This is a genomic window from Pontibacter sp. CAU 1760 (assembly GCF_054482735.1).
Genome location: NZ_JBTLRL010000002.1, coordinates 1 through 115,343 on the forward strand (window position 1 = coordinate 1; position 115,343 = coordinate 115,343).

Genomic DNA, 115,343 nt, shown 5'->3' on the forward strand with positions numbered 1-115,343 from the left:
CCTGAACGCAAACGCCCCGGCTGTCAGGCAGCCGGGGCGTTTGCGTTCAGGGCCCGCTGCTTAAGGGCGCCCTTGAGGCCGGGGCAGGGCGACGCCCAGCGCGGCGGCCGCCTCCAGCAGCAGGTCCGTGGCGTAGCGCTTGCCGCAGCGAAGCTCCCCCGAGACGCTGTACTCCGTGATTAAAGAGTATAACTACTTGCTTCCGCAGTTAACGTTGTATTCAACCTCTACGTGCTGTATAGGAGAATGCTAAGTTATAGATGATCAGCTTTAAACACCTAATTCAGTAACAAAACAATAAGGGCCACCCCAATATGTATGGAGTGGCCCTTATTGTTCTACACTATAGGTTATTAGGATTTACGTCCAGCTACGGCTATGTATAAGTCGTCAGGCTGCAAGTATTTCTGGGCCAGGGCTTGGAGTTCGGCAGGGGTGGCAGTCCGGACCGTAGTTACAAAGTTATTGTAATGATCCTGGGGCAATCCACTGAGCACGATTCGTTTGTACCGGTCGCATTGGTCGAAGATGGTATTAATATCGTTTAGGAATTTACCAAGCATATAGTTCTTAACTGTTTGCAGTTCTTCGGCATCAATCTCTTCCTGCTGTAATAACCTAATCTCCTTTATGATCTCATCAATGGTGTTATCCGTTACAGCATAGTTTACATCTGTACCGATATAAAACATATTTTCATGCTCTTTCGGTGAAATTGCAGAGTAAATCCCATAGGTATACCCTTTGTCTTCGCGGATATTGCGCATCAACCTGGAGCCAAAATAACCACCCAAAATCTCATTCAATACGGTGAGCGGTAAATAGTCCGGATCGCTGGCAAGCGGAAAGCGTCTACCCATCCTGATAGATGACTGCAAGCTATCCTTCATTAATACAAGCTTGGTTTTCTCTTGAGAAGGTTGGGCTTGGATCTCTTTCTGAGCTGTGGTGAACGATGCTTTAGAAGGCTGCAGTTTAAGGCCCTCTATTTCATTCTCCAAGTAGCGCTGCAACTCATCGTCGATTGCGCCACAGGCAAAAACATCTAACTCCTGTGTCAGGAATCTGCTTCTGTAGAACTCCTGTAAGGCCTCTAAGTCAAGTGCTTCGATCGTGTTTTCTTCAAAGCCAAAAACATAAGGATGGTTTTCGCCAAACAGATGTTGCGTAAAACTGTGTGTAGCCAGGTAATTGTTTTTCTGCCGCTGCACTTTCACGTTTTGCAGGGTGCGCTTTTTAAGCAGGTTAAATTCCTCCTCTGGGAAAATTGGGTTCTGAAGTACGTCTAATACCAGTGGTAACAGTTCGCTAGTGTATTTGGAGAGGCAGTAGAGCGTAAACTCTGTCCGGTCGTAGCCATGGTTATTTTCGAATGAGGCGCCGTAGAATGCAACCTTGTCCGCAATCTGTTTCGCAGTATGATTTAGGGTACCTTCTGTCAGCATTTTTACTGCCAGATCAGACTCGCCACGCTTTTCTTCGAACCACTTACCGGCTTTAAAAACAAAATCCAGCCTGACAACAGGCTGGGTTTCGCTTTTGATAACATGCAACTTTGCTCCATTGTTGAGGTTGGCTACCTCTGCAACTTGTAGCGTAATGGCATCTATTTCGTATGTTTCTGGTGCTTTTTTTCTATCAAGCATTCTGTGTTTTTTTATTCTTATTCTAAGTTAAGGGCCAGTGTAAACCGCCAGGTATCTGCCAACGGGTTGCTTTGGTCGCCTGGGATCAGGTATGCGGCATCTAAACCGAACTTCTGGTAACGCAAGCCAAGGCCGGCTGAAAAGTACTTCCGGCCACCTTTTTCTGGGTTCTCATAAAAGTAACCCGCACGTGCCGAAAACAACTGGTTATACCAGTACTCGACACCAGCCGAAATGTTTATTTCTTTTAATTCCTCACTTGCACCGCCTTCGGCGTCACCAAAAGAAGAAAAGATACCGCTCACCACGCTTTGGTCTGAGTCAGCGCCCGGCGAAGGAACCAGCAGTTTGTTGGCATCCACTACTAAGGTAAGTGAGTTGTAAGCATCCAGGTTATAGGTTAAGGCTGTACCCACCTTTAGGTTAGTTGGAAGGAAGCTCTTGTCCTCATTCTCGGAATACGCGATTTTACCGCCGATATTAGAGATGCCAGCTGCCAGGCCCAGGTTAAAGTTTTGGCTCACATCCTTATTATAGTATACACCTACATCTACTGCAGCGGTGTTTCCTGGCTGTGACTCGATGTTACTACCGCTCACGTTTACGTCGCCGGCAAGGTTTGAGTGGATGAAGCGGGCAGCAACACCTACGCTAAAGTTCTCGCTCAGGGCCTGGCCATACGCGATTGAAAGGGCATATTCCTTTGGATTGTAGTTCTGGAGCGGTGCCTGGTTTGCATCGATGAATTGTATCTCGCCCAAATCAAAATACATCAGGGAAGCTGATATGGCAGAAGTTTCGTTGAGTTTTTTGTAGCCCGACAGGTAGTTCAGCGACATATCGTCTACGATGTTACCCAGCCACTTGGCATATGAGAAAGCTATGCTCATGTCGTTCTGTACAAAGCCCAACTTGGCAGGGTTCCAGTAGGCTGCATTGGCATCCGGAGAAAGGGCTGCGCCTGCATCCCCAAGTGCTGCAGAGCGGGTGTCAGGAGCTACCGTCAGGATAGGAACGGCGGTAGTCACGGCATTTACGTTTTGGCCAGTGGTGGTAGACGACTGTGCAAAGGCAGAAGGAGCCGATAGTAGGGCGATGGCGAACGCTGTAGCCTTAAGAATATGCTGTTTTTTGTACATATAAAGAGTTGATAGCTGTATCAAATATAAAAATTTAAGAATTACTATGTTAATTTAAAATTACAAGCTTCTCGAATTTGGAGGTTCTGGAGCCATCCTGCTGTGATTGCACATTAATCCTATATACATAAACGCCACGGGCCAACACATCATTGTATTCATCGCGGCCATTCCACGATAATTCTGAAAAATGCGCTTTGCTGCCATAAGCAGTGGTTTGTAACGTCTTCACTAACTTGCCAGATACGGTATAAATTTGTACTTGTATGTCAAGGTTTTCGCCCACCCGGTTGTGGTCGAAGTTAAAGGTGGTGTGCGTTGAAAACGGATTTGGGTAATTCAACACATGCTCTAACGAGAGATTGTCATCATTAGATACAAAAAACTCTATATATTCTTCTGAAGAATTATTGTGTGTATCCCATGCCTTTAACCGAACCGAATGGGGGCCAGGCGCTAAGTCTTTGAGCGTGAACTTAACCTGCCCTTTCTGATAGTCATTTTGTGCGGCGGTATAATAGTCGTTCAACACCAATACCTGGTCGCGGTTATCGTCGAGTATAGCCGTAATTTCGTGCCCAATACCTAGCCCGGCAGTGTTTATGCCATTTTCATCGAACAGGTTGGCGAGTATGGTGGCGGTTTTTCCGGTGCTGCCGCCCGACACAAAGGACTCGTCATCCATAAACAGGTTAATGTCTGGTGGTGTATTGTCGGCGGGGGTATGGCGGGCCGTGCCGCCTATCACCACTGATTGGTTTGCGCCCAGTGCGTCGGTGGTGCTGTTGCTGGCATAGAGCAGGATGCTTCCCGTTCCGTAATTATAAGCAATGTCCTTCGGTACCACGAAGGTAACGGAGAATAATCCCTGCTTCACCGTTGCCTTACCATCGTAAATAATGTTTTCGCGCACCTGCACCGGTACTTTCTGTGAGTTTTCGTCGCCGAGGGTATAAAGGGTGTTCGGTTTTTCATAGACTGTCAGGTGCAGGGTACCGTCGAAGCCGGAAGCGACGCTGCCGTCTTTGGCCGTTACGTGGCCTGTCAAGGTTACCTTGCCCAGTGCGCTGAGGGTATCGGCTGCCGTTTCCTTGCCATTGATGTGCGTGATGCGGGCCTCTAGGGCAGGGTATGCTAATTGCAAGGAAGGGTCGCTGAGAAGAGAGAAGTTGCGGTTGTTAACCCCAGTGGAGCCACTGATATTGTCGGTGATGCTGTTATTCTTAGTGTGAAGCACCAGGTCTCCGAGGCGTGGCATACGGCCATCTAAGGGTGTAAGAGCGTTCTTGAAGAAGTTTCGGTTCAGTACGCGGTTGCCGTTCGAGTAAACGGGGCGCGTGGTGGTGAGGAGCCCCACGGCACCAGCGTTCTCCAGCAGCAAGGCAGTCTCGGCCCCGGAGGAACGGGCCGGATCATCATAGCGGCCAAACTCACAGGTAGCAGTCAGGAAAAAGGTCAGGTTGTCTTTGTTCGTCCAGTTGTTTATTTGCTGCATCGTTAGGATTTGCTCTTCGGCCAAGCTGATCTCGTTGCCATGCCCGGTATAATTCATGATCAGCGAGCCTTTCTCCACAGCCTTGTTGATGGCAGCGGTGGCTGCCGGCACTCGCTGCCCATTCGACACAGCCTGCTGCTGATATAAGTCGACATATACTTTGTTGGGGGTATAGGCCGGGAAAGTGCTCTCCACATAATTAGCCAGGAACTCGGCATCGTTCTGGTGCTCGTTATAGTCGCCGTCATCGGCAATGAATGTTATCTTGTTGCGCCACCTCCCAAAATGAGCCGGGCTGTCGTAGGCAATGATCTTGTTCACGACAGTTGCTGCCTCAGCCGCCGTTTTCACGGGTAAGCGCCCAATGCCGATGTCCAGCAGGTGGTCGCCTACCGCATTTTCAAGCCAGGCACCTTCATGCTCATCCAGAAAGCCAAAGTAATCCTCGGAGGAGTAGCTGGTGATGGGATGCAAGGACTGCCTGGACTCGTAAATAGGCACAAAGTTGGTGTTATTCCGGATACGGTCTTTATAGTCATAAGAGGCATCGCCAAAGAGCAGGAGGTATAGAATGTTGTCGCCCTGCTTGCGGCTGCGGCTATGCACCAGGCGCATGAAGTCGCGGATAGCCGTTACGTCCTGCGCCCCGGACGAAAACTCATTATAAATCTGTTTTGGCGTGACTACCTGTACCCGCAGGTTGCTATGCTGTGACCGGTGTGCTGCCAGTCGATTGGCTTCCTGAAGGAAGGCCGGGTGCGCCACGATCACAAAATCCAGTGTCCCATCCGCGTTTATAACGTGCAGGTTCTGGTTGGCTACTTTGCCTATAGCCACAGGCTTGGTGCTAATACTGGCCCCGTCAAACACCACGAATTCGCGCAGGGTACTTGTTTGGGCCCTGAAGCTGCCATTGTTGAACTGCTGTGCCAAGGGCTGTGTAGGGTTTGTTACGTCCCAAACTGCGGCGCTGGCAGGCGCTCCGGCAACCCGAAAGATGCTGGCAGGAGCCGCGAGGCTGGCCACAGACCGGAAAGCAGTTTGCGCTCCCAAAAGCTTTAGCTGGCGCTCATACTGCAACTCCAGGTAATTGAGGTAACCAATGGAAGTGGAACTCCCGCCTGTGCCGAAACCTAACTGAATCTTGTAGGAGTTTGCGTTGGCTACAGCCTGTTGATTGATGCGATAGGTAGCGGTGCTATTGGTGCCCTCCGGGTGGTAATTATAGGTGCCGCGCGACGGGATGTTCTGAGAGCCCAGTGGCTGGTTGTTCAGCTTTAGCGTGAAGGAGCATTGGGTGGGAGAGTTCGCCATCAGCGCTGCCGTAAGCTTGATCTCTGAGTTCGGCACAACATCGGACACCTCAAAGGGAATTTCCCGCGAGGTGTTAAAGCTGCTGAAGTCCTCGCCATACCACTCGCGGCCCGAGAAGACCATGTTTTTCAGGTCATTCTCATGAAACAGGCGCTCAGTGTAAGTGCTAATGGTTTGAGACGCACTGGCCACAGGCGCCTGGGTGCTTACCCTGGCACCTGCCGTATGGTTTACCCGCAGGAAGTAGTAGGCCGTATCCGAGTATACATTGTAGGTATGCTGAAACTGCCCTCTGGGCCCATCATACCCCCAGGTATGCGGCCCCTGTGCATAAAACAAAGCATAGTCGGTATCATCAAACCTGCCGTCGGCTTCACCTATCACCAGTATGGCGTTCTCTGTCAGGTCGTCGAGGCGCGGAGCACTATTGGGCTGTGGCAGCATCCCGCCGCCGTTGCCAAATACCTGTATCTTTTTAGGGTCGAGGCTTTGCGTGGAAATGCCTAGCGCCTGCAAAACACTCCTGTCGATCTTGTGTATGCCTGAGCCCGTTACCGCTAGTTTATACCAGTCGCCGGTGCTCAGCACCGAGTTGGCGGCAAAGGTGCTGCTGGCAGTGCGTGCGTTCGGAAGGTTGGGTGTGGAAGCTATATAGGTATAACTGAAGCTGACAAGCTTCTCGAGTTGGCTGGTGCTGAGGTTGCGCCTGATGGGCAAAATGGAGACCAGGCTTACCGGCACCTTGTTTTGGGTAGCCTGCGAGACATGCACGGCAGGCTCAGTCGGAAACTGGTAAGCGCCGAACAGTTGCCGCTCAGCCTCCGTGAAAGGTTGGTATCGGGTGTTTTGTAAAACCAAGTTAGCAAGGTGTGACCCGGGTACCTGAAGCCGGTAATAGGGCAGGCCCTCCACCGCATCGAGCGAGGCTCCTGCAAAGGTAGGGACTTTGCCAGTGGCATGGCGGGTAGGCAACACAGTGGCCTGGCCTTGCCATTGCAGCGTTACGGTGTTAACGGGTGCCTGTGCCCAGGCCTGCGGCATCAGCAGCAAAAGCAAACATACAAATACCAGTCGGCAGGCCCGCATCATAACCAATTCAAGTGATGTAAATGTTAAAGGCTGCCAGCCCCTTTGTAGCGGCTGGCAGCCTTTAACACAAATATACACGTAAATTGTTGCACTACACAGGCTTTAGGCTTGCTTCAGCTCGCACGTGAACGACGCCATAATCAGGTTGGCGAGCAGCTTATGGCAGGCTTTCTCTACTTTCTCACGGGCAATTTCTTCTGTTTCTGCTTCCAGTTGCAGGGGAATGTGCTTGCCAATGCGCACATCGTTTACCTGGTCGAGGCACTATATCTATTTCAGCTAAAATTTTATGATGTATGGGATGTCTTTTTGATGATAGACAAAAGAATGTACAGTACGATGATCAATGGTATGGCTGCGAACTTAAGAAGAGTTAACAGGATAACCGACAATCCGAGGAAAATAAACCGAACAGAGTTGTCCTGCCACCTCAGGTTTGTGAACTTAAGCGCAAAGAGCGGTAACTCAGCCACCAACAGAAAGGAAAGCAGGAATGTTAGCACCAGGAGCACCATTGGATTCAGGATGATCTCGTAATGCAACAGGTCCCCGTACTCCAGGATGAGCGGCAGCGACGCCACAAAAATGGTGCAGGCCGGCGTGGGCAAACCGATAAAGGAGGTTGTCTGGCGGGTGTCGATGTTGAACTTAGCCAGACGCAGTGCCGAGAAGATTGTGATCAGGAAGCCAACAAAGGGGAGTACCGTAGGGGGGATACCCAACAGCGCGGCATCCGCACGCTGCAGCAGCATGAACATCACGGTGCCGGGCACCACACCAAACGAAACCATGTCGGCCAGGGAGTCGAGTTGCTTGCCTAACTCGGAGTAGGCCTTCATTACGCGGGCCAGCATCCCGTCCAGGAAATCAAACACGGCGGCAATGCCCACCAGGTAAGCGGTATACACTAACTGGTCCTGAAAGGCAAAGTACAGCGCCAGGCACCCCGAGAAAAGGTTGAGGCAGGTAACGGCATTGGGGATGTGTTTCTTCATGGGGGCTGGGTGCAGGTCAAATAATTTAGACTAAGAACGGGTTGTGGAGCTTTTCGTGCCCGATGGTGGTTTCGGGGCCATGGCCTGGATATACCGTCACATCGTCGGGCAGGGCGAAGAGTTTGGTGCGGATGCTGTGCAGCAAGGTTTCGAAGCTGCCACCCGGTAAATCTGTTCGGCCAATGCTGTCTCTGAAAAGCACATCGCCGCCAATGCAGGCCTTAGACGGGCCGTGGTAGAACACAATATGGCCCGGTGCGTGCCCCGGCGTGAAAAGCACTTCCAGTTCTGTTTCCCCGAATTTTACTTTATCACCCTCCTCCAAGAAAGCCGATGGCAGCACCTCAGCGTATTGCGGGAAACCGTAAGAGGCAGCATAAGCAGGCACGGCACGCAGCGTCTGCTCATCGTCCGGGTGAATTTCCAGGCCCACCTGATAGGTGTCGGCCACAAACTGGTTGCCCAGCACATGGTCGATGTGGCAATGGGTATTCAGCAGCTTTACTACTTTCAGGTTGTTTTGTTCGATGTAGTGCTGCAGTTGGTTGCGCTCTTGTTTCTCATAGCAGCCAGGGTCCACCACCACGCACTCCTTTGTGTCGTCGTGCAGCAGGTAGGTGTTTTCCTGGAATGGGTTAAATGTAAGGCAGGTAACTTTCATAGTTGGTTTGGGGTTGTGAGGCATGTACAAAATTGGGTTCTAAGTTACTAATTTCACCTATACATCTCGTAACTTGCCCTGATGAAATACGATTTTATAGTTGTAGGGCACGGCCTGGCCGGCGCTATCCTAAGCTATACCTTACGCAGGCGCGGCCATCGGGTATTAGTCATTGATGAACCGAGGCCAAGCGGCGCCTCGCAGGTGGCGGCCGGCTTGTTAAACCCCATCGCGGGCAAGCGCTTTGCCAAATCGTGGCTGGCCGATGCGTTTATACCTGCCGCCGATGCCTTGTACGACGAACTGGAGGAGCGTTTCAACCGGGAGCTTTTCATCCACAAACCGATCTATAAAATCTTCTCATCCATTGAAGAGCAAAACACCTGGATGGCCAAAAGCGCTAGTCAGGAAGGCTGGGGCGAGTATATCCTCGCCACGCATACCCAAAGCATCCGGCGGCCTCACCTGCAGGACCCCTTCGGAGGTATCATGATCGGCAGGGGCGGTTCGTTGTTGGTGGCTGATATGCTGCAGCTGCTAACGGACGAACTGCTGGCGCAAGAGCTGCTGCTGCCCGAGCGGTTTGAGATGGCGGAGCTGCAGTTAACGGCGCAAGGCGTCAGCTATAAAGGTATAGAAGCGGCGCATCTGGTGTTCTGCGAGGGCTTCCAGGTGATTCACAACCCTTACTTTAAGTGGCTGCCCATACAGCCTACCAAAGGCGAGGTGCTGGAAGTGGAAGTGGAGAATTTTAATACCGACTGCATCTATAACAAAGGCGTTTACGTTGTTCCGGTAGGAGCGAACCGGTTTCGGGTAGGGGCCACGTACGATTGGCGTAATCCGGACGAGCAGCCAACGGAAGGCGGAATAGAAGAACTGACCGGCCGCTTCAGGCAAATTACCTCTCAACATTTCAGTGTAATCCAACACCAGGCGGGCATTCGGCCAGCTGTGCGCGACCGGAAGCCGCTGGCGGGGGTGCATCCGCAGTGCCCGCAACTGAGCGTTTTTAACGGGATGGGGTCTAAAGGGGTGCAGATGGCACCTTACCTGGCGGAGCAGTTTGCAACCGAACTGACCGGAGGAGAGGCCGTATTGCCAGATATACGAATTTCAAGGTATTTAGCGTTATATTACGACTACATAAATCACTAAATCAATCAACACTAAGCGCATGCGTTTATATATAAGGTTTCTGCTATTGATTGCTATTTGCTCGCTCACGGGAGCCTTAGCGCAGGCGCAGCCAAACCGCGACACGTTTGGCAAAAGCCGGATCCAGTACAAGGAGTTTGACTGGAAGCTCTACAGCACGCAGAACTTCAACGTCTACTTTTACAAGGGAGGCCAGGAAACGGCACAGAACGCGGCCGAGTACGCCGAAAAGGAGCTGCGGCGCATCACAAGCCTGATTGGCTACTATCCTTACTCCAAGGTGACCCTGGTGCTGTATAACTCCCCAACCGATCTGCTGCAGAGCAACATCGGCCTGAACAACGATCAGTACCAGACGGGGGGCGAGACGCTCTTCATGAAGAACAAGATCGAAATGGCTTACCAGGGCACGCAGACCGAGTTTAAGCGGGACCTGAGCTACCAGCTGACCCAGCTGCTCATGAACGACATGATGTATGGCGGTAGCCTGAAAGAGGCCTTGCAGAGCAGTTACCTGCTGCGTTTGCCGCAGTGGTTTATCAGCGGGGTGGCCGCTTATACGGCAGAGGGGTGGAGCGTGCGCATGGACAACTTTGTCCGTGACATGCTGCTGGAGCAACAGAACAAGCAGCGGCCCGAGCGCCTGTTTGCCGTAAACCCGGAACTGACCGGCCAATCGGTCTGGAACTACATTGCCGAGCGTTACGGCTATACCGCCATCCAGAATATCCTAAACCTGACCCGCATCACCCGCGATGTGGAGATTGGTATCACGAGTAGCTTAAACATCCCTTACAAGCGATTTCTGCAGGACTGGTATAACTATTATCTGCAGATAAACACCAGTAGCGACAGTCCTTTGGTCGTGCTGCCAGACAATGCCAAGCTTTTCAAGAAGAACAAAGAAGGCCATTTTTACGGCCAGCCTGCCTTAAACCCCAGCGGTACGCTGCTGGCTTACGCCAAGAACGACAACGGTATCTACAAGATCTTTGTGCATGACATCCGCCGGAACAAAGATTATGTGGTTTGGCGTGCCGGCTACAAAAGCATCGACCAGACTGTAGACTATAAAATGCCTGTGCTAGCCTGGCGGTCGAACACGCAGTTAGGCATTGTGGAGGCGAGAAGAGGGGAGGTGGTACTGCGCCAAGTGGATGCTACCAGCCGCTACTCGTTTGTGCCCTTTGTCGAGAACCTGACGACGCCGCTTTCCACGTTGCCAGACTTCACCCTCGTCCAGAGCATGGATTACGCGGAGGATGGCAACTCGCTGGTGGTGAGCGCCGTCCGAAACGGGCAAACAGACCTGTACCTGTTACGGGCTAGTGGCCGCTTGCAACAGCAACTCACCAACGATATCTATGATGACATAGACCCTGTTTTCCTTCAGAACAATGGGGGTATTGCCTTTAGCTCTAACCGACTGCCCGACACCACCGGGGCTGCAGCCACGGCAACCTTTAGCAGCGTAGTCAACAACTTCGATATCTTCCTGCTGCAACAACAGGGCCCAAACACGGGCATAAGGCAACTCACAACCGCTATTGCCAGTGAGGTGCAACCGCAGGCCACACCAGACGGCAACCTGGTATACCTAAGCGAGCAGAGCGGGGTGCGCAGCCTCTACCGGTATGATCTGAGCACTGGATCCAGCACGCCTGTCACTAACTTTGTGCAGGGGATAGAGGCCTATGATTATGTGCCGACAGCCAATGTATTAGCCGTGGTAGCCACCGACGAGTCGCGGCGGTTTGTGTACCTGCTGCCGCAATTCACGGCTTCAACCCTGGCGGAACTGCCTCGTACTTCGCGCCAGATCATCCTGGAAACCCGCGCACGAACAAGCAGCCAAGCCGCTACTTCACGCAAAATAGTAGAAGACAAAACTGCCGCCAAGCCTAAAACGCAGCGCAAGCAAGGCGAGGTAGATATCCAGGATTACTCTTTCGACAGTGATTCCGCTAGTACGAACACAACCGCTAAAGCTGCCTCAAAACCAGGGGTGCGTCGGGCTACTTCCGCCAGGTCTATCCAGATGACCGGGCCGTTGGACTATGACCTGCGCTTTAGTGTGCAGGAGATCGTGACCTCGGTGCACGCAGACCCGCTGTTGGGCTTCGGTATAGTGGCTGGGGTGAACATGAGCGACCTGTTCGAAAACCATCATATACAGGGTACCGCTTTTGTTCGCACTGACCTGGGCGCAAGCAATTACTGGGCGCAGTACATGAACCTGAAAAACCGCCTGGACATGGGGATAGAGTTTGAGCGTGAAACCCTGGAGGGGGGCTTGCTGAACGTGCCGGGCTCCCGAGTGCGTTTTGCAAAGAACGAACTCAGCCCGAAAGTAGTGTTTCCGTTGAGCCACAGCACCAGCATCCATGCCATGCCGAAGTTTGTGAGCACGCGTTTCACTTACATGAACGACTTCTTTATACCGGATAGTGTGGAGAACTTCTGGGGTGGCAACGTGGAGCTGGTATACGACAATAGCGTGAAGACCGGCATCAACATGATGGAGGGCACCCGCCTTAAGGTGGGTTTACTGTCGTTGAAAGGGTTTAACGGGTCTGCCAGCAACTTTAACAAGGTATATGTTGATTTCCGGAACTACCTGAAGATACACCGTCAGATTGTGCTGGCCACCCGTATCAACTATGGCGCTTTTTTTGGCAACGCCAGAAAGAAATTCCTGATAGGGGGTATGGACAACTGGCTGCTGGCCGACCAAGACGAAAGCGCGGAACTGAATGACGTGGAGATCAGTGCCCCTGCCGATTTATTTTACCTGGAGTATGTAACGCCGCTACGGGGCTTTAACTATAACGTGCGCAGCGGCAGCCGTCACCTGCTGGCCAATGCCGAACTACGCATCCCGATTGTGCAATATATGTACAATGGCCCCATCTCCTCCGGTTTCTTCCGGAACCTGCAATTGACGGCCTTCGCCGATGCTGGATCAGCCTACGACGGTGCAAACCCCTTTACGGGGAATAACTCAATCAACACCCGCGTGATTGGTGGGGTGCTTGACCCGGTGCGCGGAGACCAGGACCCTTTTGACATCACAGTGATCAATTACCGAAACCCCTTCCTGATAGGTTATGGAGTAGGCGCGCGCACTACGCTGTTGGGTGTGTATGGCAAGCTGGACGTGGCATGGGGAGAAGCAGAGGAAAGCCGTACAGGACCGAAGTTCTATATAACCCTGGGATACGACTTTTAAGAGAGCATATGAGCATAAAAGCACGCCGCTTCGGTATTGGAACCCTCTTGCTGATCGGCCTGCTGGCTACCTGGATACATGTAGCCGATAAAAACTATGTTTACAAAGCCGCCTTCTACAACCTTGCCGGCATTGACGATAATGAGATATTTGAACAGCGGCAGGTAGCGGCACCTAAGCAAGCGCAGCCGTGGCCACTCTCAAAGCAGTATAACAAGGTAGAGGTCCCTTCTAGCCTCAAGCGCCTGCACCGGGATTTGTCTTCGGTGGCCTTCCTGGTTGTGAAAGACGATTCTATCCTGCATGAACAGTACTGGGACGGATATTCGGATGCTTCGTTGAGCAATTCGTTTTCGATGGCTAAGAGCATTGTGAGTATGCTGGTTGGTGTAGCCATTAAAGAAGGCCATATACGAAGTGTAGAACAACCGGTAGGCGATTTCCTGCCTGACTTCCGGGAAGGCGGTAAATCAAAGATCAGAATCAAGCATTTGCTCTGGATGAGCTCCGGGCTAGATTGGGATGAATCGTATATCAACCCCTTTTCTATAACTACCGAGGCCTACTATGGCACCGACCTCAAAAAGGTGATTGATCGGTTGAAGGCGGTTGAGGAGCCGGGGCGCACTTTTTTTTACAAGAGTGGCGATACGCAGGTGCTGGCGTATGTGTTGCAGGCCGCAACGGGCAAAAGCCTGAGCCAACTGGCCCAAGAAATGCTGTGGAAGCCGATGGGCGCTGTGCATGACGCTGAGTGGAGCATAGACCAACCGGAAGGAATGGAAAAGGCCTACTGCTGCTTTTTCTCCAATGCCCGCGACCTGGCACGCTTCGGGAAATTATACCTACACCAAGGCATCTGGCATGGTGATACTATTGTGCCCCCGGCCTACGTGCAGGCATCGTTAAAGCCTAGTGGATTGGCAAAAGCCGGTGATGACCGCAAAGTTGATTTTTACGGGTATCAGTGGTGGCTGCTACCGGCTTACAAAGGCCAGGATATTTTTTACGCACGCGGTATATTAGGCCAATACATCATCGTGGTACCGGAGAAAAACCTGGTGATCGTGCGCCTGGGGAAAGGGCGGGGTGACATCGTCAACAATCATCCTACTGATGTAAAGGCGATTATTGATGCAGTGAATACAATGGTAAAGTAATCAGCACCTATCCTCAATATCAACACGGCCCCAGCCCTGTCATACACAGGGCCGGGGCCGTATTGGTTAAACAGTGGCGATGAGCTTTTACTTGCCCATAACGGTATAGCTAGGGTCTTCCATAATGTTCACGTCGATTACCTTGTCTGCATTTTTAAGCAGCACGAGGCAATCCTGGCTCAGGTGTTTCAAGTGGAGTTTCTTGCCGGCTTTATGGTAGCGCTCCGTCAGTTTGTTAAGCGCCTCAATACCTGACATGTCGGCTACGCGGCTGTCTTTGAAGTCGATCACTACCTCTTCCGGGTCATTCAACACATCAAATTTCTCCGTGAACCCTGCCGCTGAGCCAAAGAACAAGGGGCCATACATCTCGTAATGTTTCACGCCCTGGTCGTCTACATACTTACGCGCTCTGATGCGCTTGGCGCTCTCCCAGGCAAACACTAGGGCCGCTATAATCACACCGATCAGTACGGCAAGGGCCAGGTTATGCAACCAGATGGTAATGGCTGCCACCAAAATACCCACAAACACATCGTGGCGCGGCATTTTGTTGATGATCCGGAAACTGATCCACTCAAACGTTCCGAAAGCCACCATGATCATAACGCCTACCAGCGCTGCCATCGGTACCAATTCAATGATTGGGGCTCCAAACAAGATCACAACCAGAATGGTAATAGCTGCTACGATACCAGCCAGGCGTGCCCGTGCACCCGCCGACAGGTTGACCAGCGTCTGCGCGATCATGGCGCAACCGCCCATCCCGAAGAAAAAGCCATTCAGTAGGTTGGCACTGCCTTGTGCCACACACTCGCGGTTCCCCTGGCCGCGCGTTCCGGTTATCTCATCCACCAGGTTCAGGGTAAGGAGACTTTCCGTCAGGCCGACTCCGGTCATGATCAAGGCATAAGGGAAAATCACCTGTAGCATTTCTAAGTTAAGTGGTACCTGCGGGATATGGAACGGCGGGAAGCCACCGCTCACAGAGGCAATGTCTCGCACTATTTTCGTGTCGATATCGAAGCCCAGTACAATGGCGAATACTACAATAATGGCTACCAGCGATGGCGGCACTGCTTTGGTTACCTTAGGTAGCAGAATGATGATGGCGATGGTTAGGGCCACCAGGCCAGCCATAATGTAGAGCGGTGAGCCGGACAACCAGTTTACTTCGCCATTCTCGATCACTTTGAACTGCTCGATCTGGGACATGAAAATGATCACGGCCAAGCCGTTCACAAATCCAAACATCACAGGCTGCGGCACCAACCGGATAAACTTACCCAGCTTAAAGATGCCGACCAGTATCTGGATAACCCCGGCCAAAGCCACAGCGGCAAACACATACTCCAGGCCATGCGACTGCATCAGAGCGATCAGCACCACGGCAGTGGCACCTGCCCCACCCGACACCATACCCGGTCGGCCGCCCAACACTGCCGTCACTAAGCCCATAATGAAGGCGGCATAGAGACCTACCAATGGCGGAAAGCCGGCCAGGATAGCAAACGAAAGCGATTCCGGGATCATGGTCATGGCTACTGTAAGCCCCGCCAAAATCTCGATTTTATAATCTATTTTATTACTGAAGTCAAAGAGACGTAAATAAGGTTTCATCCTTAGAAGTTAAAGAATATGAGAAGAGAAAGGATATAAATTTCAGGTATAGCACCAACAGTATTGCACCTTGCTTGAAGGCGGAAATGAGTAGCGCCGATAAAATCAAAGATGGATTTTAAGCCAAAGACTCAGGGTGGCGTAACGGTTTTGAATGACAGCATACTTTGCATTGCGGGGACAAAGGTAAGACTTTTCTGCCTTAAGTAGTAGGGAGGCGCTAAATTAGCGAAGCTTATCCTATGCTAACCCCCTGTAAAGCAATGCTCCCCGCCTGCAGATAGCAAACGGGGAGCATTGCTTGAGGTTATAAAGTAAACCAGGCATTTACCAGATTTAAAATCGATTCGAAGATTGCGGGTCCGTTGGTGTTGCCCAATTCCTGGTCTACGGCACGCTTAGAGTGCGGCATCAGGCCAAATACATTTTTGTTGGCGTTGCTTACACCGGCAATGTTGAGCAGGCTACCGTTTATGTTGTACCTCTCGTGGGTATTGGCCACGTCGCTGCTGTACTTAAACATGATCTGGTCGTTGTCCTACAGCTTCTTCAGCGTTTCTTTGGCGGCATGGTAGCGGCCTTCGCCATGTGCTACCGGTATTTTGTAGGCCTGGTTCACATTCAACCACTGCCTAGGCAGCAGGTTCGTGGTAACAGGCTTGATGTATACGTTGTCGCAAATAAACTTCTGGTTTACGTTGCGCAGCAGTGCGCCAGGCAGCAACCCGGCTTCAGTCAGGATCTGAAAACCTTTGCAGATACCCATCACGTAACCGCCTTTGTCTGCATGCTGGATAACCTCCTGCATGATGGGCGAAAAGCGTGAAATTGCACCGGAACGCAGGTAATCGCCGTAAAAGAAACCGCCTGGTAACAGTATAAAATCACAGCCTTGTAAATCGTGGTTTTTGTGCCACAGCTTTACAACTTCTTGCTGCATGCCAACGCTGATGGCATCAACAAGGTCTTGGTCGCAGTTGGACCCCAGAAAAAAGACTACACCAAATTTCGTGAGGCAAAGTGAATCAATTTATCATAGGCTCCATACCCCAAAATACCTTTCGGGAGGGGGAGCAAAGCAAAATTGGATAATTTTAGTTAATTTGCCAGTGTATCATACGAATTAATTAGCCTATGTTGCAGTCAATGACCGGCTTTGGCAGTGCGCGCCTCGACGCTGACCAATACGCCATCACCGTGGAGATACGCTCCCTGAACTCCAAAAGCATGGACCTAAGTGTACGTGTGCCTAAATTTTTGTCTGACCGCGAGTATGACATCCGGAACATGGTGCAGAAGACGCTGGTACGCGGCAAGGTGGGTGTGAGCATTGAGTTTGCGGGCAACAAATCGCAGAAGGCAAAAAACAGCATCAACAAAGAGCTGCTGAAGTCTTACTACAAAGAGTTAGACGAGGCTGCCAGCATGGTGGACGCATCCAAAGATGATTTGTTCCGGCTGGCCCTGCATATGCCGGATGTGTTGCAGCAGGAGCAGGAGGAGGAAGTGGCTGAGGTAGACTGGGAGAAGGTGCAGCCTTTGCTAGCGGAAGCGTTGCTCAATATCAACTCCTTCCGGGCAGATGAGGGCAAGGCGCTGACGGCCGAGATCATGTCATACATCGACCGCATCCGTATTCTGCTTGCCGAGATCGACAAGCAGGACCCGGTTCGGATGGAGCATATCCGCAACCGCATCAGCAGCCACATGAACGACATTTCGGCCTCTGAGCACTTCGACAAAAACCGCTTTGAGCAGGAAATGGTGTATTACATCGAAAAGCTGGACATAGCCGAAGAGAAAGTGCGCCTGGTAAACCACCTGCACTACTTCACCGAAACGGTATATCTGCCGGAGCCTACAGGCAAAAAACTGGGTTTTATCGCGCAGGAAATCGGCCGCGAGATCAATACCATCGGCTCCAAAGCCAACGACTCTACCATTCAGCACCATGTGGTGGAAATGAAGGAGGAGCTAGAGAAAATCAAGGAGCAGATCAACAATATTCTGTAAAAAAGACACAAGCTATTAGGCACAGTCTGAAGACTTGTGTCAGGTATAAACAGAAACCGCCCGTCGCTAAATCAGTGGCGGGCGGTTTCTGTTTATACCTATCGCTGCGCTACTGCCTGAATCAGGACTTTCAGGATTTGAGAATGTACAGGATATGAGCCAAGGGCAAGAATCACTTAAATCAACTTGAGTTGATCTTCTGTATCCTGCAAATCATCTAATCCTGGTTCTCCTGTAATTTTCCTGCAAAATCAACCAGCAGCCTAAACACACCCTGGAACTTGGTAAGCGGCAGTTGGCTGGCGTAATCGTTGGTGTTGTGGTAGGCGGCGGTGCCCCCAAGGGTATAAAAGAAGAACGCCGGTACGCCTTTTTCTGAAAACGGGTAGTGGTCTGAGTTGGCGGCTTTGCCTCGGGCCTTTATGCGGGGCAGGTACTGGCGCTGTTCGTTTAGCTGCTGCAGCAAGGCATATTCTGGCGCATGCACTTTGCCGTTCACCACCATCAATCCGTCAGAGCCTGTTCCCAAGAGGTCGAGGTTCACCAGGAAACGGATGCGGGAAAGCGGGAACAGCGGGTGCTCGGTATAGTAGCGAGAACCCAACAGGCCGGCTTCTTCAGCGGCGAAAGCCATGAAAACAACGCTATAAGCTGGTCTGTTGGCAGGTTGGCTGTAGTATGCTGCCAGCTCCAGCAGCATGGCCGTGCCGCTGGCATTGTCGTTAGCCCCCGGGAAGTAAACATCCTTGCCTTGCCCGCCCAGGTGGTCATAATGGGCCGTAAATGCCAGCACGGAGTCTGGTTGAGTACGGCCCGGAATAAAAGCGATAACGTTGTGGGCCTCGTGTGCGGGGCTTAAACGGGACTTCACTTCAAAGCGTAGCCTGTTGGCTTTCGGTGGCCAGGCTGTCTCCAGTACTTCTAAAACCGGTACTGCCGTTTGGGCTTGTGCCACAGTGGTTAGCAAGGCCTTTGGCTGCAGTATGATGTGCAGTTCTGCCTCTTGCAGCTTCTGCCGGTACAAGGCGGGCAGCTTACTTTTTTGTTGCTGGTCCTGCGGGCTGAGCACCAGGGCTTTGCCTCTAAAGGATTGGGAAAAGAACTTCTGGGCGACTACAGCATCTGCGAAAACAGCCGTATCCATTCTTAAAACCTGAGCCCTGCCTTTCCCTGAAGCAGAGGCGGCATGCGCCACAAAGTCTTTGCCCGGGCGCAGCCTTACACCATCCACTTTCAACTGGGGCGTTTGGATGATAGCATTGACCGGGAAGCGAAAGGTCTGGAAGTAATCTTGGTCATAGGGTTGCAGCCCTAATTTTTTAAAGCGGTGCTGGATATAAGCAGCAGCTTTTGCATCGCCCTGGCAGGTATACCCTCGGCCATGCATGGTAGCGGATGTAAGGGTGTCAATGGTATGGCGCACGCGCGGCATGTCCTGTGCTATAGCAGAAACCAGGACGAGGCCATGAAGTAGGAGCAGGAAGTAAAGTCGCTTCATACCCCAAAGATAGGGCATTGGGTATGAATAAGTTTAAGAAAAGCCTTTTGGGTAGCGGCAAAGCTTACCAGACATAAATCCACTTGAACAGCACGATGCCAAGCAAGCAGCCGATGGTGTTGGCTATGACGTCAATAATATCGCCGTGGCGGCCCGGGATAAAGAAGTGCTGCATGAGTTCGATGGAGATACCGAACAGCGAACTGAACAGCAATGCATACTTAACCGGGTAATGCTTTAGGAGCAGGAAGGTATACTGTTTGGCGAGCCCCACAACCAGCAAGAAGGTCTGGATGCTGAACAGGAAAGCGTGGGCAAAGGAATCGAAAGAGAAGAGCTCCCATACCGATACGGAAGGAAGCGAGGAAGAAGGCAGCAGTGTCGTTAAAAGGATCACTGCTGCCCACAGAAATGTGAATAAGTTATAGCGTAGTATCAAACCTAAGTATGACTGGGGTTACTGTCCAATCACCTCGCGGTAGCCTTCCACTGTCAGCAGGCCTTCTACCTGGCTGGCATCATCTATAGAGATTTTCACGATCCAGCCTTCACCGTACGGGTCAGAGTTTACCAGCTCCGGGCTGTCTTCCAGTTTCTCGTTGAACTCCAGCACGGTGCCGCTTAATGGGCTGAACAGGTCAGAAACAGTTTTCACAGCTTCCACAGTGCCAAACACATCTTCCTGACTAATCTGCTTGTCAACTGTGTCGATGTCTACATACACGATGTCACCCAGTTCACTCTGGGCAAAATCTGTGATCCCTACTACGGCTACATTGCCTTCGATGAGCACCCACTCGTGGTCTTTGGTATACTTTAGGTTATCAGGTAAGTTCATGAATTTGTATGATGTTAATTTTTTCAAAATTACGGTCTTTTTTGCAATGCGAAAACTTTATTGCAAACTAACTCGCAACTGCACGCCACCCTCTGTTACGCTGTTTCGGAACGAGGTGGAGATTTTAGGGTCTGAAACGGTGCGCAGCACATAAAACTGCAGGTTCACACGCTGGCTCAGCACATAGTCTACGGTAGGGCGCAGTTGTAGTTGGCGCGTGCCGTTGGTGATCTGGTTCTGCACCCGCTCTACCTGCAGGTCATCCGTCGAGATGGCCCGCTGCACGGTTTGGTTGTCGCGCACCGACAGGTCCAGGCGCATGGTCAGCTCGTTGTCCAGCACCTTGCGCTCACCTGCAATCTTAAACGGTATGCGGAAGTTATTGGTGCTGTAGCCAAACCCAATCACATAATCCTTCACGTTTGTCTCCGTCACCTGGGCGTTGGTCAGGTTCAGCGACAGGTTTCGTTCGATCTTATACTCGATGCGGCCCGTCAGGTTGGTCTTGGTGCGGAAGTTCACCCCCAACAGCGGGGCGAGGCGCTCCACTACCGTCAGCTGGTTTACAATGTAGTAAGGCTCTAACCGCCCGAACTCGTTGAGCTGCGTCGGGAAGCCAGTCGGCTCCTGGTCGTAGATGAGCGAGGTGCTGAAGCTGGTGATGTTGTAGCTAGAGTTGTAGGCATGCGAGATATTGATCTGGCTAAACCATTTCTGGAAGATCGGCAGCCTTTCCAACCCATTGTAGTCTACGCGCCAGTTCGGGATAGGCAGGCGGCTGAACGGGCTCTCGGCCTTCGCCTCATACCCGTTTATGTCGCGGCCCTGATAGGCATACAGGAACGACTTCAGGAGCACTTCCTGCGAGTTAGTGGTATAGCCAGAGTCACCGGCAAACTCGTTGGCCGCGGTTAGCCTGTCGCGTACCTGGTGGCGGTAGCGCACAAAGTTATTGAACGCCTCGGAGGTGCCGTCTTTCGTGGATTCGAACATGGTGCCCAGTGCCAGGAAGGAGGTGCTGAACGAGCCAGAGGTAAACGGGTTCTGCCGACTGTCCACATCGCTGATATCTCCGAAATCATCAAACTCCTTGCGGAAAAACACCTCGTCAATTACAGAGCGGGTACGGCGGGCATCCAACTGGATGTTAAAGTTACGGAACGGCTCCAGGTTGGCGCGCGCTGTAAACGTTTCGGTGTTTAGGGCGCTGAACGGTGTGTTCAGGTACTGGCTGCTGTCGGTATACCACCCATTGGCGAAGGCACGGTTGTAAAGCTGGTTCAGTTCATACTGCTTGCCTAGTATAAACGGCAGGCCCGGCGCCTCAAAGGCATCGTCGAAGCCAAAGTAAGAGGAGGTAGGCAGGTAGCCCGGCATCATCGAACCGCGGTTTTCCAGGTAAGCCACGTTTAGCGAGCGCGTCATCATCAGCAACCTGGCTAACGACTTCAGCGCTTTCAGCTCTGCCTTGGGCTTTTCGGCCACGGCGGCGGTATCGCCCGGTATGGGTCTGGCAACCGGCTGGGCTGGCGTTGGCGAATTCACGGCATTCAGGAACTTGACCTTGTTATACAGCTTCACCATATCAACCTTGCCGTTCAAGCTGAACTCTGTGCTGTTCTCGGCGGTATTACCCAACCGGAAGGTGGTATCCTGGTTCAGGGCTGTGGAACCGGCTGTCCAGATGTAGGTAGCGGCATAGCGTGTCTCGGCGCTAAGCCAGTCTGTCATCGGGAACTTGTCCAAAGGCAATTTGTAGTTTAAGGCCACCAGTTGGTTGAAGTTGGTATTACGGCCCCCGTCCAGCAGGTTATCCCAGATAACCTTGTTCTTGTATTGCAGGGAGTCAATCTCGTTGTTGATGCGGGCGTATGGCTCGTCTACCACCGCCCGGTTAGTGGCGGTATAATCCAGTGAAAGGCTTTTGGTCAGGTCCCAGCGCATGTCGTAGATGCGGTTGAAGAAGAAGTACTTCTGAAACGTTGGGGCAAGTCCACGCGTGGTGATCATCCTCGTTTCCAGGTCAGGGCGTTGCAGGAACACCTCGTTATAGAAGCGGTTCAGGTCGGCACGCACCGCGAAACGGCTCGGTACCAGCGTGAAGTTAAAGTCTTTAATCAACCGGAAATAAGGCGAGTCAAAGGCTTTTACGTTGGCAAACGGGGTATAATTGCGCGGCGTGTTATTGTAGGTATAAGCCACTCCGCCCGTATAGGTTTTGCTGTAATCGCGGTCTGTTTCGATGTTGGTGAAGATGCGCTCGGCGTAGGAGTAAGAGAACGAGAAGTTCTCCACGTCATACAGGCGCACTTTCGCCTCCGGGTCCACACGTTCCTTGCGCACGTTCAGCAAACTGATGCTGCGCCGTGTCTCGCGGGTGGTCACTTCTTTGCGGTACTCCCTGCGGGCTGCGTCTGACTCGAATTTTCGCAAGGATTGTTCCAGCGGCACGTCTTTATCCAGCGGGTCAAACTGCGGTTCGCTGTGCAGGGTGCCGTATTGAAGGGTGAGCGGTATTCTTATACCCCATTTCTGCGGCAGGAACTTATCCATCACAATATTAGCGCTCATATCAAACAAAGCCGTGTTCTCGCGGGCGCGCTGGGCAATTTTCTGTTGCAGCCCACCAAACCCTATGGTAGTATAGGCACCGGTGGCCGTGAGGTTGGCAAAGTCAGCCAGCTTGGTGTTCAGGCGGGCATTGCCAGCCCAGCCGTTCTGGTTTCGGAAGTCAGTCACGCGCAGTTCATCGGCCCAGATACAAACGGAGTGCGGACGGTTGTCGCCGTTCGGCTCGCGTGGGTTGCGCACCCCGATCATGATGCCTTCTACCTCGCTGAAATCTGGGTTACCCACCACCCGGATAACCTTACCGTCCTCCAACCGGACCTCATAAGGCACATAAATAAATTTATGGTTCGGGTCGCTGTTGCGGGCTACTTTGGCATCTACCAGTGTCTGCAGGGCAATCTCAATCTGGTTGCCTTCCGGCCAGATAGCCCGCACATCGCTACTTCCCATCGGGGTCAGTTTCAGCGGCACCACGTACTCGTAGTAGTTTTGGGTAAAGTCGGTGCCGATGCGGATAAAAGCCTGTACATCCCCATCCTTGGTAGAAGGGTCAGTGGACTCGGCGTGCAGGAACATCTTCAGCTGCTTGTAAATTAGCATGTCGAGCGAGATATTCTTGAACACCGCTTTGGAGAATGAGTCTTTCAGGTCTTCCACACAAATCTGAAGCGACTGCTCGTTCTGGCGGCGGTCGTTGGTGGAGGCGTAGTCGCGGAGGCGGTCGATGCCTGGCGGCACTACATAAGGCGTGTTGTTTAGGCCTTCTACCAATTGGCCGTTCTCCTCAATATTCACTGTCGAAACCGTGAAGCTGCGTGCATCATCGGTACAGGTCAGGCAAGGCGTGCCGTCGGTAATTGGCTGCTCAAACTTGCGCCATTGGTTCGCGATAAACTGGAACTGCACAAAGCGGAGCACCACCGGGTCGGCAAACTGCGTGAGGTACATCCGCATGAAGCGGATGGACTTGTAACCGTTGATGCCACCCACCGCGTTTGTGGGCTGGCGCACCGGAATCCGGAACTGGTACCAGGTGGCGTTATTATCCTCGTTGCGTACCGCATCCACAATGTAGTTCTGCCCTATCGCCAACTGCCCCGGCTTCAGGTTGATCTTGTATTCGTAGTATTGCTCCAGGTCGTTGATGACGTTGTCACGGTTCAAATCCTCTTTGTCCGGAAAGGCGTAGTTGGCGAAACGGCTGTCTTCCGGGGAGTTGTTCTCCATGCCGTTATAGTTCTTGTAACGGGCCAGGATGCCGGCGTTCTGCTGATCGTAGAACGGGTCGAGGTGATGCCTGAAATTATCCGCCGAAGGGTCGTCCAGAATAGTCTGCGGCGGTGTGCCCGGTATACGGTCCAGGAAGCTGTTCTTAAAGTAAGTTGCTTCTGCTGCGTTGTTCAAGCCGTCCAAACCTACGTCCTGGTTATTGCGCGCGCCTGGCACTGCAGAGAAGGCATCGGTCAGGAACTGCTGCTGCGTCACACGGCCCCAGATAGTCTCTGCCAGATTCTGCGTGTCGCCCGCGCCCGTAGGCAAGCCGTTCTCAAAGGCATACTCGTTGTCTTTCAGTATATCCTCGGAGATGTTTCCCAGGTTCAGGATCAGCTCGCCACCCTCGTTGCTGTTAACAGGGTTGCCCTGCGCATCGGTGCGCCCGTTAGGTCCTGTAATGAAAGGGTCGAGCAGCCAGAACTCCACATACTCAATGTTGGCGTTGTCGAAATCGGTGTCGAAGGCAATGTCGCGGCTAATGCCACCCCAGTTATTGCGCGGGTTGCCCGCCAGGTTGCCGGCAGGCGTCAGGTCTGGGTTGTAGTTATACTGGCCCCGCTCAGTTGGGTAATAAGCCACATCAAAGGTATATTCAAAGGTATTGGACGTCTCGGCATCGCGGCCCGGGAACACCTCCGTGCGCCTTACCGGGCGAACATACTGGTTTTTGAGCTGCTCTTTGCCGATGTTATCGGGTTTCAGGTTGTCGCTGTTGCGGTAGAAGATCTGGTCGATGGTATACCAGGCGATTTTGGCTCTGTTGTACGAATATTGCAGGCCCGGGCCAGATACGAGCGGAGCCGGCGTGGCAGCCAAACGCCAATTAGTGTTGTTAAAGCCCCCTAGGCTATACGGTGTCTCCGATCCTTCAAAGTCATCGATATAAGAAGCGCCGTCATCGTTGCCAGCAGACTGTGTCTTGCCAGGGGATAGCTGGGCAAACTCAGCACTAAAAGTTACCAGCGAAGGCTCCTTCGTCTGAATCAGCGGAATCGCATCCGTCATCTTCGTCAGGAAACGCGACTCTTTCTGGAGGTTCACGTCGAAACCGTAAATAGTGTTATTTGTCGGCTCGTCGCCAATGCTCACGCGGTTAATGTATGCCTGCTCGTTGATATGCAACAATGTGGCCCCGAAGTTCATGTCCTCGTTCAGGCGATAGTCGAAGCGGGCACCCAGCATGGTGCGGGGCTGTATGTTTAGTAATTCGGCCTTTTCGTAAGTTACCCGCAGGTCGTTGGCTGAGCTGATATAGCTTGGGTTCAGGATTTTGATGCGGCCCAAGTCGTAGAACACCTGGTAATCGGTGCCCTCCACCAGGCGCGTGCCCCCAGAGTATACCGCCACGGAGCCCTCTGCAATCCGGAAGCCCGGCAACATGATCTCATCAGCGGAAGAAGCCTGGAAGCGTCCGTTTATATAGAATTTGGCTTTTACGTTGTTCTGCTGCGCATCCGTTTGGGTCTGGTCGTACAGCTCCTGGAACACATACTTCTGAATCAGTTCCGGGCGGCCTTCCAGTTTTTCGGCCAGGTAATCGCCAAAGGGCTCTACCTGTGGGAAGAAGATACGGCCGGACTCAGGGTCGATGGTAATGCCCGACAGAAAGTCGAAGTTACCGTCGCTGGGTTTATCGTTGTTCGTGTTCACGTTGTCCAGGTTCATCACCTCTACCAATGGGATGTTCTGGATAGGGCTAGGCTCTTTGATGCTGGTGATGTCAACACCGGTCTCATCGTCCTTGTAAATGATCTGTAGCTGGAAGTTCTCGCGGTTGAGCTGCGTGGCATCCAGACTGTACACGTTCTTCATCATCAGGTCCCAGGTAGGGAACTGCAGCGAAGGGTTTGTGGCGCGCAACAGCTTCATGTGGATCACCTGCTCGGCGTTCAGGTTCTGGTAGTCATCCACTAGTTCTCCTACCTGGTACGTCTTGCCGTTGTAGGTATACTCAAATGCCACCCCCAGCACCTGGTCGGGCAGCAGCACTGTGTTCAGTGAGATATAACCTAGCTGTGGGTTGAACTTGTACTCCCTCGGGTCGAGCTTGCGGGCACGTACGTGCTCAAAGTCGGTGCCTTTCTGTAAGCCAAGGCTATTTAGGTAGCCATCTACCTGCGAGTTGTTACGGGCTGTGTTGTTCCGGGCAATTTGGCCATACAGTGTGTTGGCACTATTGTCGGCAGGGGCAGAGGCAGGTCTGCCGCTTTCAAACTGGTCCCGGAAAGGGTCTGCTTCGCCTAAGTCCATATAGGCGACCATATTGCGCAGGTTTTCGGTAGAGCGGTTGTTGTTGGTGACGTATAGCTCCAGGCGGCGAATCACGATGCCCGAGTTTACAAGCGGCAAATTGCGAAGCGACTGGTTGTAACGCCCTCTGAAGAACTGCGACAGGAAGAAGTGGCGGTTATTATCGTACTGATCTACCCGAATGGAGAAACGACGGTTCTGAGCGCCATTCTGCACCACCACCTCATCGTTGGTTCCCCGCACGCTGGAGGCAATGGTTGTTACCCCAAGGCGGCCAAACTGCAGCTGGGTTTTAATACCAAACAAGTTCTGAGCGCCTGTGATGAGGGAGTTGTTGAGGGGCAGACTCACGTTACCGGCCTCCACCTTGCGCACAATCTCCTCTTCGTAGCCGGTGTAGTCCAGCTTCATGTTGTTCTCGAAGTCGAAGTTGGCGTTGTTGTCCCAGTTGAAGTTAAGGCGCATTTTCTCCCCGATCTGGCCAACCAGGTTCAGGGAGATGTTCTGCTCAAAGTCAAAATCGCCGGTGCGCTGCTGGCTAAGGGGTATACTCGGGTTCTCGTTGCGGTTAAAGCGCGCACCAAATTTCAGCGACACGTTACCATTCGGCTGGATATCCACGTAGTTGCCGCCAAAGATGCGGTCGAACATTGGGCTGATGTATAGCTTCGGGATAAGGCGGTTGCTGCTCACCACACTTTCGCCATCCAACCCGCCGGATTTAGCCCGCCAGTAATTGCGGATCGCCTCCCGTTGCTGCCACTCCGAAAACTCACGGAGCGACATGGTGGAAGGCGGCCGGTAGTTTATTTCGCCAATCGTCTCGCTGATGTTGTATTGCTGCAGAGAGTCGTCCAACTCTACGTTTAGCTTCAGGCTGCTCGGCTGGCCAAGCAACAGGGGGGAGGTACTGGGGCGCGTGCCGAAAGGGCTGCCGCGTCGGTCGGAGGGCACAAACGTGGGCCGCCGGCTTGGGATATATTTCTGAACTTTGGAAGTGTCGGTTTGTGTGGTGTCCTGCTGTTGCAGGAGGTTATGCAGAATGGTGTGCCTGAAGCGCCTTGTAGAACGCAATTCTTCCGCCTGTGACCACCAGCCCAGCATAGAAATAGTAGCAACCGTCGCCCACAGCAGGTTGTTTTTTTTACTCTTCCAGATCAAAATAGGATATGTTCTCTTATGAAGACTTCAACGCAAACTTAATTAACTCCTCGACACTCAGATTGCCTCCCTCGCGCTTAATAATCGCATCTAAAGTTTTCTCAGCCACGTTTTTAGCAAAGCCCAATGTTACTAAAGCAGATAACGCTTCAGCTCTGTTGGTATTGTGCGCAGCGGCTGGCACCAGAGAATCAGTTAGCATGGCCTCCTTCTTCACCTTGTCCTTTAGTTCTAGAATGATGCGCTGGGCCGTTTTCGCCCCGATACCTTTTACATGCTGAATGGTGCGCACATCCTCCCGCAGGATGGCCTGCTGTACCTCATCCACCGACAGCGACGACAGGATCATGAGCCCGGTATTGGGGCCTACGCCTGAAATCGAGATCAGTAGCAGGAACAAGTCCTTCTCAGCGCCGGTTGTGAAGCCGTATAGCGTATGCGCGTCTTCTTTTATATGCAGGAAGGTATGCAGCTTACAGCGCTCCCCATCTGGCAACGACGCATAGGTGCTCAGCGAAATCTTGACCTGGTAACCAACCCCGCCTACGTCCAGAATAACGTAGGTGGGATCTTTATAAGTTAGTTTACCATCGATGTAAGCTATCATTTATATATGCTGGTTATTATAGTTCTGTGCATCCACCACGGCGATAGATACGATATTCACGATCTCGCGGATGGAGCTGCCCAGCTGCAGAATATGCACCGGCTTTTTCATTCCCATCAGCACTGGCCCGATTACCTCTGCTCCTCCGATTTCCTGCAATATCTTATAAGCGATGTTGCCCGACTCCAGGTTAGGGAACACCAGTGTATTGGCTCCTTTTTCGGCCAGCTCGCTAAACGGGTAATGCTCGCGCAGCAGGTTACGGTTCAGGGCTGTGTTGGCTTGCATCTCCCCGTCTATCAGCAGGTTTGGATAGCGCTCCTTGGCCTTGCGCACTGCCTCCGCTGCTTTGTCAGGCACCTCGCCCCGCACCGACCCAAAGTTGGAGTAGGACAGCATGGCCACACGCGGCTCTGTGTCGAAGAAATGCACTGTACGCGCTGTCAGGCCGATAATGTCAACCAATTCGTCGGCGGTTGGGTTCAGGTTTACAGTTGTATCTGCAAAGAAAAACGGTTCACGCTGGCTCAGGATAATGTACATACCCGCCACCTTGTTGATGCCTTCCTCTACACCCACTACCTGTAGTGCCGGGGTAATGGTTTTGGAATAATCGCGGGTTAAGCCTGAGATAAGTGCATCTGCCTCGCCGCTGTTCAGCATCATGCTGCCGAAGTAGTTGCGGTCGCGCATCAGGCGATTCGCATCAAACAGCGTCAGGCCCTTGCGTTGGCGCTTCTCAAACAGCAGTTGTGCGTAAGTAGCGCGTTTTTCGTCCTCCAGAAACGGATCGATGATGGATACGTCCTGCAGGTCCATATTGTTTTCAGCGATAATCGCCTCTATTTTCTCCCTGTTGCCCAAAAGGATCGGCTTGGCAATCCGCTGCTCTTTCACGATCTGGGCTGCCTTCAGGATTTTGTAGTTGTCGGCCTCCGTGAACACCACCGTTTTAGGGTCTTTCTTGGCCTGGTTGGTGATACGCGTCATCAGCTTCTGGTCGATGCCGATGCGTTCTTTAAGCTCCAGCTCATACGCTTCCCAATCAGTGATAGGTTTGCCAGCCACGCCGCTTTCCATGGCGGCCTTCGCTACCGCCGGCGATATAGTGGTAATCAGGCGGGTATCAAGGGGTTTTGGGATAAGGTAAGTGCGGCCGAAATTGATGGTCGTGTCACTGTAAGCCTTTAACACTACATCGGGCACCGGCTCTTTCGCCAAAGCTGCCAGGGCATGTACAGCAGCCAGTTTCATGGCCTCGTTAATTTCGGTGGCGCGCACATCCAGGGCGCCTCTGAAGATGTATGGGAAACCCAATACATTGTTAACCTGGTTCGGATGGTCCGAACGGCCCGTCGCCATGATCAGGTCCTCGCGGGTGGCCATTGCTGCTTCGTAGGCAATCTCTGGGTCAGGGTTGGCGAGAGCAAAGATGATGGGGTCCGGCGCCATGGTTTTCACCAACTCAGGTGCCAGCACGTTTGCCGCCGAAAGGCCTACAAACACATCAGCACCTTCCATGGCCTCCGCCAGCGTATGGATGTTGCGCGTCGTCACGAATTGCGCACGGTAAATATCGAGGTCGTTGCGCTCCGGCCGGATGATACCGTCCTTGTCGAACATCACCAGGTTATCCAGTTTCAGGCCCAAGGCCACGTATAGCTTGGCGCAGGCAATAGCAGCGGCACCCGCACCGCTCATCACCATCTTCACCTCGTCTATTTTCTTATCCGTAATCTGCAGCGCGTTCAGCAGGGCAGCAGCAGAGATAATCGCCGTGCCGTGCTGGTCGTCGTGCATCAGCGGGATATTCATCTGCTGCTTCAGCGCCAGCTCGATCTTGAAACTCTCCGGCGCTTTGATATCCTCCAGGTTGATCCCTCCAAACGTGGGTTCTAAAGATTTAACAATGCGGATGAACTCGTCTGGATCCTCGCAGTCGATCTCAATATCAAATACATCGATGCCGGCGAATTTCTTAAACAGCACGCCTTTTCCCTCCATCACTGGCTTTGAGGCATCCGGACCGATATTTCCCAAGCCTAAAACAGCGGTTCCGTTTGAGATAACACCCACCAGGTTTCCCTTGGCAGTATACTTATAGACATTGCTTTTGTCAGCGAAGATTTCCTTGCAGGGTTCTGCCACACCAGGGGAGTAAGCCAAGGCCAGGTCATGCTGCGTGCTGACCATCTTTGTCGGGATCACCTCAATTTTTCCGGGTTTACCATCCATGTGGTAATTCAAGGCATCCTCTTTGTTGATTTTTATCATAATCTGTGAGTAGTAAGTATTGGGTACAGGCCGAAGATTTAGCAATGCGGCGTGCCTGTAAGTAATTTCGGCTAAAAGCTAATTTTACAAGAATATACGGGTTATACAAATTGAGACGTCAAAGATAAGCGGTGCAGGAGTTTAGCACATAGCATTTGTGTTTTTTTTAAGTCTGCGGCTTTTACTTGGCGCCCTATAAACAAAAAGCACCTTCTGGCCGAAGGTGCTTCTAGACGTATGATGGTATGGCACTTAGCTCAAAATAAGCTTCTGGCCAGGTTTTAGGTTGTCTGATTTCAGTTTGTTCAGCTTTCTGATTTGCTCAATGGTAATGCCGTTATACCGCTGGGAAATGTTCCAGAGCGTGTCGCCGGGCTGTACATGGTGTATCACCTGCTCTGTTTCCAGTATCTGTTTGCTGGCCTCTTTTGCTTTAGTATTGGGCTCTGCAGTGGAGGCAAGTACGGCAGGCTGCTTTTCTGTGGCAGCACCGTTTTTATAGATCACCAGTTTCTGGGCAGGGCGGATACTGTTATCATCCAGGTTGTTCCACTCTTTCAGTTCCGACAGTGTTACCTGATGGCGCAACGCAATCTGGGTCAGGTTATCGCCGCGTTGCACGGTGTAAAATGTCTTTTCGTCCGCAGGCTCAGCTTCTTTTTTCGCAACCTTGTTTTCGGCAGGCTTTTCTGCCTTCTCAACCGGCTGCTCTTTTTTAGCAGATGCCAGCATCACAGGAGCCGTTTCAGGTTCTCGCTTGCGGATTGGCGCCAGGCTAGGGGCCGATGCCAACATGATACAACTCTTGTCCTCGGTGGCAGCCAAAAGGGCGGCGCGCTCCGCGGGTATGCGCAGTTTATAGCGTAAGTGCTTTGGAATAGTCGTTTGCTTTAGCTCGGGGTTTAAGGCCATAAGCTGTGCCTTTGTGATATGCAGTTCCTGAGCCAGTTTGTCTATATCCACCTCCTGGGTTATATCCATATAAGCCACCTCTGGCTCGTATAGAATAGAATCGGAGAAGATGTTATGGTCGGCGGCGTGGTTCATGGCATAGATCACGGCCGTCATGGACGGAATGTAGCCGCGTGTTTCCTTTGGCAGGTATGGGAAAATCTCCCAAAAGGTCTTTTTGCCTCCGCCTGCTTTCCGGATGGCTTTGTTCACGTTGCCTGGGCCACAGTTATACGCAGCAAGCGCCAGTTCCCAGTCGTCATAGCTTTTGTGCAGGCGGCGCAGGAAGCGCAAAGCGGCATCCGTGGATTTCTCCGGGTCGAGGCGCTCATCGATGTACTGGTCGTACTTGAGGCCAAAATCGCTGGCAGTTGGTTTCATGAACTGCCACAACCCCGCAGCGCCTACCGGCGACTGGGCCTTGGGGTTTAATCCAGACTCTACGATGGAGAGGTATTTCAACTCCATTGGCATATTGTGCTTCTTGAGGTAAGCCTCATACATGGGGAAGTACACGTTCTCGCGCGTGAGCATGGTGCGCATGTACTTCCTGTTCCGGATGGTGAAGTAGTCTATAAAATTCCTTACATAGCTGTTGAACTCCAGCGGAATCTCCGTTTCGATGCAGCTCAGCCTGTCAGCGATCAGGTCGTTTGGCTCATTGGGTATAAACTCCACCAGCAAGGCTTCCTCCTCTGGCGTAAGCACAGGGGTAGTGGCTTGCTTTTTTACAAGAGAGTCTCCCGAAACCGAGGGCAGTTCAAGCAAACGGCCGTGGCCGGAAGCGCGGGCTTCGTTTGCCCAAACGCTACAGACCACAGCCGTTAGCAATGTAAGTAATTTTGTACTGGTCATGGCATTATCTATGCTTCAACGGTTATCTTGTCCAGAATCTGACTTGAGAAAGCAAGCAGGTTAGCTTCCTCAAACGAACGGGCCATTAGCTGCAATCCGATAGACAGGCCGTTGGCATCGCGGCCAACTGGTATAGAAATAGCCGGAACGCCTGCCAGAGAGGCCTGTACTGTAAAGATGTCGGCCAGATACATGGCCAACGGGTTCTCTGTGTTTTCGCCTATTTTGAAAGCCGTTGTCGGGGCCGTCGGCAAAATCAGGAAATCATAGGACTGAAGCAGTTCATCAGTCTTCTCTTTTATTAAACGACGCACCTTCTGTGCCTTAGTATAATAGGCGTCATAATAATCTGCGCTTAGCACAAACGTGCCCAACATGATGCGGCGCTGCACTTCGTGGCCAAACCCTTCGGAGCGGGTTTTCTTGTAAAGCGAGGTAAGGTCCGTTACGTTCTCTGACCGGAACCCATATTTCACGCCGTCATACCTGCCCAGGTTAGAACTGGCTTCCGCCGTTGTCAGGATATAATAAGTTGGCACAATGTAGTCGAGGTACGGAAAGTCTACAGCCTCTACTTGATGGCCAGCATCACGCAGCATTTCCTTCACGCCCAGAATCGCATCTTTTACCTCCTGGTTCAGGCCTTCGCTTTCGAAGCAATCACTGATATACCCGATTTTATACTGCTTGTCGGTGTCCAGTAATTCGCTGTACGGAGGCACCTCACGCTCGCTGGCGGTGCTATCCATCCCATCAGGGCCAGCCATCACTTCCAGCAGCAGCGCGGCATCCGGCACATTCTTGGTAATTACCCCAATCTGGTCGAAAGAAGAAGCATAGGCAATCAGGCCGTAGCGCGAAATACGGGAGTAAGTAGGCTTAACACCCACCACACCGCAAAACGACGCAGGCTGACGCACAGAGCCACCAGTGTCTGAGCCGATAGAGGCAAGGCAGAGGTCTGCCTGAACGGCAACCGCTGAGCCACCTGACGAGCCACCCGGCACGCGCGAGGTATCGTCTGCATTCAGGGCGTTCCCGAAAGCGGATGTCTCGTTTGAGGCGCCCATGGCAAACTCATCACAGTTCTGTCGGCCGATAATGATAGCATCTTCCTGTAACAAGCGCTGCACTGCCGAGGCAGTGTACAACGATTTGAAGCCTTGCAGCATGTGGCTGGAGGCTTGCAGGCTGTGGCCTTTGTAGGCAAGCACATCTTTAATACCAATCACCATACCTGCCAGTTTCCCGGCAGTGCCATTCGCGATTTTATGGTCTACGATGTCTGCCTGGGTAAAGGCCTCCTGTTCAAACACCTCTAAAAAAGCATTCAATTCAGCTTTTTCCTTGATGTTCTGGAGGTAATGTTCTACCAACTGCCGGCATGATACCTGCCCTTCGGCAAATGCAGCCCGGATTTCGTGAAGCGAATTATAATTTCTCAATCTATTTTTGACTTCTTGTCGTCTTTGATGGATTGCTCAAGTTCGTTTTTGATTTCGTTTGTCGCATCCTTAAACTCCCGCATACCACGCCCAAAAGAGCGGGCGATACCAGGGATTTTGTCTGCGCCAAACAGCATTAGCACTGCTGTTAAAACAACAAGCATTTCTCCTCCTCCAAGGTCCCCTAGGAAAAGAAGCACAGTACCAGCGTACATACCAGCTGTAAAAGCTTTATGATATTGCTTACTTGGTTGTTCTGTGGGTGTCGTCGTTCACAGAACTCTCGATGTCGTTCTTGATCTCTTTTGTAGCATCTTTGAACTCACGGATGCCGCGTCCCATACCTCTGGCAAGTTCAGGGATACGCTTAGCGCCAAAAAGGAGCAGGATAACAAAAAGAATCAGCAGGATTTCGGTGCCTCCAAGGCCTCCTAGAAATAAGAAAATAGTGTTGATACTCATTTTTTTCAGGTTTAAATGAATGCTACAAAATTAGAGTTAATATTCTAAATTAACCCATAAGTTACTAGATTAGTTTAAACTCCTATAAAGCTGCCAGAAAATATTCTCTATTTCGCAAAACGATAACGGGAAAGCAATTTGCCTTATACCACAATTGCAGGGCAGTTCTCCCGAACTTGGAAAAAAGCGCGCTTTTTATTCCATGTGTGGGAACGCGGAGTTCTAATTTAAAAAGAAGTATGCGGTAAATCAACCGTTTAGCGCATTACTGTGTTTTGGCACACCGCTTGTTCAGGAACAAATGCGCTACGTAACAAATCGTTCTTTGCTGTGGCTACGCTGCTTGCGCTTATGGCGCGAAAATTATAAGAAAAAGCAACTTTAGGGATGCCTTAAGTGTTTTTTTAATAAAGGTGATTTAGAATATAACCTTTTCATTAAATAGCAGTATAGAAATAGAGGAATTGATTAATACTTTAAGTTGTTGCATGCATGTTGCAATAGTTCGTATTAATACGTACATTTGAATCGGAATTGACTGTAGACCAATTGAGTCTGCATATAAATAAAATATTAAGTTTGTTTTCATAGCTTGGAAAGGCACCCTGCACTGTGGGGTGTTTTTTTATTTTATAGGGTTTTGCCCATTTTTCGTTCGTCCCTTAAATAGTGTTTATCCGTTGTTAAACACTCCCTCCAACCCAAGCCAGGGGCCATACTCAAAATAGCAAGGTACTGCTATCACCAAAACCATCAATTTGATGTTGTATACGAAAGCTTGGCCTTGCACAGAAAACACCTTGCAAGGCCCTGAAAAGTAAGTGAAAGAAGTTAAGGAGGGGCAATGTTTACTTAGGTGCGATCCAGCCTTCCGGATTCAGGTTTTGCTGGTTTTTCCATACCTGGAATTGTAACTCTGTTGTGCCGTTACCATCTGTATAGATCGTACCGATCGTATCTTTCAACTTCACTGTCTGGCCTGGCTTCACGTTCACCGTCCGCAGCTTGGCGTAAACGGTAAAGTAATCGCCGTGCTGCACCATCACAATGTTATTCATGCCGGGCACCGAAGCCACCGTTAGCACGGTACCTTCAAAAATAGCGCGAGCATTGGTTCCCTGAGCCGTCTGGATATCAATGCCATGGTTTTCAACTACTACCCCTTTCAGCACCGGGTGGTTATGGCGGCCAAACTTCTGAGACACAAATCCCCGCTCAACTGGCCAGGACAAACGCCCTTTGTTGCCTGAGAAAGAAGAAGAAATCAACGCTAGTTCCGGGGTAAGCGTCACTTTGCCGGCACTGCCACTCGACGCTTTACCGGCCTCCCTTGCGGCACGGGCAGCCCGCGCAATTTCCTCCCGCACAATGTCAGCAATCAGTCTGTCCAATTTTCGGACAGACTCCTGGCGTGCGGCAACTTCTTTTTTCAGGTCCGTCTCCTGTTTACTCAGGCGGGTTATCACGCTGTCTTGCTGTTGCCGAAGGGTATGAAGGTTCTGGCTCTCGGCTACCTGCTTGCTCAGCAGGCTCTGCTTCTGCCTTCTCTTAGATTCGAGTACGGCCAGTTGGCCGGATAGCGCGGTTTGCACCTTGTTGATTTGCTCTGCCTGCTTTTCACGGGCATCGGTATACTGCTGCAGGTAGCGGAGGCGCCGCACCAGCTGGTTAAAGGAGTCGGAGGCAAAAAGGAACATGAGCTTGTTGTAGCTGTTTGCCGTTTTAGAGGCCGCATACACCATTACCGCGTATTCTTCTTTCAGCTGTTTCAGGTCGTTCTGCAGTGAGCTTACCATACCCTCTGTTTCCTTCACATCAGACTCGATGTAGTTGATCTCGCGTGAGATGTTTGTAATAACGCCCTTTTGAACCGTTATTTTTTCCTTGATCGCATTTAACTGGCCAATAGAGGCTTCTTTCTGCTCCTTGGTCTGCTTTAGGATGCGATTGGCTTCTTTTATGCGGCTGAGGTTTTCTTTTTTCTCTCGCTCAAGTTGCGCCTTGCTCTTTTTTTTCTGGGCTTGGGTAGCCAGGGGGAGGCACAGCAGCAGTATAAAAAAAGCGAATCTGTAAAGGGCGTTCATCACAAGGGTGGTTCTTCAACTCTGAATTTACAAATATGGCAAATCTATAAGTGAAGAACCAACGGCCTCAAAGATTTAATTCAGTGCGAGGCGTTTATAATCGGTTGGCACGCTGAACGGAAATGAAAGCTTTTCATCAGAAACCGCAAGGCGGCTGTGGCTGAGGTTAAAGTCCGATACCTGGCCTTTCTGAAGCACCTGCGCAGCCAGCGCATGGGCAAAAGCCACCTGGCCTACATTACTGAAGTCGTTATACTTCACTGTGATGGTGTTGCCTGTATGGGTATCTTTTACCTGCAACTGCTGCAATTTGCTGTTAAGTCGCCCGATAAAATAATCGAAGCTCAGATGCTGGCGTTGCTGCTGCACATGTTGCAGGTCGCCCTCAGTCATGGTTTTCTCTGTGCCTTGTGCCTGGTAATTGCCTAACAAAATAGCTTGTAGCAAATCAAAGCTCACATCCACCTGCAGCTTGTTACGCAGGAAGCTATAGTCTGCCGCCACATACTCCTTCTGCAGCCGGTTTACCATAAAAACCGAGTCCTGTGTCAGCATCATGCGAGCGGCCTCAATACCAAGGCCCGGCTGCACAGATACCCAGATCACGCTATCCTTCTTCATCCGGATAGAAACGCCGGAGGAGAGGTTGTCGTTGTTATCTTTTAAAGTGATCTGGCCTTTGGAGCTGAGGTAGTTAAAATCAAAGTTCTGCACGGCTACGGTGCCAATGTTTTCGGTGGTAGCGGAGGCAGTAGTGGGCACAGCCTCTTTTTTGCAGCCTGCCAGCATAAAAAGCCCTAGCAGGCAAAGCAAAAGGGATTTACTCATAAAGTTTCTTGTCTTTGATCTTCTTGTCGATGTAGGCGGAGGCTTCACCCTTTAGCTTGGCTTTTTGCCACTGGCTCACGGCCTCTTCTTTCTTGCCTAGCTTAAAGAGCACATCGCCATAATGCTCTACAATAGTGGCATCGTCTGATATAGCTACGGCCTGCTCCAGATACTTTCGTGCCTCGGTATAGTTGCCGTTTTTATACAGCACCCAGGCATACGTATCCAGGTAAGTGGGGTTGGTGGGATGCAGCTTCACCAAATGCTCCGCCATTTTAATGGCTTTGTCCAGCTTCTCGTTGCGCAACGACAGGAAATAGCTGTAATTGTTAAGCACATGCTCATTGTCCTTATCGTGTGCCAGTACCGCTTCATAGGCCTCATCAGACTTGGCGTGGGCCTTCATCGAGTTATACCCATCGCCCAACTGCATGTTAAACTGTGCAAGCAGCTCCGGCTCGCCCGCTGACAAGCGCTTGCCGTGCTCCAGTGACTTCACGGCTTTTTCAAAACTCTTCGTGATCAGGTGGCCGGTGCCATTGTAAAACCAGAACACTGCCTGGTTCGGGAATAGCTCCAGAGCCTGCTCCGAGTGTGCCACCATGGCCTCAGCTTCTGATAGCTCGGCATCCAAGAGCACAATCTGCTGCCAGATCTTAAAATGGGAATCATCAAACTTTACAGCTTGTATATAATTGTCACGTGCGTTCGCCTTTTTCCCGACAATGGTTTGCAAGTCGCCGGCCACGGCGTAGGCCTTTGCCTCTTTAGGGTGTGTGTTGATGGTTAGGTCGGCCAGGTCCAATGCCACACCTTCAATATCGGGGTTTGGCAATTGCCGGATAAAATCCACCAGAATACGCACTTTCGTATCGATGTCCAGTTCCGGACTTGAAAAAGCTGTTTTTACTTCTTCTTCGGCTGCCTGTTTGTTACCCTTCTGGCGGTTCAGGTCAGAGAGCATCAGGTGTGCGAAGGGGTTGTTGGGCTCCAAATGAAGTGCTTTGTCCAGCACTGAAATCGCCTCATCGGGCCGCTTAGAAGCGTTCAGGAGCTCTGCCTGCGCCAGGAAATAACGTACCTCTGTGGGGTTAGCAGCCAATAGCTTTCTGCCTTCCTGAATGGCTTTCTCCAGGTTTTTCTGGCGAAGGTATATTTGCTGGCGGTTCACGAGCAACTGCTCCATCTCGCCAAACTTCTTTTCAATGCGCTCATACGTTTTCAGCGCATCTTCAAAGCGTGACTGGGAGAGGTATAAATCAGCCAGGTTGAAAAGGTATTCCTCAGAGTTGGGGACGTTGCGCAACAGGTCATTAAAAGCCTGGGCAGCTTCATCGTACTGTTGTTGGCCTGTATGCAGCTGCGCTACTAAAAGGTAGTAATAGGGGTTCTGCTTATCGAGCAGCACAGCAGCCTTGGCGAAGGGCATGGCGGCAGCGGCGTTCTTCTGCTGCAGGTATGTCTCCCCGATCTTATAGTTAAGTGCTGCGTTGTTGGGGGTGATGGTATAGGCTTTTTGAAAAAGCTGGAGGGCTTGTTGATAGTCCTCCAGCATAAAATATTTCATTCCATCCAGAAACAAAGCCTCGCTCACCTGCCTGTCGCGCTCCGATGGCTGCTGTTGCTCAGCAGTGGGGGCAGCCAGGGCTTCTGTGGGCAAAGCGGATTTTGCTTTTCTCTTTTTTGAAGATTGAGCGTTGCCATCACTAGCCGCTATAAAGGACAGGCAGCAGGTGGCTAGTATAAAGTTTCTGAATGTGGTCATGGTCTACTCTGTAAGCGTGTTGAAGTCGCCGAGGCTGAGGTCAGACTGGCGGCCTTCAAACACAACAAAGTTGCCCATCATTGAGTTTGTTACATTCCCGTTTTTTAGGGAAGTGTCTTGCTGAATAATTGAATTGCTTACCACAGAGTTGTACACATTGGTGTTGTTTCCGATAGAAACGTGCGGTCCGATCACAGAGTTAGTGATGCGTGCGTTCTCGCCAATGTACACCGGGGGTATAACAACCGTATTCTCCAGTTGCGCCGATGCGGCCACCAGGCCTTCCTCGTCTTTTATATACTCTAAATAGCGCTGATTAGTATAAACAGTTGCGTTTTTATTTCCGCAGTCCAGCCACTCAGAGATCACGGCAGGTATAAAGGTGGTGCCTTTGTTCTTCATGTTCTCCAGGGCATTGGTCAGTTGGAACTCCCCTTTGTCCTTGATGTCGTTGTCGAGCAGGTACTGCAGTTCGCTGCGCAGGTACTCGCCGTCGCGGAAGTAGTAAATACCGATAATGGCCAGGTCCGACACAAAGTGCTCCGGCTTTTCCACAAAGTCAGTAATCTCGTTCTTCTCGTTCAGTTTAATGACGCCGAACGGACGCGGGTCTTCTACGCGTTGTACCCAGATAGTGCCATCAGCGTCCGTGTCGAGTTGGAAGTCGGCTTTAAACAGCGTGTCGGCAAACGCCACCACTACTTTGCCCTTCAAGGCCTCTTGTGCGCATAGAATGGCATGGGCCGTACCGAGGGCTTCTTCCTGGTAAAAGATGCTGCCTTTGGCGCCAACGGCCTCGGCAATCTTTTTCAGATCCTGCTCCACTTTCTCTCCGAAGTGGCCGATAATGAACGCTACCTCCTCGATAGGCTCATGGCAAACTTTAGCGATGTCTTCTACTAAGCGCTGCACAATCGGCTTTCCGGCAATCGGGATAAGCGGTTTCGGTACTGTTAGCGTGTGAGGGCGCATACGCTTGCCCATACCGGCCATAGGTATGATTATTCTCATAGTTTTATACTGATTTTAAATTACACTACAGCAAGGTTGGCTGCTGTAGCTATGGTTTATCTATTTAACTCAAAATATAGTCGGGGCTAGTGCTCGGGCAATGCTCCTATGCTTAGTTCGTGCCGGTGCTGCCATAGCCGCCCGCGCCGCGCACAGTATCCGTGAGCGCCTCCGCTTCCTGCCATGCCACACGCTCGTAACGGGCCACCACCATTTGGGCAATCCGCTCGCCGTCCTCTACTGCGAACTCCTGGTCTGAGAGGTTCACCAACAGTACCTTTATTTCTCCGCGATAGTCTGCGTCTATGGTGCCAGGGCTGTTCACGATCGAGATGCCGTGCTTGTAAGCCAACCCGCTGCGTGGGCGGATCTGTGCTTCGTGGCCCTCCGGCAGGGCAATATACAAGCCTGTCGGGATCAAGGCGCGCTGCAGTGGTTTCAACGTAACTGGCGTTTCTAGGTTTGCCCGCAGGTCCATACCGGCTGAGTGGTCTGTTTGATAAGCCGGGAGATCGTGCTTCGACTTGTTAATAACACTTACGGGAAGTTCGTTTTTGTGCATTATCTTCTAATATAATAATTAATTTTTAAGAAAGCTAAGGCGTTCGCGCAGCAGAACCACAATTCCGAAAGCAAGGCAAATGCCCAGGTGGTATAAATGCCGCGCCCAGTAATTCGCTATTTCCACCTCAAGTGCCAGCCACACCAACACGACGGCGAACAGGATATACCCCAGTATTGTCTTCACGGGGTAGGGAATCGGGTAGTGCCGATCGCCTAGCAGGTAGCTGGCCAGGGCCATAATGAAATAGCAAACCAAGGTAGCTATAGCCGAGCCCATGTACCCTAGCACGGGTATGAGCAGCAGGTTGAAAATGATCGTGATCGCTGCGCCGCCGAAGCTGATATACGTGCCGTACTTTGTCTTGTCCGTTAGCTTAAACCATACCGACAGGTTGTAGTAGACCCCTAAAAACAGGTTTGCAAGCAAGAGCACCGGTACCACCATAATCCCCTCGCGGTAAGAAGCGCTTCGGAGTAAAAGGGCAAAGTCCTCTAAATTCACCGAGATGAACACGAATATGAAGGCACAGGCTATGACAAACCACTTCATGATCTGGGCAAATGTGCGCGGGGAGTTCTTGTCCTCAGCCTGAGAGAAGAAGAAAGGTTCAGCCGCATACCGAAACGCCTGGATCGCCAGCGTCATGAAAATAGAGAGCTTGTAGCAGGCACTGTAAATACCCACCGCGGCCATGTTGCTGTGGTTTGGGTAAAAGCTTTCAGGTAACCATTCCTCCAGTAAAATTCTGTCTATTACCTCATTCACCATACCTGCAAGCCCCATAAAAAGCAGCGGGTAAGCATATACAAGCATTGGCTGGAGCAACTCTTTGTTCAGCTCAAACCGGAACAAAGAGACTTCTTTCCAAAGCATAGGGATTAGCAGTGCATTCGCAACCAAGTTGATCAGGAAGATGTAGCCGATACCGAAGTTTGGGTTATAGATGTGTAGAACCAGCGGCCTGAGTTGCTGTAAGTAATCGCCCTGGTATACATCGTGGCACAATACCAGGAAGAACATGTTGGCCCCAACTGTAAACAGGATATTCGAAAGCTTGATAGCGGCAAATTTAACAGCTTTATTCTGTAGGCGTAACCAGGCAAAAGGAATGGCTACAATGGCATCCACGGCTAAAATAATGGCGAGCCATACGACATAGGGCTTGTATGCCATACTGCCCAAGTGTGCTGCGATAGACCCCGAAAATAAGATGAGTATGCCAGAGAACACAGCGCTGGAGCAGATGATAATGCTCATTACCTGCCTGTAAAGCGCTTGCCTGTTAGCGCCCTCTTTGTTTGCAAACCTGAAGAATGCCGTCTCCATCCCGTAGGTGTACAGGATATTGAAGAATGCAACGAAGGCGTACAAATACGAGACTACCCCATATTCCTCTGGGAGGAACACGGCAGTATAAAGTGGTACAAGCAGGTAATTGAGAGCCCTGCCTACGATGCTACTTAAACCATAGGCCGCAGTTTGCCCTACCAATTTCTTGGCTATACTCATGGCATCTGTTTGAGAAACAAGAAAGAAGTTTTGGGCTTAATTGCCTTTGAAGTTAGGCTTCCGCTTCTCTAAAAAGGCGTTGGTGCCTTCTACAAAGTCTTCGGAGGAGCAGCAGCGGGCAAAGGCGTTCGCCTCGGTCTGATAGCCATTTTCGTCTTTGTTATACACGGCGTTCACGCCTTCAATCACCAGGCCAATGGCAAGCGGGGCTTTGCTCATAATTTTCTGCAGCATCTCGATGCAGAAAGGCATCAGGGCATCGGGCGCTACCACGTGGTTTGCCAGGCCAAGGTCACGGGCCTCTGTCGCCGAGATCAGGTCGGCGGTCATCATCAGTTCCATCGCTTTGCCCTTGCCAATCAGTTGGGTCAGGCGCTGCGTACCGCCGTAGCCTGGTATAAGGCCCAGGTTTACCTCTGGTTGCCCAAAACGTGCGTTCTCCGCGGCAATGCGTATGTGGCAGGCCATGGCTAACTCGCATCCGCCGCCAAGCGCAAAACCGTTCACGGCCGCGATAACGGGCTTGTTGCAACGCTCAATCATGCTGAACACCTCCTGGCCGCGCTCCGAGAAGCTGCGGGCCGTTACTTCGCTCAGTTCTGTTATCTCTGCTATGTCGGCTCCGGCTACAAATGCCTTCGGCCCGGCCCCCGTAATGATTACGCCTTTGATGGCATTGTCGTCATACACTTGTTGCATGGCTTGGCGTATCTCCTGAATCGTCTCGACGTTCAGGGCGTTCAGCTTGTCTGCACGGTTAATGGTTACGGTTAGTATGCCGTTCTCCTCTTGCAGTAGCAGGTTATTGAATGTAGCCATAGGTTAGTAAAATCCGGTTAAAACCAATTTTTTTCTTTTGCAAATATAGCGATTTCCTTCATTCCCTAAAGTATGATTGGGTGCTAAGCCACCGGGACGGCGCCAATAGGGTTGGGCAAAGTCGGCCATTATGGCTAAGTTTGTGCCTCATTATCCATTAGATACCTAACCAAACTATGGGATTTTTCTCTGAGTTCAAGAAATTCGCAGTCAAAGGGAACGTCATTGACCTGGCTGTTGGTGTAGTGATTGGCGCTGCTTTTGGCGGCATCACAAAGTCTCTTGTCGATGACGTCATTATGCCGCCCCTGGGCCTCTTGGTGAGTAATGTCAACTTCTCCCGGCTGCACTTGGTGCTGCGCCAGGCAGTGGTAGAAGGCGGCGAGGTAATAGAGCCCGCTGTCACGCTTAACTACGGTAATTTTATACAGGCAGTCTTCAATTTCCTGATTATTGCCTTTGCTATTTTCCTGCTGGTGCGCACCATCAACCGCGTGCGTGAGAAAGAGGCAGCCAAGCCTGCACCTGCCGTAAACAAGCAGGAAGTACTACTGGGTGAAATCCGCGACCTGCTGAAAGGCCAGGATGGCACGACCAATGCTGCCGCCGACAATAAAATTGTTTAACCGAGTCTACTGTTGATGTTTTCATTCTTTACTAGAGCGCTTCTTTTTGTTTTTATTCTTGTTAGTGGCTTTACCTCTTTGGCAGTAGCGCAGGCCCCTGCTCCGGACACCACCAAAGTCTGGGACCTTGGCGGCGTCGGGACCGTTAACTTTAGCCAGGTAAGTCTGAGTAACTGGGCGGCAGGTGGGCGCAACTCGCTTTCGGTGCTGGGCATTGTGGGCCTGTTTGCCAATTACGAGCAGGGCCACAACACCTGGAACAACTCCCTGGACCTGACGTATGGCTTTGTGAAAGTGGAAGGGAGGCGCGTGCAGAAAAGTGACGACAAGTTGGAGATGAACCTCAAGTACGGACACCGGGCCTCAGAGAAGTGGTTTTATACGGGGCAGTTCAACCTGAAAACGCAGCTCACGCCTACTTATACCATTACCCGCGACACACTGGTGTCCGGTTTTTTTGCGCCGGCCTATATGCTTACCTCCATTGGTATGGATTACAAGCCCAATAAAAAGCTATCCGTCTTTCTCTCGCCTTTCACGGGCAAGTTCACGGTGGTGCAAAGCCAGTTTCTTGCTGACCAAGGCGCTTTTGGTGTGAAGCGCGCTGAGACGGACATCGAAGGCAACCTTATCCCGGGCACAGGCGAACACTTTCGCAAAGAGTTTGGTGGGTATGTCAACATCCGCTACAGAAACGAGGTGATGAAGAATGTTATCCTGCAAACCAAACTGGACCTATTCAGCAACTACCTGCGCAACCCGCAGAACGTAGACGTGGCTTTGGAGAACCTTGTGAACTTTAAGGTGAACAAATTTATCTCCGCCTCCCTTTTTGTGCACATGATCTATGACGATGACGTAAAGGTGAACGTGGACCGAAACGACGATGGCATGGTGGACGGGCGCGGCCCGAGGCTACAGATGAAGCAGACTTTGGGCATCGGGCTTTCCTATAATTTTGAATAAAAGAACTAAAGGAACTAGGCTTTGTGTTATGAAAGCGCACAATTTTACCTAGATTTATCCCGTTGTTCCAGTAAGACACGATTCATACTTTATGAGAAAACTGACTTTCCTAACACTGTTTATAGTAGCAACCGCCCTTATTGGCACCGATGCATTTGCGCAAACATCCCAGAGCAGCACCCTCTCTACCAAAGATGAGTATTGGGGCACCTCCAAGGTGGAGAAAGCCACTGCCGTCGATGCCGTTAGCCGTAGGGGCGAAGGCCTTGACACGCGCTTCAATGCCTACGAAACCAGTAAGCGCAACAAGACCTTTGATAAAAAGCGCATCGCTAACAGCAAGCGCATGAAAGCCATCCTGAAGAAAGAAGAGAAAATGATGAAAAAGCATAAGCGTGACAAACGCCGTTTGCGCCGCTCCAGGTTGTAAGGCTTTTCATCCTGCTGTATAAGTATTAATGAAGTGCCTGCTGCAGTAATGTAGCAGGCACTTTTTATTTGGGGGGTATAAGGCCCTCTTTCAAAGTTAATCAGGTCAGCTTTATGCCTAACCTGCTGCATCCAGACCGTTAACCCTAAGGGAGCGGTATAGCCTAAAGGCAGAACTTTTGTCTGAAACGGAGGCCTTCCTTAGGCTACCCATTAAGCAAAAGGCCCCGACTGCCTAAGCAATCGGGGCCTTTTATATACTCCGTGTAGCGGTGTGCTCTTTACAGCGTACGCTTCACCTCTTTTTCTATGTAAGCTTCGATGATATCGCCTTCCTGAATGTCGTTGTAATTCTTGAGACTGATACCACACTCAAAGCCTTGTCTTACTTCGGCTACATCGTCCTTGAATCGCTTCAGGGCCAGGATCTCGCCGTCGTGTACCACAATACCGTCGCGCACCAGTCTTACCTTGGCGTTACGCTGGATGCTGCCATCTGTAATCATACAGCCGGCAATGGTACCCACTTTCGTGATTTTGAACACGTCGCGTACCTCAGCGTTACCCGTGATCTCCTCTTTCAGGGTAGGGGCCAACATACCTTCCATAGCGTCTTTCACCTCGTTGATGGCATCGTAGATGATAGAGTACAGGCGCACGTCGATCTGCTCCTGCTCTGCCAGTTTGCGTGCATTCTGCGAAGGACGAACCTGGAAACCGATGATGATCGCATCAGAAGCTGAGGCCAGCAATACGTCTGATTCTGAGATGGCACCCACACCTTTGTTGATGATGCTTACCTGAACCTCAGGCGTAGACAGTTTCAACAGGGAGTCAGAAAGTGCTTCTACCGAACCATCCACGTCACCTTTCACAATTACGTTCAGTTCCTTAAATGTACCGATGGCCAATCGACGACCGATCTCATCCAGGGTGATGTGCTTACGGGTACGTAAGTTCTGTTCGCGCTGTACCTGCGAGCGGTTTGTGGCGATTTCACGCGCCTCACGCTCAGATTCCATTACCAGGAACTTATCGCCGGCCTGTGGTGCTCCGTCCAGACCAAGCAACTGCACTGGTGTAGACGGGCCTGCCTCTTTCATTTTCTTACCGCGGTGGTCAGTCATGGCCTTCACCCTACCGTAGTGGGATCCTGCCAGTACTACATCACCTATCTGCAGTTTACCAGTCTGTACCAGTACGGTCGCTACATAACCACGGCCTTTGTCAAGCGATGCTTCAATAACGGTACCTATGGCTGCACGCTCTGGGTTGGCTTTCAATTCAAGTAGTTCAGCCTCCAGCAATACCTTCTCCAACAGGTCCGGAATACCGGCGCCTGTTTTGGCAGAAACTTCCTGCGCCTGGTATTTACCACCCCATTCTTCTACCAGAATGTTCATCTGGGCAAGCTCTTCCCTTACTTTGTCCGGGTTAGCGCCTGGCTTGTCTATTTTGTTCAGCGCGATGATGATTGGTACACCGGCAGCCTGTGCGTGGTTGATGGCTTCCTTGGTCTGTGGCATCACAGAGTCATCAGCCGCAACCACAATGATAACAACGTCTGTTACCTTGGCACCACGGGCACGCATGGCTGTAAAGGCCTCGTGACCAGGTGTATCGAGGAACGTAACGTTGCGGCCGCTCTCTGTTTTTACCTTATAGGCACCAATGTGCTGCGTGATACCACCGGCCTCACCGGCTGTCACGTTGGCACTTCTGATGTAGTCGAGCAGTGAGGTCTTACCGTGGTCAACGTGTCCCATGATCGTTACGATCGGAGCGCGTTCCGCCAGGTCTTCCTCGTTCTCTTCGGTAATATCCTCAAGTGCCTGCTCGTCCTCTGAAGTGATAAAGTCAACCTCGTAGCCGAACTCGTCTGCAATAATGGTGATGGCTTCCGCATCAAGGCGCTGGTTGATCGAAACGAACATACCGAGCTGCATACACACCTTGATAACGTCGTTCACGGTCACATCCATCAGCGAGGCTAAGTCGTTAGCGGATACGAATTCCGTTACGCGCAGTGTCTTAGACTCTGCCTGCTCCGCCATGCGGCGCTCTTCCGTTGCATCGGCAATAGCAGAACGCTTCTCACGACGGTACTTAGCCCTGTTTCCACCGCTGCCTTTTCCACCGCTCAGCTTGGCAAGTGTTGCCTTGATCTGCTCCTGGATTTCCTTATCTGTAACCTCCGTCTTTACTGGTTTACCACCTGGGGCATTGGTACGCTGCGGGCCTCTGCCGCCGCCGCCACCTGGCCTCGGCGGACGCTGTCCTCCTCCAGCTGCCCGGTGCTGCGAAGGCACGATAGGGCGCTGGTTACCTTGGCCCGGGCCTTGGCCCTGCTGAGTAGTACCGGCACCCTCAGTGCCAACAATAATACGCTTGCGTTTTTTCTTCTTGCCTTTCTTGTCGTCTGACGAGGCTACTGGCTTGGAGCCTTTTCTACGCGACTCTGTTGGCAATTCAATTTTGCCAAGCACAGTAAGACCTTTTAACTGGTCTGCTCTTCCTGAAATCGTTTCTATATTCTCTTTATTTTCTGTGTTACTGTCTGCTTCAGGCTTGGCCGGTTGCTGTGGCGCCGCTTCTGCTGCAGGTGCTTTTGGTGCCTCGGCAGCTGGTTTCTCAACGGCTGGGGCAGGTGCTGTTTTTACTGGTGCTTCTGGCTCAGTTGGCTTGGCAGGAGCCTCAGGAGCTTTCGCAGGTGTAGGTTCAACCGGCTTTTCTGGAGCCGGCGCTTTCGGAGCCTCCGCTGCCGGGGCAGCGGGTTTTGGTTGCTCAGCCTTCGGTTGCTCGGGTGCCGGGGCTTCTTCTTTCGGTTTCGGAGTTTCAGCTACCGGAGCCTTCTCCGCTGGCTTTTCTGGTGCCGGTGCTTCCGGGGCCTTTGGCGCTTCAGCGGCTGGAGCTGCGGGTGCTTCCGGAGCGGCTTTCTTAGGTATAGGCCGGCCTTTGGCATCCAACTCAATTTTACCTAGCACCGTGATGCCCGGTAATTTAGAGGCCGGTTCTTCCGCAGGTGCCTCAGGCTTGTGAGCAGAGGCATTCTTGATCAGAATTTCCTCTTCCGGCTCGCTCGACTTCTTTTGCTCCTGTGCAGGATGCTTGTCCGAGTCAATTACCTGGTTGCTCTGCGGCTTCTTGCCAATGTGTATCTCTTCTGCTTCCTGCTTATCCTGGATAGAAGAAGCGTACTCTTTAGCCAGCATACCGAACTGCTCTGCCGTGATCTTGGTAGTGGGTTTGTTTTCCACGTCAAAACCTTTAGCAGAGAGGTACTCTACAATGGTAGAGGTACCAATGTTTAATGTAGTCGCAACCTGTTTGAGCCTCCTTGTTTTTTCTTCTGCCATTTTGTTCTAATATGCTGTCTATTGATTCTATCTTATTTATGAATTATAGTTGCTTTCGAAGGGATAGATGCTTCGCAGCATTTAATTCTTCAAAAATAACGGAGCCGGGCGCAACTCACAACTATTAATTTTCTTCTTCCTCTTCCTCCTCAAGCTCCTCACGCAGAACGGAGAACACATCATTGATGGTTTCCTCCTCCAGTTCGGTGCGGCGCAGCAGGTCTTCTTTGCTGATGGCCAAAACGCTCTTCGCTGTATCCAAACCGATGCGTCGCAACTCTGCAATCACCCAATCCTCGATCTCATCCGTGAATTCCTCCAGGCTGATATCCTCTTCATAGGACTCAGATTCACGGAACACGTCGATCTCAAGGCCAACCAGGCGGCTGGCAAGTTTGATGTTCTGCCCGCCCTTACCGATGGCCAGGGATACCTGGTCTGGCTTCAGGAAAACAGACACCCGGCCGTTCTCATTGTCTATCTTCATGCTGCTGATCTTAGCCGGGCTAAGGGCACGCTGAATATAGAGCTCCAGGTTCTCGGTATAATTGATGACGTCGATGTTCTCGTTTTCCAGCTCGCGCACGATGCTGTGGATACGCGAACCTTTCATGCCTACGCAAGCGCCAACCGGGTCAATACGGTCATCAAACGACTCTACGGCTACTTTGGCGCGTTCGCCGGGCTCACGCACAATTTTTTTGATAGCGATCAGGCCGTCATATATCTCCGGCACTTCGTTCTCGAACAAACGCTCTAGGAATGCAGGGGAGGTGCGCGACAGGATGATCTTCGGGTTTCCGTTCACGATCTCCACGCGCTGTACCACGGCACGCACCACATCGCCTTTGCGGTAGCGGTCCTTCGGGATCTGCTCCACCTTCGGGATCAGCAGCTCGTTTTCCTCCTGGTCAAGCAGCAGTACCTCGCGGTTCCATACCTGGTATACCTCGCCCGAGATGATCTCACCCACCTGGTCTTTGTACTTCTGGAACACCAGTTCTTTCTCCATGTCCTTGATGCGCTGGATCAGGGTCTGGCGGGCTGTCAGCACGGCACGGCGTCCGAAATCCTCCAGCTTCACTTCCTCTGATACTTCCTCTCCTACCTCAAAGTCAGGCTCTATCTTGCGGGCATCCGTCAGGCTGATTTTATCATGGTCCCAGATGTCCTCAGAGTTGTCGTCCACGATCTCGCGGTTGCGCCAAATTTCCAAGTCACCCTTCTCCACGTTAAGAATGATGTCAAAGTTCTCGTCGGTACCCCACTTTTTGCGAATCATGGTGCGGAATACATCCTCCAGGATGCGCATCATGGTCGGGCGGTCAATGTTCTTGAATTTCGCAAATTCCGAGAACGACTCGATCAGGACTGAACTGTTCATTATTTTATCATTTAAAAGATATTACAACATTTGCTTTCACAATCTCCCCGTAAGGTATTTGCACAGGCACATACGTTGCCTTCTTGCCTTTTTTCTTAATTTCCTCGAGCATGCTTAAGCCTGCTTCGGTTACCTCCTCTAATTTACCGGTTTTTTCGGTGCCGTCCTGCAGTTTTACTTTCAGGCTGCGGCCAACGTTGCGCTTAAATTGCTGCGGCTGCGTGAGCGGGAAGTCCAGGCCTGGCGAGCTTACCTCCAGCACGTAGCTGAACTCCTCCCCAAACTCCTCCTCAATCCGCTTGTTGATGCGGCGGCTGATGGTGGCGCACTGGTCAATGGTAATGCCCTGCTCCCCGTCTGCCAGCACCGTGATCTTCGGCCGAACCGGCGTATCCGACACAGCCACGTCCACTATAAACAGGTCTGGGTCTGGAAAGCTGTCTTCCGCCATCCGCCGTATAATTGTTGCAGTAAGTGCCATAGCAAACTTTAAGAAATAAAGAAGGGGACTCCGTGTCCCCTCATCTCCTTGGAAATAATGGCACAAATTTACGACAAAATCCTAAGATAAACAACAAGGGGCGCTGCCATACCCTTTATTAAATTATCGTAATCCTTTAATAGAAAGATGCGAAGGGGCCTGGATATTGCGAAAGGAAGCCGTAAAATTGCCTGATTGTGCAACATTATAGGGGGAGGCAATAGTTCGGAAGCTGGCGCTTTGCCCACAGGCCCGATGCAGGCGGGCGAGGGTACCCGGCAATATATTCTCTGTATTGCCATGAGTTTGATAAGGGGTTAATTCGTAAGTTTGCTTTTGTGGCAGGTACCTTCAAGAAATTCCGTAGGCGTATGTGGTTGGGGTTCAACATCGGAGTGGTGTTTTGGATCCTTGCGGGTGTATTGTGCCTGCAGGTACCCCCGCAAGCGTTCTGGCCGGCTGGCTTCGTGGCGTTTTCGCTGCCGGCGGCACTAGTCCTGAACTTTCTGTTCCTCCTGTACTGGATGCTGCGCCGTTCGTGGCTGCTGGTGCTGCCGCTGGCAGTGCTAGTGCTGGCCTGGGGGTACTATGCCCGCCTGCTATCCATTAACTTTGCGGAGGACGTGCCGGAGGGGGCCAAAACGCTGCAAGTGCTCAGCTTCAACACCCATATGTTCAACCTTTACAGCGACGACGGACAGGAGCGGGTAAGTTCAGTGGAAATGGCCGATTGGATTGCTACGCACCCCGCCGATGTGTACTGCCTGCAGGAGTTTTACAGCAAGCGCGGCTCCGACCGCTACAACACCATCAGCCGCATAGGGGTGCGTTACGACAAGAACCGGTATTTCTCGGTGGCGCGTTCAAGCCGGAAGGATGGCGACGTCGGGATTGCGATTTTCTCACGCTTCCCGATCCTCAACAAAGGCGACATTAATTTCAGCAACCGCTCCAGCGCCAACCGCGTGATATGGGCGGACCTGCAAATGGGCAACGACACCATCCGGGTGTATGCGTCTCACCTGCAGTCGATGAGCATCAAGACTGAGGACATTGAGGATACGTACTCTGCCATCTCAAACAAAGACAGCTTCGAGAGCCGGGGGCGCAACCTGGCCAGGCGCCTGCGCAGCGGTTTTGTGGCCCGGGGCAAGCAAGTGGAGGTGCTACTGGAGCATGTGCGGGAATCGCCATACCGGTCTATCGTCTGCGGCGATTTCAACGACATCCCCTTTAGCTATACCTATAACGAGTTGGCCAAAGAGCTGGATAATTCCTTTGTGAAAGCCGGCTCCGGGGTAGGGGCGACGTATAACGGACCGCTTCCGTTTCTGCGCATCGACAACCAGTTTTATACTAATGGCCTGCGCGCGATAGAGTTCCAGACCCACCACGAGATGAGCCTGTCAGACCATTTTCCGATCTCGGCCCGTTACGTAGTAGAGCCGCGCAACCAGAAAGCCCGTTAGGAGATAGAAGGCAATATTTTTAGTTTTGAACCGAAGTTCCCGGCCATAACGGGGCAATATAAATACAAACGTGCAACACCCGCGGGTGTGCATACCCAGATTGAACATGCAACAGAAACTGAACCTATACAATACGCTAACGCGAAAGAAAGAAGTGTTTGAGCCGCTGCACGCCCCCATGGTGGGGATGTATGTTTGCGGGCCAACCGTGTACGGCGAGCCGCACCTGGGCCATGCCCGCAGTGCCGTAACTTACGATGTGCTTTACCGCTTCCTGAAAAACCAGGGGTATAAAGTGCGCTATGTCCGGAATGTGACGGATGTGGGTCACCTGGAAAACGATGCGGACGAAGGGGAGGACAAGATCGAGAAAAGAGCTAAGCTGGAACACCTGGAGCCGATGGAAGTGGTGCAGCACTATACCAACATATACCACGAAGAGCTGCGCAAGCTAAATGTGCTGCCACCAGATATTGAGCCGCGCGCCTCGGGCCACATCATAGAGCAGATCGAGATGATCCAGGAGATTCTGGCGAATGGGCTGGCTTACGAGGTGAACGGGTCAGTGTATTTTGATGTGCCCGCCTATAACAGAGAACATAACTACGGCAAGCTGTCGGGCCGCAACATCGACGACCTGCTCAGCAACACCCGCGACACAGAAGGGCAGGGCGAGAAGCGTTCACCCGTGGATTTCGCGCTCTGGAAAAAGGCTTCCCCGTCGCACATCATGCGCTGGCCATCGCCTTGGGGAGACGGCTTTCCGGGGTGGCACCTGGAGTGCTCGGCCATGAGCCGCAAGTACTTAGGCACAACCTTTGATATACACGGAGGCGGGCTGGACCTGATGTTCCCGCACCATGAGTGCGAGATCGCGCAGAGCCAGGCGAGCAACAGCCATACTGACGCGGCACGCTACTGGATCCATAACAACATGATCACGGTGAACGGGCAGAAAATGGGCAAGTCGCTGGGGAATTTTATTAACCTGAGCGAGCTGTTTGGTGGCAACCACGCCACGCTGGAGCAGGCTTATACCCCCATGACGGTGCGCTTCTTTATTTTGCAGGCGCACTACCGCAGCACCCTCGACTTCAGCAACGAGGCTTTGCAGGCAGCCCGAAAGGGGTATACCAAGCTGATGAACGGCCTGAACATCCTGAAGAAGCTGAAGTACCCTCAAGAGGTGGGAGAACCGGATACTAAACTGAATGAGGAGCTGCTGAAACTAACCGAGGATTGCTACCGCGGCTTGTACGATGACCTGAACACGGCCCGCACCATTGCCTCGCTGTTTAATCTGCTAAAGAAGATCAACAGCCTGAACCTGGGGCAGATCAAGCTGGAGCAGTTGACCAGAGGCACTTTCGATACCCTGCGTGAAACCTACCAGGAGCTTGTGCTGGATGTGCTGGGGCTGAAAGAGGAGGCGCTCGGCGACACAGAGGAGATGCTGGAACTGGTGCTGCAGTTTTATAAAGAGGCCAAAGAGGCCAAGCATTACGACAAGGTGGATGTGATTAGAGGGGAACTGAAAAAGCAGGGCATCGTGATCAAAGACCTGAAAACAGGAATTGACTGGGCTTATGAAGAATAAACTGACTATGTGGGCATTGCTATTGTGCGGCTCCCTGGCGCTTGCCAGCTGCGACTCGGCCGAGAAAAGCAGTGTGCAGCAGGAACAAAAGGAGGAGCAGGTGAAGATGGAACAGGCCCCCGCTTTTAACGCCGACACAGCCTATGCCCTACTGGCAAAGCAGGTGGCGTTCGGACCGCGGGTACCGAATACCGCCGCCCACTATGCCACCGGCGAGTGGATTGTAGCCAAGCTGAAGGAGTATGGAGCCGACGTGAAAGAGCAGAAGTTTCAGATGCAGGCTTATAACGGCGAAATGCTGAACCTGCGCAACGTCATCGCGTCTTATAACCCCGGTGCTGCCAACCGCGTGCTGCTAGCCGCCCACTGGGATACCCGCCCATTGGCCGACAAAGATGAAAAGGAACCGGATACGCCCATTGAAGGGGCCAACGACGGAGCGAGCGGCGTAGCGATACTCCTGGAGATCGCCAGAACGATACACAAGGCACAGCAAAAGCCCGACGTTGGCGTGGACCTGATCTTTTTTGACGGGGAGGATTATGGCCAGCCAGACAACAGCGGCATGCCTTATAAGGAGGACACCTGGTGCCTGGGCTCGCAATACTGGAGCAGGAACAAGCACGTGCCGAACTACCGCGCCAACTTTGGTATACTAGTGGACATGGCAGGCGCCGAGAATGCCCGTTTTGCCCGCGAAGGGCACTCCATGCAGTTTGCCCGTGAGATTGTGAACAAGGTATGGAAGACGGCCAACAAAATCGGTTACTCTGACTACTTTAAATACGTGAACGCTCCGGCCATCATCGACGACCATTACTATGTCAACAGGCTCGGCAATATCCGTATGATCGACATCATCGAGTATAACATGGACAACCCCGATGATTATTTCGGGCCATACCACCATCGCCATACCGATAACATGGATATTATCAGCAAAAACACGCTGAAGGCTGTAGGCCAAACGGTGCTGCAAGTGGTGTATAATGAGTAGACGGAGCAAATCTGTTTATAGCAAAAAAGAAGGGGATCACAGGTAGTATGTGGTCCCCTTCTTTTTTACTATTGGATGATGTTGTCCTGTACCATCTGCTTGATGGTTACTTCTGCAAAGCTTTCTGAGAAGGTCTCTAGGGTAGCAGGGTCATAAGACTTGGACTGGGCCGACCAGACTAAGTTTTCGGTGTCTGCCTTGTAGAGGTTCGACTCCAGGAAGTATATTTTGTCTTTGGTGTAGTAGCCTGGCTGGTATAAAGTGGGAGAGTAGTAGCCATAGTAGCCCCGGAAAGTATTGTACCAGCCGAATCGGGTGAGGGGGGTATACCCTACACCGCCCGGCACATAGCGGGTTTCGGTTTCCTCATCTACCACCGCCACTGTCAGGATGCCATCATACCCATCCCCCTGTATGCGCTGCAGCATCTTGTCCGGGTCCGGGCTCTGTTCACTGTCCACGGTTGGCGGAAACAGGTCGATGCTTTTAGTGGCTTTTATTCCCTGCATGCGTAACTGGTTCTGAAGCTTGGCCTCTATTGTTTCCCGTACCAGCAGGTCGTCAGACATGGCGGCCACCACAATGTTGGTGTAGTTTTGCGGCGATGCCTGGGGGCTTTTCCAGGAGTTGATGACCTGCGTAGGAGCTGCACAGCCAGACAATCCTGCTGCGCCGGCAAGCAGCCAAAAAAGACACGATATGACTTTGATGGAGGTTACGGTTGCGTTTGATTTCATAGGTAGGTAGTTGTTTTGGTTCTTTACTCCTAACGGATTTCTTTAACTGAGGGTGCCGAAGCAAGTAAAAGTGGGTATAGAACCCATGCGAGATAGCCTTATGCTTGCCAAACCGTACAACTAAGTATAGATCGATCATCAATCTGGTGACCATTGCTGCTTCGTCCTATTATTGAGGGGATTGACTGATGATATCATGGTAGGCAGCACCGATGTGTAAAAGGGACGCAAGATGACATATGAAGAAATCGCCTCATTGCTCGGGGCAGATGCCGGGAACCTGCTGCAGCATGAAAGCAGCACCTTTTCGAAAGACCAGTTGCATTTGCCAGGCCCTGGTTTTATAGACCGGGTTTTTGTACAGAGTAACCGCAGCCCGCAGGTGCTGCGCAGCCTGCAGCAACTTTACAACCATGGCCGCCTGGGTGGCACCGGGTACCTTTCCATTCTGCCCGTAGACCAGGGCATAGAGCATACGGCGGGTGCCTCGTTCGCACTCAACCCCATCTATTTTGACCCCGACAACATTCTGAAACTGGCTATGGAAGCCGGCAGCAACGCCGTGGCGACCACCTTCGGTAACCTGGCCATCCTGTCGCGGAAGTACGCGCACAAAATTCCATTCATCGTCAAGATAAACCATAACGAGCTGCTGACTTATCCTACCAAGTATAACCAGGTCATGTTTGGCTCAGTGGAGGAGGCCTGGAACCTTGGGGCGGCTGCCGTCGGAGCAACCATTTACTTTGGCTCTGAGGAATCGTCGCGGCAGATCATAGAAGTGTCGGAGGCCTTTGAGCGGGCGCACCAGTTGGGTATGGCCACCATTCTGTGGTGCTACACCCGCAATAGCGCCTTCAAGAAAGATGGTGTGGACTACCATGTGGCCGCCGACCTGACGGGGCAGGCCAACCACCTCGGCGTTACCCTGCAGGCCGATATCATCAAACAAAAGCTGCCGGAAACAAATGGCGGCTTCACGGCTATCGGCTTCTCCAAGTCAGATGAGCGCATGTATACCGAACTCAGCACCAGCCACCCCATCGACCTCTGCCGCTACCAGGTAGCCAACTGTTATATGGGCCGCATTGGGCTCATTAACTCTGGTGGTGGTTCCGAGGGGGATTCAGACTTGCAACAGGCGGTGCGCACAGCCGTCATCAACAAGCGGGCAGGCGGCACAGGGCTGATCCTTGGGCGGAAAGCATTTCAGCGGCCTCTGCCGGAAGGCATAAAGTTGCTACACGCAGTACAGGAGGTATACCTGTCGAATGAGATTACTGTGGCGTAATGTGTAGCACAACTGCCAATTATTATATATTTTTGCATTCTGCCTCCGCAGCACTTGCGATAGCTGTTGCGGCAGGTTAATATGTTTTATACTTTGCGCCATCGGAAAGTATACTCCCAACTTTTAATGTGCGGCAAGCACGCTTTTTGTCTATGATGCCTTGGTTTAAAAGAGTCGAAAAAGGAATCCATACCCCTACGGAGGAGAAGAAAGAGACGCCAGACGGGCTATGGTATAAATGCCCGGAATGCAAAGCGGTGACCAGCATGGCCGAGCACCGCAAGAACATGCATACCTGCGTGAAATGCAATTACCACGATCGAATCGGTTCGGAGGAGTACTTTGCCATACTGTTTGACGACAACAACTTTACTGAGCTGGACGCGGACCTGACTTCTGATGACCCGCTTAATTTTGTGGACACTAAGCCATACCCACAGCGCATCGCCGCCACCGAGAAGAAAACCGGTTTGAAAGACGCTGTCCGGACGGCTTATGGTAAGATGAACGGCCAGCAGATCACCATTGCCTGTATGGACTTTGCCTTTATCGGCGGTTCGATGGGGTCGGTGGTGGGCGAGAAGATCGCCCGCGCCATAGACCATGCCCGCGAGAGCCGCACGCCGTTCATGATGATCTCTAAATCGGGCGGTGCCCGTATGATGGAGGCTGGTTTCTCGTTGATGCAAATGGCGAAAACCTCTGCTAAACTGGCTTTACTGGCCGAGGAGCAGCTGCCCTACATATCGCTTCTGACGGACCCGACCACTGGTGGTGTAACGGCCTCTTACGCCATGCTCGGCGACTTTAACATTGCGGAGCCGGGTGCCCTGATCGGGTTTGCCGGGCCACGCGTGATCAAGGAGACGATTGGCAAAGATCTGCCAAAGGATTTCCAGAGCGCGGAGTTTGTGTTGGAGCACGGCTTCCTTGATTTTATTGTGGACCGCAAGCTCATGAAGGAAAAGCTGACTGACCTGCTGACGATGGTGGTGTCAAAAGAAGCACCTAAAAGCAAGTCCGGCAGAAAGCAGGTCGCTGCTTCCAAAGTATCCTAACGTTGCCATACATACATAAAAGGCCGGGGCCTGCTACTTAGTAGCAGGCCCCGGCCTTTTATGTATAGTGCTGTCCTTGAGCTGTTTACTTATAAGGTTTAAAAAATATATCATAGATAAAATATTTAAGGCATGCTGGCGCGCGTTGTGGCATGAGAGTTGTAATCATTGAATCGTGCAGCAAGTGTGCAAGCACAAACATTAAAACACAAGTAGCCAACATTTACCAATCAAGACCATGAAACTATTGAACGCATCATTAAGCACCTTTTTAGCTGCTACCTTGCTTTTCTCTTCTTGCAAGAGCACGGCGCCTGTCGCAGGCTCGGGCAACACAGAAACCACTACCCAAACCAAAACCGCTGAGCCGCAGCAGTCAGAAGGCGACGCTGAAAAGGCGGGTATGAAAAAGACAACCAAAGGCGGATTGATAGGCGCTGGTGGAGGTGCCGTTATCGGTGGCCTGATCGGTAACAGGCTGGGCAACACGGCTGCCGGTGCCATAGTTGGTGCCGCCGTGGGCGGTGCCACGGGAGCCGTTATCGGTCGCCGCATGGACAAGCAGGCCGAGGAACTGGAAAAGACGATGGAGGGCGCGAAGGTAGAGCGTGTAGGCGAGGCCATCCGTGTTAACTTCGACTCGGGCATCCTGTTCCAGGTAAACTCTGCTGAACTGAGCGCTGCCGCCAAACGCGATGTGGAGAAGCTGGCGAAAACGCTGAAAGAGTACGATGGCACGAACGTGATCATAGAAGGCCATACCGACAACTCAGGCTCATACGAGCTGAATAAGAAACTCTCGGAGCGCCGTGCCGAGGCCGTGGCGGCTTATGCGCGCAGCCTGGGTGTGGAAGGCAGCCGCCTGCAGGCCAAAGGCTATAGCTACGACCAGCCCATTGCTGACAATACCTCAGCGGAAGGCCGTCAGCAGAACCGCCGTGTGGAGATCATCATTGTAGCAAATGAAGAGTTGAAGCAAGCTGCCGAAAGCGGTACTGTAAAATAATCAAAACCTGATAGTATTGGAAACGCCTGCTCTTCCTGAAGGGTAGGCGCTCCTGTTTATACCTGGCCGCGCGTGCAGGCCGGTGCTGCAACCACAAATGTTAGAACCCCACGTCTGCAATCAAGTATAATTATTGTAGAATATAACGCGTTCAAAATCAATGAGCACTGTAGTTGAGCTGCACGGTAGGGAGTTTTGTTTATGCCTGACAACTGCAGTGAGTAAAACATTTTGAGAATATTGGAGTATTTACCACTGAACTTTTGAGTTCATAAACATCACTTATGAAGAATTTTATGAAAAACCTGAAAATCTATTTCTCAATATTTGCCTTGATCGGCATGTTGTCCACCTCGTGTACTACTGGTCAGCAGGCAGGTTCTACTACCACCGACAACGACCGGGGTATGAGCAAGACTACCAAAGGAGGTATTATTGGTGCCGGTTCTGGTGCTGTGGTTGGCGGTGTGATTGGTAAGGTGGCTGGCAACACAGCTGCCGGTGCCATTATAGGTGCTGCCGTGGGCGGCACTACGGGTGCCATTATCGGTCGCCGCATGGACAAGCAGGCTGAGGAGCTGCGCCGTGACCTGGAGAACGCAAACGTAGAGCGTGTGGGCGAAGGTATCAAGATCACGTTCGACTCAGGCATCCTGTTCCCTGTTAACTCTGCGCAGCTGCAGCCAGCCGCTAAGACAGAGATTGCGCAATTAGCTGAAACGCTGAAAAAGTACCCTGACACGAACATCCTTATTGAAGGCCACACCGACAATACCGGGTCACGCGAGATCAACCAGCCTCTGTCTGAGCGTCGTGCCCAGTCGGTAGCAGATTATGCCGCCTCCATGGGAGTAGCACGCACCCGTATGACCACGAAAGGATACGCTGCAGACCAGCCAGTGGCAGATAACACCACAGAAACAGGCCGTCGTCAGAACCGCCGCGTGGAGATTGCCATCTTCGCGAACGAAGACATGAAGAAAGCCGCTGAAAGAGGCGATTTATAAGAATTGGATTACGTTTTAGGAACCAGTCGCGCTCTACAGTGCGGCTGGTTTTTTATATAGCACCTATACCGTCCTTGCCCTTTGCATCATCATGAAAAAAGTCGTTTACATTGCACTGCTCAGCCTGCTTATCACAGCGTTGGCCACAGCCTGCGAGCATGTGTTGGAGCCATCCGCTGTAACTGCCCTCGCGCAAGCTGCATCCTCAACACCGGCCTTTAAGTAACCCGTTGCCAGCTGCAGAAAGGAAAATTGTCTGCGGACAGCAATCATGCGCTTTCATGATCGTTTGCGCACCATAGCAGCTACCACCATGGCAATGATGGCACCCACCAAAGCAAGGGCAATGTCCTTTTGGGCATCCCAAATGTCGCCCTGCATCCCCAGGAAATCCATACCCTGCTCCGTGCCGCCATACGCCACGTCTGCTACCAGCCACTCGACCACCTCATAGATCGCCCCAAGCGACAGGACAAAGATAACCGGCAGCAGATATCCAAAGAAGCCTCTGAGCCTGTGAACCGATACCAGGATCTCGTGCATGGGATAGGCCAGCAACAAGCCAAAGCCAAAGTGCACGAACCGGTCATAATGGTTTCGCTTCAAATCCAACTGTTGCTTTACCCACTCCCCAAACGGGTTGTCGGCGTACTGGTACTGGCTGCCATACATATGCAGCAGTAGAAATAGGAAGATTAGGGTATAACTGGTATCTGAAAAGCGAAAGATATTGTAAAACGCCACCAGGAAGATCACCATCGAGAGGGTAAGGGTGTTTTCGAGCAACCAGTTGTTCAGGTCTGGTGTAGTCAGGCCGGTATAGATCCAGAAAAAGGCTAACAGTGCGCTGTACAGCACATGCAGCGGCTGTTGCCGAAAGGATGGCTTTGCTGCGGGTCTTTGGGTCATGCTAACGTGGTGCATCTGCCTGAGGATTTTGGTTATCAGGTAAACCCAAAATACCAGAGAAGGTTTCGCACTGCGTCAAGCCACTTTGCGGTGGCTATACATAATTCAGGAAGCTTATACCCGGCAAAGGCTCCTAGGCCATCAATGCTTTTTCATGGAACACCAACCGGATAGGATTGTCAACCGGGTTTTGCGTGGGGTCGCAGTGGTAACCAAACATGTCGATGCCGTTCAGGTAGGGCAGCAGCTTTTTGTAATAGGTATGGCCTGTATTGTTGGCGTTGAACGTGATGTCATGGAAAACGCAGGTGCGCTTCTCCGGCAGTCGCTCCAGCCGGTCGAACACTGCCTCTGGCTTGCTGAGATCTCCGGAGTACACGATGCGCCTTTCGTTGTCGAAAATGTAAGCATAGCTCTGCAGCCCCTCGGAGTGCTGCCCATAGGTATCGATAGGCGTGATGCCCTCTACCTGGTCAACGGGGACAAACTCTGCGTATTTCTCAGGGTCTTTCACCTGTATCTGCAAAAACTTGTATAGCTCCAGCCTAAACTGCTCCGAAGGGTATAGGATAATGGGCCGTGGGCTCTTTTCTATAATGCTTTTGTACAAAAGCAGGTTCGCCAGGCTGCCGCAATGGTCGTTGTGCAAATGTGTCAGAATGATATGGTCTACCCGCTGCACCAGATTCTTCTCCACAAGTGTCGGAAATACAGTGAAGCCACAATCGATAAGTAAATTTATGCCCCTGAACTCTAGCAGTGCTGCTGAATTACGGTATTCGGTATCAAACGCCCCTCCCGTCCCTAAAAATTTAATTTGCATATACGTAATGGAATGAGTCTCAAAGAGCTGTAATAAATGGATTAAGACGTATAGCGGGAAAATAGAAAAATGGTTGTATATATAATTATAATTTTCTTTTGATTAATACACGTTTTGCAATAAATCAAGAATGTAAGCCCCAATTACAGGTAATATGACGCGCTGAATTAGAAGCAAAATGGTTAACTGCTTGGGTAGGGCAACCGTAAAAAAATACCTAACCCGGTTTCTTATGGACGCTCACACACTTCCGCCCCAGGACAAAACGCTGCTTACGCACCAACTACTGAACGAGGCCTACAAGCGGCTGACGCTCGACAGCCGGCGCACGCCCATGCACGAACTGATCTCGACCATGCTGTCGCACCGCACCAACCATGCCGACGAGGTGATGGCCTATAACACCATGCTGGAGCGCTTTGGCGATTGGGAGGGGGTGATGCATGCAGATGAGAAAGAACTTGCGGATGCCATCAAAACAACCCGCTATCCGGAGCAAAAAGCGCCGCAGATCCAGCAAACGCTTCGGATGATCAAGGAGGACCGTGGGGAGATTGACATCAGCTTCCTGAAAGAGACGCCGGTAGAGGATGCCTTGCACTGGCTGACCCGTTTGCCCGGGGTAGGACCCAAGACGGCAACGCTGCTCTTGCTTTTCAACTTCAAAAAGCCCGTGCTGCCGGTAGATACGCATGTGTTCCGGGTAAGCCAGCGGGTGGGGCTGCTTGGGGCGAAGGTAACAGCCAATAAAGCTCACCATTTGCTCCTGGAAATGCTGCCCAAGGATGCGGTGGAGCTATTCAATTTCCACAAGCACCTTTTCTGGCACGGCCAGCGCGTCTGCACCTACTATAGCCCCAAATGCGAAGCCTGTGTACTCAATAGCATTTGCAACTACTACCAGGATGTGCGGGTGAAAGGCGTTGATCAGGCCGCAGCATGATTACTGGTTCCAGAACCTATGCCGCTTCAGGATGATGGGGGCGCTGACAAGGCCAATGAGAGCGGCAGCAATGACGATAAACACAATGTCCCAGTCATGGTGCAACCTGAATAGCAGCCTAAAGGAAGCTACTCCTCCGGCCACCACCATCACTGTTAGCCAGTAAGAAAGCAGGTTACGGCGGCGCGACAGGGGATGAACCGGCGGCAGCATGAGTATGGAAAAGAGAATCAGGAGAGCCCCGGCAACAGAAGTCCACAGTTGCAGCAAGCCGTATAGCGACTCTTTCTTTCCTGAAATGGTCACTTTTTCCATTAAAACAGGAAACCAGCGCACCGCGCGCCCATCGACGTGCGTGAAGCTATCCCAGAATATGTGGGAAGATGCACCCAGTATAACAGAGAAGATCACGATCAGGTAATTCCGCTTGAAATAGTTAACCCAATCAAACTTCTTGAACCCGCTCAGGCGCCTGCTCATAAATGCCGGCAGGTTGTCTAGCAGCGCATCCCGCACCACCAGGTGAAAGATGAACGTCAGCAATATCCCCAGCGGCAGGTTAAAGTAAAAGATGCTGCGCCAGGTATGGCTGTAGGGGTCATGGGTGCTCATCCGGATAAACTTCTCAAAATCGGGCGAGAGGCTACCCACCACCAAACCCGTCAGGGAGGTCCAACGCCTGAAAACAGCGTGCACAGGCAAGATGATGGCTGGATGAGAGAATGTAAAAGGCATTTGTACCTAAGGTATAACCGGCTTAGCGTGCCGCTTCTTGCTGGATGTTGATAGAGGAACTGAAAAGCCCTGGCAGCGGTGGCCGCTCCTGTAGCAGGCGATTCTGCTGCAAGATACTACACATAAGCCAATTGTACACCATCCAGCGTAACATCCAGCTTTGCCATACGGCCACAGATCAAGGCCAGGTTGTGCGGCTCGTGGCCCACCGGAAAGCCGTAGCATACCGGGAAATTGTATTTGCCAGTGTGCTCAAGAATAATTTCGTAGGCTGTTTTGCCGAAGGGGATGGCATTGTCGTTCATATCGCTCATGTCCCCGATCACCAGGCCAGCCAGTTGCTCCAGTTTACCGCTTCGGTCGAGATGCACCAGCATGCGGTCGATGTGGTAGAGGTACTCATCCAGGTCCTCCAGGAAAAGGATCTTACCGGCCGTGCTGATATCGGAGCGGGTGCCGGTAAGGGTATGGAGCATGGAGAGGTTGCCCCCCACCAGCTGGCCCTGACCGCTGCCTGTGCGGTTGAAAGGATGAGGCGCAGCGGTATAAGCAAGCTCTTCCCCGAACAGGGCTTTTCGCAGCGTTTCGATAGAGGCGGTGGTGCCCTCTTTGGGAAACAGCACCGGCATGATGGCATGGAGGCTTTCCAGCCCAAGGGTATGGATGTGACTGTGGAGCGCTGTTACGTCGCTGAAGCCAACGAGCCATTTGGGGTGCCGCCGGAACCGCGTAAAGTCCACCTGGTCGATGATGCGGGTGGTGCCGTAGCCGCCTCGTGCGCACACGACAGCCTTAATGTCCGGATCATCCAGGGTTTGCTGTAAATCCTGCAGCCGAAGGGCATCGTTGCCGGCAAACTGATTGTAACTGGCACCAATGGTTTGGCCCAGCACTACCTCCAATCCCCAACGCTCAAATGTCCTGACTGCGACTTCTATATCGGCTGGGGCTATTTTGCGGGCAGTGGAAATAATGGCGATGCGGTCGCCGGGTTGCAGGGAGGGAATCATAGGGGCTTAAGCAGGTATGGGCGCCGACACTAAAGGGCGGCAAATGTAAATAAAGCCAACGGCCGGCAGTGGAGTCTGCGCTGCTGGCCGTTGGCTCTTGATTTAAGGCTGGATTACCGAAGCAGTTTGTAGCCGAGGCTAACGATGAACTGCTGGTTGTTATACTGCATCGTGTTATCCTGAGCAGTTCTGGAGAAATGGCGGTTGATGCGCTCATACCGCACATCAGCTGTAATAGGGCCAAGATCAAGGCCAAGGCCCGCCTGTAGCCCCCAGTCAGAGGTCTCCATGTACTCCTTGATGTCATCATCTTCCTGCCTGGCGCTCAGCAGCGACGAGGAGACCGGTCCGGCCTGCACCCGCAGCATATTGAAGAAGCTGTAGCCAATCATGATCGGTACATCCAGTCGGTTGAACTTGATGTCTTCAATATGCACTGGCATGGTGTTGTCGTCGCTGGAGACTTCTACTTTCCCGCCAGTAGAAGTAAGGATAGCCTCTGGCTGGATGAACAGCCCACCGAACTGCACCCTGGCAAAAGCCCCGGCATGGTAGCCAGTCACGTTCTCGGCTTTGGCATACTGCCACGGGTCGTTGCGGACCGCGTGTATCTCTACGTTGGCGGTGCTGAGACCCGCTTTTACGCCTGCCTGAAACTGGGCGTGTGCAGCCAGGCTCGTAATGGCGAAAGCAAATAGCATGATAAGTCTTTTCATAGAATCAGAATTTTATAAGGTCAATAACCTAAAAGCTATCTCATAACGGTGTACAAAGGCATTTGGTATAGCGACCCTACCGCAGTTATGCTTGAACGTCGGCTGCGGAGGGGCTGGCTAACCTGTCCTAAATATAGCGCAGCCTATATTAATTCGCAACGTATGTAGCCCATCCTATGTAATTAAGCAAAGCAAGCTAGCCCGCGTTACAGCGTTTTTTTCCGGCTATAATGCCTACATTTGACTGATAGAAACGCCTCTTATGCGCCTGACCTCAAAACCTGTGCTTTGCAACTACTACGTTACCTACCGCTGTAACGCAAAGTGCTCGTTTTGCGATATCTGGGAAAAACCTTCTCCTTACATCACGCTGGAGGACGTACGGCAGAACCTGCTGGACCTGAAACGGCTGGGCGTGCAGGTAATCGATTTTACAGGGGGAGAGCCTTTGTTGCACCGGCAGATAGACCAGATGCTGGAGATGGCCCACAACATGGGCTTCATCACAACGCTTACCACCAACGGCATGTTATACCCCAAATTGGCCCATCGGCTGAAAGGAAAGATAGACATGCTGCACTTTTCCCTGGATTCTGCCAACCGTGCGGAGCATGACAGGGGCAGGGGCGTGGCTTGCTTTGATTTTGTGATGGAGTCGATTGCGGTGGCCAGGGAACTGGGGGAGCGGCCTGATATCCTGTTTACCGTTTTCCGCGACAATCTGCACCAGTTAGAGGAGGTATACCGGCAAATCGTGCTGCCTAACCAACTGCTGTTGATCATCAATCCGGCTTTTGAGTATAACGCCGTGGAAACCGGGGAGCAGTTAACTGCAGAGGAACTCCGGTATCTAAGCGACTTTGGCAAACGAAAGCATGTATACCTCAACGAAGGCTTTGTAGAATTGCGGCTGGATGGGGGCAACCATGTGGAGAACCCTGTCTGCAAGGCGGCTTCCACCACGCTGGTCATCTCACCGGAAAACGAATTGGTGTTGCCCTGCTACCATCTTGGCACGAAAAGTTATCCTATTCAGGGAAAGCTGTATGACTTGTACAGATCAGATGAAGTGGATGCATTGAAGCAACAGGAGGGGAGGTTGCCGGCTTGCGAAGGGTGCACCATCAACTGTTACATGCAGCCCAGTTTCGCGGTAGAGGTGAATAAATACTTTTGGAAAGCCCTGCCCAGCACCCTGAAGTATAACCTCCGCAAGGGCACCTGGAAAAGATTGATCTAATGCCTGCTGCTCGTTAAGCCGGGTATAAGGCTTGATGGAAGGCTGCCGTATGCCTGGGGTAAGCTTTAGCTTTAATTGCTCAGTTTATCCAGGACAATAGCAGCGAAAATCCTGTAGGCGATATACTTGTATTCAGTTATTCGAGATTTAATCACTCAAAAGTTAAAAAATATGCCAGTTATACTGCCAGTAAAAGGCCTGAAGCCGCAGATGGGAAGCGATTGCTTTATTGCTGAGAATGCAACCATCGTAGGCGATGTGGTGATGGGCGATGAGTGCTCTGTTTGGTTCAATGCCGTTATCCGGGGCGATGTGAACAGCATCCGCATCGGGGACAAGTCAAACATCCAGGACGGTGCCGTGATTCATTGCACGTATGAGAGAGCGGCCACCACCATCGGCAGCAATGTGACGATCGGGCACAACGCCATTGTGCATGGCTGCACCGTACAGGATAACGTACTGATCGGGATGGGCTCTATTGTAATGGACAATGCCCTGGTGCAAAACAACTGTATTATTGCGGCGGGCGCTATTGTGCTGGAAAACACGGTATGTGAGTCGGGATTTATTTATGCCGGTATTCCGGCAAAAAAGGTAAAGCAGCTGAGCCCGGAGCAGGTGGCTGGGTTAGCCAAAGTAGCCGACAATTACGTGCTGTACAGCAGCTGGTTTACTGGCCGGAACCTTAGTTAGCAAGACGCTCCACCAAACTGCCCAGTTGCAGCAGCCTGTCTTCAGGCAGTTGCTGCTGCAACTGCTCGAAAAACTCCCGTTCTTCCGTGCGGATATGCTGCTCTAGTAATACACCGATCTCGTGCAGTTGTGCAGGCAGCGCTGCTTCAGAGGCATCCGGCAGGGCCCGGATGAATGCTGTGAGCTGTTGATGCTCTGCAGTAAGTTGTGCGGCCAGCCGGGCCAGGTTGTCAGGCAGTGTATCGGTTATGGCGAAAACAGTCTGTTCCTCTAGTTCAAAATGCGGTTGCAGGTGCTCTTTGTAAAACCGGAGCAGGTAGTCTTTCTTATCATTGGGTGTAGTCGGCAACCCTTTGTACGGAGGCGCGTCATGCTGCAGCAGGCGCGCTGTGAGCAGGCCACCGTGGTGCTGCCGCGAGATCGGGATCAGGCTGAGGTGGCGTTTCATGAGGGTTTAGTTTTCCGTTTCCTGCATTTCTTCCGTGCGCACCCGAAAGAGTACCCACTCCACGCGCCGCTCTGATTTCTCCAGCACCCGCACTTCGTACTCGTTGAAGTCGGTCACTTCGTTTAGGTTTTCCGGAATTTGGCCGTAAATAACGTTCAGTAAGCCCCCCACAGTTTCGTAATCCTCCCCCTCAGGCAATGGGTAAGGCAAAAAGTCATTGGCATCCGAGATAGTGGCAGATCCGCTCACTTTAAAGTCAAAATCACCGACCTTCTGCACAATCGGCACTTCCTCATCATACTCATCCTGAATCTCACCCACCAACTCCTCAATAATGTCCTCGATGGTAACAATGCCTGACACGCCGCCGAACTCGTCGGTGGCAACGGCCATGTGCAGGTGGCGGCGCTGGAACTGCTTCAGCAGCAGGTTGATTTTCTTGGTTTCCGGCACAAAATAGGCTGGGCGCATCAGCTGCTCAATCACGATGGGCTCACCGCGGCGCACAATGCTTAGAATGTCCTTCACATACAGGATGCCGAGGATATTATCGATGTTGCCGCTGTATACCGGGAGGCGCGAGTAGCCTTCATTAAAAATCAGCTCCATGAGCTCATGCTCTGATATATTCACATCAACAGCTACCATTTTGGTGCGGGGTACCAAAATCTGCTTCACCATGCGCTCATTAAATTCAAACACATTCTCGATCAGTTCGTGGTGGGCATTCTGGATGGCGCCGCTCTCCACGCTCTGTTCAAACAGCAAGCGCAGTTCCTCCGCCGAGTGTACCTCAGCCCCATGCACTGCCTGGATGCCCATGGCGCGCAGCACCATGTTGGCGAGGCCGTTCAGGAGCCAGATAAATGGCTTGAAGAGAATGTAAAAGAAGCGCAACGGAAGCGCGACTGCCAGCGAGGTAGCCTCAGAACGCTGGATGGCCAGTGATTTCGGGGCCAGCTCGCCAAACACAATGTGCAGCACCGTGATGATGGCAAAAGAGATAGGCAAGGCAATCTGGTGCGCTAGTTCTTCGCTACCGCTAAAACCAAAGAAGGTCATGACGTTGATCACGATCTGGGACACTACGCTCTCCCCGATCCATCCCAACCCAAGCGAGGCGAGGGTGATCCCCAATTGCGTGGCCGACAGGTAGGCGTCCAGGTGGGTGAGCATATTTTGGGCAAGCTTGGCCATGGTGCTGCCAGTTTGTGCCCGCAGTTCAATCTGCGAGGCGCGTACCTTCACGATCGCAAATTCAGCCGCAACAAAAAAACCGTTTAATAGAACTAAGAATATTGTTAGGAGTATGTCTAATGCCATAGTGTGTTTTTGCTGTGAAGTAGCAGCAAAGCTGTAAAATTAAATAAAATACGTGCTTTTACTATAAGAGTACGCAAGCTTGCACCGAAAACATTATCCCAAGGGCCCCAGCAAGCGCTGAGAGGGATTTTTATATATAGAAATCCGGAAACGGGGAAAAAACAAAAAGGTGCCGAGAGGCACCTTCTTATATTCGCAGATATGTAATCCTGTTATCGGGAATACAAGTTAGGTTCTGTTTGTTTGGGCTGGGCAAAATAGTTCTTGGGCATTCTCATGCGTTAGGCGGTGCTGGAAAATCTGCTTCGCCTCCACTTCCGAAATGATCCTGTATACATTCGTAGAGAGCTCATCCAAAAAAGGATTGCAAAAAGAATAGATGTATTCGTCTGAAAAGGTTTTGTAAACCACATGGAAGTTGTGGGCTTCATCACGGATCAACTTGATCGCTTTAAAGACATTGTCGAAGCTTTTCCCGCACTCTGTGCGAAGAGCGTAATCAACATAGCTTGGTAAGTTTTTAATCATATCTGCTGCGTTTTAAGAGATTTATAATGTAAATATTGTAAGTAATTTTTGACTGTATACTATATGGGTTACACTATTTAAGGTATTTGTGGTTAACGTCGTCAATTAGCAGGTGGACATCCTAAATACGAGTGCAAAGCAAATGTAGTATTAAAAAATCATAATTATTTATAATTAATGTTAATAATTTACATATAGTTTTTACTATATAAATAAATAATTGTACTTAATTGATTGACTTAAGGAGCTCTGGAGAATAGAAATCGCTGCTCTATAGTTCTAATAGGCATTATGGCGCTGTTGAATTGTATCGCTTACTTAGAAAATCTATGTCTGGCGGGATTAATTTGCCGCCAGTGGGAAAGGGATTGAGCTAAAGCTGGTATTTTATACTGCTAGTGGCAACATAAAGCATTCCGTACGGGTTGTTTGTCCAAAGCTAGATACGGGTAAGGCCAGATCAGGCTGAAATTGATTACTTTTGTAGCTGTGCTGCAAATTGCCATCCGCAGAAATGTGCGCGGTTTACGAGCAGCTACCTGAACAATGCATCATGAAAAACACACATATTATTAAAGGTATAAAAGTATGGGCTGCCTGCCTGCTGGTATTGGCTGCTATAACAACGCAGGCGCAGGTACTGAAACCCGCCACCTGGAGCTACGATGTGTCAAAAAGACAAGTAGCTGTGGGTGAAGAATTAGAGTTGATCTTCAATGTGCTGATCGATAAGGACTGGTACCTCTATTCTTCTGATTTTGACCCGGACCTAGGGCCGATGGTCACAGAGTTTAAATTCCAGAAGCATCCGTCTTATGAGCTGGTAGGCAAAATAAAGGCCATCAACCCGAAAAAGAAGTATGATGACATTTGGGAGGGGGAGTATACCTATTTTGTCGGGAAGGCACAGTTCCGGCAGAAGGTAAGAATACTGAAGCCGGATGTATCGATAAAAGGCAGTTATGAGTATCAGGTTTGCACCGATGTGGACGGACGCTGCATTCCGTTTGATGATGCGTTCAGCTTCACGAACAAACAGCTCACCGTGACAGGTGCTGTAAAAGCAGCGCCTGCAGGTACAGACTCGCCACAGCCTAAAGAAGAAGCAGCCCTGGAGTCGCCCCAGGGAAACCAGGAGACAGTCTTGCCTGAGGCGGCTGGAGGTAACCTGCCTTTGGATGTATTTGAGCAGCAAGATACCACAGTGGGCGCATCAGCAGCTTTTGACAGCGACGATGAGCCACTTCCTGCCATGGCATCGGAGCAGGCAATAACCGATGTGCCTGTGTCGGCAAGCGGGGAAGGCAGCCTCTGGGCTTTTATGCTGGTGGCTTTTGGCTCTGGCCTTATCGCCCTTCTAACACCCTGCGTATTTCCGATGGTACCCATGACGGTGAGCTTTTTTACAGGAAGCAGCGGGAGCAAAGGGCAGGCGATCCTGAAAGCAGTGGTGTATGGCTTGTCTATCATCGCTATTTATACCCTTATTGGTACGGTAGTGTCGAAGTTGTTTGGGGCGGATGGGGCTAACTTCCTCAGCACGCATTGGCTACCTAACGTGTTGTTCTTCGCTATCTTCCTGATTTTTGCGATGTCGTTTTTCGGCATGTTCGAGATTACACTGCCAAGTTCGTGGCTGACCAAGGTGGATGCCCAGGCCGACAAAGGCGGCTGGATCGGGGTGTTCTTCATGGCGTTTACGCTAGCGCTGGTCTCTTTCTCCTGCACCGGGCCCATTGTAGGCAGCATTCTGGTCGCCTCGGCCGGTGGCGAAACCTTGCGGCCGGTGGCCGGCATGTTTGGATTTTCGCTGGCCTTTGCCTTGCCTTTTACCTTGTTTGCCGCATTCCCTTCGTGGCTGAGCGGGCTTCCGAAGTCCGGTGGCTGGCTTAACTCCGTAAAGGTGGTGCTGGGCTTTATCGAACTTGCCCTGGCACTGAAGTTCCTGAGCGTGGCGGACCAGGTATACCATTGGGGGATTCTGGATCGGGAGGTATACCTTGCGCTCTGGATCGTGATATTTGCGCTTATGGGCTTTTACCTGTTGGGCAAGCTCAAGTTTTCCCATGACTCTGACCTGCCATACATCAGTGTGCCGCGCCTGCTGCTGGCTGTAGCGACGTTCGGCTTCGTGGTTTACCTGATACCGGGCTTGTTTGGTGCTCCGCTAAAAGCCCTGGCTGGGTACCTGCCGCCGCAATCAACCCACGACTTCGACCTGACCAGCGTGATTCGCGAGAACAGGGGGAGTAGCGCCAGCACGGCTACCGCTAACCAGTTGTGCGACCCACCCAAGTATGGCGATACATTTGAGCTGCCTCACGGGCTGCAAGGCTACTTTGACCTGGAGCAAGCCAAAGCATGTGCGGCGGCAATTGGCAAGCCCATCTTTATCGACTTTACAGGGCACGGCTGCGTGAACTGCCGCGAGATGGAAGCCAATGTATGGTCGGACCCGGCAGTGCTGCAGCGGCTGAACGAAAACTATGTGATTGTGGCCCTATACGTGGACGACAAGACGGAGCTGGCCAAAGCCGAGCAGTATACCAGCACCTACGACGGCAAAGAGAAGAAAACCATTGGCAAGAAATATGCGGACTACCAAATCACGAAGTTCAACGTAAACGCCCAGCCTTATTATGTGCTGATGGATGCGCAGGAGAACGTATTGGTAAAGCCCATTGCTTATGACCTGAGCGTAGAGAACTTCGTGGAGTTTCTGGATGCCGGTGTATTAGCTTACAAGGCTACCCACAACCAGCCCTCAGTTGCTCAGAGATAATACTTAATGTATAGCCATTAAACAAAAAATCCCCGCCAGCAATGGCGGGGATTTTTGTTTGAGAGTCAGTTTAAAATCTAACGTCTACACGAGTTACTTTGCCTCATTGTAGCGACGGGTTACTTCTTCCCAGTTTACTACGTTCCAGAAGGCGCTGATATAATCCGGGCGACGGTTCTGGTAGTTCAGGTAGTAAGCATGCTCCCATACGTCCAGTCCAAGGATTGGCTGGCCGCCGCAAGCCTGGTCAACATCCATGATCGGGGAGTCCTGGTTAGCTGTGGAGCAAACACTCAGTTTGCCGCCTTTCTCTACACATAACCAAGCCCAGCCAGAACCAAAACGCGTAGCCGCAGCTTTGTTGAACTCTTCCTTAAAGGCATCGAAAGAACCAAAAGCGCTGTTGATGGCATCGGCTAACTCGCCGGATGGCTGGCCACCGCCGTTTGGCGACAGGACTGTCCAGAAAAGGTTATGGTTGTAGTAGCCGCCGCCATTGTTGCGAACCGCTGTTTTGCCATTCACATTTTTCAGGATCTCTTCAATAGACTTACCCTCTAAATCAGTGCCTTGGATGGCGTTGTTCAGGTTAGTGGTATAAGCCTGGTGGTGTTTTGTATGGTGGATTTCCATGGTGCGCGCATCGATGTGCGGCTCCAGGGCGTCGTAAGCATAAGGTAGGTTCGGAAGTTCGAAGGCCATAGTTTTATGTGGTTAATGGTTGAAAATGATGTTTATACACTTGACTTCAGTGTACGTCTTGCTTTCAAAGTTAGTTAATTTCTTTTAGCCGCAAAGAAGGAGGCCATCAGGTCAGCACATTCCTGCGCCATAACCCCGCTTACCATCTCGGTTTTGGGGTGCAGCAGGTTGCCTACCCGTCTATAACCGCGTTTGGGCTCAGATGTTCCGAACACCACGCGTTTTAGCTGCGCCCAGTAGCTCGCCCCGGCGCACATCACGCAGGGCTCCACGGTTACGTACAGGGTACAGTCGTGCAGGTATTTGTTGCCCAGGTATTCCGAAGCAGCGGTAAAGGCCAGCATCTCGGCATGTGCCGTCACGTCATTTAACTTCTCGGTCTGGTTATAGGCCTTGGCGATGATGCGGTTGTTGGCAACGATTACTGCCCCGATGGGCACCTCGCCCTCCTTGGCAGCCTGCTGGGCCTGCACATAGGCTTGCTGCATAAAATGATCGTCGCTGTAAATGGATAAGAAGTCGGTTGCCATAGGGTATTGCGGTCAAATATGAGTTAGTGGAACGGGCGGTGCCAGAAGGCAATCAAGCAGGAACAAGCGTTGGTCTGTTATTCAAAAATAAAGCACAGCCAGGAAGAATCAAAAAAGCCTCTCCTGAATAGAGAGGCTTTCATGGGTATAGCTATAGGTTTACTTCATTTGGATGGAGCCCATGATTTCGCGGGCTGGTTGCTGCCACTCATTTTTCATCACGAAAGGGGTATGCAGCGTGAAGATCATCAGTTGGTTACCCACAATGGTATACTGCACAATGCTGTACTTCTGCATCGGGGCCAGGTTAGTGGTGCCACGCTCATCCTCTACAGACGAAACAAACTCGAACACAATAAAATCCTGCCCCTTCACCTTCGTCACCTCTTGCCGGATAAAGTCCACCTTGCTGAAGGTCTCTAGCAAGTTGGCTTTGTAAAACTCCCGCAGCATATCCAGGTCTTGGGCCCTGAACCCCGATTTTTTCTGGGTCACACTGAAGTCCACTAATTCGTTCGGGCTGGTATACACGGCGAGCGGCTTGGTAGAGGCCGGATACTTGCGGGCGATGCCATCGTCTGACAGAGGGGTGAAATCACGGGGCAGCATCACGGTCAGGTTCTTGCTGAGCTGTATTTTCTTGAGCTTGGGCTGTGCAAAGGCCACTCCCGCAAGGAATAGAATGGCTAAAAAGGCTATGTATCGCATGTTCATATAATTGATTCGGTAAAGCTAAGACTAAATGGGCATAAGGGTGCGGCTCTTTTAGATGCAATTATTCTGCCAATCTATTGTGGTGACCTTTTGGTTGGAGTATGAATATCTTCTGGGGCGGTTCTCCGTTTATGTTTAGAGGCGCTATGCAGCAGCGCAATCGCTGAGGAGGTATGGCAAGGGCCTGACATAAATTACAGGGAAGAATATAATCAGAGACAATTATGCTAGAAAACATCATTAACAACGTGAAGGGGCAGCTGACAGGTGAATTACAAAGCAAGTACAACCTGCAGCCGGATACTGCCAACAGGTCGGTGGACCTGGCGAAGGACAACCTGATGGGTGAAATGAAAAACCGCGCCTCCAGCGGCGACTTCGGGGGCATTATGGATGTGCTGAAAGGAAATAAGGGGGCTACCGAAAGCTCTGGGGTCAACAGCGTCATCAACAACTATGTAAGCGATTTAACCTCCAAATTAGGTGTGCCAGAGTCGGTGGCGAAGCAGGTCGCACCGTTTGTGATCACGTTTATCATGAACAAGTTCTCCAACAAGGTTACCTCAGAGGGTATGAGCCAGTCGGATATCATGGGCAGCCTGGTAGGCGGCGGACTGAAAGATGCGGTAACCAAGGGTATAGGCGGAAAACTGGGCGGCTTATTCAAATAGCGTTTGCCACATAGCAAATAAAAGAAGCCGTACTCAGTGAGTACGGCTTCTTTTTTAAACGTCATTGTGGTTGTTTGGATCGGAAGGGCACTACCCCCTTAATATGAGTGCCCTTTTGATATGATAGCGCAACAAGCGCTATACATATTACTTTTATTCCTTACTTTACTTAACGTAAGAACAGCGTTCTAGTCTTTATTTAATCAGAATATTTTTTTAGATCGACTATAAGCCAAAGTAAACTGCCGTTCTCAGAATTCAAATTTCTAACGCTTATCCTTTTCGCTCTTAACGGTACGCTAGGTAAAACCTAAAGTCACCGTTTAGTGAGAAGATCCCTGCAAATAAGAATTGGTTGCAAAGCTACAGCTTTTTATTTTTGCCGCTAGTGTTACTCGCTCCTTGCAGTCAGGCTTGATCTGTGAGTGTAAAGCCGGATTGAATGACCGAAAGCATCCATAATCTCTTCTTTAAATTTGTGAAATTCGGGGTAGTGGGCTTTGTAGGGCTTCTGCTGGACTTTGGCATCACCTACTTAGGTAAGGAAAAGCTACGCTGGAACAAGTATGTGGCCAATAGCCTTGGTTTTACAGTAGCCAGCGTCAACAATTATTACCTCAACCGCATCTGGACCTTCCATAGCCTGGACCCTGAAATAGGGTGGCAGTTCTCGAAATTTCTGGTAATCGCCCTGGCTGGGCTGCTGCTCAATAACTTTATTATCTATGTCCTAGCCGATAGAACAAAGCTTAACTTCTACGTAGCCAAGTTTATCGCCATTATTCTGGTTTTCTTCTGGAACTTCTCCATCAACTACCTCTATACCTTTACACGCTAGCGTTGCTAAGGCAGCACCTTATATATTTGCACCTGCTCGTCTTTGTGCACCCGGGGGTTCAGGAGGTGCAGCACTTTGTCGTAGAGCGACGGCGACACGGTGTGCTCTAGCACCAACTGCGGGAAGACCTGGTGCAGCCGCTCCAATCGCTCCTTCAAATCATCGGTGCCCACCACTACCACATAATCCGGTTTCTGAGCCGAGGCATCTAACTCTTGCTGCAGGTGGGCCGGGGTTTTATCCTCATTCAAGGTATAGACCATCACAAAATCGGCAGGCAGTTGCTTTTGCCCCGTCAGGTATTCCTGCCACACTTTGTCCTCATCGGTCATATACTTATCGTACTCAGCGCTCATGTGGCCGAGGTAGAAGAGAGGTGGCTTTTTAACGCTGTGGTTACCGAACTCCAGCACAATTCCATCCATACCTGCTTTCTCCGAGAGGTATACCAGCGGGGCGACCCGACTCTTTTTTGTATAGGTAAAAGCCATCCCCACAGCCGCCACGATGTTCAGCACCCAGAAAAAGCCCCAACTCCAAGCCAACAGTTTGCGCCGACGCTGCCAGAAAGCAGAGGTCTGCACAAACTGCTGCCACCCAATCAAGCCGAGAATCATTATAAGCGGGAGGAGGGGGAGTATAAAGCGCTCCTGCTTGTTGGGGAAAAGTGAGTGCGCCACAAAAAACAGCAGTCCTCCCCAGAACAGCGTTGGGGCCAGCTTAACGGTACGCGCATACCCGAACACCAGAAACGCGCTTACCGGCGGAACCAGAAAGCCCAGCACCGTCAGGGCAAAGCGGTACACGGGCCCGGTGCTGAAGTTCTCGGCATTCTCGGAGTTATACAGGAAGTAGGCGACAATGGAATGGAAAGGATAATCGAAAAAGATTATATCGATAGTGCCTTGCACCAGGAAAGCAGTGACAGCGAAGCCTAGCAGCATGCCAAGCGCAGCGCGCCACTGGCGGCAGTAGAGCAACACCAACCCAGCGCCCGCCCCAAATATTACCGTATGGTACCGTATGGTAAAAGCCAGCGCAAACAGTGCCCCTGCCCAAAAATAGGGCATCATCGGTTGCCGCTCTTTTTGTTCCTGCTTTGCCATCAGGTAAAAGGCTGCCAGGTAAGGGGGGATGCAGACCATCTCCACCAGGTTGCGCACGCTCATGAAAGGCATGAACCATACCAGTGCCAGCATCAGCCCTACCAGGCGCGCATTGCGTTTGTTGGAAAGCAATGCGGTAATTTTATACCCAAAGTACACCACCAGCAGCGAGTAAAGACCATGCAGGACGCGCACGACCGTCATTTTCGTTTCCGGATGGTAAACTCCTAACCCCTCCAGGGTATAGAATATGCCGTAATGCAGGAGGGCGTAAAGCATGCTGTGGCGCGGCGGCATGTCCTCGTTCAGCCAAAGCGGTAGCCCATCCACCCACCCCTGGGCGATGGTGATTACATCGAAGTGGTCATCGCTGAAGGCGAAACCCTCTGAGAAGAATGCCGCTGCCATGCGAATCACAAAGGCAACCAGCATGATCAGCCAGAGTGGCACCAGGTAACCTTCCGTCGCGCTGCGCCCAAGCGGGCTGGTGGAAGAATAGTTTTTTGTGGTTTTTGTAATATTTGGCATGAGTGGGTGATAGGACTGCACAAATTTAAGGGGAATTAAAAAGAATTGGTGTTAACTTCGCTATTTAAATTGAATTACACCATGCTAAACGCCAGGCAAAACGTAAGAAAGCGACCTGCACGACTGCTGCCCAAGCTGATGCTGGGATTAGGGGTAGTCGGTGTGTTGGTATATATGGGACGCGAGTTTTATTACGCCTCCCGGTACAAGGGGGCTAACGTGCTGGTGCTTGGCCATGGCGGGTCCGGGTTTGTGTCACCGCTCAACCCTTACAACCCGCTGCCTGCAAATAGCAGGGCGTCTATCAGAAAGGCCCTCGAAGCGCATGGGGCGGATGGACTGGAACTGGATGTGCAGCTGACAAAAGACGGGGTGTTAGTGCTGTACCATGACGGGACGCTTGTAGCCACCACCGGAAGGCAGGATACGATCCAGAACCTGAATGCGGCGCAGGTGGTAGGCTTAAAGTATCAAGAGGGCCTGCTTTACGATTTGTTTCAGCAGGAGCAGATTATCACGCTGCGGGAGGCGCTGGAGCTTTTCAGCACTTACGAGGATCTCCCTTACCTGCACATCGACCTGCGTAATTATGATACAAGCCGGTATAGTAATTATGCCAAAACAGTGCTGCGCCTTTTGCAGGCGTATGATTACCCGCTGGCAAAGCTTGCCTTCATCTCGCCGGATCCCGAATTCCTGAAGGCTTTTAAGATAGAGGAACCGGCTGCCACGCTGCTGCTCGATGCGGCAGGAAGCTTTGAAGAAACACAGCAGCAGGTGCAGGCGCATGGCTTAAGCGGCATCTGCGCCAACGGTCGCGACGCTACCAAAGAGCAGGTGCAGGCGGCCAGGCAGCAGGGGCTGCAAGTGGTGCTTTTCGGCGGCAAGTCCAATTCCCGTATTGCCAAAATGATCGAGATGGAACCAAATGCCATCCAGGTGAATGATGTGGCGGCTATGCGGCGGATGGTGGACTAACATCTTTCGCCCTTGCGGGTTATAGCAACTTACAAATTAGTACATTTGCATTATATAGAATTACTGAAATAGATTATGCTTAGAACACACACGTGCGGTGAACTCCGCCTATATAACAAGAACGAGGAAGTTATTCTGACAGGTTGGGTGCAGCGCCTCCGCGACAAAGGCGGTATGGTATGGGTGGACCTCCGTGACCGCTATGGCATTACGCAGCTTTCGTTTGAGGAGGGCATTACGCCGCCAACGCTGCTGGAGCAGGCACGTGCCCTGGGCCGCGAGTATGTGGTGCGGGCAACCGGCAAAGTGATCGAGCGTTTCTCGAAGAATGAGAAAATACCGACGGGCGAGGTAGAGGTGAAGGTAACCAAACTGGAAGTACTGAACCCCTCTAAGCTGCCGCCGTTCCTGATTGAGGATGAGACCGACGGAGGCGATGACCTGCGCATGAAGTACCGTTACCTGGACCTGCGCCGCACGCCTGTCCGCCGTAACCTGGAGCTGCGCCACCGCATGATGCGCGAAGCCCGCAATTACCTGGACAGCCATTTCTTTATCGAGGTGGAGACGCCGGTGCTCATCAAGTCCACGCCAGAGGGCGCCCGTGACTTTGTGGTGCCGAGCCGCATGAACCCGGGTGAGTTTTACGCCTTGCCGCAGTCGCCGCAGACCTTTAAGCAGTTGCTGATGGTGTCGGGTTTCGACAAGTATTTCCAGATTGTGAAATGCTTTCGCGACGAGGACCTGCGCGCCGACCGCCAGCCAGAGTTTACCCAAATAGACTGCGAGATGTCTTTCGTGACGCAGGAAGATATCCTGAAGGTTTTCGAAGGCTTTGTAAAGCATCTCTTCGAAGCAGTGAAGGGCATCACCATCGAGAAACTGCCGCGCATGACCTATGCCGATGCCATGAAGCTCTATGGCTCAGACAAGCCGGATATCCGTTTCGACATGCGCTTTGTGGAGTTGAACGAGCTGGCTCAGCAGAAAGGCTTCCCGGTATTCGACGATGCGGAACTGGTGGTGGGAATCAATGCCAAAGGCGCTGCCGGCTATACCCGCAAGCAACTCGACGAGCTGACTAACTTTGTGAAGCGCCCGCAGATCGGTGCAACAGGCTTGGTATACGCCCGTGTGAACGACGATGGCAGCATTAAGTCTTCTGTGGATAAATTCTTCACGGCCGAGGACCTGGCTGCCTGGGGAGCTGCTTTTGATGCCCAGCCGGGCGACTTGTTATTGATTTTAGCCGGGAAAGCAGATAAAACACGCAAGGCCCTGAACGAGCTGCGCCTGGAGATGGGCGAGCAGTTAGGGTTGCGCGACAAGAATGTTTTCGCTCCGCTATGGGTGGTAGACTTCCCGCTGTTGGAGTGGGATGAGGAATCGCAGCGCTACCATGCCATGCACCACCCGTTCACGTCGCCAAAGCCTGAAGACCTGCAACTGATCGACTACCGTCCGGGCGATATCCGCGCGAATGCGTATGACATGGTAATCAATGGTGTGGAAGTTGGCGGTGGCTCTATCCGTATCCACAATCGCAGGTTGCAGGAGCAGATGTTCCGTTTGCTGGGCTTCTCGGCAGCAGAGGCAGAGGCGCAGTTTGGCTTCCTGATGAACGCCTTTGAGTACGGTGCGCCGCCACACGGTGGTATCGCCTTCGGCTTCGACAGGCTTTGCTCGCTGTTCGGTGGCTCGGAGTCCATCCGTGACTATATCGCTTTCCCGAAAAACAACTCAGGCCGCGATGTCATGATTGACGCTCCTTCATCCATAGCAGATCAGCAGCTGGAGGAGTTACACATACGCATGAAGAACCTGCCGCAATAAGTCGCGGGTCTTTTATCATTTCTTATCCGACAAAGGTGAAGGTAGCAGCGCAGGAGTACGAGTTAAAGACGGGTGAGATAATCTTGATCCGGGAAGGTAAAGTAGCGGATTCAAAAGCGCTGTTGGAAACGGTACGCGAGTATGTTTTCACGAGCCGCTACCTGATCGTTTCGCCAGAGGATTTAGAGCAGACGGTGGCTGATGAGGCCAAATGGATACAAGCCTTGCGCCTGAACCCAAACAGCTTGCTCTTGCTGGCCCTGCACAACGGAGAGGTGGTCGGCAACATCGACCTGACCGGGAGCGACGACAATCACGATGATCATTCTGGCTTGATTTCGATGGGTATACTAGAGGCATACCATAACAAAGGCTTAGGCTCTATTCTGTTGCGCGAGGCAATTGCCTGGGCCCGTAAGCAGCACCACTTGCAGGTGCTGTGCCTGCAGGTAGCCCGCGGCAACAAAAACGCAGTACACCTGTATGAGAACGCCGGTTTCACGGTGGAGGGCAGACAATCAGAGCTTACTCCCGATAACGGAACCGAGAACATCATCATGACGCTGAACCTATAGTATAACTGGACTCATACAGTCTATAAAGCGAAAGCGGCTGCTCTATACAGGGCAGCCGCTTCCGCTTTATAAATCATGTTCTGTTTTTAAATGATATCGCTCACAAGTGCTGGCGCTATACCTAACAGGATCGTTAAGACAGTGATAAGAATCAGCATGAAAGAGGCAAAGCTATTCACTTGGATCGGCTCCTGGTTTTCGGCCGGGTGCATGTACATGGCAATCACCACACGGAAGTAGTAGTAGATGCCCACAGCTGCCAGCAGCACGGCCACCACGATCAGCCATACCATGTTCGCGTCCTGCAGCACGGCTGCAAACACAAAGAACTTGGCAAAGAAACCTGCAGTAAGGGGTATACCTGCCAGCGAGCACATCGATACCGTCATCGCGAAAGCCAGCAGTGGGTTTGTTCTGCCCAGGCCATTGAAGGCCTCGTACAGCTCGCTGCCACGCTGCATGCGCACCATGTTCAGCACGCCGAAGGCAGCCACCGTAGCGGTAGAGTAAGCCAGCGAGTAGAACAGGATAGAAGAGTCAGAACTCTCGTTAAAGGCAACCAGCGCCATCAGCAGGTAACCTGCGTGCGAGATACTGGAGTATGCCAGCATGCGCTTCACGCTTGTCTGCACCACTGCCCCGATGTTACCGACAACGAGTGTAAGGGTTGTGATGGCGATCAGGGTAGGGAACCAGGTTGGGTAAGAAGCCGCGAAAGCCGCTGCCATTAGCTTGTAAAATGCCGCTATACCCGCTGTCTTCACGACCGTTGACATGAACGAGGTGAAGAAGGTGGGCGCTCCCTCATACACATCCGGCGTCCAGAAGTGGAAAGGGGCAGCTGAAATTTTGAAAGAGATACCAATGATCACCATCAGCAAGCCAAGCAGGAACATGCCGTTCATCACACCGTCCGTCGCTGCTGAAGCTGCGCCGATCTCGGTGATGTTGAAGGTACCGGTCGCGCCATAGATCAGCACAATACCGAAAAGCAGGATACCGGTAAAGAAGGCTCCCATCAGGAAGTACTTCAAAGAGGCCTCGTTGGAGCGCAGGCTTTTCTTATCGCTGCCCGCCAGCACGTACATGGCTATAGAGAGGATCTCGATGCCCACAAACAGCATCAGCATGTTCTCGTAGCTCACCATCATCACGGCACCCACCAGCGAGAACAGCAGCAGCGAATAGAATTCAGCTAAGTTGTCGTCGTGGCTATCTACATAGCGCTGCGAGAAAGGAATCAGCAAAATCGTGGTCAACACCATGATGCCCGTGAAAGCCACCGCATAGTTGTCGATGGTGAGCATGTTGTTGAAGTAGCTCTGGGTATCGTTCCAGCTAAACAGGTTGGCGCCAAACACTACCGCCAGAAACAGCAGCGCCAGTGGCAACAGTATCTTCCTGGAGTTCGCAAAACCGATGAAGAGGTTGAGGATACCGAAGAAGGAAAGTAGGATAATCGAGGTCATGTCGTCGTGTTTCCTGTAAAAATCGTTTTGCTTATGCTTGGCCGCTTAGCGGTTGATAATATTCAGTAGGTTTCCCACAGCCGGCTCCGAGATGCTCAGGAACGTGTTCGGGAACAAACCGATCCAGAATACCATGATCACCAGCGGAATCAAAACCGCTTTCTCGCTCATGGTCAGGTCAGCGAAAACTGCTGTGGCCTCTGATTTCGGACCGAACATCACGCCCTGGAACATGCGCAGCATGTATACTGCACCCAGGATGATGGTTAAGCCAGCGGCTGCGCCAAACCAGGCGTTGTACTGGAACACACCCGATAGCAGCAGGAACTCACCCACAAAACCATTGGTCAGCGGCAGGGCCACAGAGCCCAGCAGCAGGATCATGAAACAGATCGAGAGAGCAGGCGTTGTTTGGGTGATACCGCCCAGGCTAGTGATCTCACGCGTGTTGGTGCGGCTGAAGATGATATCGATGATAAAGAACAAGCCGACTACATTGATACCGTGGCTCAGCATCTGGATCACGCCGCCTTGCAGGCCTTGCTCGTTCAGGGTAAAGATACCGGCGGCGATCAGGCCAACGTGTGCGATGGATGAATACGCAATCAGGCGCTTCAGGTCGTGCTGGCGGATAGCGATAATCGAAGCGTACACGATGCCGATGATAGACAGCACCAGCACCACTTCAGACCACTGGCTCACGCCCAGCGGCACCACGGGCAGCAACCAGCGCAGCACCCCGTAGATACCCATTTTCAGCATGATGCCGGAAAGGAGCATGGTGGCTTGTGTTGGTGACTCGGTATAGGTGTCGGGTTGCCAGGTATGGAACGGGAAAACCGGCATCTTGATAGCAAAAGCGATGAACAGGAACCAGAAGATCCAGCTCTGCGACTCGCTTGAAAGGTTTAAGTTATAAAAAGCAAACACCTCGGAAGAGTGCGTGCCCGGTGTCTGGAGGTATAGGTATACGAACGCGGCCAACATGAAAAGCGAGCCGAAGATGGTATACACAAAGAACTTGAAGGTAACCGGAATCCGGCGCGCACCGCCCCATATGGCAGCGATAAAGTACACCGGAATCAGGGCCATCTCCCAGAAGAAGTAGAATAGGAACGCATCCAGCGCCACGAAGACACCGATCAGGCCCGTCTGCATAAACAGAATCAGGGCGTAAAATACGTTCGGGTTCTTATACTCGTGCTTGAAAGAGGAAAGCACGATAAGCGGTACTAAGAAGGTAGTTAGTAACACCATTAGGAGGCTGATGCCGTCCATACCGATGGTAAATCCGATACCTGCGCTTTCTACCCAAGGGAAGGAAAGCCCAGCCTGCATCATGCCGCTGTCTGTGTTAAAACCAGTATAGGCAACCAGGGAGATGGCAAATTCGATCAGTGCCGCCACCAAAGCCACCGTTCTGGCAGTCTGCCCTTTCAGGAGCAATACCAGTAGTGCCGCCAGGGCAGGCCAGAAAAGTAATAGAGCTGTAATCATCTTCTAAGAGCCTTATCCGATAAAGAAGTTTAAAAATAGGATCAGCACGATGCTAAACACCATCACAAGCACATAGAAGCTGATGATGCCGCTTTGGGCATAGCGCAGCGTACGACCGCTTTGCGTCACCAACTTGCCAAATCCGTTCACTACGCCGTCTACCAGCACTACATCCACAAAGCGGTAGAAGGTAGTAGAGAGCCACATCACAGGGCGCACAATGATCGCATTGTAAAGCTCGTCGATGTAATACTTATTGTAAATGAGGTTGTGTATCGGAGATAGACGCTCGCCTTCCGCTGCGGGCACTGTCTTTTTGCTAACATATAGCACGTAAGCGATGATGGCGGCTACAAGCGCCACGGCAACAGAAAGCCCCATCAGCATATACTCTGTCGCGTGGTCGATCTGCGGAGCCTCCAGGGCGGCAGGGTTGGCCAAACGGGCGAAGTCATAAAGCGGGGTGAGGTAGTTGCCCAGCACGTGCTCAGCGCCAAACACCTCAGGAATTCCCAGGAATCCACCAATGGTCGAAAGAACCGCAAGCACGATCAACGGGATGGTCATGGAGGCAGGCGACTCGTGCAGGTGGTGGCGCTGCTCCTCGGTGCCACGGAACGTTCCGAAGAAGGTCAGGAACACCAGGCGGAACATGTAGAAAGAGGTCATGAAAGAGGCCAGCATACCCAGCGCCCACATCACTTTGCTGTGCTCATACACGTGCGCCAGCAGTTCGTCTTTCGAGAAGAAACCGGCGAAAGGCGGTATACCGGAGATCGCCAGCGTACCGATCAGAAAGGTAAGGAAGGTGATCGGGAGATACTTGCGCAGGCCACCCATTTTGCGGATATCCTGCTCGTTGCTCATGGCATGGATCACAGAACCGGCTCCCAGGAACAATAGTGCCTTAAAGAAAGCATGCGTGAGTACGTGGAACAGCGAAGAAGAGAAGGCCATCACACCCAGCGCCAGGAACATGTAGCCCAACTGCGAAACCGTGGAGTAGGCGAGTACCTTCTTAATGTCGTTTTGCGCCAGTCCGATGGTAGCAGCCAACAGAGCAGTTATCACACCCACCACCGCAATTACTTCCAGCGTAGTTGGGGCCAGCACGAACAGTACGTTTGAGCGCACTACCATGTAAATACCCGCCGTCACCATAGTAGCTGCGTGAATCAGGGCCGAAACCGGTGTCGGACCCGCCATCGCATCCGGCAGCCAGGTAAACAGCGGTATCTGCGCACTCTTACCCATCGCACCCACAAACAGGAGCAGGGTAATGGTAATCATCACCGTAGAGTCTATACCGCCCGTATATTGGGCAGCCTCGGCAAACACCTGCGGGTAGCTCACGCTGCCGAAGGTGATAAAGATCATAAAAATGCCCAACAGGAAGCCCAGGTCACCGATGCGGTTCATCACGAAGGCCTTCTTGGCGGCGTTGTTGTAGCTGGTGTTCTTGTTCCAGAAGCCGATCAGGAGGTAGGAGCAAAGCCCAACGCCTTCCCAGCCCACAAACATCAGCACGTAGTTAGCGCCCATCACCAATAGCAGCATCGAGAACATGAACAGGTTGATGAAGGCGAAGAACTTGCCGAAATTCTCATCGTGGCTCATGTACCCGGCAGAGTACAGGTGAATGAAGAAGCCGATACCGGTCACCATCAGCATCATGAACAGCGTCAGCTGGTCGATAAGAAAGGAGAAGCCGATGCGCATGTCACCCATCGAAATCCAGTTGTAGAAATCGACGGTATAGGCGCGGCTGCCGTTAGCGGTAAAGTCGAGGAAAAGGTAAATGGAGATCAGGAAGGAAGCCAGCACCGTGCCGCATCCGATTAAGCTAACCAGTCCCTTCGCCAGTTTTCTGTTGCCCAGGCCATTCAGGATAAAGCCCAACAGGGGCAGTACCGGAACAAGCAGACAAAGCAGTGCCATGGCTTGGTTGTTACTTGGCATTACAATCTCTTGCATCTGTATATATGTTATATAAGCTGTTGATTGATTTGAAATGAGTGCTTACCACTTCAGGTAGTTGAGTAGCTGCACGTCTGTGGAGCGGATGTTGCGGTACGTCATCACGATAATCGCGAGACCAACGCATACCTCGGCGGCGGCTACGGCCATGATGAAAAACACGAAAACCTGGGCAGAGGCGTCCGCGCGGTAAGCGGACAAGGCCGTCAGTAACAGGTTCACGGCGTTCAGCATCAGCTCGACGCACATAAAGATCACGATGGCATTGCGGCGGGTCAGTACCCCGATCACCCCAATCGCGAAAAGCGCTGTGCTGAAGAACAGGTAATATTCAAGTGGAATGGTTCTGATAACCTCAGGTATTTGGTTCATTTTCTGTGGGCCTGAACGTATTGCTGATTTAGGATTATGCTATAGACTAAGCCGCAAAGTTATCCTCATTTTTCAAATAAACATAACATATTTTGAATCTTCTTAGCCCTTGTGGCGTAATGTTGCGGCGCTGATTTATAGCTTTTTTGTGTTTTATACACCTTGTTAGCCAGCGTGCTTCCTGGCGTTGGGTGTTGATCCTATACCTATCCGAAGTGTTTCCGTAGTTAAGGTTAATTTTGACCAGATGTTATGATCCGCCTGAAAACGATACTTTATATTCCGCTCGCGTTGCTTGCCGTTACTGCCTGCCAACCCAAAACGCCTGCCGAATCGCGCATGGCCGATGCCGAAGCCCGCATGAAGCAGTTGCAACTAACCGCCACTACGCAGCAGCAAAAGACTTATACCAACCTGCCGTCGGCCTCAGGCATTGCCTTCGTGGATAGCACCTATTATGTAGTGGGCGATGATTCTCCGTTTTTATACCTACTGGACAAGCAGTTTAACCAAACCGGTAAACTGGCTTTGTTCGATACCACTGGTTTTGCCACAGGCCGCATCCCAAAAGCCGTTAAACCCGATCTGGAGAGCCTGACGCATTTTAGGTATGGCCGCGACAATATGTTGCTGCTGCCCGGCTCGGGCTCCGGGGAAATGCGCAACCGGGCTTTTTTAGTGAACCTGACAGACAAGATGCACGTGCAGGAACTGGACTTCAGCCGGTTGTATACCTTTCTGAAGCGTGTACTACGGTTCGAGACTGACGGCGAACTGAACCTGGAGGGACTAGCCATGGACAACACCTATACCTATCTGCTGCAACGGGCCCTGGGGACCTCCTCCAATGTGCTCCTGCGCTTTGATACCCGGGATTTCAAGCGTTTCCTGATGAGCCAGGGAGACATGCCGGCGGTGGCCGTGTACCATTTTGAGTTGCCACAGCTAGGAGGGTATAAAGCAGGCTTTTCCGGGGCTTATACCTTGGGCAGCCAGCTATTTTTCACCGCCTCCTCAGAAAACACCCCGAATGCGGTGGCAGACGGTGAGGTAATAGGAAGTGTTGTCGGCGTGATTGACCTGAATGCGCTGCCTTATGCCACTCGTGCCGCCAGTCCGCTAAAGGTCCCGACTGTGCAACTGACGAACCCGGATGGTACGGCATATAAAGGGAAGGCAGAATCCTTGGTCGTAGAGGGAGGTAAGCAGGAAGGAACGTATGAGGTCGTGATAGTTTCGGATGATGATGCAGGCGGTTCCGGGTTACTGACGTTGCAGCTTAAAATATCCTCGTAGGGACAGGTCGCGACCCAATGCTGTAAACTTAAGAAATAGCTATATCCAATCTGTCATCTCGACGAAAGGAGAGATCTGGAATTTTTTAGTGTCACGTGATTTTTCAGATTCCTCGCAAAGGCTCGAAATGACAGCTTCGTCTTAAGTTGATGGCATTGGGTCCCGACCTGTCCCTACGAAAGGGATATAACTAAAAAGCGCCTGTACAAAGTATGTGCAGGCGCTTTTGGTATGTATAAAACAGTGTTTCTTAGAAATGCTGTTCGCCGGTTTCTTTCTTGCCCAGCATCACGGCACCCACCATGGCTACCAGGAACAGCACGGAGGCTAGCTCAAACGGGAGCAGGTATTCCGTAAACAGCACCTGGCCCAGGCTTTCCACCATACCCGTCTGCGAATTGTAGGTTTCCGGGTCGTAGCCGGCAATTTTAGCGTCTTTCAGGGCCGCAATCATCACCACAAACAGCAAACCACCTGCAACGGTACCAGCAATCTTGCTGAGCATGGACATCTGGGCGTGTTTCTCCGTATGCTTGCCCATGTTCAGGAACATGATCACAAAGAGGAACAGTACCATGATGGCACCGGCATACACGATGATATTCACCGCAGCCAGGAACTGCGCATTCAGTAGGATGTAGTGGCCGGAGATGGTGAAGAAGGTAATGATCAAAAACAGGACGCTGTGCACGGGGTTTTTAGAAATTACCACCATCAGGGCACACAGCAATGTCAGCGAGGCAAGGAAAAAGAACAGACTTGTCATCGGGCTATTTTGTTTCAGTAGTCTTTAACGGCTCCACCAAACGGTCTTTGCCATATATAAATTCGTCGCGCTCGTAACGGGCAGGGGCGATTTTGTCGTCTTGCAGGAAGATGGCCGCTTTCGGGCAGGCTTCCTCGCAGAGGCCGCAAAAGATGCAGCGCAGCATGTTCACCTCGTAGGTTACCGCATACTTCTCCTCACGGTACAGATGCTCCTCACCTACCTTACGCTCACCGGCCGTCATCGTGATGGCTTCGGCAGGGCAGGCCACAGCGCAAAGTCCGCAGGCGGTGCAACGCTCGGCACCGGTCTCATCGCGCTTCAGCACGTGCAGCCCGCGCCAGTGCTCACTGCGCTCGCGTGTTTGCTCCGGATACTGCACGGTAGCCTTCTTTTTGAAAAAGTGTTTTATCGTAATTCCAAGTCCTTGGGCGATAGCAGGGAGGTAGGCACGCTCGGCGAACGTCATTTCCTTCTTCTCTACTTGCTTTCTTCTATTGGATAGTGGTTCCATTATTATCAGCTTATGTATGTTAGCAGTTTCGTCTCCTTAACAGAGGCTGGGTCGCCATCATTCAAGTTTAGTTAAAATAAGTATTCTTTCAGCAGAATTCCGCCGCCAGTCAGGATAATGTTCAGGATCGCGAGCGGAATCAGGATCTGCCAGCCTAGCTTCATCAACTGGTCGTAGCGGAAACGCGGCAACGTCCAGCGCACCCACATAAAGAAGAAGATGAACAGGAATATCTTCGCGAACATCACAGCCACACCTACCATCGTTACCACGTTATTGGCCAATACAGGATCGCTGATAGCCTGGCGGAGGTTCTCCATGAACGGGAAGTTGTAAGCCCCGAAGTAAAGCGTCGCCATCACGGCAGAGGCCACGAAGATGTTGATATACTCGGCAAACAGGTACATACCCAGCTTCATGGAGCCATACTCGGTATGGTAACCCCCAATCAGCTCGGCCTCAGATTCCGGTAAGTCGAATGGTGTACGGTTGGTCTCAGCGAAGGCGCATACCAGGAAGATAACGAAGCCAAGCGGCTGGTACCAGATGTTCCAGTTGAAGCCTGCCTGCTGCGCCGCGATCTCACGGAGCGAAAGCGAGCCTGTCAGCATCAGCACCGCGATCAGCGAAAGGCCCATGGCCAGTTCATAGCTGATGTTCTGCGATGCCGCACGGATAGCGCCCAGCAAAGAGAATTTGTTGTTAGAGGCCCAGCCACCGATCATCAGGCCGTACACACCCAACGAAACAACACCAAACACATACAGCACCCCGATGTTCACTTCGATTGCCTGCAGGAAGATCTCGCGCCCACCCACAATCAGCATGTCGCCGAAGGGTATAACCGCGCTCGACATGGTAGCCACCAGCATGGCGATACCCGGACCGATGATGAAGAGTGCCTTGTTTGATTTGGCAGGTATAAAATCCTCTTTAAAGAAGAGCTTTCCGGCATCGGCCAGCGGTTGCAGCAAGCCTGCGGGGCCTGCGCGGTTTGGGCCTACGCGGTCCTGGATAAAGGCAGCGATCTTGCGCTCAAAATAGGTGGAGTACGTCGCTATCAGCAAAGTGATACCGAAAATCACCAGAATGTATATTCCTTTATATAGTAGGTCTACTGACTCCATATGTTATTCCTGCGGAAGGTTTTTCTTGGTGGATACTGGTAAGTTTGGCACAATCGGTACGTTCACAACCGGCAACTCGTAGTGGTTCGCCGAGATAACGGAACTGCTGTCGATATGGCGCGGGCCTTCGATTGTCCAGTCGCTCGTCTCTTTCTTGTCGAAGCGGCAGGTATTGCAGATAAACTCCTCTACCTCGTTGTACTGGTCTTTGCGGGCTGTTACGCGCAGCACTTCCTCGCCACGCGTCCAGAGCGTTACTTTGCCGGAGCAGGTAGGGCAGTCGCGGTGCGCATCCAAGGGCTTGGTAAACCACACACGGTTCTTAAAGCGCCATGTCTTGTCTGTCAGGGCGCCCACTGGGCACACGTCGATTACGTTTCCGGAGAACTCATTGTCCACCATGTTCTCGATGTACGTTCCGATCTCAGCCGCATCGCCACGACCAAGCACACCGTGCACGCGCTCAGGCGTCAGTTGGTCGGCAGTGTACACACAGCGGTAGCAAAGGATGCAGCGCGTCATGTGCAGCTGGATGTATGGGCCCAGGTCTACCTTGTTGAAGGTACGGCGCTCTTCCTCGTAGCGGGTGGCACTCACGCCGTGCTCGTATGATAAGTCCTGCAAGCTGCACTCACCGGCCTGGTCGCACACAGGGCAATCCAGCGGGTGGTTGATCAGCAGCATTTCCACGATGCTCTTGCGGGCGTTCAGCACATCCTCGTTGGTAGAGTTCTCCACTACCATACCGTCCTGCACCTGCGTGATGCACGAGGCGACTAGCTTTGGCATGGGGCGGGTGTCTTTGGCAGAGCCCTGCGTTACCTTAACCAGGCACACGCGGCATTTGCCACCGCTGCCTTTCAGCGGCCCGTAATAACACATGGCAGGCGGCACTACCTTGCCTCCGATTTGTCTTGCGGCCTGCAGGATGGTAGTTCCGTCTTCTACCTCTATCTCAATGCCGTCAATAGTTACTTTAGCCATTATTTTGTTGTTCGTTTTTCGTTGCTCGTTTCCGCTGGGAAGCCGAACAATGAACAGTTAATGCTATATTTTTTTAATCATTTCCGTCATGCTGAAAGCAAAACTGCAGCTTGTTTTCAGCATAGCGAGAAAAGAGTATCTCAATTATAGGTAACGAAGACCAGTTGTTAAAAAGTCTTGTGTCTAACGTCTTGCTACTTGTGTCTCTATTAAGCCGTTACTGTATCCAGTTGGCCTCTGTACACCGCACCTGGGGCTGTTGCCTCTTTCGGGTGCTTGATGTGCCACTCAAACTCATCACGGAAGTGACGGATGGCAGCAGCTACCGGCCAGGCGGCAGCATCACCCAATGGGCAAATGGTGTTACCCTCAATCTGCTTGGCAACGCTCACTAACAGGTCGATGTCCTGCTGATGGCCGTGGCCGTGCTCGATGCGGTGCAACACTTTCTCCATCCAGCCGGTACCCTCACGGCATGGGCTACACTGGCCGCACGACTCATGGTGATAGAAGCGGGAGTAGTTCCAGGTGTTGCGTACAATGCACTGCTGGTCGTCGAACACGATGAAGGCACCGGAGCCCATCATCGAGCCACTTACAAAGCCACCATCGGAAAGCGATTCGTATGTCATCAGGCGGTTCTCGCCTTCAGCTGTTTTCAGGATAAGGTTGGCAGGCAGAATCGGCACTGAAGAACCTCCCGGCACAACGGCCTTCAGTTGTCTTCCTTTCCAGATACCGCCGCAGTACTCGTCAGAGTAGATAAACTCCTCTACCGGCACGCCCAACTCGATCTCATATACCCCTGGGTTGTTGATGTTACCGCTGGCAGAAATCAGCTTGGTACCTGTGCTGCGGCCTATACCTACTTTGGCATACTCCGCGCCACCGTTGTTCACGATCCAGGGCACCGAAGAGATGGTCTCCACGTTGTTCACCACCGTTGGGCTCTGGAAAAGGCCTTTCACCGCCGGGAATGGAGGCTTGTTGCGTGGGTTCCCGCGCTTGCCCTCCAACGATTCCAGCAAAGCAGTTTCCTCACCGCAGATATACGCACCGCCACCTGGAGCCACATGCAGGTCCAGGTCGTAGCCCGAGCCCAGGATGTTTTTGCCCAGCAAACCGGCTGCATACGCTTCCGCAATCGCTTTCTCCAGGATGCGCAGCACGAACATCAGCTCGCCACGGATGTAGATGTAAGAAGTATTGGCACCCAGCGCGTAGCTCGACGTGATCATACCCTCGATCAGGCCGTGCGGGTTTTTCTCCATGTACCAGCGGTCCTTGAAGGTGCCCGGCTCCGACTCGTCGGCGTTGCATACCAGGTAACGCGGAACGCCTTCTGGTTTTGCCAGGAAGCTCCACTTCATACCCGCCGGGAAGCCAGCGCCACCACGGCCACGCAGACCAGAGGTTTTCACTTCTTCTACCACCTCTTCCGGAGACATCGTTTTCAGGGCTTTCTCTACAGATTTGTAGCCGCCGTGCTTACGGTATACCTCCAGCGTTTCGATGCCGGGTACGTTTATATGTTCGGTTAATATCTTAAGTCCCATTGTAGCAGGATGTATAGCTGTGCAGATTTTAAGCTGCCTGTTGTGTCAATTTATATTTTGAGAAAAGCGAGGAGACTTTCGCGGCGGTTTTCTATCCAACCACCCCCGGCCCCTCAGAGCTAAGCTCGCAAGCTTCGAACTCCCGTTCTCGCTTGTCCAAGGAGGGGAACTCTACTGGATGAGTAGCCTCCATTGTAAAGGTTTCCTCTGTCAGGATTACTTTGCCCAGGTTGGGATTTCGTGCTCCGTCTGGCGCATTGTTGCCAGAAACTCGTCCACGCGCTCCTCGCTGTCGAGGTTCTCGTAGAACAGCTCGCGCACCTGCAGCATCGGGCCGGTGCCGCAAGAGGCAAGGCACTCCACAGGCTTCAGCGTGAACATACCGTCGGCCGATGTCTCGCCCTCCTCGATGTTCAGCTTGCGCTTTAGCGTGTCAATCAGCTCGTTGGCGCCGCGCAGGCAGCAAGGGCCGGTGCGGCATACCTCCAGCACGTGCTTTCCAACCGGCTTCAGGTTGAACATGGTATAGAACGTAGCCACCTCGTATACCTCGATCGGCTGTATGTTCAGGATCTCGGCAATCTTGTCCATCGCCTCAGGGCTTACCCAACCGCCCAGCTCAGCCTGCGCAATGTGCAGGAGAGGAAGCAGGGCAGACTTGTGGCGACCTTCGGGGTAGTGGCTGATGTAGCGCTGCATTTCGGCCATAGCCGCATCAGAAAACTTCACTTCGTCTTGTATCATCTTATCAGTTAACAAGTAACAGTTAACAGTAGTTTTTCAGTAAACAATTAACAATAAACAGTAATCAATCGCGCTTTTTGCTCAGTATGCAGTGTCATATTAACTGTTTACTGCTAACTGATTACTGTTCACTGTCTAGGCGTCCAGCTCGCCAGCGATCACGTTCAGGCTGCTCAGCGTCAGGATGGCGTCAGCCAACTGTCCGCCCACAATCATCTCGGTATAAGCCTGGTAGTAGATAAAGCACGGTCTGCGGAAGTGCATGCGGTATGGCGTGCGGCCTCCGTCGCTGATTAGGTAGAAACCCAACTCACCGTTTCCGCCTTCCACGCTGTGGTATACCTCGCCAACCGGGATATCTGCCTCGCCCATCACAATCTTAAAGTGATAGATCAGTGCTTCCATGCTGGTGTATACCTCCTGCTTTGGCGGCAGGTAGTAATGCGGGGCATCGGCGTGGTAAGAACCCTCCGGCAGGTTCTTGTAGGCCTGCTCAATGATTTTCAAACTCTCCCATACCTCGGCGTTGCGCACCAGGAAGCGGTCGTACGTGTCGCCTTTGGAGCCTACCGGTATTTCGAAGTCAAAGTCCTCGTAAGATGAGTACGGGTTCATCACGCGCACATCATAGTCTACACCGGTAGCGCGCAGGTTCGGGCCTGTGAAGCCGTAGTTGAGGGCACGCTCCGCGGAGATGGCGCCCACATCGATGGTTCTGTCCATGAAGATGCGGTTACGCGTCATCATTTTCTCAAACTCCGCCCATACCTTCGGGAAGCGCTTCAGGAACTCGTCGATCAGGTGCAGGGCTTTCGGCGACAGGTCGCGCTCCATACCCCCGATGCGACCCATGTTGGTCGTCAGGCGGGCACCGCATACCTCCTCGTAAATGTCGTAGATGTGCTCGCGCTCCTGCATCACGTACAGGAAGCCGGTAAAGGCGCCGGAGTCCACACCCAGGATCGAGTTACAGATCAGGTGATCCGAGATACGGGCCAGCTCCATCATGATCACGCGGATATACTGCGCGCGCTTCGGAATGCTGATGCCCAATAGCTTCTCCACCGTCATGTGGTAGCCCATGTTGTTGATGGGGGAGGAGCAGTAGTTCATCCGGTCGGTGAGCGGCGTGATTTGGTAGAACGGCCGGCGCTCCGCTATTTTCTCGAAGGCGCGGTGAATGTAGCCGATCGTCGGGACAGCGTCCACGATCTTCTCACCGTCCATTTGCAGGATGTTCTGGAAAATACCGTGCGTGGCCGGGTGCGTTGGGCCCAGGTTCAGCGTGGTAAGTTGCGGCTCTTCCTTCAGGGCAAGTCCGTGGTCTTTACGGAATTGCTCCAGCTCGGTGAGTTCTGCGGTTTTATGTTCAGTAGCCATGCGATGTATACTTTGTTAAGGGGCCGCCTCAGGTCCTGCACGCTGGCAGGGAAGCAGCCTGTTGGCTTAGCGCCCGAAAAACGTGTCTATCTTGTCTTCCCTTGTCTGGTCTTCCAGCGGATACTGCTTCAGCATTGGGTGGTACTCCATCTCGTCGATGTTGAGGATGCGCGTCAGGTTCGGGTGGCCGGTGAAAATAATGCCGTAAAAGTCGAAGGTCTCGCGCTCCATCCAGTTGGCGGTAGCGTAGAGATTGGTCACGGTTGGCAGCACAGGGTCTCCGGTTGGCATAAACACCTTCAGGCGAATGCGGAAGTTATGACGCAGGCTGTGCAACTGGTACATCACGCACAGTTCCTTGTCTTTCTGGTCCGGGAAGTGGATGCCGCAAAGTGTGGTCAGGAAGCGGATTTGCAACTCCTCATCGTCAGACAGGTACCGGATCAGGTCAATGATCGTCTCACGGTTCGTGGTGAGCGTCATGATGCCATCCGGGTTAAAAGCATCCCGGACGTTGTCTTCCCCAAACTTGCTGATGATTTTGCCGAGTACGTTTTCGTTCGTAAGCTCCATTTGCTTATTTAATGTTGTAAGAGGCTAACAGTGCCTGGTACTCCGGAGAGTTGCGGCGGCGCAGCGATTCGTTTTCTGCCAGGTCCTGTACACGCATAAGGCCGTCCAGGATCTGCTCAGGGCGCGGTGGGCAACCCGGCACGTACACATCCACCGGCACGATGCGGTCGATGCCCTGCAGCACAGAGTATGTGTCGAAGATACCGCCGGAAGAGGCGCAAGCCCCAACAGCGATCACCCAGCGCGGTTCAGCCATCTGCTCGTATACCTGCTTCACCACGGGCCCCATCTTCTTGGCAATGGTGCCCATCACCATCAGAATGTCCGCCTGGCGCGGTGAGAAGCTCGGGCGCTCCGATCCGAAGCGTGAAATGTCGTAGTTGGAGCCCATGGTGGCCATGTACTCGATGCCGCAGCAGGAAGTAGCAAACGGCAAAGGCCACAGCGAATGCTTGCGGGCCAAACCGATTACTTTCTCGAATGAGGTGGCGAAGAAACCTGCACCAGACACACCATCCGGCGCGTCCACTAATTTGATATCGTTATTTGAATCGCTCATTTTAAGGATAGTTTTATTCTACAAGTGTGGGCAGCCAATGCCCTGTTGTTCAACACATGTGCACTTGTAAAAGTTTAATGCCCTATTCCCAGTTCAGGATGCCTTTTTTGATGACGTAGAAGAAGCCCGCCAGCAGCAGGCCCATAAACACGAGCATCTGCAGGAAGCCCTCCAGGCCAAAGCTGCGAAAGTTGACTGCCCATGGGTATAGGAAGATAATTTCCACGTCGAACAGCACAAACAGGATGGCCGTCATAAAGTACTTGTAGGAGATTGGCGTACGGGCGTCGCCCACCGACTCAATACCGCTTTCCCAGGCGGCGCCTTTCACGGCACTGTCGCGCTTAGGGCCGAGCAGGTGCGTGAGCGTGAGCGCAAAAATCACAAAGCCAAGGGCGGCTGCAAACTGGATTAGAATTGGCAAGTAATCAGATGGTACATACTGATCCACAGTTGATTCCATAATGCGGTGGTCCTTTTGTAAAAGTAAGCAACAAAATTAGGTATAAATAGCCAACAATCAAAAGCATATATGTATAGTAGATAATGCAATTAATCGGGTGTACGGATGCAAAATCGGAAATAAGGATACGTTTGATTATCCGGTCCCAAAATCGAAGCGGCCATGCTCTTTTCAGAACATGGCCGCCTTGCGATATAGAAGGTCAGAAACTTACTTGTCCTTGCCCAGGAACGGGTAGCGGTAATCTACCGGTGGGTTAAACGTCTCCTTGATAGAGCGGGCAGACACCCAGCGCAGCAGGTTCAGCATAGAGCCGGCCTTGTCGTTGGTTCCGGAGGCACGCGCACCGCCAAACGGCTGCTGGCCCACCACGGCGCCTGTCGGCTTGTCGTTGATGTAGAAGTTACCGGCAGCATTCTGCAGTTTCTTGGCCGCATACTCTATAAAGTAACGGTCCTGGCTCAGGATAGCGCCTGTCAGGGCATAGGGCGAAGTGGAGTTTACCAGCTCCAGTGTCTCGTCGGCGTTGTTCTCATCATACACATACACCGTGATCACCGGCCCGAAAATCTCCTCGCACATGGTTACGTAGGTCGGGTTATGCGCCAGCAGCACGGTTGGCTCGATGAAGTAGCCTTTCGACTTGTCGTAGTTACCACCCGCGATCAGCTCCACTTCGTTGCTCTCCTTGGCATTGTCGATGTACCTGGCGATCTTGTCAAACGACTTCTCGTCGATCACCGCATTGATGAAGTTGGAGAAATCCTCCGGAGGCCCCATTTTAAAGGACTTCAGGTCCTCGATCACGAAGTTTTTTACCTCTTCCCAGAGGTTGCTCGGGATGTAGGCACGGGAAGCGGCAGAGCATTTCTGGCCCTGGAACTCAAACGCACCCCTTGTGATAGCTGTTGCCACTGTTTTGGCCTGGGCCGTTTTATGGGCGAAGATAAAGTCCTTGCCGCCCGTTTCGCCCACAATGCGCGGGTATGATCTGTAATTATGGATGTTGTTGCCGATCTCTTTCCAGATATGCTGGAACACGCCGGTGCTGCCTGTAAAGTGGATGCCGGCAAAGTCAGGGTGCTTGAAAACAACATCGCCCGTTGTCGGGCCATCCACATACACCAGGTTAATCACGCCATCCGGAAGGCCGGCTTCCTGCAGCAACTCCATGATCATGTGCGCTGCATAGATCTGGGTGTGCGCTGGCTTCCATACCACCACATTGCCCATCATGGCTGCAGAAGTTGGCAGGTTGCCCGCAATGGCCGTAAAGTTAAACGGCGTCAGGGCGAACACGAAGCCCTCTAATGCGCGGTGCTCGGTGCGGTTCCATACCCCCGGAGAAGACTCCGGCTGCATGCGGTAAATGTCAGTGGCGTACTGGACGTTAAAGCGCAAAAAGTCGATCAGCTCGCAGGCAGAGTCGATCTCAGCCTGGTACGCGTTTTTCGACTGGCCCAGCATGGTGGCTGCGTTCAGGCGTGCCCTCCATGGACCAGCCAGTAACTCGGCGGCTTTCAGGAAGATGCTCACGCGGTGCTCCCAGGCCATGTCGGCCCACATATCGCGTGCGGCCAGAGCCGCGTTGATGGCTTGTTCCACGTGGGACGCGTCGCCTTCGCTGAAGTGGCCCAGGATGTGCTGGTGGTCGTGCGGCTGCAGCATTGGCTGCTTGTTGTCTGTAAACACCCTGTCGCCGCCAATATACATCGGCACGTCCAGTTGCTTCGACTTAAGTTCTTTGTAAGTGCGCAACAGTTCTTCCTTTTCAGGAGAGCCCGGTGCGTAAGATAATACTGGTTCGTTAGTAGGAGTAGGTACTTTGAAGAATCCGGTTGCCATGCGTTTATAATTGTGATTATAAATATGTATAAGGTATTCCTGAAGGTCCTACGGAAATAGGAGTGCCTTCTTTACAAATGTAACTGGATTTATGGGAAAAGTGGCATCCGTAGGCCTGTTCCGTGCCAGCAGCAGCTTAAAGCAAGCCAATGGCGCAGGTATGGAACACCAAACAACGCAGGCCGGAAATTGGATCGCTGCAACTGCTTGCAGGTACAGAGGGAACGGCTATGAGGCGGTATGATCCTGCTTTATCAAACAAGTAAAGGTTGCCTGCTCATATAACCTTTTACGGGCAGATACTCGTAAAGCCTCTCCCTGCCATCGTGCATGGCAGGCAATGCAATTGATTACTATGAAAAACAGAAACAAGATCTACGGAAAAATCATGCTGGCACTAGCACTTGGCTTCTCCTTTGCGGCCGAAGCGGCTAATTATACCTTGAACAAAGACACTGCCACTGAAAAGGCGAAGCAGGAGAACGTGCATGTGAGCACCAAAGCAGCGCACCAGCACATAGCAGAGGATGGGGCAAGGTAGTCGCTGCCACAAAGCTTAACCCTGTAAATGCAAAAAGCCCGGCGCCGAACCCGAGAAAAGGGTATGGCGCCGGGCTTTCTCGTTCACAAGTATACGTTACAGAATCAGCTTTAATTCGCTGAGGCAGGAGATCTCGTAGGTTGGCTTGGGGCTGCGCTTCTGGCGGTGCATCTCCGGGTTAAAGAACACCTGGTCGATTCCGGCATCGCGCGCCCCCTCAATGTCGCACTCGTAGTTGTCCCCGATCATCAAGCACTCCTCCGGCCTTACGCGGATGCGCTCCAGCAAATGCTCAAACATGCGGCGGTCCGGCTTTTTGTAGCCGCAGCACTCCGAGGTAATCACCTCCCCGAAATAGCCGTGTAGCTTAGAGGAGTTCATTTTGATGTGCTGCACCTCTTTAAAGCCGTTCGTGATGATATGCAGGCCGTACCTGGGCTTCAGGTACTCCAGCACCTCGTAGGCATAAGGGAACACGGCTGTCTTGGTGGGGCATTGGTCGATGTAGGCCTCCGAAATGCCCACCGGCACCTCATGCGGTTCCAGGCCAAGGCCGGTTAGCGTTTTCACGAAGCGGCTCTCGCGCAACTCCGCCTGCTTAATGTGTCCCTTATTATAAAGGTCCCAGAGGCGCACATTCACAAACTTATACTTCTTGTAAAAAGAGGTGGAGTCAAACTTTCCGAAACTGGCCAGGTTAAACTGTTCGTAAAGGGCGTAAATGGTTTCTTCGGAGTTTTTCTCGAAATCCCAGAGGGTATGGTCGAGGTCGAAGAGAATATGGGTGTATGCTTTCATGCGGAAGTGCTGCTTAAGAATAGGTAAAACGCGCCGAGGGAACGGATGTTTTAAAAATAGCATTGTTTTGCGGAAGCACCGGGCAAAACATCTGTGGGGAGCAGTACAATATTATACGTGCTGGCCAGTTATGTTGGAACCAGGAAAAGGCTACAGGGAAGTCCAGCGGCGGGTTTGCAGCTTGTTCACGGCCAGCTCGCGGTTAGAGAACAGAATCTCGTATACCTCGCTGTCTTTCTGCAGGGCCGCATCGCGCTCCATGTAGGCAAAAATCTGGTTGATGAAGTCAGCTGCTTCTTCCTTCACAGCATAAAACACCCATTGGTCCAGCTTTCGGGGGGTCACCAGGCCCGCATTGCGCAGGTAGGAGAGGTGGCGCGAGGTCTTGGTTTGCGTAAAATCCAGCACCTGCTCCAGGTCAGACGTGCACATTTCTTTGTTGCGCAGGATCAGGTGCAAAATGCGAATACGTGATTCGTCGGCAAGGGCCTTCAGAACCTGCTCGCCAAAAGAAAGGCTAAAGTGTTTGAGTCTCATAGATAGGGTGGGCAATGGGAACAAAATTAGGTAAAAGCAGCTATTTTAAAAGATAAATATAGTATAATTGTAACGCATGAATTTGTTTAAACACCCGTTTCCTTCTGAGGCAAAGCCTTTTTATAGGCTCATGTTGTCGCTGCTGGTACTCTTTCTATGCTGGGGAGCCCCACAGGAAGCAGCCGCCCAGCAGCAGAAGCGCGTGGTGCAGCTGTCGGGCTTTGTGGCCACCGGCGATAGCCTGTACGGGGTGACGGGGGTGAGTATTTATGTGCCGGGCACCAGCCGTGGCACAATGTCCAACGAATATGGCTTTTTCTCGGTGCCTGTGCTGGCCGGCGATAGCGTGATGTTCAGTGCCATCGGGTTCAAGAAGCAGTACCTGGTTATCCCCAGGTCCTATAGCAGCCAAAGTTATTCCATCATCATGCAGCTGCAGGAAGACCCCACCGAGCTACCCACCGTGGATGTGTTTCCGTGGGCCACCGAACGCGACTTCCGGGAAGCAGTGGCAAACGTGAAGCTGCCGGACGAGGGTCGCGCCATCGCCATGCGCAACCTGGACCCCGAGCGCCTCGAAGAACTCTTCAAATCTACCCCCATGGATGGCGTGGGAAACTTCCGGCACAGCATGCAGCAGCAGCGGCAACTGCAGCAGAACAGGTACATGATCCAGACCGGTATCAGCCCTTTCGCCATCCCGACCCTTATCAAATCGATCCTCAACGGCGATTTCAAGCAGAAGTAAATCCTTACCCTTTCGTGGCTTTACAGCTGGTGTGCCTTTGCCCCGGTTGTATTATTCTGAGCCCTACTGGCGGCGGCAGGTAACTATGCCGTGTATGTTTCGTTATTTCCGATTGTAGCAGCCTTATCAAGCCGTTAACTGGTATGCATCTTATACCTGTTGTTGGCGCAAGGTACATGCGATATTGGACAAAGAACCATACCTATGCTGGAAACCGAAAAACTATCATTGAATATACCCGCCACTACCAAGCCCCGGGTGGTTATTATTGGCGGAGGCTTTGGGGGTATAAACCTGGCTAAGAAACTCAACAACGATGACTTCCAGGTGGTGATGTTTGACAGGCAGAACTACCACGGCTTCTGGCCGCTGCTCTACCAGGTAGCCACCGCCGGGCTGGAGCCGGACGCCATTGCCGAGCCGCTTCGCAAGATGTTCGGAAGCGACGATTTCTCTGACTTCCATTTCAGGCTGGTAAAGGTGACCGGGGTCAACCCCGCCACAAAAACAGTCTCCACGCTCATCGGCGACCTGCCTTACGACTATGTGGTGATTGCCACCGGCACTAAGTCCAATTACTTCGGTAACGAGCAGATCAAAAAATACGCTTTCCCGCTCAAGCAGATACCGGATGCGCTGAACCTGCGCAGCCAGATGCTGCAGTCGTTTGAGCAGGCCAACATGACCAAGGACCCCGCCACCAGGCAAAGCCTCCTGAACTTCGTGATTGTGGGAGGCGGGCCTACGGGCGTGGAGTTGGCAGGGGCACTGGCGGAGATGCGGCGTTATATTCTTCCGACCGATTATCCGGGGATGGATTTCAACCAGATGAACATTTACCTGGTAGAAGGCCTGGACAGGGTCTTGCCGCCCATGTCGGCGTCGGCGAGTGCCCGCACGAAGAAGTACCTGGAGGAAATGGGAATCATCGTGAAGCTAAACACCTTGGTGGAATCTTATGATGGCAGCACAGCCGTGTTCAAGAGCGGAGAATCCATCCAAACCCATACCCTGATTTGGGCAGCAGGCGTATCGGGTGCGCTGATTGAAGGGTTACCTCCGGAGGCCGTGGAGCGGGGTAGGGTGCTGGTAAACCACTTTAACCAGGTAGTGGGCTACAGCGATATCTTTGCCATCGGCGACATCGCCGCCATGAAATCGGATGAATACCCACGGGGGCACCCGGGCGTAGCACAGCCGGCCATTCAGCAAGGAAAGCTGCTTGCCAAAAACCTGAAGCGGTTGATCCGGCACGAGCCGCTGGAGCCGTTCAAGTATTTTGACAAGGGCTCGCTGGCCATCATCGGCCGTAACCGCGCCGTAGCCGACTTGCCCGGCGATAAGCACATTGGGGGCTTCTTAGCCTGGATGATCTGGTTGTTTGTGCACATTGCCTACCTGGTGGGCTTCCGGAACAAATTGGTGGTGCTCAGCAACTGGCTCTATCGCTTCTTTACGTATGAGCGCGGTACCCGCCTTATCATCCGGCCATTCGTGCGCAAAGGCGACCGCGTAAAGCGCAAGTTCTTCGACCAATACAACACTGAGTAACAGGTTTGAGAACCTGTTTATAAGCAAAGAGGGCTTCAGACAGAATCTGAAGCCCTCTTTGCTTGTGCTATCTATACCCTACTGGGCAGAGCTGCCAGTGCTGTTGCCGTTGGTACGGCTGGTAGCGCGGCGCTGCATGGGGTTAGGCTGCGCTTGGCGGTTCTGCTGATACAGTTCAAAGCGGGAAGGAGCCATCTGGCGTGGGTAGCTGTTGTTGGACATATCCACGTCTGCTGTCTGCAGGTACGGGTCCAGCACAAAGCTGACCACCGGCTTCTCTGTGATGAACACCTTTGTGATATCGTTGTTATCATAACGCCAGATCTCGGCCGGGATGTTTACCACTTCCTCGGCGCCGTCTTCAAACGTCATCTTCACGATCAGAGGCATTACCAAACCGCCCTGGTTTTTAAAGCTTACCTCATAAAAGTTAAGGCCGGAGTTAAGCGCTTTTTTCTGCTCTTCAGACAGGTTCTTCACGAAGCTCTGGTAACGCTGCTGGTCAGCGGCTGTGGTAGCCAGTGGGTCATAAGAGTTATAGAAATCCTTCAGGGCAGGCTTGCGCTCTACCAGGGTTTTAGAGATGTCCTGCAGGTTGCGCTGCTGCGAAAGCGTCTTGGGCTCGCTGTTCAGCTGCTCGCGGCGCTGTGCGTTTACAAACTCCGGATCCTGTGCGTCGATGGTATACCACTTCACGTCTGTCAGGGCGATGTCGGTATGATCGGTGGTATAGAACCAGCCTCTCCAGAACCAATCCAGGTCCACGCCAGAAGCGTCTTCCATGGTGCGGAAGAAGTCGGCTGGCATCGGGTGCTTGAAGGCCCAACGGTTGGCATATTCTTTAAAGGCATAGTCAAACAGCTCGCGGCCCATAATGGTCTCGCGCAGGATGTTCAGGCCGGTGGCCGGCTTGCCGTAGGCGTTCGGGCCGAACTGCAGCACCGACTCCGAGTTAGTCATGATCGGTGTCTGGGTGTTTTTGGCGCTTTTCATATAGTCCACGATGTCTTTCGGCTCGCCGCGGCGCGATGGGTAGTTACGCTCCCATTCCTGCTCCGACAGGTACTGCACAAAGGTGTTCAGGCCTTCGTCCATCCACGTCCACTGGCGCTCATCCGAGTTGATGATCATCGGGAAGAAGTTGTGGCCCACCTCGTGGATGATCACGGAGATCAGGCCGTATTTGGTGCGATCGGAGTAAGTGCCGTCCTCTTCCGGGCGGTAACCATTGAAAGAGAGCATCGGGTACTCCATGCCGCCCACAGGGCCATGTACCGAGATCGCCACCGGGTATGGGTAGTCGATGGTGCGCTTGGAGTAAGTGCGCAGGGTATGCGCAACGGCCTCCGTAGAATACTGTCCCCACAGTGGGTTTGCCTCTTTCGGGTAGTATGACATGGCCAGCACATTCTTGCCGCCCACATTCACGTTCATGGCGTCCCAGATAAACTTACGCGAGCTCGCCCAGGCAAAGTCGCGCACGTTTTTGGCGGCGTACACCCAGGTTTTCTTGCCCGTGGCTTTGTCCTTCTCGGCTTTCGCGGCTTCCTCCTGGGTCACGATCACCACCGGGTCATCGCTTTTGGCAGCCTGTGCCCAGCGCTTCTGCTGCGTAGAGGTCAGTACCTGGCTGGCGTTCTGTAGTTCGCCGGTTGCACCCACCACATGATCGGCAGGTACCGTGATGCTCACCTTGTAGTCGCCGAAAGGCAGGGCAAACTCGCCGCTGCCCAGGAACTGCTTGTGCTGCCAGCCGTTCACGTCGTCGTACACGGCCATGCGCGGGAACCACTGCGCCATCTCGTACAGGTAGTTGCCGTCCTTCGGGAAGTACTCATACCCCGAGCGGCCACCCAGGGCTTTCTGGTCGTTGATGTTGTTTTTCCAGTCCACGTTAAACGTGAAGCTCTGGTTTGGTTTCAGCGGCGAGGGCAGGTCTACCCGCATCATGGTGTTGTTGATGGTATGGTTCAGCGCTTTGCCGCCACGGTCCGTCACTTTGCTGATTTTGAAGCCGCCGTCAAACTCCTCGCGCGTCAGGTAATCCACGGCCTGCATCGACATCTTGTCGTTCAGGCTGCCCGTCTTGGTCAGGTTACTCATGGACTTGGGCTCGAAGATGTTCTGGTCGAGTTGTACCCACAGGTAACTCAGCACATCCGGTGAGTTGTTGGTATAGGTGATGGTCTCAGAACCGGTGATAGCCTGGTTTTGGTCGTCCAGCTCCACCTTGATGTTATAGTCGGCACGCTGCTGCCAGTACTGGTGGCCCGGAGCGCCCGAAGCGGTGCGGTAGGTGTTTGGGGTTGGCAGTTCTTGCCCCAGCTGGGCGAACTTGGTGTCCTGGGCCAGCGCCGCAAGCGGCCCAGCTGCCAGTCCCAACAGTGCCAAACCTGTTAGAAAGTTTTTCATGAGTGTCAGGTAAGTTGGTTAGGTTAGGTAAAGTTAAGGGGTATAAGGCGATGTAAAGTTCAAATATAAGTGTTTGAACCCTAAAAATTATAGCTTTCTAGCATCAAAACCAATGCCACGCCTGCCGCAGCACTCGACAGCACCATAATCCAGTCGCGCCGCTTAGCCCGGAATAAGTGCATGGCCGCAGCGGCTCCCAGCAAGATGAGCAGCACGATGAGCAGTTGCCCCAGTTCTATGCCGATGTTAAAAGCCAGCAGCTCTTGCCAGATACTGCCGTTGCGCCCCAGCATCGCCTTCAGGAAATTAGAGAAACCCATTCCGTGGATCAAACCAAAGCCAGCCGCCATCAGGTTATGCACCGACATAAGGGTAGGCTGTTTGCTGGCCGCCCCCTTTAACTTAAAGAAGTTGGTGATGCAGGTCAGCAGAATGGTTACCGGAATGAGGAACTCGATTAGGTTTGCGTTGAACCGAATGACATTGAAAGTAGCGAGTGCCAGCGTAACGGAATGGCCGATGGTGAAGGAAGTAACCAGGGCAATGACCTTGCGCCAATCAGCAAGGGTATAAATAGCACTCAACGCCAGCAAAAACAGCATGTGGTCGTATGCCTTGAAATCGAAAATGTGATGGAAGCCTAGTTTGAGGTAAGTCGAGAAAACGGATGACACAGGGTAGCGGGCAGAATTAGAGCGTGATAATGCCTATGCAAATTAAGCTATTGCGCACAGAGTTGCAAGCGCGCAAGATGCATGAGAGAGTGGGGAATAGCTGTTTTAGGTATAAATAGCGGAGGGAACACTGCCGGAGTCGGTAATAATTGCTATTTTGAGCATGCATTGCCGAAAGCATTTATACCTGCATAGGTAGACCATTATTGAGTTGCCAGCGCATTGCGGTGGCGTGCATACCGAGTGATTTAGGTAATAAGTAAAGATATGGTGGAAGCTGTCATCCCAGAGCCGAACTACACCATCAAACAAGCAAATAAAGACAGAAGCAACGAATCATACATGATGAAGCAACCCCGAAACCATGAGCGCCGCACCTTTGTAAAAGTAGCAGCGGCAGGGATCATGAGTTTATCCCTAGCACTTGGTGCCTGCAGCTCAGGCAATAACCCAGAACAAGCGGCCGCAGCAGGTGCGGAGGCCGCTGAAACAGCAAACAAAGAAACAGCCATGGTTTATGTAGGCACTTACGCCGATGCAGACAGCAACAGTATTTTCCTGTACAAGATCAATCCGGAGTCGGGGGAACTCACCCGCGTCAGCAGTTTTAAGGGCGGCCCTAACCCCTCGTTCCTCACGCTGAATGAGCAGCGCAGCCACCTGTACGCCGTTAACGAGACCGGCGACTACGAGGGGCAGCAGAGCGGAGCTGTCAGCGCTTTTGCCGTAGATCAGCAAAACGGCGACCTCTCGCTGCTGAACAGGGTGGCCTCCAAAGGCGGGGCACCGTGCTATATTTCAGTTGGCAACGACGGTAAAACGGTACTGGTGGCGAACTATATGGGCGGCAACGTAGCCGCGTTCCCGGTGCAGGAAGACGGGACGCTGGCCCCTGCCGCAGATGTGGCACAGCACAAGGGCACCGGCCCGAACAAGGACCGGCAAGAAGCTGCGCATGCGCACTACATGGCGCCGGGGCCTGATGGGAAATATGCGTATGCCGTAGACCTCGGCACAGATAAGATATATGCTTACCAGTTAGAGAAAGGTGAGAATGGGCTGCGCCCTGCCAAGCCTGCAGTAGCCTTTGCGACAAAACCAGGGGCCGGACCACGCCAACTGGCTTTTCACCCGAACGGGAAGTATGCCTACGTTATCAATGAACTCAACTCCACCATGACGGCATTGGCTTATAATAGCGGCGACGGTTCTTTCTCTGAAATTCAAACCCTGCCAACGCTGCCTGTTGACTATAAAGAAAACAATCAGCCAGCTGCTGTAAGGGTGTCTCCGGATGGGAAGTTTCTGTATGGGTCGAACCGGGGGCACAACAGCATCGTGGTGTACCGCATCGACGAAAGCACCGGCAAAATAGCGCATGTAGAGAACGTGGACTGTGGCGGCGACTGGCCCCGCGACATGACTATCGACCTGACCGGAAATATTCTGTTGGTGGCCAACGAGCGTTCCAATACAGTCAATTCTTTCAAAATAGACAAAGCTACCGGCAAACTGACTGCCACCGGGCACAAAGCAGAGATGCACAAGCCGGTCTGTGTGCAGGTAGTGCCTGACTTTAAGTAATCAAAAGTTTAGAAGTACAAATAGAGAAGCGTCAGCAGTTTGGCTGGCGTTTCTCTATTCTTTTGTTGTTTGTCCAGCCCTACAAGCTTAACGCACTAATATAAAGGACTTGGTTGCAAGGCATACTGTTGTAAACTTTTACGGGCAAGCTGGTAAACTTCTAGGTTGCCCTGTACATAGGTTATCTCTTTTCCGCTGCTTACCAGTGCACCAATACCAGCTCCGGGCAGCAGCAATAATGTACTGCTCATGAATGCTTTCTCTTCGGCACTAAATGCTAGGAACGTACCTTCATCGTCACCATCTGCAAAACCGATAATGGCACCGGTAGCGATTCCTATTAAAGCTCCAAAAAGCATACCACGGCCCTTCCTGCCTTTAGATCTGAACCTGATTTCTTTGATAGCTGTCGCCGGAATGGATGTGGGTGTCTGAGCAGCTGTCAGAGGAAAGGCGTAGCTTTTAGCATCCGGCAGGACTTGGATTGCTGAGTCACCAGTGCTAAGCAGTACGCCTTTATACGCTGGAGCAGAACCCTCAAAGTATACCCAGCATCTATATTTAACCTGTAAATCCGGGTTCTGTGCCTCCACAGCAACACATAAGCTAAGGAGCAGCAGCCAACAGGCTGTAAAAAAGACAATCTTAGTATTTTTCATACAGCCTTATTTCAAAAGATGACGGATAAAAGCTTGGCCCGCTACAGGATGAGCAAGTACACGATCTGTATACGGTTATTGTATTTATTTGCAGTCTAATATGAGTATTATAATTGCTGGTGTATGGTTGTGTGCAGTAAATGATAGCGCTAATACGGAGCCGGACAGAAGCCATGTATTATTTTAGTATGGGAAACCTTTTCCAGGAAAATTTAACAAAAGTTAGTTTGAAGGGTAAATTACGCTGATGCTTTTACGTAAGCCTTTGGAACAAAGGCAGGTTTACGCGAAAAAACCTTTGCTGTATAATTTTCATATAGCAGAATATACTTACTATAGTACAGATGGTTTTTAAAAACAATTACTCCGCACCCTTGCACCAACCTTTAAAGGTTGCGTTGGCAGGCCTTTCTCACGACCATGCCCACGATGTGTTGAAGCGGCTAGAGGAGATGGACGTGCTTCTGATAGGTATAGCAGAAGAGAATCAGGCGCTGGTGCAGCGTTACCGACGGCAGTACCCGCTGGCGGAGTCGTTGTTTTACAAAAGCCTGCCGGAGTTGCTGCAGCACGAGAAACCGGATGTGGTGCTGGCCTATAATGCCATTTCGGAGCATTTGCAGGTAGTGGAGGCCTGCGCCCCGCTGGGCGTGCACGTAGTGGTAGAGAAGCCGTTGGCCACCAGCCTACAGGATGCGGAGAAGATGGCGGCCCTGGCCCGAAAGCACCAGATCCACCTGCTCACAAATTACGAAACCACCTGGTACCCCAGCAACCACGAGCTATACATTATGGCCACACACCAGATAGCCGTGGGAGAGCTTCGGAAAATGGTGGCGCATGACGGCAACATCGGGCCAAAAGAGTTAGGCTGCTCTGCGGAATTTCTGGATTGGCTGACAGATCCTGCAAAAAACGGTGGCGGGGCTATTGTAGATTTTGGGTGCTATGGCGCGAACCTAATGACCTGGTTGATGCATGGGCAGGAGCCCACCGCTGTGTCAGCCATTACCCGTCAGCTAAAGCCTGACATATACCCGAACGTGGATGATGACACTACCATTATACTGGAATACCCGCAAGCTACCGGCATCATTGAAGCGTCCTGGAACTGGCCCTATAATTTAAAAGACCTGGAAATATTCGGGCAAAGCGGTTATTTGCAGGCGGCAGACCAACGGACCTTGCGTTCGCGGAAAGCGCCTGATGTGCAGTTCCGCATGCACTGGGTAGAGCCGCTCGCCACTGCCTACCAGGACCACGTATCATACTTCAATGCCTTATGGCGAGGTGAGATCAAACCTACCGAAGACCTCTCTTCCCTGGAGAATAACCTGACCGTGATGAAAATCCTCGATGCTGCCCGGCAATCGGCAAGGGAGGGAAGAAGAATAGTGCTTGGCCGGTAAGGTGTATAAAGCAAAGCCCCGTTGCTCTATCAGAACAGCGGGGCTCGGTTGCTAAACTTTAATCAATCTTTACGCTTACTTATTTGATGCTCAGTTTTTGTGTGATGAGCTGCGTTTTACTGCGCGCCGTCACGATGTACATACCTGGCTTCAGGCGAGTAGCAGGTATCAGCACAGCGCCGTTTGCAGGCAGCTCCTTCCGAAGCACGATCTTCCCCATCATATCCGCTACCAATACTTTCATTTCTTCTCCGGCAGGCAGGCCCTGCACATACAGGCGCACGTTTTGTCCCTCGCTCGGGTTAGGGTACAAGGTCATTCGCGGCGTTGTTACCTGCTCCAGGTTAACAACTACTGTCGGCAGTATTTTAAAAGTGCCGTCCTGATCTACCTGGCGTAAGCGGTAGTATGAAGTTCCGGCCAGCGGCAGGGTATCGGTATAGCTATAGTTCGCACGAATGGCGGTAGTGCCTTTTCCTTGTCTGCGCCCCATGGCGGCAAAGCTTTTTCCATCGTGGCTGCGCTGCACCTCGAAATAAGCGTTGTTTTTTTCCTGAGCAGTGGCCCAGCTCAAAACCACAGCACCCCCTTCAGATGCCTTGGCCGTAAAGCTAAGCAGGTCCACGGGCAATACGGTATTGGTAGACCCTACTGTTACATCGCCTGCCCGTGGCGTATCTTCCGTGGTGCCTAAGGGAGCAGCTACTGCCTGCTGTGTGGTGGTAACGCGCAAGCTGCTTTGCGGGGTTACATCGGCAGGGTTGTAAGAATAAGTTACAGATAGCGTGTCTGCTGACTTACTTACCTCCAGGAATTCCTTCGCAATCTCCCAAGAGGTTCCATTGAACTGCATCAGATGCACTTCATCACCGTCCACCAGCAGTTTGTCGGCGTCAGTGGTAGCCACCCACTCCAGGGTAACATTAGCATTCGTGCCCTCTGGGGTACTTATGTTCCAGGTTCGGCTCATAATTGGCTTCACCGTTTTCTGAGCGGCAGTTTTTGCTTCTGCAGTGGAAAGGTCGCTGTCTTTTACGCTCACATTCACAGTGGCAGCCGTTGTGTTGCTGTTGGTCACGGTTACGGGGCTGTATCCGCCCGCCACGGTACCGACAGGCAATTTGGTTTGTGAATTTGCCGCCAGTCCTTTCCTGATTTTACCTTGTCCAGTTAAAACAATGTAACTGGTCGCGGAGCCGTTTGATATGGAAGAGGCATTGTCCAGTTCCAGGTTCCTATCGCTTACTTCAAGCTTCCTTCCATCAGCAAGTTTCAGACTTGCTCCTTCTATGGTTAGCCTGCCATTTACCTTTATATTGTTTGTGAATTCCGTGTCAGCCCCGCTAGCTTTGGCTTTCAAAACTACGTTGCCAAATTCAACGGTCTCCGTGATCTTAGCAGAAGCATTTTTGTTGAAGATAACTGTACTGGTGGGAGCCAGCTTTCCAAGTGCAGGTTGTTGATTAGAGTCAATATTTAGTGTCGCATTAGCTAAAATGTCAATAATGCTGCTTGTAATAGTATTACCATTAGTTATCGTAAGTGTTACTGCGGCACTACCATTGCCTAGCTCTATCCTGGAATTTATTCCAGGAATCTGCCAGCTTCCGGAAAGTGTTAGCTGGCTTCCCGTGGTGTAGTTCCTAATATGAAAGTATTGATCGGCATCAGTAAAACTTAATGGTGCCAAGCCACTGCCATCTTGATTTGTCCCCCAATTACTAAGTACGTTCAAGCTAGTTCCCGCTTTATTATAGTAATGTGCGATGTTTACAGGCTCAATCACTACGTCGTCGAGAGCTGCGCCCCAGGATGATTTTGACCCACCCCAAGAGAAGCGGATTTCGTTGCCTGGTGCCAAGTTCACATTCCGAATTAAAAAGCTTTTTCTAACAAAAACATCGTTGCCATTTACTTTGCCTGAAGCGCCATTGTAGTCAAGGTTTGCATAAAGCTCAGTCACACTAATCTCTGTATAGGAAGAGGAGGCAGGATCTACCGTAGAATTTTTAGCGTAGGTAAACGTGATAGGTTTTTCACTGCCATTAGACTTATTCCAGATCTCCGCTTTATAGGTTACCCTGAAGTGCCGGATTGTTTCCCCGGAAGTATTTTTCATCACAAGCCTCGTGTCATACTGGATATTGCCGGAGGTACCAGCCGAACCTATCGCTCTATCGGTGCTGTTACTGTTTCCGTAATTGTGAAACCCCGATACGCTGCTGCCGTCGTTCGCTGTGATGGTATTGATAGCAGCGGTGTTCGGGAACAGGTACCACCCATTAACCGTCGTGCCATTTGTGAAAGTTGATGCGCCGGAAGCAGGTAGGGTATTGAAGTCTTGCGTGTAGCTATATGTGTCGGCAGCGGGAATGTTAACTACTTGCGCCTGCACTGCAAAGGCACTAAACACCAAGGCCGTGCACACAAAAAAGAGCTGGGAATAAATACGCAGGGTGTTAGTAACGAAATAGTAGATTTTCTTCATCTAATTAGATTTTCGTAGATGTGTAATGGGTTTATTCATTCCTATAAAACAAATATACAATATTATAATCTATATATATTTAAATGTTTTCGTTTTTAAGTTTTAATTAATGTTTAGTTCCTATGTATTTATTTGAATAGTTATATTTTAAAGTCCTTAAAATATGCTTAAGCATTTGTGATGCTTGTTTTGTCATATGTGAATTTTATTTGCAACTCGCTTGTTTTAGTTTAAAATTTACTTGGTTGAGTATAGTTGCTTGGTGCAGTCGAGCTCATTCTTACAAGTTTAGCTAAAGAAAAAGGCCTCCCAGATGGGAGGCCTTTTTCTTTAGCTAAACTTTTAAACTATAATATTTTACTGCTCCGTCGGCAGTTTGATGTTGACATTGTTAAACCGGATTTTTCCTTTTTCAAGCACGGCCTCCACCACAGCATCTTTGCTGATGCTGCCAGACAGGATTTCCTTTGACAGCTCATTGAGGATCTGGCGCTGCAGCACACGCTTCAGCGGGCGGGCGCCAAACTGCGGATCATACCCCTGCTCACCCAGGTAATCCAGCACCTCGTTACTGGCAACCAACTGTATACCTGTTTCTTCCAGGCGGTCCTGGATGTGGCGGAACTGGATGGTGACGATCTTGCGGATATCCCCACGGCTCAGCGGTCGGAACATCACCAGCTCGTCAATCCGGTTCAGGAACTCCGGCCTTACCGACTTCTTCAGCAAGTCAAACACTTCATCCTTTGTGCGCTCTATCACCTCATCATGGTTAAACTCATCCATGTTCTCAAAATTGCTCTGGATGATGTGCGACCCTATGTTAGAGGTCATGATGATGATGGTGTTCTTGAAGTTCACCACACGGCCTTTGCTATCGGTCAGGCGGCCATCGTCTAGCACCTGCAGGAGGATGTTGAACACATCCGGGTGCGCTTTCTCAATCTCATCGAGCAGCACCACTGAGTAAGGCTTGCGGCGGATAGCCTCTGTTAACTGACCACCCTCGTCATACCCCACGTAGCCCGGAGGCGCACCGATCAAACGGCTTACCGCATGGCGCTCCTGGTATTCGCTCATGTCGATGCGCACCATGGCGTTGTCGTCGTTAAACAGGTAATCGGCCAGTGCCTTGGCAAGCTCTGTTTTACCCACCCCCGTTGTACCCAGGAAAATGAACGAGCCGATCGGGCGGCGCGGGTCCTGCATACCGGCGCGGCTGCGGCGCACGGCATCCGAAATTGCCTCGATGGCTTCTTCCTGGCCTGCCACGCGTTTGCCTAGCTCCTGCTCCAAGTTGAGGAGTTTCTCGCGGTCGCTTTGCAGCATTTTACTCACAGGTATACCGGTCCATTTGGCTACTACCTCCGCAATATCCTCGGCGGTTACCTCCTCCTTCAGCATTGGGTTCTCGCCCTGCATCTGGTGCACCTGCTCCTGTAATTGCTGTACCTTGGCTTCTGCCTCTTGTATCTTGCCGTAGCGCAGCTCGGCCACGCGGCCATAGTCGCCGGAGCGTTCGGCCTGTTCGGCCTCCAGTTTATACCCCTCAATATTCTCTTTCTCTTTCTGTAAGCCTTCAATCAGCTGCTTTTCGTTCTGCCACTTGGCTTTTAGGTCGTCGCGCTTACCCGAGAGGTCCGCTATCTCCTTGGTCAGCACAGTTTCCTTATCCTTGTCGTTCTCACGACGGATGGCCTCTCGCTCAATCTCCAGTTGCATGATGCGGCGCTGCAGCTCGTCCAGTTCCACCGGCAGCGAGTCGATCTCGATACGCAGTTTGGCAGCGGCTTCGTCCATCAGGTCAATGGCCTTATCCGGCAAAAACCTGTCGGAAATATAGCGGTTCGACAGCTCAACGGCCGAGATGATCGCATCGTCCTTGATGCGCACGCCGTGGTGCAGTTCATACTTGTCTTTGATACCACGGAGGATGGAGATGGCATCGGGCACGTTTGGCTCGTCCACCATCACGGCCTGGAAACGGCGCTCCAAAGCTTTGTCCTTCTCGATATACTTCTGGTATTCCTTTAGGGTAGTAGCACCGATGGCATGCAGTTCGCCCCGCGCCAGCGCCGGTTTCAGTAAGTTTGCGGCATCCATGGCGCTCTCGCCTCCGGCACCCGCCCCAATCAGGGTATGGATCTCGTCGATAAAAAGCACGATCTCGCCCTCGGCATCGATCACTTCTTTAATCACCGCTTTCAGGCGCTCCTCAAACTCCCCCTTATACTTGGCACCCGCCACCAGCAGGCCCATGTCCAGGCTCATCAAGGTCTTCGATTTTAGGTTTTCAGGCACGTCACCGGCTACAATGCGCTGCGCCAGGCCCTCCACTATGGCTGTCTTTCCCACACCAGGCTCACCCAGCAGCACCGGGTTGTTCTTGGTGCGCCGACTCAGGATCTGGAGCACACGCCTGATTTCTTCATCACGACCAATCACCGGGTCGATTTTTCCAGCCCGTGCCAGCTCATTCAGGTCCTTGGCATAGCGCTTCAGCGAGTTGTACTTGGCCTCAGCGTTTTGGTCGGTTACTTTGGCACCGCCCCGCAACTCTTTGATGGCTTTTTTAAGGTCTTTCTCGTTGAATCCGACATCCTTCATCAAGCCGGCTACTTTGTCGCGGCCCGCCAGCAGGCCCAGCAGCATGTGCTCGATGGCCACATACTCATCGCCGAATTCTTTCAGGTATGAAGTGGCTCTCTGCAAGGCAGTGTTCGCATCGTTCGCCAAATACGGACCACCGCCACCCGTTACTTTGGGGTAACCGGCGACAGTCTCATCCAGCTTACTGTTGAGGATATTGCCGTTAATATTAAGTTTTTGCAGCAGGAAGTTCGTCACGTTCTCATCCGTCTGGAAAATTGCCTTCAGGATGTGGCCCGTTTCAATCGCTTGCTGTTGGTTGCCACCGGCAATCTCCGTTGCCTTTTGGATGGCCTCCTGCGCTTTGATGGTATAGTTGTTAAAGTTCATGCCTTTGTTTGTTTTCTCATGGTTTTACTGCTGTGTATCTCATAACAACTTACGCACCAGTGGTACTTTTAGGTGTTTTTAGTGTAATTATGTCATGTTTTGAAGTGCGAAAGCAATCAAAGCAGCCAAAATGTCTGAAACAGGATTTCAATTCTAACAGCCTGCAGATCTATCCGAGCGGAAGAAAACCCTGTAGATCCTGATTCAGACGGACTTCTTAAACACCGCCGCATAATGGTCTGCCAGGCGGGTGGGTTCGGGTAGTTTGTGTTTGATTGAACAGTGCAGGGCAATGGCTGTGGCCGAGTCCAGGTCCATGAGGTGACCGGGGGATACGAAGACGGGCTTAACATTATCCTTGGTGCGAAGCACATTAGCCACCACTTCATTCTTATACACCAGCGGCGACACAGCGCCTTTGGTTAGGGCGGGTTCGGTATATTTGCCTACCAGCACTTTCTTGGCAACGCCCATGGTAGGCAGGTTCAGTTGCAAGCCCAGATGCGTGGCAATGCCGAGGCGGCGCGGGTGTGAGATGCCATGCCCGTCCACCATGATCAGGTCAGGCTTTTGCTGTAGCTTTTCATAGGCTTTGAGTAGGTTAGGAGCCTCACGGAAAGACAGGAAACCCGGTACATAGGGCAACTCCACGGGGCCGTGGTGCCATACCTTCTCCAGCACTTCTAAACCGGGGTAGGTCAGCAGCACGAATACTGAAAGGATCGTGTCTTCGCCGATAAAGGACGAGTCGCAACCCGCGATTAGTTTGAGGTCGAAATCGGGTTTTTGCAGGACGATGCGCGCTTGTAGTTGCTGCTGCTGTTCGGTGAGTGCCTGCAGAAGTTGGGGGTCGGGTGGAGGAGCATTGAAGTTGCGAAAGTAGGCCATAGGTTAATTCTGAATGACTGAATTTTGAATAACTGAATACGTATTTAAATGACTGTAACGACAGTATAATTGAACATAGGATGCGTGTAACACATACGTGCTTTTTTACTCAGTCATTCAAAATTCAGTCATTCAAAATTGACTCACGCGCTGCAGGGGTATATAAGTTTGGCGAAAAGCAGGTACCAACTGCCATCCAGGTAACCGAAGTGAAACTCAAACGAGGTATCGGTATGCAGCACCGATCGCTGCAGATGTGGCAGCAGTGCATGGATGTGTTGCAGCTGATCCGGGGATAAGCTGGCGTAGTCCCAGTACCCGCTTTTCTGAAACTTGTCTGGCTTCCAGGCAAAGCAGCCTTCCTTGCTATAGCCGCTTTGGCCTTTCTCATAGTCCATATCGCCACAGTCAAACGTAGGGAAGGGCTCCTGCTTTAACCGGCATACCTGCATCTCTTTTGCCACCGTGAAGAATGAGCGGTCTTGGTACTCCCGCTTAAAATTCCGAAGGTCGCGAACGTGGGTCATTTTCGGCATGGCACCCGGCTGCTCTATTAGCCAGACACCCTGCTCCGGATGTATAAACTGGTTGAGCAGGGTAGTATCGGCAGTTTGTAGCGCGTGGAAGAATTGGTTGAAGGCCTGCCGGAACAGGGCTGTGTCCGGCAACTGTTGACTGCCCTTTCGCACCGACTCATCCTGTACTGCCTGTAGCGAATCTGTATCGTCGATGCTGCGGGTGTGCTCTGTTTGATTTTGCTCGCCACAGGCACATAGGCCTATCATTAAAATTAGGAGTAGTTGTTTGTGCATTGTCATAAAGGGTTGACTTATTTTAAGATACGGCTTACAGCAGCGGTAGTCTGTGCTTCTCAACCTTGGATCTGTGTGGTCGTACGTTTAGAGAGGGGGCTATTGCATAGCCGCTATTTATACACACAAGCTATGGCAAACGATACCTTCAACGGAAGTGTCCGCATCGAGGTGCAGGGCGTTACCTTAATCGGGGATTTGATCATCCCGGGGCGTGCCGCAGGGCTAATTGTTTTTTCGCACGGAAGCGGGAGCAGCCGGCTGAGTACACGCAACCGCTTTGTAGCGGAGCATCTGCAACGCTCGGGCTTTGCCACGCTACTTTTCGACTTGCTGACGGAGGAGGAGGACCGCGACAACCAAAACCGGTTTGATATTCCGAAACTGACCAGGCGCCTGATTGATACCACATACTGGGTGCAGCGAGATCCGCGTACCAAGCCATTTAACATTGGCTTCTTCGGGGCAAGTACGGGTGCTGCTTCTGCCATCGGGGCCGCCGCCGCCGAAGGCCCTGACCTGATCAAGGCTGTTGTTAGCAGGGGTGGCCGGCCAGACTTAGCCGATGCCGTGCTGCCTGACTTGCGAGTGCCCACGCTGTTGATTGTGGGCGGGCGCGACGAGGAAGTCCTGCGCCTAAACATACAGGCGCAAAACCGCATGCAATGCATCAAGGACCTGGAAATAGTGCCGGATGCCACCCACCTGTTCGAAGAACCAGGCGCTTTAGAAATGGTTGCACAGCTCGCTACCGACTGGTTCCGGAAATACCTGAGGCCGGATAAGCAACAGCCCCTGCACCAGTAGTTGAATGTGCGTTTG

At 51.9% G+C, this 115,343-nt stretch carries 94 protein-coding genes and 2 pseudogenes; 31 read left to right on the forward strand and 65 right to left on the reverse strand.

From position 1 onward, the window contains the following. Positions 1-353 precede the first annotated feature (353 nt). The 6 genes and pseudogenes from ACXYMU_RS02620 to ACXYMU_RS02645 form a co-directional block, all read right to left on the reverse strand. The gene (locus ACXYMU_RS02620) at positions 354-1,646 is read right to left on the reverse strand and encodes a M16 family metallopeptidase (protein ID WP_458984796.1); all 1,293 of its coding nucleotides are present in this window, start codon (positions 1,644-1,646) and stop codon (positions 354-356) included. A 17-nt stretch (positions 1,647-1,663) separates the two neighbouring features. Next, the gene (gene porV / locus ACXYMU_RS02625; protein WP_458984797.1) at positions 1,664-2,785 is read right to left on the reverse strand and encodes a type IX secretion system outer membrane channel protein PorV; all 1,122 of its coding nucleotides are present in this window, start codon (positions 2,783-2,785) and stop codon (positions 1,664-1,666) included. Positions 2,786-2,834: 49 nt separating this feature from the next. Then, a complete protein-coding gene (gene porU / locus ACXYMU_RS02630; RefSeq protein WP_458984798.1) occupies positions 2,835-6,683 on the reverse strand; it encodes a type IX secretion system sortase PorU in 3,849 nt (1,282 codons plus the stop codon). 102 nt (positions 6,684-6,785) lie between these two features. Next, positions 6,786-6,929: pseudogene (locus ACXYMU_RS02635) on the reverse strand (phosphoribosylformylglycinamidine synthase subunit PurS); the annotation flags it as partial. Between the two features lie 41 nt (positions 6,930-6,970). Beyond that, positions 6,971-7,678 (reverse strand): CDP-alcohol phosphatidyltransferase family protein, encoded by a 708-nt coding sequence (locus ACXYMU_RS02640; protein WP_458984799.1) that lies wholly within the window; start codon positions 7,676-7,678, stop codon positions 6,971-6,973. 25 nt (positions 7,679-7,703) lie between these two features. Next, on the reverse strand, positions 7,704-8,339 hold the full coding sequence (locus ACXYMU_RS02645; RefSeq protein ID WP_458984800.1) for an MBL fold metallo-hydrolase: 636 nt from the start codon (positions 8,337-8,339) through the stop codon (positions 7,704-7,706). An 81-nt stretch (positions 8,340-8,420) separates the two neighbouring features. Between ACXYMU_RS02645 and ACXYMU_RS02650 the strand changes: the two genes are divergently transcribed. The 3 genes from ACXYMU_RS02650 to ACXYMU_RS02660 are packed head-to-tail and all read left to right on the forward strand — an operon-like array spanning position 8,421 to position 13,886. Next, positions 8,421-9,497 carry an NAD(P)/FAD-dependent oxidoreductase gene (locus ACXYMU_RS02650; protein WP_458984801.1) on the forward strand — a complete coding sequence of 359 codons (1,077 nt, stop codon included), beginning with the start codon at positions 8,421-8,423 and terminating at the stop codon, positions 9,495-9,497. A gap of 19 nt (positions 9,498-9,516) precedes the next feature. Continuing rightward, a complete protein-coding gene (locus ACXYMU_RS02655; RefSeq protein WP_458984802.1) occupies positions 9,517-12,726 on the forward strand; it encodes a TolB family protein in 3,210 nt (1,069 codons plus the stop codon). Between the two features lie 8 nt (positions 12,727-12,734). Then, on the forward strand, positions 12,735-13,886 hold the full coding sequence (locus ACXYMU_RS02660) for a serine hydrolase domain-containing protein (protein WP_458984803.1): 1,152 nt from the start codon (positions 12,735-12,737) through the stop codon (positions 13,884-13,886). Between the two features lie 87 nt (positions 13,887-13,973). Here ACXYMU_RS02660 and ACXYMU_RS02665 read toward each other — a convergent pair whose 3' ends face one another. After that, positions 13,974-15,506, reverse strand: coding sequence for a SulP family inorganic anion transporter (locus ACXYMU_RS02665; protein ID WP_458984804.1), 1,533 nt, complete (start codon positions 15,504-15,506; stop codon positions 13,974-13,976). A gap of 307 nt (positions 15,507-15,813) precedes the next feature. Then, positions 15,814-16,536, reverse strand: a pseudogene (gene purQ / locus ACXYMU_RS02670) (phosphoribosylformylglycinamidine synthase subunit PurQ). Between the two features lie 104 nt (positions 16,537-16,640). On the opposite strand from purQ, the gene ACXYMU_RS02675 reads away from it, so the two are divergent. Next, positions 16,641-17,519, forward strand: coding sequence for a YicC/YloC family endoribonuclease (locus tag ACXYMU_RS02675; RefSeq protein ID WP_458984805.1), 879 nt, complete (start codon positions 16,641-16,643; stop codon positions 17,517-17,519). 217 nt (positions 17,520-17,736) lie between these two features. Here the strand turns inward: ACXYMU_RS02675 and ACXYMU_RS02680 are convergent, their stop codons facing one another. The 17 genes from ACXYMU_RS02680 to ACXYMU_RS02760 form a co-directional block, all read right to left on the reverse strand. Next, a complete protein-coding gene (locus tag ACXYMU_RS02680) occupies positions 17,737-19,017 on the reverse strand; it encodes a M28 family metallopeptidase (protein WP_458984806.1) in 1,281 nt (426 codons plus the stop codon). Between the two features lie 64 nt (positions 19,018-19,081). Next, a complete protein-coding gene (locus tag ACXYMU_RS02685) occupies positions 19,082-19,414 on the reverse strand; it encodes a VanZ family protein (protein WP_458984807.1) in 333 nt (110 codons plus the stop codon). A 60-nt stretch (positions 19,415-19,474) separates the two neighbouring features. After that, on the reverse strand, positions 19,475-19,855 hold the full coding sequence (gcvH, locus tag ACXYMU_RS02690; protein ID WP_458984808.1) for a glycine cleavage system protein GcvH: 381 nt from the start codon (positions 19,853-19,855) through the stop codon (positions 19,475-19,477). A gap of 57 nt (positions 19,856-19,912) precedes the next feature. Next, positions 19,913-27,112, reverse strand: coding sequence for a T9SS outer membrane translocon Sov/SprA (gene sov / locus ACXYMU_RS02695; protein ID WP_458984809.1), 7,200 nt, complete (start codon positions 27,110-27,112; stop codon positions 19,913-19,915). A 16-nt stretch (positions 27,113-27,128) separates the two neighbouring features. Next, positions 27,129-27,719, reverse strand: a complete 591-nt coding sequence (ruvA, locus tag ACXYMU_RS02700; protein WP_458984810.1) for a Holliday junction branch migration protein RuvA — start codon at positions 27,717-27,719, stop codon at positions 27,129-27,131. Further along, a complete protein-coding gene (locus ACXYMU_RS02705) occupies positions 27,720-29,993 on the reverse strand; it encodes an NADP-dependent malic enzyme (protein WP_458984811.1) in 2,274 nt (757 codons plus the stop codon). It lies immediately after the preceding gene. A 252-nt stretch (positions 29,994-30,245) separates the two neighbouring features. After that, on the reverse strand, positions 30,246-31,799 hold the full coding sequence (locus ACXYMU_RS02710) for a lytic transglycosylase domain-containing protein (RefSeq protein ID WP_458984812.1): 1,554 nt from the start codon (positions 31,797-31,799) through the stop codon (positions 30,246-30,248). Positions 31,800-31,807: 8 nt separating this feature from the next. Further along, the gene (gatA, locus tag ACXYMU_RS02715) at positions 31,808-33,244 is read right to left on the reverse strand and encodes an Asp-tRNA(Asn)/Glu-tRNA(Gln) amidotransferase subunit GatA (RefSeq protein ID WP_458984813.1); all 1,437 of its coding nucleotides are present in this window, start codon (positions 33,242-33,244) and stop codon (positions 31,808-31,810) included. Then, positions 33,241-33,459, reverse strand: coding sequence for a Sec-independent protein translocase subunit TatA/TatB (locus ACXYMU_RS02720; protein ID WP_458984814.1), 219 nt, complete (start codon positions 33,457-33,459; stop codon positions 33,241-33,243). The genes gatA and ACXYMU_RS02720 overlap by 4 nt, the downstream gene beginning before the upstream one ends. 28 nt (positions 33,460-33,487) lie before the next feature. Then, on the reverse strand, positions 33,488-33,706 hold the full coding sequence (locus ACXYMU_RS02725) for a Sec-independent protein translocase subunit TatA/TatB (protein WP_458984815.1): 219 nt from the start codon (positions 33,704-33,706) through the stop codon (positions 33,488-33,490). An 848-nt stretch (positions 33,707-34,554) separates the two neighbouring features. Next, positions 34,555-35,790 carry a murein hydrolase activator EnvC family protein gene (locus ACXYMU_RS02730; protein ID WP_458985222.1) on the reverse strand — a complete coding sequence of 412 codons (1,236 nt, stop codon included), beginning with the start codon at positions 35,788-35,790 and terminating at the stop codon, positions 34,555-34,557. Positions 35,791-35,865: 75 nt separating this feature from the next. Beyond that, entirely contained in the window at positions 35,866-36,618 is a 753-nt protein-coding gene (locus tag ACXYMU_RS02735) for a DUF4292 domain-containing protein (protein WP_458984816.1), read from the reverse strand. After that, positions 36,611-38,383: a tetratricopeptide repeat protein gene (locus tag ACXYMU_RS02740; protein WP_458984817.1), complete on the reverse strand. Its 1,773-nt coding sequence runs from the start codon at positions 38,381-38,383 to the stop codon at positions 36,611-36,613. Before ACXYMU_RS02740 ends, ACXYMU_RS02735 begins: the two co-directional genes overlap by 8 nt. Positions 38,384-38,386: 3 nt before the next feature. Further along, a complete protein-coding gene (locus tag ACXYMU_RS02745; protein ID WP_458984818.1) occupies positions 38,387-39,394 on the reverse strand; it encodes a sugar phosphate nucleotidyltransferase in 1,008 nt (335 codons plus the stop codon). Between the two features lie 112 nt (positions 39,395-39,506). Then, complete coding sequence (gene dut / locus ACXYMU_RS02750) at positions 39,507-39,956, reverse strand: dUTP diphosphatase (RefSeq protein ID WP_458984819.1); 450 nt, start codon at positions 39,954-39,956, stop codon at positions 39,507-39,509. A gap of 18 nt (positions 39,957-39,974) precedes the next feature. Continuing rightward, positions 39,975-41,468 carry a lipopolysaccharide biosynthesis protein gene (locus tag ACXYMU_RS02755; protein ID WP_458984820.1) on the reverse strand — a complete coding sequence of 498 codons (1,494 nt, stop codon included), beginning with the start codon at positions 41,466-41,468 and terminating at the stop codon, positions 39,975-39,977. Between the two features lie 36 nt (positions 41,469-41,504). Beyond that, positions 41,505-42,287, reverse strand: coding sequence for an enoyl-CoA hydratase/isomerase family protein (locus ACXYMU_RS02760; protein ID WP_458984821.1), 783 nt, complete (start codon positions 42,285-42,287; stop codon positions 41,505-41,507). A gap of 176 nt (positions 42,288-42,463) precedes the next feature. On the opposite strand from ACXYMU_RS02760, the gene mscL reads away from it, so the two are divergent. From mscL to ACXYMU_RS02775, 3 genes are all read left to right on the forward strand, one after another. Continuing rightward, a complete protein-coding gene (gene mscL / locus ACXYMU_RS02765) occupies positions 42,464-42,913 on the forward strand; it encodes a large-conductance mechanosensitive channel protein MscL (protein ID WP_458984822.1) in 450 nt (149 codons plus the stop codon). Positions 42,914-42,991: 78 nt separating this feature from the next. Continuing rightward, entirely contained in the window at positions 42,992-43,879 is an 888-nt protein-coding gene (locus tag ACXYMU_RS02770; protein ID WP_458984823.1) for a DUF3078 domain-containing protein, read from the forward strand. Positions 43,880-43,970: 91 nt separating this feature from the next. Next, a complete protein-coding gene (locus ACXYMU_RS02775) occupies positions 43,971-44,309 on the forward strand; it encodes a hypothetical protein (protein WP_458984824.1) in 339 nt (112 codons plus the stop codon). Positions 44,310-44,589: 280 nt separating this feature from the next. Here ACXYMU_RS02775 and infB read toward each other — a convergent pair whose 3' ends face one another. The 3 genes from infB to ACXYMU_RS02790 all read right to left on the reverse strand — a co-directional run bounded on the left by infB (position 44,590) and on the right by ACXYMU_RS02790 (position 49,529). Then, complete coding sequence (infB, locus tag ACXYMU_RS02780; RefSeq protein WP_458984825.1) at positions 44,590-47,664, reverse strand: translation initiation factor IF-2; 3,075 nt, start codon at positions 47,662-47,664, stop codon at positions 44,590-44,592. A 124-nt stretch (positions 47,665-47,788) separates the two neighbouring features. Then, positions 47,789-49,048: a transcription termination factor NusA gene (gene nusA, locus ACXYMU_RS02785; protein WP_458984826.1), complete on the reverse strand. Its 1,260-nt coding sequence runs from the start codon at positions 49,046-49,048 to the stop codon at positions 47,789-47,791. Positions 49,049-49,055: 7 nt separating this feature from the next. Continuing rightward, the gene (locus tag ACXYMU_RS02790) at positions 49,056-49,529 is read right to left on the reverse strand and encodes a ribosome maturation factor RimP (protein WP_458984827.1); all 474 of its coding nucleotides are present in this window, start codon (positions 49,527-49,529) and stop codon (positions 49,056-49,058) included. Between the two features lie 371 nt (positions 49,530-49,900). Here ACXYMU_RS02790 and ACXYMU_RS02795 point away from each other — a divergent pair, with 371 nt between their 5' ends. From ACXYMU_RS02795 to ACXYMU_RS02805, 3 genes are all read left to right on the forward strand, one after another. Then, complete coding sequence (locus ACXYMU_RS02795; protein WP_458984828.1) at positions 49,901-50,998, forward strand: endonuclease/exonuclease/phosphatase family protein; 1,098 nt, start codon at positions 49,901-49,903, stop codon at positions 50,996-50,998. A 106-nt stretch (positions 50,999-51,104) separates the two neighbouring features. After that, positions 51,105-52,595: a cysteine--tRNA ligase gene (gene cysS, locus ACXYMU_RS02800; protein WP_458984829.1), complete on the forward strand. Its 1,491-nt coding sequence runs from the start codon at positions 51,105-51,107 to the stop codon at positions 52,593-52,595. Continuing rightward, complete coding sequence (locus ACXYMU_RS02805; RefSeq protein WP_458984830.1) at positions 52,585-53,592, forward strand: M28 family peptidase; 1,008 nt, start codon at positions 52,585-52,587, stop codon at positions 53,590-53,592. The genes cysS and ACXYMU_RS02805 overlap by 11 nt, the downstream gene beginning before the upstream one ends. Positions 53,593-53,660: 68 nt before the next feature. On the opposite strand, the gene ACXYMU_RS02810 is transcribed toward ACXYMU_RS02805, so the two are convergent. Next, positions 53,661-54,329: a YajG family lipoprotein gene (locus ACXYMU_RS02810; RefSeq protein WP_458984831.1), complete on the reverse strand. Its 669-nt coding sequence runs from the start codon at positions 54,327-54,329 to the stop codon at positions 53,661-53,663. Positions 54,330-54,561: 232 nt separating this feature from the next. On the opposite strand from ACXYMU_RS02810, the gene ACXYMU_RS02815 reads away from it, so the two are divergent. The 5 genes from ACXYMU_RS02815 (at position 54,562) to ACXYMU_RS02835 (ending at position 58,917) form a co-directional block, all read left to right on the forward strand. Beyond that, on the forward strand, positions 54,562-55,620 hold the full coding sequence (locus ACXYMU_RS02815) for a class I fructose-bisphosphate aldolase (RefSeq protein ID WP_458984832.1): 1,059 nt from the start codon (positions 54,562-54,564) through the stop codon (positions 55,618-55,620). A 155-nt stretch (positions 55,621-55,775) separates the two neighbouring features. Continuing rightward, positions 55,776-56,678: an acetyl-CoA carboxylase, carboxyltransferase subunit beta gene (gene accD, locus ACXYMU_RS02820; protein WP_458985223.1), complete on the forward strand. Its 903-nt coding sequence runs from the start codon at positions 55,776-55,778 to the stop codon at positions 56,676-56,678. Between the two features lie 238 nt (positions 56,679-56,916). After that, a complete protein-coding gene (locus tag ACXYMU_RS02825) occupies positions 56,917-57,684 on the forward strand; it encodes an OmpA family protein (protein ID WP_458984833.1) in 768 nt (255 codons plus the stop codon). A gap of 296 nt (positions 57,685-57,980) precedes the next feature. Further along, positions 57,981-58,691: an OmpA family protein gene (locus ACXYMU_RS02830; protein WP_458984834.1), complete on the forward strand. Its 711-nt coding sequence runs from the start codon at positions 57,981-57,983 to the stop codon at positions 58,689-58,691. A gap of 91 nt (positions 58,692-58,782) precedes the next feature. Then, positions 58,783-58,917, forward strand: coding sequence for a hypothetical protein (locus tag ACXYMU_RS02835; RefSeq protein WP_458984835.1), 135 nt, complete (start codon positions 58,783-58,785; stop codon positions 58,915-58,917). A gap of 53 nt (positions 58,918-58,970) precedes the next feature. On the opposite strand, the gene ACXYMU_RS02840 is transcribed toward ACXYMU_RS02835, so the two are convergent. Both ACXYMU_RS02840 and ACXYMU_RS02845 read right to left on the reverse strand, forming a co-directional pair. Continuing rightward, the gene (locus tag ACXYMU_RS02840) at positions 58,971-59,600 is read right to left on the reverse strand and encodes a DUF2238 domain-containing protein (RefSeq protein WP_458984836.1); all 630 of its coding nucleotides are present in this window, start codon (positions 59,598-59,600) and stop codon (positions 58,971-58,973) included. A 133-nt stretch (positions 59,601-59,733) separates the two neighbouring features. Beyond that, on the reverse strand, positions 59,734-60,423 hold the full coding sequence (locus ACXYMU_RS02845) for an MBL fold metallo-hydrolase (RefSeq protein WP_458984837.1): 690 nt from the start codon (positions 60,421-60,423) through the stop codon (positions 59,734-59,736). A gap of 232 nt (positions 60,424-60,655) precedes the next feature. Here ACXYMU_RS02845 and ACXYMU_RS02850 point away from each other — a divergent pair, with 232 nt between their 5' ends. Continuing rightward, entirely contained in the window at positions 60,656-61,366 is a 711-nt protein-coding gene (locus ACXYMU_RS02850) for an endonuclease III domain-containing protein (RefSeq protein WP_458984838.1), read from the forward strand. On the opposite strand, the gene ACXYMU_RS02855 is transcribed toward ACXYMU_RS02850, so the two are convergent. The 3 genes from ACXYMU_RS02855 to ACXYMU_RS02865 all read right to left on the reverse strand — a co-directional run bounded on the left by ACXYMU_RS02855 (position 61,367) and on the right by ACXYMU_RS02865 (position 63,827). Then, a complete protein-coding gene (locus ACXYMU_RS02855) occupies positions 61,367-62,101 on the reverse strand; it encodes a DUF4184 family protein (protein ID WP_458984839.1) in 735 nt (244 codons plus the stop codon). It abuts the gene before it with no gap. Positions 62,102-62,217: 116 nt separating this feature from the next. Next, complete coding sequence (locus ACXYMU_RS02860; protein ID WP_458984840.1) at positions 62,218-63,111, reverse strand: S66 peptidase family protein; 894 nt, start codon at positions 63,109-63,111, stop codon at positions 62,218-62,220. A 113-nt stretch (positions 63,112-63,224) separates the two neighbouring features. Beyond that, positions 63,225-63,827, reverse strand: coding sequence for a porin family protein (locus ACXYMU_RS02865; protein ID WP_458984841.1), 603 nt, complete (start codon positions 63,825-63,827; stop codon positions 63,225-63,227). 262 nt (positions 63,828-64,089) lie between these two features. On the opposite strand from ACXYMU_RS02865, the gene ACXYMU_RS02870 reads away from it, so the two are divergent. Both ACXYMU_RS02870 and ACXYMU_RS02875 read left to right on the forward strand, forming a co-directional pair. Next, the gene (locus ACXYMU_RS02870; RefSeq protein ID WP_458984842.1) at positions 64,090-65,067 is read left to right on the forward strand and encodes a radical SAM protein; all 978 of its coding nucleotides are present in this window, start codon (positions 64,090-64,092) and stop codon (positions 65,065-65,067) included. A gap of 171 nt (positions 65,068-65,238) precedes the next feature. Beyond that, positions 65,239-65,763: a gamma carbonic anhydrase family protein gene (locus ACXYMU_RS02875; RefSeq protein ID WP_458984843.1), complete on the forward strand. Its 525-nt coding sequence runs from the start codon at positions 65,239-65,241 to the stop codon at positions 65,761-65,763. On the opposite strand, the gene ACXYMU_RS02880 is transcribed toward ACXYMU_RS02875, so the two are convergent. From ACXYMU_RS02880 to ACXYMU_RS02890, 3 genes are all read right to left on the reverse strand, one after another. Next, positions 65,756-66,211, reverse strand: a complete 456-nt coding sequence (locus ACXYMU_RS02880) for a hemerythrin domain-containing protein (protein ID WP_458984844.1) — start codon at positions 66,209-66,211, stop codon at positions 65,756-65,758. The genes ACXYMU_RS02875 and ACXYMU_RS02880 overlap by 8 nt on opposite strands. A gap of 6 nt (positions 66,212-66,217) precedes the next feature. Continuing rightward, positions 66,218-67,534, reverse strand: coding sequence for a hemolysin family protein (locus ACXYMU_RS02885; RefSeq protein WP_458984845.1), 1,317 nt, complete (start codon positions 67,532-67,534; stop codon positions 66,218-66,220). 228 nt (positions 67,535-67,762) lie between these two features. Beyond that, positions 67,763-68,062 carry a hypothetical protein gene (locus ACXYMU_RS02890; RefSeq protein ID WP_458984846.1) on the reverse strand — a complete coding sequence of 100 codons (300 nt, stop codon included), beginning with the start codon at positions 68,060-68,062 and terminating at the stop codon, positions 67,763-67,765. A gap of 553 nt (positions 68,063-68,615) precedes the next feature. Here ACXYMU_RS02890 and ACXYMU_RS02895 point away from each other — a divergent pair. Continuing rightward, the gene (locus tag ACXYMU_RS02895; protein ID WP_458984847.1) at positions 68,616-70,844 is read left to right on the forward strand and encodes a protein-disulfide reductase DsbD family protein; all 2,229 of its coding nucleotides are present in this window, start codon (positions 68,616-68,618) and stop codon (positions 70,842-70,844) included. Between the two features lie 93 nt (positions 70,845-70,937). Here ACXYMU_RS02895 and ACXYMU_RS02900 read toward each other — a convergent pair whose 3' ends face one another. The 3 genes from ACXYMU_RS02900 to ACXYMU_RS02910 all read right to left on the reverse strand — a co-directional run bounded on the left by ACXYMU_RS02900 (position 70,938) and on the right by ACXYMU_RS02910 (position 72,790). Further along, on the reverse strand, positions 70,938-71,546 hold the full coding sequence (locus ACXYMU_RS02900; RefSeq protein WP_458984848.1) for a superoxide dismutase: 609 nt from the start codon (positions 71,544-71,546) through the stop codon (positions 70,938-70,940). A 74-nt stretch (positions 71,547-71,620) separates the two neighbouring features. Next, positions 71,621-72,076, reverse strand: coding sequence for a nucleoside deaminase (locus ACXYMU_RS02905; RefSeq protein WP_458984849.1), 456 nt, complete (start codon positions 72,074-72,076; stop codon positions 71,621-71,623). Positions 72,077-72,235: 159 nt separating this feature from the next. Further along, complete coding sequence (locus ACXYMU_RS02910) at positions 72,236-72,790, reverse strand: hypothetical protein (protein ID WP_458984850.1); 555 nt, start codon at positions 72,788-72,790, stop codon at positions 72,236-72,238. Positions 72,791-73,014: 224 nt separating this feature from the next. Between ACXYMU_RS02910 and ACXYMU_RS02915 the strand changes: the two genes are divergently transcribed. Further along, on the forward strand, positions 73,015-73,461 hold the full coding sequence (locus tag ACXYMU_RS02915; RefSeq protein ID WP_458984851.1) for a hypothetical protein: 447 nt from the start codon (positions 73,015-73,017) through the stop codon (positions 73,459-73,461). A 442-nt stretch (positions 73,462-73,903) separates the two neighbouring features. Beyond that, a complete protein-coding gene (locus tag ACXYMU_RS02920; protein ID WP_458984852.1) occupies positions 73,904-74,299 on the forward strand; it encodes a GtrA family protein in 396 nt (131 codons plus the stop codon). 5 nt (positions 74,300-74,304) lie between these two features. Here ACXYMU_RS02920 and ACXYMU_RS02925 read toward each other — a convergent pair whose 3' ends face one another. Beyond that, positions 74,305-75,933: a glycosyltransferase family 39 protein gene (locus ACXYMU_RS02925; protein ID WP_458984853.1), complete on the reverse strand. Its 1,629-nt coding sequence runs from the start codon at positions 75,931-75,933 to the stop codon at positions 74,305-74,307. Positions 75,934-76,014: 81 nt separating this feature from the next. Between ACXYMU_RS02925 and ACXYMU_RS02930 the strand changes: the two genes are divergently transcribed. The 3 genes from ACXYMU_RS02930 (at position 76,015) to ACXYMU_RS02940 (ending at position 79,319) form a co-directional block, all read left to right on the forward strand. Continuing rightward, positions 76,015-76,911: a glycerophosphodiester phosphodiesterase gene (locus ACXYMU_RS02930; protein ID WP_458984854.1), complete on the forward strand. Its 897-nt coding sequence runs from the start codon at positions 76,015-76,017 to the stop codon at positions 76,909-76,911. 75 nt (positions 76,912-76,986) lie between these two features. Next, a complete protein-coding gene (aspS, locus tag ACXYMU_RS02935; protein ID WP_458984855.1) occupies positions 76,987-78,744 on the forward strand; it encodes an aspartate--tRNA ligase in 1,758 nt (585 codons plus the stop codon). Between the two features lie 35 nt (positions 78,745-78,779). Continuing rightward, a complete protein-coding gene (locus ACXYMU_RS02940; protein ID WP_458984856.1) occupies positions 78,780-79,319 on the forward strand; it encodes a GNAT family N-acetyltransferase in 540 nt (179 codons plus the stop codon). A gap of 86 nt (positions 79,320-79,405) precedes the next feature. Here ACXYMU_RS02940 and ACXYMU_RS02945 read toward each other — a convergent pair whose 3' ends face one another. From ACXYMU_RS02945 to nuoK, 4 genes are read right to left on the reverse strand one after another with little or no spacing between them, the layout of a single operon-like run. Beyond that, positions 79,406-80,788, reverse strand: a complete 1,383-nt coding sequence (locus ACXYMU_RS02945; protein WP_458984857.1) for an NADH-quinone oxidoreductase subunit N — start codon at positions 80,786-80,788, stop codon at positions 79,406-79,408. Between the two features lie 45 nt (positions 80,789-80,833). Further along, positions 80,834-82,285, reverse strand: coding sequence for a complex I subunit 4 family protein (locus tag ACXYMU_RS02950; protein WP_458984858.1), 1,452 nt, complete (start codon positions 82,283-82,285; stop codon positions 80,834-80,836). A gap of 12 nt (positions 82,286-82,297) precedes the next feature. Continuing rightward, a complete protein-coding gene (gene nuoL / locus ACXYMU_RS02955; RefSeq protein WP_458984859.1) occupies positions 82,298-84,259 on the reverse strand; it encodes an NADH-quinone oxidoreductase subunit L in 1,962 nt (653 codons plus the stop codon). A gap of 45 nt (positions 84,260-84,304) precedes the next feature. Further along, the gene (gene nuoK / locus ACXYMU_RS02960; protein ID WP_241641895.1) at positions 84,305-84,634 is read right to left on the reverse strand and encodes an NADH-quinone oxidoreductase subunit NuoK; all 330 of its coding nucleotides are present in this window, start codon (positions 84,632-84,634) and stop codon (positions 84,305-84,307) included. 252 nt (positions 84,635-84,886) lie between these two features. Here nuoK and ACXYMU_RS02965 point away from each other — a divergent pair, with 252 nt between their 5' ends. Further along, positions 84,887-85,930: a DUF6929 family protein gene (locus ACXYMU_RS02965; protein ID WP_458984860.1), complete on the forward strand. Its 1,044-nt coding sequence runs from the start codon at positions 84,887-84,889 to the stop codon at positions 85,928-85,930. Between the two features lie 250 nt (positions 85,931-86,180). On the opposite strand, the gene ACXYMU_RS02970 is transcribed toward ACXYMU_RS02965, so the two are convergent. From ACXYMU_RS02970 to pruA, 11 genes are all read right to left on the reverse strand, one after another. Then, positions 86,181-86,696 (reverse strand): NADH-quinone oxidoreductase subunit J family protein, encoded by a 516-nt coding sequence (locus tag ACXYMU_RS02970; RefSeq protein WP_458984861.1) that lies wholly within the window; start codon positions 86,694-86,696, stop codon positions 86,181-86,183. 4 nt (positions 86,697-86,700) lie between these two features. Then, positions 86,701-87,210: a NuoI/complex I 23 kDa subunit family protein gene (locus tag ACXYMU_RS02975; RefSeq protein ID WP_458984862.1), complete on the reverse strand. Its 510-nt coding sequence runs from the start codon at positions 87,208-87,210 to the stop codon at positions 86,701-86,703. Positions 87,211-87,281: 71 nt separating this feature from the next. Continuing rightward, positions 87,282-88,337: an NADH-quinone oxidoreductase subunit NuoH gene (nuoH, locus tag ACXYMU_RS02980; protein ID WP_458984863.1), complete on the reverse strand. Its 1,056-nt coding sequence runs from the start codon at positions 88,335-88,337 to the stop codon at positions 87,282-87,284. Positions 88,338-88,340: 3 nt separating this feature from the next. Continuing rightward, positions 88,341-89,321: an NADH-quinone oxidoreductase subunit G gene (locus ACXYMU_RS02985; protein WP_458984864.1), complete on the reverse strand. Its 981-nt coding sequence runs from the start codon at positions 89,319-89,321 to the stop codon at positions 88,341-88,343. A 209-nt stretch (positions 89,322-89,530) separates the two neighbouring features. Continuing rightward, entirely contained in the window at positions 89,531-90,877 is a 1,347-nt protein-coding gene (gene nuoF, locus ACXYMU_RS02990) for an NADH-quinone oxidoreductase subunit NuoF (RefSeq protein WP_458984865.1), read from the reverse strand. 216 nt (positions 90,878-91,093) lie between these two features. Continuing rightward, positions 91,094-91,621 (reverse strand): NADH-quinone oxidoreductase subunit NuoE family protein, encoded by a 528-nt coding sequence (locus ACXYMU_RS02995; protein WP_458984866.1) that lies wholly within the window; start codon positions 91,619-91,621, stop codon positions 91,094-91,096. Positions 91,622-91,756: 135 nt separating this feature from the next. Next, positions 91,757-93,001: an NADH dehydrogenase (quinone) subunit D gene (gene nuoD / locus ACXYMU_RS03000; RefSeq protein WP_458984867.1), complete on the reverse strand. Its 1,245-nt coding sequence runs from the start codon at positions 92,999-93,001 to the stop codon at positions 91,757-91,759. 66 nt (positions 93,002-93,067) lie between these two features. Beyond that, the gene (locus ACXYMU_RS03005; RefSeq protein ID WP_458984868.1) at positions 93,068-93,574 is read right to left on the reverse strand and encodes an NADH-quinone oxidoreductase subunit C; all 507 of its coding nucleotides are present in this window, start codon (positions 93,572-93,574) and stop codon (positions 93,068-93,070) included. 4 nt (positions 93,575-93,578) lie between these two features. Next, entirely contained in the window at positions 93,579-94,133 is a 555-nt protein-coding gene (locus ACXYMU_RS03010) for an NADH-quinone oxidoreductase subunit B (protein ID WP_458984869.1), read from the reverse strand. 82 nt (positions 94,134-94,215) lie between these two features. Further along, complete coding sequence (locus tag ACXYMU_RS03015) at positions 94,216-94,596, reverse strand: NADH-quinone oxidoreductase subunit A (protein ID WP_458984870.1); 381 nt, start codon at positions 94,594-94,596, stop codon at positions 94,216-94,218. A 210-nt stretch (positions 94,597-94,806) separates the two neighbouring features. Further along, the gene (gene pruA, locus ACXYMU_RS03020; RefSeq protein ID WP_458984871.1) at positions 94,807-96,441 is read right to left on the reverse strand and encodes an L-glutamate gamma-semialdehyde dehydrogenase; all 1,635 of its coding nucleotides are present in this window, start codon (positions 96,439-96,441) and stop codon (positions 94,807-94,809) included. Between the two features lie 355 nt (positions 96,442-96,796). On the opposite strand from pruA, the gene ACXYMU_RS03025 reads away from it, so the two are divergent. Next, positions 96,797-96,982: a hypothetical protein gene (locus ACXYMU_RS03025; protein ID WP_458984872.1), complete on the forward strand. Its 186-nt coding sequence runs from the start codon at positions 96,797-96,799 to the stop codon at positions 96,980-96,982. A gap of 96 nt (positions 96,983-97,078) precedes the next feature. Here the strand turns inward: ACXYMU_RS03025 and ACXYMU_RS03030 are convergent, their stop codons facing one another. Beyond that, on the reverse strand, positions 97,079-97,780 hold the full coding sequence (locus ACXYMU_RS03030; RefSeq protein ID WP_458984873.1) for a YjjG family noncanonical pyrimidine nucleotidase: 702 nt from the start codon (positions 97,778-97,780) through the stop codon (positions 97,079-97,081). A gap of 150 nt (positions 97,781-97,930) precedes the next feature. Beyond that, positions 97,931-98,317, reverse strand: coding sequence for an ArsR/SmtB family transcription factor (locus tag ACXYMU_RS03035; protein ID WP_458984874.1), 387 nt, complete (start codon positions 98,315-98,317; stop codon positions 97,931-97,933). Positions 98,318-98,393: 76 nt separating this feature from the next. Between ACXYMU_RS03035 and ACXYMU_RS03040 the strand changes: the two genes are divergently transcribed. Both ACXYMU_RS03040 and ACXYMU_RS03045 read left to right on the forward strand, forming a co-directional pair. Continuing rightward, positions 98,394-99,065 (forward strand): carboxypeptidase-like regulatory domain-containing protein, encoded by a 672-nt coding sequence (locus ACXYMU_RS03040; protein WP_458984875.1) that lies wholly within the window; start codon positions 98,394-98,396, stop codon positions 99,063-99,065. 204 nt (positions 99,066-99,269) lie between these two features. Beyond that, positions 99,270-100,616 (forward strand): NAD(P)/FAD-dependent oxidoreductase, encoded by a 1,347-nt coding sequence (locus tag ACXYMU_RS03045; protein WP_458984876.1) that lies wholly within the window; start codon positions 99,270-99,272, stop codon positions 100,614-100,616. Between the two features lie 78 nt (positions 100,617-100,694). Here the strand turns inward: ACXYMU_RS03045 and ACXYMU_RS03050 are convergent, their stop codons facing one another. Further along, positions 100,695-103,028 carry a M1 family metallopeptidase gene (locus ACXYMU_RS03050; protein WP_458984877.1) on the reverse strand — a complete coding sequence of 778 codons (2,334 nt, stop codon included), beginning with the start codon at positions 103,026-103,028 and terminating at the stop codon, positions 100,695-100,697. An 80-nt stretch (positions 103,029-103,108) separates the two neighbouring features. Next, positions 103,109-103,702, reverse strand: a complete 594-nt coding sequence (locus tag ACXYMU_RS03055; protein ID WP_458984878.1) for a HupE/UreJ family protein — start codon at positions 103,700-103,702, stop codon at positions 103,109-103,111. 267 nt (positions 103,703-103,969) lie between these two features. Here ACXYMU_RS03055 and ACXYMU_RS03060 point away from each other — a divergent pair, with 267 nt between their 5' ends. Then, on the forward strand, positions 103,970-105,286 hold the full coding sequence (locus tag ACXYMU_RS03060) for a lactonase family protein (RefSeq protein WP_458984879.1): 1,317 nt from the start codon (positions 103,970-103,972) through the stop codon (positions 105,284-105,286). Positions 105,287-105,381: 95 nt separating this feature from the next. On the opposite strand, the gene ACXYMU_RS03065 is transcribed toward ACXYMU_RS03060, so the two are convergent. Continuing rightward, positions 105,382-105,945 carry a hypothetical protein gene (locus ACXYMU_RS03065; RefSeq protein WP_458984880.1) on the reverse strand — a complete coding sequence of 188 codons (564 nt, stop codon included), beginning with the start codon at positions 105,943-105,945 and terminating at the stop codon, positions 105,382-105,384. Between the two features lie 374 nt (positions 105,946-106,319). Here ACXYMU_RS03065 and ACXYMU_RS03070 point away from each other — a divergent pair, with 374 nt between their 5' ends. Then, entirely contained in the window at positions 106,320-107,354 is a 1,035-nt protein-coding gene (locus ACXYMU_RS03070; RefSeq protein ID WP_458984881.1) for a Gfo/Idh/MocA family protein, read from the forward strand. A 79-nt stretch (positions 107,355-107,433) separates the two neighbouring features. Here the strand turns inward: ACXYMU_RS03070 and ACXYMU_RS03075 are convergent, their stop codons facing one another. The 4 genes from ACXYMU_RS03075 to ACXYMU_RS03090 all read right to left on the reverse strand — a co-directional run bounded on the left by ACXYMU_RS03075 (position 107,434) and on the right by ACXYMU_RS03090 (position 114,494). After that, positions 107,434-109,842 (reverse strand): T9SS type A sorting domain-containing protein, encoded by a 2,409-nt coding sequence (locus tag ACXYMU_RS03075; protein WP_458984882.1) that lies wholly within the window; start codon positions 109,840-109,842, stop codon positions 107,434-107,436. 357 nt (positions 109,843-110,199) lie between these two features. Then, entirely contained in the window at positions 110,200-112,821 is a 2,622-nt protein-coding gene (clpB, locus tag ACXYMU_RS03080; protein ID WP_458984883.1) for an ATP-dependent chaperone ClpB, read from the reverse strand. A 204-nt stretch (positions 112,822-113,025) separates the two neighbouring features. Beyond that, positions 113,026-113,709: a deoxyribonuclease V gene (nfi, locus tag ACXYMU_RS03085; RefSeq protein WP_458984884.1), complete on the reverse strand. Its 684-nt coding sequence runs from the start codon at positions 113,707-113,709 to the stop codon at positions 113,026-113,028. A gap of 143 nt (positions 113,710-113,852) precedes the next feature. Then, entirely contained in the window at positions 113,853-114,494 is a 642-nt protein-coding gene (locus tag ACXYMU_RS03090) for a hypothetical protein (RefSeq protein ID WP_458984885.1), read from the reverse strand. A 159-nt stretch (positions 114,495-114,653) separates the two neighbouring features. On the opposite strand from ACXYMU_RS03090, the gene ACXYMU_RS03095 reads away from it, so the two are divergent. Continuing rightward, on the forward strand, positions 114,654-115,328 hold the full coding sequence (locus tag ACXYMU_RS03095; protein ID WP_458984886.1) for a dienelactone hydrolase family protein: 675 nt from the start codon (positions 114,654-114,656) through the stop codon (positions 115,326-115,328). Positions 115,329-115,343 lie beyond the last annotated feature (15 nt).

What these genes read in the sequence shown, in the direction of transcription:
- ACXYMU_RS02680 (WP_458984806.1), bottom strand. Translation starts at nt 19,017, where the DNA reads ATGAAGCGACTTTACTTCCTGCTCCTACTTCATGGCCTCGTCCTGGTT.
- ACXYMU_RS02775 (WP_458984824.1), top strand. Translation starts at nt 43,971, where the DNA reads ATGAGAAAACTGACTTTCCTAACACTGTTTATAGTAGCAACCGCCCTT.
- ACXYMU_RS03090 (WP_458984885.1), bottom strand. Translation starts at nt 114,494, where the DNA reads ATGATAGGCCTATGTGCCTGTGGCGAGCAAAATCAAACAGAGCACACC.
- ACXYMU_RS03095 (WP_458984886.1), top strand. Translation starts at nt 114,654, where the DNA reads ATGGCAAACGATACCTTCAACGGAAGTGTCCGCATCGAGGTGCAGGGC.
- ACXYMU_RS03060 (WP_458984879.1), top strand. Translation starts at nt 103,970, where the DNA reads ATGGTGGAAGCTGTCATCCCAGAGCCGAACTACACCATCAAACAAGCA.
- ACXYMU_RS02985 (WP_458984864.1), bottom strand. Translation starts at nt 89,321, where the DNA reads ATGGCTAAAGTAACTATTGACGGCATTGAGATAGAGGTAGAAGACGGA.
- ACXYMU_RS02995 (WP_458984866.1), bottom strand. Translation starts at nt 91,621, where the DNA reads ATGATACAAGACGAAGTGAAGTTTTCTGATGCGGCTATGGCCGAAATG.
- ACXYMU_RS03030 (WP_458984873.1), bottom strand. Translation starts at nt 97,780, where the DNA reads ATGAAAGCATACACCCATATTCTCTTCGACCTCGACCATACCCTCTGG.
- ACXYMU_RS02970 (WP_458984861.1), bottom strand. Translation starts at nt 86,696, where the DNA reads ATGACAAGTCTGTTCTTTTTCCTTGCCTCGCTGACATTGCTGTGTGCC.
- ACXYMU_RS02795 (WP_458984828.1), top strand. Translation starts at nt 49,901, where the DNA reads ATGTGGTTGGGGTTCAACATCGGAGTGGTGTTTTGGATCCTTGCGGGT.
- clpB (WP_458984883.1), bottom strand. Translation starts at nt 112,821, where the DNA reads ATGAACTTTAACAACTATACCATCAAAGCGCAGGAGGCCATCCAAAAG.
- ACXYMU_RS02880 (WP_458984844.1), bottom strand. Translation starts at nt 66,211, where the DNA reads ATGAAACGCCACCTCAGCCTGATCCCGATCTCGCGGCAGCACCACGGT.
- nusA (WP_458984826.1), bottom strand. Translation starts at nt 49,048, where the DNA reads ATGAACAGTTCAGTCCTGATCGAGTCGTTCTCGGAATTTGCGAAATTC.
- ACXYMU_RS02755 (WP_458984820.1), bottom strand. Translation starts at nt 41,468, where the DNA reads ATGAGTATAGCCAAGAAATTGGTAGGGCAAACTGCGGCCTATGGTTTA.
- ACXYMU_RS02890 (WP_458984846.1), bottom strand. Translation starts at nt 68,062, where the DNA reads ATGATTAAAAACTTACCAAGCTATGTTGATTACGCTCTTCGCACAGAG.
- ACXYMU_RS02650 (WP_458984801.1), top strand. Translation starts at nt 8,421, where the DNA reads ATGAAATACGATTTTATAGTTGTAGGGCACGGCCTGGCCGGCGCTATC.
- nuoF (WP_458984865.1), bottom strand. Translation starts at nt 90,877, where the DNA reads ATGGGACTTAAGATATTAACCGAACATATAAACGTACCCGGCATCGAA.
- mscL (WP_458984822.1), top strand. Translation starts at nt 42,464, where the DNA reads ATGGGATTTTTCTCTGAGTTCAAGAAATTCGCAGTCAAAGGGAACGTC.
- nuoD (WP_458984867.1), bottom strand. Translation starts at nt 93,001, where the DNA reads ATGGCTACTGAACATAAAACCGCAGAACTCACCGAGCTGGAGCAATTC.
- ACXYMU_RS02910 (WP_458984850.1), bottom strand. Translation starts at nt 72,790, where the DNA reads ATGAACATGCGATACATAGCCTTTTTAGCCATTCTATTCCTTGCGGGA.
- ACXYMU_RS02835 (WP_458984835.1), top strand. Translation starts at nt 58,783, where the DNA reads ATGAAAAAAGTCGTTTACATTGCACTGCTCAGCCTGCTTATCACAGCG.
- ACXYMU_RS02855 (WP_458984839.1), bottom strand. Translation starts at nt 62,101, where the DNA reads ATGCCTTTTACATTCTCTCATCCAGCCATCATCTTGCCTGTGCACGCT.
- ACXYMU_RS02745 (WP_458984818.1), bottom strand. Translation starts at nt 39,394, where the DNA reads ATGAGAATAATCATACCTATGGCCGGTATGGGCAAGCGTATGCGCCCT.
- ACXYMU_RS02810 (WP_458984831.1), bottom strand. Translation starts at nt 54,329, where the DNA reads ATGAAATCAAACGCAACCGTAACCTCCATCAAAGTCATATCGTGTCTT.
- ACXYMU_RS02930 (WP_458984854.1), top strand. Translation starts at nt 76,015, where the DNA reads ATGCTAAACGCCAGGCAAAACGTAAGAAAGCGACCTGCACGACTGCTG.
- ACXYMU_RS02710 (WP_458984812.1), bottom strand. Translation starts at nt 31,799, where the DNA reads ATGACCAGTACAAAATTACTTACATTGCTAACGGCTGTGGTCTGTAGC.
- aspS (WP_458984855.1), top strand. Translation starts at nt 76,987, where the DNA reads ATGCTTAGAACACACACGTGCGGTGAACTCCGCCTATATAACAAGAAC.
- ACXYMU_RS03010 (WP_458984869.1), bottom strand. Translation starts at nt 94,133, where the DNA reads ATGAGCGATTCAAATAACGATATCAAATTAGTGGACGCGCCGGATGGT.
- ACXYMU_RS02830 (WP_458984834.1), top strand. Translation starts at nt 57,981, where the DNA reads ATGAAAAACCTGAAAATCTATTTCTCAATATTTGCCTTGATCGGCATG.
- ACXYMU_RS03050 (WP_458984877.1), bottom strand. Translation starts at nt 103,028, where the DNA reads ATGAAAAACTTTCTAACAGGTTTGGCACTGTTGGGACTGGCAGCTGGG.
- ACXYMU_RS02640 (WP_458984799.1), bottom strand. Translation starts at nt 7,678, where the DNA reads ATGAAGAAACACATCCCCAATGCCGTTACCTGCCTCAACCTTTTCTCG.
- ACXYMU_RS02740 (WP_458984817.1), bottom strand. Translation starts at nt 38,383, where the DNA reads ATGACCACATTCAGAAACTTTATACTAGCCACCTGCTGCCTGTCCTTT.
- ACXYMU_RS02975 (WP_458984862.1), bottom strand. Translation starts at nt 87,210, where the DNA reads ATGGAACCACTATCCAATAGAAGAAAGCAAGTAGAGAAGAAGGAAATG.
- ACXYMU_RS02730 (WP_458985222.1), bottom strand. Translation starts at nt 35,790, where the DNA reads ATGAACGCCCTTTACAGATTCGCTTTTTTTATACTGCTGCTGTGCCTC.
- ACXYMU_RS02885 (WP_458984845.1), bottom strand. Translation starts at nt 67,534, where the DNA reads ATGGCATTAGACATACTCCTAACAATATTCTTAGTTCTATTAAACGGT.
- ACXYMU_RS02875 (WP_458984843.1), top strand. Translation starts at nt 65,239, where the DNA reads ATGCCAGTTATACTGCCAGTAAAAGGCCTGAAGCCGCAGATGGGAAGC.
- ACXYMU_RS02620 (WP_458984796.1), bottom strand. Translation starts at nt 1,646, where the DNA reads ATGCTTGATAGAAAAAAAGCACCAGAAACATACGAAATAGATGCCATT.
- ACXYMU_RS02805 (WP_458984830.1), top strand. Translation starts at nt 52,585, where the DNA reads ATGAAGAATAAACTGACTATGTGGGCATTGCTATTGTGCGGCTCCCTG.
- ACXYMU_RS02900 (WP_458984848.1), bottom strand. Translation starts at nt 71,546, where the DNA reads ATGGCCTTCGAACTTCCGAACCTACCTTATGCTTACGACGCCCTGGAG.
- ACXYMU_RS02965 (WP_458984860.1), top strand. Translation starts at nt 84,887, where the DNA reads ATGATCCGCCTGAAAACGATACTTTATATTCCGCTCGCGTTGCTTGCC.
- ACXYMU_RS02720 (WP_458984814.1), bottom strand. Translation starts at nt 33,459, where the DNA reads ATGTACGCTGGTACTGTGCTTCTTTTCCTAGGGGACCTTGGAGGAGGA.
- accD (WP_458985223.1), top strand. Translation starts at nt 55,776, where the DNA reads ATGCCTTGGTTTAAAAGAGTCGAAAAAGGAATCCATACCCCTACGGAG.
- ACXYMU_RS02815 (WP_458984832.1), top strand. Translation starts at nt 54,562, where the DNA reads ATGACATATGAAGAAATCGCCTCATTGCTCGGGGCAGATGCCGGGAAC.
- cysS (WP_458984829.1), top strand. Translation starts at nt 51,105, where the DNA reads ATGCAACAGAAACTGAACCTATACAATACGCTAACGCGAAAGAAAGAA.
- ACXYMU_RS03040 (WP_458984875.1), top strand. Translation starts at nt 98,394, where the DNA reads ATGAATTTGTTTAAACACCCGTTTCCTTCTGAGGCAAAGCCTTTTTAT.
- ACXYMU_RS02950 (WP_458984858.1), bottom strand. Translation starts at nt 82,285, where the DNA reads ATGATTACAGCTCTATTACTTTTCTGGCCTGCCCTGGCGGCACTACTG.
- ACXYMU_RS03075 (WP_458984882.1), bottom strand. Translation starts at nt 109,842, where the DNA reads ATGAAGAAAATCTACTATTTCGTTACTAACACCCTGCGTATTTATTCC.
- ACXYMU_RS02660 (WP_458984803.1), top strand. Translation starts at nt 12,735, where the DNA reads ATGAGCATAAAAGCACGCCGCTTCGGTATTGGAACCCTCTTGCTGATC.
- nuoK (WP_241641895.1), bottom strand. Translation starts at nt 84,634, where the DNA reads ATGAACCAAATACCTGAGGTTATCAGAACCATTCCACTTGAATATTAC.
- ACXYMU_RS02850 (WP_458984838.1), top strand. Translation starts at nt 60,656, where the DNA reads ATGGACGCTCACACACTTCCGCCCCAGGACAAAACGCTGCTTACGCAC.
- ACXYMU_RS03005 (WP_458984868.1), bottom strand. Translation starts at nt 93,574, where the DNA reads ATGGAGCTTACGAACGAAAACGTACTCGGCAAAATCATCAGCAAGTTT.
- porV (WP_458984797.1), bottom strand. Translation starts at nt 2,785, where the DNA reads ATGTACAAAAAACAGCATATTCTTAAGGCTACAGCGTTCGCCATCGCC.
- ACXYMU_RS03025 (WP_458984872.1), top strand. Translation starts at nt 96,797, where the DNA reads ATGAAAAACAGAAACAAGATCTACGGAAAAATCATGCTGGCACTAGCA.
- ACXYMU_RS02825 (WP_458984833.1), top strand. Translation starts at nt 56,917, where the DNA reads ATGAAACTATTGAACGCATCATTAAGCACCTTTTTAGCTGCTACCTTG.
- ACXYMU_RS02865 (WP_458984841.1), bottom strand. Translation starts at nt 63,827, where the DNA reads ATGAAAAGACTTATCATGCTATTTGCTTTCGCCATTACGAGCCTGGCT.
- nfi (WP_458984884.1), bottom strand. Translation starts at nt 113,709, where the DNA reads ATGGCCTACTTTCGCAACTTCAATGCTCCTCCACCCGACCCCCAACTT.
- ACXYMU_RS02840 (WP_458984836.1), bottom strand. Translation starts at nt 59,600, where the DNA reads ATGACCCAAAGACCCGCAGCAAAGCCATCCTTTCGGCAACAGCCGCTG.
- ACXYMU_RS02845 (WP_458984837.1), bottom strand. Translation starts at nt 60,423, where the DNA reads ATGCAAATTAAATTTTTAGGGACGGGAGGGGCGTTTGATACCGAATAC.
- ACXYMU_RS02655 (WP_458984802.1), top strand. Translation starts at nt 9,517, where the DNA reads ATGCGTTTATATATAAGGTTTCTGCTATTGATTGCTATTTGCTCGCTC.
- ACXYMU_RS02860 (WP_458984840.1), bottom strand. Translation starts at nt 63,111, where the DNA reads ATGATTCCCTCCCTGCAACCCGGCGACCGCATCGCCATTATTTCCACT.
- ACXYMU_RS02760 (WP_458984821.1), bottom strand. Translation starts at nt 42,287, where the DNA reads ATGGCTACATTCAATAACCTGCTACTGCAAGAGGAGAACGGCATACTA.
- ACXYMU_RS02675 (WP_458984805.1), top strand. Translation starts at nt 16,641, where the DNA reads ATGTTGCAGTCAATGACCGGCTTTGGCAGTGCGCGCCTCGACGCTGAC.
- gcvH (WP_458984808.1), bottom strand. Translation starts at nt 19,855, where the DNA reads ATGAACTTACCTGATAACCTAAAGTATACCAAAGACCACGAGTGGGTG.
- ACXYMU_RS02915 (WP_458984851.1), top strand. Translation starts at nt 73,015, where the DNA reads ATGCTAGAAAACATCATTAACAACGTGAAGGGGCAGCTGACAGGTGAA.
- ACXYMU_RS02705 (WP_458984811.1), bottom strand. Translation starts at nt 29,993, where the DNA reads ATGATAAAAATCAACAAAGAGGATGCCTTGAATTACCACATGGATGGT.
- ruvA (WP_458984810.1), bottom strand. Translation starts at nt 27,719, where the DNA reads ATGATAGCTTACATCGATGGTAAACTAACTTATAAAGATCCCACCTAC.
- ACXYMU_RS02905 (WP_458984849.1), bottom strand. Translation starts at nt 72,076, where the DNA reads ATGGCAACCGACTTCTTATCCATTTACAGCGACGATCATTTTATGCAG.
- dut (WP_458984819.1), bottom strand. Translation starts at nt 39,956, where the DNA reads ATGCACAAAAACGAACTTCCCGTAAGTGTTATTAACAAGTCGAAGCAC.
- ACXYMU_RS03065 (WP_458984880.1), bottom strand. Translation starts at nt 105,945, where the DNA reads ATGAAAAATACTAAGATTGTCTTTTTTACAGCCTGTTGGCTGCTGCTC.
- ACXYMU_RS02895 (WP_458984847.1), top strand. Translation starts at nt 68,616, where the DNA reads ATGAAAAACACACATATTATTAAAGGTATAAAAGTATGGGCTGCCTGC.
- ACXYMU_RS03015 (WP_458984870.1), bottom strand. Translation starts at nt 94,596, where the DNA reads ATGGAATCAACTGTGGATCAGTATGTACCATCTGATTACTTGCCAATT.
- ACXYMU_RS02725 (WP_458984815.1), bottom strand. Translation starts at nt 33,706, where the DNA reads ATGAGTATCAACACTATTTTCTTATTTCTAGGAGGCCTTGGAGGCACC.
- porU (WP_458984798.1), bottom strand. Translation starts at nt 6,683, where the DNA reads ATGATGCGGGCCTGCCGACTGGTATTTGTATGTTTGCTTTTGCTGCTG.
- ACXYMU_RS02925 (WP_458984853.1), bottom strand. Translation starts at nt 75,933, where the DNA reads ATGCCAAATATTACAAAAACCACAAAAAACTATTCTTCCACCAGCCCG.
- ACXYMU_RS02920 (WP_458984852.1), top strand. Translation starts at nt 73,904, where the DNA reads ATGACCGAAAGCATCCATAATCTCTTCTTTAAATTTGTGAAATTCGGG.
- nuoL (WP_458984859.1), bottom strand. Translation starts at nt 84,259, where the DNA reads ATGCAAGAGATTGTAATGCCAAGTAACAACCAAGCCATGGCACTGCTT.
- ACXYMU_RS02665 (WP_458984804.1), bottom strand. Translation starts at nt 15,506, where the DNA reads ATGAAACCTTATTTACGTCTCTTTGACTTCAGTAATAAAATAGATTAT.
- ACXYMU_RS02945 (WP_458984857.1), bottom strand. Translation starts at nt 80,788, where the DNA reads ATGACCTCGATTATCCTACTTTCCTTCTTCGGTATCCTCAACCTCTTC.
- nuoH (WP_458984863.1), bottom strand. Translation starts at nt 88,337, where the DNA reads ATGGAGTCAGTAGACCTACTATATAAAGGAATATACATTCTGGTGATT.
- ACXYMU_RS02790 (WP_458984827.1), bottom strand. Translation starts at nt 49,529, where the DNA reads ATGGCACTTACTGCAACAATTATACGGCGGATGGCGGAAGACAGCTTT.
- ACXYMU_RS02645 (WP_458984800.1), bottom strand. Translation starts at nt 8,339, where the DNA reads ATGAAAGTTACCTGCCTTACATTTAACCCATTCCAGGAAAACACCTAC.
- ACXYMU_RS03035 (WP_458984874.1), bottom strand. Translation starts at nt 98,317, where the DNA reads ATGAGACTCAAACACTTTAGCCTTTCTTTTGGCGAGCAGGTTCTGAAG.
- ACXYMU_RS02870 (WP_458984842.1), top strand. Translation starts at nt 64,090, where the DNA reads ATGCGCCTGACCTCAAAACCTGTGCTTTGCAACTACTACGTTACCTAC.
- ACXYMU_RS03045 (WP_458984876.1), top strand. Translation starts at nt 99,270, where the DNA reads ATGCTGGAAACCGAAAAACTATCATTGAATATACCCGCCACTACCAAG.
- infB (WP_458984825.1), bottom strand. Translation starts at nt 47,664, where the DNA reads ATGGCAGAAGAAAAAACAAGGAGGCTCAAACAGGTTGCGACTACATTA.
- ACXYMU_RS02735 (WP_458984816.1), bottom strand. Translation starts at nt 36,618, where the DNA reads ATGAGTAAATCCCTTTTGCTTTGCCTGCTAGGGCTTTTTATGCTGGCA.
- pruA (WP_458984871.1), bottom strand. Translation starts at nt 96,441, where the DNA reads ATGGCAACCGGATTCTTCAAAGTACCTACTCCTACTAACGAACCAGTA.